General features: G+C 49.0%; 91 protein-coding genes, 2 tRNA genes and 1 pseudogene (1 of these 94 only partly in view). 56 read left to right on the top strand and 38 right to left on the bottom strand.

Going from position 1 to position 115,343, the window contains the following annotated elements:
* Positions 1–425 precede the first annotated feature (425 nt).
* Positions 426–899, bottom strand: a complete 474-nt coding sequence (locus ACMGDE_RS14480; RefSeq protein WP_436833532.1) for a DUF6702 family protein — start codon at positions 897–899, stop codon at positions 426–428.
* Between the two features lie 109 nt (positions 900–1,008).
* Here ACMGDE_RS14480 and ACMGDE_RS14485 point away from each other — a divergent pair, with 109 nt between their 5' ends.
* The 4 genes from ACMGDE_RS14485 to ACMGDE_RS14500 all read left to right on the top strand — a co-directional run bounded on the left by ACMGDE_RS14485 (position 1,009) and on the right by ACMGDE_RS14500 (position 5,918).
* Complete coding sequence (locus tag ACMGDE_RS14485; RefSeq protein ID WP_436833533.1) at positions 1,009–1,581, top strand: HupE/UreJ family protein; 573 nt, start codon at positions 1,009–1,011, stop codon at positions 1,579–1,581.
* Positions 1,582–1,643: 62 nt separating this feature from the next.
* Positions 1,644–2,003 carry a four helix bundle protein gene (locus ACMGDE_RS14490; protein ID WP_436833534.1) on the top strand — a complete coding sequence of 120 codons (360 nt, stop codon included), beginning with the start codon at positions 1,644–1,646 and terminating at the stop codon, positions 2,001–2,003.
* 58 nt (positions 2,004–2,061) lie between these two features.
* Positions 2,062–4,401, top strand: coding sequence for a M1 family metallopeptidase (locus tag ACMGDE_RS14495; RefSeq protein ID WP_436833535.1), 2,340 nt, complete (start codon positions 2,062–2,064; stop codon positions 4,399–4,401).
* A 437-nt stretch (positions 4,402–4,838) separates the two neighbouring features.
* The gene (locus tag ACMGDE_RS14500; RefSeq protein ID WP_436833536.1) at positions 4,839–5,918 is read left to right on the top strand and encodes an Ldh family oxidoreductase; all 1,080 of its coding nucleotides are present in this window, start codon (positions 4,839–4,841) and stop codon (positions 5,916–5,918) included.
* A gap of 78 nt (positions 5,919–5,996) precedes the next feature.
* On the opposite strand, the gene ACMGDE_RS14505 is transcribed toward ACMGDE_RS14500, so the two are convergent.
* Complete coding sequence (locus tag ACMGDE_RS14505; RefSeq protein ID WP_436833537.1) at positions 5,997–7,655, bottom strand: AsmA family protein; 1,659 nt, start codon at positions 7,653–7,655, stop codon at positions 5,997–5,999.
* 55 nt (positions 7,656–7,710) lie between these two features.
* Complete coding sequence (locus ACMGDE_RS14510; RefSeq protein ID WP_436833538.1) at positions 7,711–8,151, bottom strand: RrF2 family transcriptional regulator; 441 nt, start codon at positions 8,149–8,151, stop codon at positions 7,711–7,713.
* 339 nt (positions 8,152–8,490) lie between these two features.
* Here ACMGDE_RS14510 and ACMGDE_RS14515 point away from each other — a divergent pair, with 339 nt between their 5' ends.
* From ACMGDE_RS14515 to ACMGDE_RS14635, 25 genes are all read left to right on the top strand, one after another.
* Entirely contained in the window at positions 8,491–9,144 is a 654-nt protein-coding gene (locus ACMGDE_RS14515; RefSeq protein WP_436833539.1) for a DUF6266 family protein, read from the top strand.
* A gap of 2 nt (positions 9,145–9,146) precedes the next feature.
* On the top strand, positions 9,147–9,707 hold the full coding sequence (locus ACMGDE_RS14520; protein ID WP_436833540.1) for a DUF6266 family protein: 561 nt from the start codon (positions 9,147–9,149) through the stop codon (positions 9,705–9,707).
* Between the two features lie 59 nt (positions 9,708–9,766).
* The gene (locus ACMGDE_RS14525; RefSeq protein ID WP_436833541.1) at positions 9,767–10,270 is read left to right on the top strand and encodes an ArsR family transcriptional regulator; all 504 of its coding nucleotides are present in this window, start codon (positions 9,767–9,769) and stop codon (positions 10,268–10,270) included.
* Between the two features lie 19 nt (positions 10,271–10,289).
* Positions 10,290–11,603, top strand: a complete 1,314-nt coding sequence (locus ACMGDE_RS14530; protein ID WP_436833542.1) for a nucleotide sugar dehydrogenase — start codon at positions 10,290–10,292, stop codon at positions 11,601–11,603.
* 31 nt (positions 11,604–11,634) lie between these two features.
* Positions 11,635–12,189, top strand: coding sequence for a dTDP-4-dehydrorhamnose 3,5-epimerase (gene rfbC, locus ACMGDE_RS14535; protein ID WP_436833543.1), 555 nt, complete (start codon positions 11,635–11,637; stop codon positions 12,187–12,189).
* A complete protein-coding gene (gene rfbD, locus ACMGDE_RS14540; protein ID WP_436833544.1) occupies positions 12,186–13,055 on the top strand; it encodes a dTDP-4-dehydrorhamnose reductase in 870 nt (289 codons plus the stop codon). The genes rfbC and rfbD overlap by 4 nt, the downstream gene beginning before the upstream one ends.
* Before the next feature lie 10 nt (positions 13,056–13,065).
* The gene (rfbA, locus tag ACMGDE_RS14545; RefSeq protein WP_436833545.1) at positions 13,066–13,938 is read left to right on the top strand and encodes a glucose-1-phosphate thymidylyltransferase RfbA; all 873 of its coding nucleotides are present in this window, start codon (positions 13,066–13,068) and stop codon (positions 13,936–13,938) included.
* Between the two features lie 40 nt (positions 13,939–13,978).
* Positions 13,979–15,091, top strand: coding sequence for a GDP-mannose 4,6-dehydratase (gene gmd, locus ACMGDE_RS14550; protein ID WP_436833546.1), 1,113 nt, complete (start codon positions 13,979–13,981; stop codon positions 15,089–15,091).
* On the top strand, positions 15,091–16,182 hold the full coding sequence (locus tag ACMGDE_RS14555) for a GDP-L-fucose synthase family protein (RefSeq protein WP_436833547.1): 1,092 nt from the start codon (positions 15,091–15,093) through the stop codon (positions 16,180–16,182). Before gmd ends, ACMGDE_RS14555 begins: the two co-directional genes overlap by 1 nt.
* A gap of 99 nt (positions 16,183–16,281) precedes the next feature.
* Positions 16,282–17,754, top strand: a complete 1,473-nt coding sequence (locus ACMGDE_RS14560; protein ID WP_436833548.1) for a lipopolysaccharide biosynthesis protein — start codon at positions 16,282–16,284, stop codon at positions 17,752–17,754.
* A gap of 1 nt (position 17,755) precedes the next feature.
* Positions 17,756–18,820, top strand: coding sequence for an NAD-dependent epimerase/dehydratase family protein (locus ACMGDE_RS14565; protein ID WP_436833549.1), 1,065 nt, complete (start codon positions 17,756–17,758; stop codon positions 18,818–18,820).
* Positions 18,821–18,841: 21 nt separating this feature from the next.
* The gene (locus ACMGDE_RS14570) at positions 18,842–20,584 is read left to right on the top strand and encodes a thiamine pyrophosphate-binding protein (protein WP_436833550.1); all 1,743 of its coding nucleotides are present in this window, start codon (positions 18,842–18,844) and stop codon (positions 20,582–20,584) included.
* 121 nt (positions 20,585–20,705) lie between these two features.
* Complete coding sequence (locus tag ACMGDE_RS14575; RefSeq protein WP_436833551.1) at positions 20,706–21,737, top strand: acyltransferase; 1,032 nt, start codon at positions 20,706–20,708, stop codon at positions 21,735–21,737.
* A 14-nt stretch (positions 21,738–21,751) separates the two neighbouring features.
* On the top strand, positions 21,752–22,873 hold the full coding sequence (locus ACMGDE_RS14580; RefSeq protein WP_436833552.1) for a polysaccharide pyruvyl transferase family protein: 1,122 nt from the start codon (positions 21,752–21,754) through the stop codon (positions 22,871–22,873).
* A gap of 22 nt (positions 22,874–22,895) precedes the next feature.
* Positions 22,896–23,936, top strand: a complete 1,041-nt coding sequence (locus ACMGDE_RS14585; protein ID WP_436833553.1) for a glycosyltransferase family 4 protein — start codon at positions 22,896–22,898, stop codon at positions 23,934–23,936.
* Positions 23,937–24,035: 99 nt separating this feature from the next.
* A complete protein-coding gene (locus ACMGDE_RS14590) occupies positions 24,036–25,187 on the top strand; it encodes a glycosyltransferase family 4 protein (protein ID WP_436833554.1) in 1,152 nt (383 codons plus the stop codon).
* A complete protein-coding gene (locus tag ACMGDE_RS14595; protein WP_436833555.1) occupies positions 25,171–25,938 on the top strand; it encodes a glycosyltransferase family 2 protein in 768 nt (255 codons plus the stop codon). Before ACMGDE_RS14590 ends, ACMGDE_RS14595 begins: the two co-directional genes overlap by 17 nt.
* Before the next feature lie 76 nt (positions 25,939–26,014).
* Positions 26,015–27,022: an EpsG family protein gene (locus ACMGDE_RS14600; protein WP_436833556.1), complete on the top strand. Its 1,008-nt coding sequence runs from the start codon at positions 26,015–26,017 to the stop codon at positions 27,020–27,022.
* A gap of 7 nt (positions 27,023–27,029) precedes the next feature.
* Entirely contained in the window at positions 27,030–27,836 is an 807-nt protein-coding gene (locus ACMGDE_RS14605; RefSeq protein ID WP_436833557.1) for a glycosyltransferase family 2 protein, read from the top strand.
* A complete protein-coding gene (locus ACMGDE_RS14610) occupies positions 27,826–28,377 on the top strand; it encodes a DapH/DapD/GlmU-related protein (RefSeq protein WP_436833558.1) in 552 nt (183 codons plus the stop codon). Before ACMGDE_RS14605 ends, ACMGDE_RS14610 begins: the two co-directional genes overlap by 11 nt.
* 88 nt (positions 28,378–28,465) lie before the next feature.
* Positions 28,466–30,805, top strand: coding sequence for a glycoside hydrolase family 20 protein (locus tag ACMGDE_RS14615; RefSeq protein ID WP_436833559.1), 2,340 nt, complete (start codon positions 28,466–28,468; stop codon positions 30,803–30,805).
* 4 nt (positions 30,806–30,809) lie between these two features.
* Entirely contained in the window at positions 30,810–31,940 is a 1,131-nt protein-coding gene (locus ACMGDE_RS14620; RefSeq protein ID WP_436833560.1) for an NAD-dependent epimerase/dehydratase family protein, read from the top strand.
* Entirely contained in the window at positions 31,940–32,971 is a 1,032-nt protein-coding gene (locus ACMGDE_RS14625) for a WaaS/CpsH family glycosyltransferase (RefSeq protein ID WP_436833561.1), read from the top strand. Before ACMGDE_RS14620 ends, ACMGDE_RS14625 begins: the two co-directional genes overlap by 1 nt.
* A gap of 75 nt (positions 32,972–33,046) precedes the next feature.
* Entirely contained in the window at positions 33,047–34,735 is a 1,689-nt protein-coding gene (locus ACMGDE_RS14630; RefSeq protein ID WP_436833562.1) for a capsule assembly Wzi family protein, read from the top strand.
* Positions 34,736–34,751: 16 nt separating this feature from the next.
* Complete coding sequence (locus ACMGDE_RS14635; RefSeq protein WP_436833563.1) at positions 34,752–35,645, top strand: NAD-dependent epimerase/dehydratase family protein; 894 nt, start codon at positions 34,752–34,754, stop codon at positions 35,643–35,645.
* Here ACMGDE_RS14635 and ACMGDE_RS14640 read toward each other — a convergent pair.
* The 3 genes from ACMGDE_RS14640 to ACMGDE_RS14650 all read right to left on the bottom strand — a co-directional run bounded on the left by ACMGDE_RS14640 (position 35,631) and on the right by ACMGDE_RS14650 (position 40,631).
* Entirely contained in the window at positions 35,631–36,593 is a 963-nt protein-coding gene (locus ACMGDE_RS14640) for an MraY family glycosyltransferase (protein ID WP_436833564.1), read from the bottom strand. The two genes, ACMGDE_RS14635 and ACMGDE_RS14640, sit on opposite strands and share 15 nt — an antisense overlap.
* Before the next feature lie 23 nt (positions 36,594–36,616).
* Positions 36,617–37,834, bottom strand: coding sequence for an ATP-binding protein (locus ACMGDE_RS14645; RefSeq protein WP_436833565.1), 1,218 nt, complete (start codon positions 37,832–37,834; stop codon positions 36,617–36,619).
* A gap of 103 nt (positions 37,835–37,937) precedes the next feature.
* Positions 37,938–40,631 carry a carboxypeptidase regulatory-like domain-containing protein gene (locus ACMGDE_RS14650; RefSeq protein ID WP_436833566.1) on the bottom strand — a complete coding sequence of 898 codons (2,694 nt, stop codon included), beginning with the start codon at positions 40,629–40,631 and terminating at the stop codon, positions 37,938–37,940.
* A gap of 116 nt (positions 40,632–40,747) precedes the next feature.
* Between ACMGDE_RS14650 and ACMGDE_RS14655 the strand changes: the two genes are divergently transcribed.
* Both ACMGDE_RS14655 and ACMGDE_RS14660 read left to right on the top strand, forming a co-directional pair.
* Positions 40,748–41,776 (top strand): L,D-transpeptidase, encoded by a 1,029-nt coding sequence (locus tag ACMGDE_RS14655; RefSeq protein WP_436833567.1) that lies wholly within the window; start codon positions 40,748–40,750, stop codon positions 41,774–41,776.
* Positions 41,777–41,842: 66 nt separating this feature from the next.
* The gene (locus ACMGDE_RS14660; RefSeq protein WP_436833568.1) at positions 41,843–42,625 is read left to right on the top strand and encodes a murein L,D-transpeptidase catalytic domain family protein; all 783 of its coding nucleotides are present in this window, start codon (positions 41,843–41,845) and stop codon (positions 42,623–42,625) included.
* Between the two features lie 4 nt (positions 42,626–42,629).
* Here the strand turns inward: ACMGDE_RS14660 and ACMGDE_RS14665 are convergent, their stop codons facing one another.
* On the bottom strand, positions 42,630–44,756 hold the full coding sequence (locus ACMGDE_RS14665; RefSeq protein ID WP_436833569.1) for an outer membrane protein assembly factor BamB family protein: 2,127 nt from the start codon (positions 44,754–44,756) through the stop codon (positions 42,630–42,632).
* Positions 44,753–45,658, bottom strand: coding sequence for an alpha/beta hydrolase (locus tag ACMGDE_RS14670; RefSeq protein ID WP_436833570.1), 906 nt, complete (start codon positions 45,656–45,658; stop codon positions 44,753–44,755). The genes ACMGDE_RS14665 and ACMGDE_RS14670 overlap by 4 nt, the downstream gene beginning before the upstream one ends.
* 89 nt (positions 45,659–45,747) lie before the next feature.
* Here ACMGDE_RS14670 and ACMGDE_RS14675 point away from each other — a divergent pair, with 89 nt between their 5' ends.
* Positions 45,748–46,626: a hypothetical protein gene (locus ACMGDE_RS14675; protein WP_436833571.1), complete on the top strand. Its 879-nt coding sequence runs from the start codon at positions 45,748–45,750 to the stop codon at positions 46,624–46,626.
* Positions 46,627–46,643: 17 nt separating this feature from the next.
* Here ACMGDE_RS14675 and ACMGDE_RS14680 read toward each other — a convergent pair whose 3' ends face one another.
* From ACMGDE_RS14680 to ACMGDE_RS14690, 3 genes are all read right to left on the bottom strand, one after another.
* Positions 46,644–48,194, bottom strand: coding sequence for a glycoside hydrolase family protein (locus ACMGDE_RS14680; RefSeq protein WP_436833572.1), 1,551 nt, complete (start codon positions 48,192–48,194; stop codon positions 46,644–46,646).
* Positions 48,195–48,282: 88 nt separating this feature from the next.
* Positions 48,283–49,509, bottom strand: a complete 1,227-nt coding sequence (locus tag ACMGDE_RS14685) for a hypothetical protein (protein ID WP_436833573.1) — start codon at positions 49,507–49,509, stop codon at positions 48,283–48,285.
* Complete coding sequence (locus ACMGDE_RS14690; RefSeq protein ID WP_436833574.1) at positions 49,502–50,134, bottom strand: RNA polymerase sigma factor; 633 nt, start codon at positions 50,132–50,134, stop codon at positions 49,502–49,504. Before ACMGDE_RS14690 ends, ACMGDE_RS14685 begins: the two co-directional genes overlap by 8 nt.
* Before the next feature lie 150 nt (positions 50,135–50,284).
* Here ACMGDE_RS14690 and ACMGDE_RS14695 point away from each other — a divergent pair, with 150 nt between their 5' ends.
* Complete coding sequence (locus ACMGDE_RS14695) at positions 50,285–51,250, top strand: glycosyltransferase family 2 protein (RefSeq protein WP_436833575.1); 966 nt, start codon at positions 50,285–50,287, stop codon at positions 51,248–51,250.
* 57 nt (positions 51,251–51,307) lie between these two features.
* Here the strand turns inward: ACMGDE_RS14695 and ACMGDE_RS14700 are convergent, their stop codons facing one another.
* The 10 genes from ACMGDE_RS14700 to ACMGDE_RS14745 form a co-directional block, all read right to left on the bottom strand.
* Positions 51,308–51,583, bottom strand: coding sequence for an ORF6N domain-containing protein (locus ACMGDE_RS14700; RefSeq protein ID WP_436833576.1), 276 nt, complete (start codon positions 51,581–51,583; stop codon positions 51,308–51,310).
* Between the two features lie 185 nt (positions 51,584–51,768).
* Positions 51,769–52,209 carry a GNAT family N-acetyltransferase gene (locus ACMGDE_RS14705; protein ID WP_436833577.1) on the bottom strand — a complete coding sequence of 147 codons (441 nt, stop codon included), beginning with the start codon at positions 52,207–52,209 and terminating at the stop codon, positions 51,769–51,771.
* A gap of 17 nt (positions 52,210–52,226) precedes the next feature.
* Positions 52,227–53,249: an LLM class flavin-dependent oxidoreductase gene (locus ACMGDE_RS14710; protein WP_436833578.1), complete on the bottom strand. Its 1,023-nt coding sequence runs from the start codon at positions 53,247–53,249 to the stop codon at positions 52,227–52,229.
* Between the two features lie 190 nt (positions 53,250–53,439).
* A complete protein-coding gene (locus ACMGDE_RS14715) occupies positions 53,440–54,723 on the bottom strand; it encodes an MFS transporter (RefSeq protein ID WP_436833579.1) in 1,284 nt (427 codons plus the stop codon).
* 82 nt (positions 54,724–54,805) lie between these two features.
* Positions 54,806–55,771 carry a hypothetical protein gene (locus tag ACMGDE_RS14720; RefSeq protein ID WP_436833580.1) on the bottom strand — a complete coding sequence of 322 codons (966 nt, stop codon included), beginning with the start codon at positions 55,769–55,771 and terminating at the stop codon, positions 54,806–54,808.
* Between the two features lie 59 nt (positions 55,772–55,830).
* Positions 55,831–57,885, bottom strand: coding sequence for a tetratricopeptide repeat-containing sensor histidine kinase (locus ACMGDE_RS14725; RefSeq protein ID WP_436833581.1), 2,055 nt, complete (start codon positions 57,883–57,885; stop codon positions 55,831–55,833).
* A 101-nt stretch (positions 57,886–57,986) separates the two neighbouring features.
* Positions 57,987–59,441: a sulfatase family protein gene (locus ACMGDE_RS14730; protein WP_436833582.1), complete on the bottom strand. Its 1,455-nt coding sequence runs from the start codon at positions 59,439–59,441 to the stop codon at positions 57,987–57,989.
* Positions 59,442–59,485: 44 nt separating this feature from the next.
* Positions 59,486–60,886, bottom strand: coding sequence for a sulfatase family protein (locus tag ACMGDE_RS14735; protein ID WP_436833583.1), 1,401 nt, complete (start codon positions 60,884–60,886; stop codon positions 59,486–59,488).
* A gap of 146 nt (positions 60,887–61,032) precedes the next feature.
* The gene (gene ligD / locus ACMGDE_RS14740; RefSeq protein WP_436833584.1) at positions 61,033–63,648 is read right to left on the bottom strand and encodes a DNA ligase D; all 2,616 of its coding nucleotides are present in this window, start codon (positions 63,646–63,648) and stop codon (positions 61,033–61,035) included.
* A 96-nt stretch (positions 63,649–63,744) separates the two neighbouring features.
* A complete protein-coding gene (locus ACMGDE_RS14745) occupies positions 63,745–64,101 on the bottom strand; it encodes a bleomycin resistance protein (protein WP_436833585.1) in 357 nt (118 codons plus the stop codon).
* A gap of 428 nt (positions 64,102–64,529) precedes the next feature.
* Here ACMGDE_RS14745 and ACMGDE_RS14750 point away from each other — a divergent pair, with 428 nt between their 5' ends.
* From ACMGDE_RS14750 to ACMGDE_RS14770, 5 genes are all read left to right on the top strand, one after another.
* On the top strand, positions 64,530–67,730 hold the full coding sequence (locus ACMGDE_RS14750; RefSeq protein ID WP_436833586.1) for a SusC/RagA family TonB-linked outer membrane protein: 3,201 nt from the start codon (positions 64,530–64,532) through the stop codon (positions 67,728–67,730).
* A 26-nt stretch (positions 67,731–67,756) separates the two neighbouring features.
* Complete coding sequence (locus tag ACMGDE_RS14755) at positions 67,757–69,244, top strand: RagB/SusD family nutrient uptake outer membrane protein (RefSeq protein WP_436833587.1); 1,488 nt, start codon at positions 67,757–67,759, stop codon at positions 69,242–69,244.
* A 2-nt stretch (positions 69,245–69,246) separates the two neighbouring features.
* Positions 69,247–71,670, top strand: coding sequence for an alpha/beta hydrolase family protein (locus ACMGDE_RS14760; protein WP_436833588.1), 2,424 nt, complete (start codon positions 69,247–69,249; stop codon positions 71,668–71,670).
* 87 nt (positions 71,671–71,757) lie between these two features.
* The gene (glmS, locus tag ACMGDE_RS14765; RefSeq protein WP_436833589.1) at positions 71,758–73,599 is read left to right on the top strand and encodes a glutamine--fructose-6-phosphate transaminase (isomerizing); all 1,842 of its coding nucleotides are present in this window, start codon (positions 71,758–71,760) and stop codon (positions 73,597–73,599) included.
* Positions 73,600–73,609: 10 nt separating this feature from the next.
* On the top strand, positions 73,610–75,775 hold the full coding sequence (locus ACMGDE_RS14770) for a DUF4954 family protein (protein WP_436833590.1): 2,166 nt from the start codon (positions 73,610–73,612) through the stop codon (positions 75,773–75,775).
* On the opposite strand, the gene ACMGDE_RS14775 is transcribed toward ACMGDE_RS14770, so the two are convergent.
* On the bottom strand, positions 75,763–76,623 hold the full coding sequence (locus ACMGDE_RS14775; protein WP_436833591.1) for a sigma-70 family RNA polymerase sigma factor: 861 nt from the start codon (positions 76,621–76,623) through the stop codon (positions 75,763–75,765). The genes ACMGDE_RS14770 and ACMGDE_RS14775 overlap by 13 nt on opposite strands.
* 173 nt (positions 76,624–76,796) lie before the next feature.
* On the opposite strand from ACMGDE_RS14775, the gene ACMGDE_RS14780 reads away from it, so the two are divergent.
* The 10 genes from ACMGDE_RS14780 to ACMGDE_RS14825 all read left to right on the top strand — a co-directional run bounded on the left by ACMGDE_RS14780 (position 76,797) and on the right by ACMGDE_RS14825 (position 92,099).
* Positions 76,797–77,645, top strand: a complete 849-nt coding sequence (locus tag ACMGDE_RS14780; RefSeq protein WP_436833592.1) for a mechanosensitive ion channel family protein — start codon at positions 76,797–76,799, stop codon at positions 77,643–77,645.
* Between the two features lie 141 nt (positions 77,646–77,786).
* Entirely contained in the window at positions 77,787–78,980 is a 1,194-nt protein-coding gene (locus ACMGDE_RS14785; RefSeq protein ID WP_436833593.1) for a DEAD/DEAH box helicase, read from the top strand.
* Between the two features lie 144 nt (positions 78,981–79,124).
* Positions 79,125–79,697 (top strand): RNA polymerase sigma-70 factor, encoded by a 573-nt coding sequence (locus tag ACMGDE_RS14790; protein ID WP_436833594.1) that lies wholly within the window; start codon positions 79,125–79,127, stop codon positions 79,695–79,697.
* A 76-nt stretch (positions 79,698–79,773) separates the two neighbouring features.
* Complete coding sequence (locus ACMGDE_RS14795; RefSeq protein WP_436833595.1) at positions 79,774–80,976, top strand: FecR family protein; 1,203 nt, start codon at positions 79,774–79,776, stop codon at positions 80,974–80,976.
* 268 nt (positions 80,977–81,244) lie between these two features.
* Positions 81,245–84,667 (top strand): TonB-dependent receptor, encoded by a 3,423-nt coding sequence (locus tag ACMGDE_RS14800; protein ID WP_436833596.1) that lies wholly within the window; start codon positions 81,245–81,247, stop codon positions 84,665–84,667.
* 12 nt (positions 84,668–84,679) lie between these two features.
* Entirely contained in the window at positions 84,680–86,635 is a 1,956-nt protein-coding gene (locus ACMGDE_RS14805) for a RagB/SusD family nutrient uptake outer membrane protein (protein WP_436833597.1), read from the top strand.
* A 37-nt stretch (positions 86,636–86,672) separates the two neighbouring features.
* Positions 86,673–87,923: a DUF5000 domain-containing lipoprotein gene (locus tag ACMGDE_RS14810; protein ID WP_436833598.1), complete on the top strand. Its 1,251-nt coding sequence runs from the start codon at positions 86,673–86,675 to the stop codon at positions 87,921–87,923.
* 16 nt (positions 87,924–87,939) lie between these two features.
* Entirely contained in the window at positions 87,940–88,707 is a 768-nt protein-coding gene (locus ACMGDE_RS14815) for a DUF4998 domain-containing protein (protein WP_436833599.1), read from the top strand.
* 38 nt (positions 88,708–88,745) lie between these two features.
* Positions 88,746–90,485 carry an FG-GAP-like repeat-containing protein gene (locus ACMGDE_RS14820; RefSeq protein ID WP_436833600.1) on the top strand — a complete coding sequence of 580 codons (1,740 nt, stop codon included), beginning with the start codon at positions 88,746–88,748 and terminating at the stop codon, positions 90,483–90,485.
* Between the two features lie 24 nt (positions 90,486–90,509).
* On the top strand, positions 90,510–92,099 hold the full coding sequence (locus ACMGDE_RS14825) for a calcineurin-like phosphoesterase C-terminal domain-containing protein (protein WP_436833601.1): 1,590 nt from the start codon (positions 90,510–90,512) through the stop codon (positions 92,097–92,099).
* Positions 92,100–92,407: 308 nt separating this feature from the next.
* Here ACMGDE_RS14825 and ACMGDE_RS14830 read toward each other — a convergent pair whose 3' ends face one another.
* From ACMGDE_RS14830 to ACMGDE_RS14840, 3 genes are all read right to left on the bottom strand, one after another.
* Positions 92,408–93,652, bottom strand: coding sequence for a hypothetical protein (locus ACMGDE_RS14830; RefSeq protein ID WP_436833602.1), 1,245 nt, complete (start codon positions 93,650–93,652; stop codon positions 92,408–92,410).
* Positions 93,653–93,739: 87 nt separating this feature from the next.
* Positions 93,740–94,039, bottom strand: coding sequence for a winged helix-turn-helix domain-containing protein (locus tag ACMGDE_RS14835; protein ID WP_436833603.1), 300 nt, complete (start codon positions 94,037–94,039; stop codon positions 93,740–93,742).
* Positions 94,036–94,662 carry a hypothetical protein gene (locus tag ACMGDE_RS14840; RefSeq protein ID WP_436833604.1) on the bottom strand — a complete coding sequence of 209 codons (627 nt, stop codon included), beginning with the start codon at positions 94,660–94,662 and terminating at the stop codon, positions 94,036–94,038. Before ACMGDE_RS14840 ends, ACMGDE_RS14835 begins: the two co-directional genes overlap by 4 nt.
* Positions 94,663–94,743: 81 nt before the next feature.
* On the opposite strand from ACMGDE_RS14840, the gene ACMGDE_RS14845 reads away from it, so the two are divergent.
* The gene (locus tag ACMGDE_RS14845; RefSeq protein ID WP_436833605.1) at positions 94,744–95,514 is read left to right on the top strand and encodes an oxygenase MpaB family protein; all 771 of its coding nucleotides are present in this window, start codon (positions 94,744–94,746) and stop codon (positions 95,512–95,514) included.
* A gap of 12 nt (positions 95,515–95,526) precedes the next feature.
* On the opposite strand, the gene ACMGDE_RS14850 is transcribed toward ACMGDE_RS14845, so the two are convergent.
* From ACMGDE_RS14850 to ACMGDE_RS14870, 5 genes and pseudogenes are all read right to left on the bottom strand, one after another.
* The gene (locus ACMGDE_RS14850; protein WP_436833606.1) at positions 95,527–97,869 is read right to left on the bottom strand and encodes an ABC transporter permease; all 2,343 of its coding nucleotides are present in this window, start codon (positions 97,867–97,869) and stop codon (positions 95,527–95,529) included.
* A 129-nt stretch (positions 97,870–97,998) separates the two neighbouring features.
* A pseudogene (arr, locus tag ACMGDE_RS14855) lies at positions 97,999–98,376 on the bottom strand (NAD(+)--rifampin ADP-ribosyltransferase); the annotation flags it as partial.
* 405 nt (positions 98,377–98,781) lie between these two features.
* The gene (locus tag ACMGDE_RS14860) at positions 98,782–99,393 is read right to left on the bottom strand and encodes a dihydrofolate reductase family protein (protein WP_436833607.1); all 612 of its coding nucleotides are present in this window, start codon (positions 99,391–99,393) and stop codon (positions 98,782–98,784) included.
* Complete coding sequence (locus ACMGDE_RS14865) at positions 99,390–99,854, bottom strand: MarR family winged helix-turn-helix transcriptional regulator (RefSeq protein WP_436833608.1); 465 nt, start codon at positions 99,852–99,854, stop codon at positions 99,390–99,392. Before ACMGDE_RS14865 ends, ACMGDE_RS14860 begins: the two co-directional genes overlap by 4 nt.
* Before the next feature lie 190 nt (positions 99,855–100,044).
* A tRNA-Arg gene (locus tag ACMGDE_RS14870) sits at positions 100,045–100,116 on the bottom strand.
* A 154-nt stretch (positions 100,117–100,270) separates the two neighbouring features.
* On the opposite strand from ACMGDE_RS14870, the gene ACMGDE_RS14875 reads away from it, so the two are divergent.
* From ACMGDE_RS14875 to ACMGDE_RS14900, 6 genes are all read left to right on the top strand, one after another.
* Positions 100,271–100,915 carry a peroxiredoxin gene (locus tag ACMGDE_RS14875; RefSeq protein WP_436833609.1) on the top strand — a complete coding sequence of 215 codons (645 nt, stop codon included), beginning with the start codon at positions 100,271–100,273 and terminating at the stop codon, positions 100,913–100,915.
* Positions 100,916–100,926: 11 nt separating this feature from the next.
* The gene (locus ACMGDE_RS14880; RefSeq protein WP_436833610.1) at positions 100,927–101,241 is read left to right on the top strand and encodes a thioredoxin family protein; all 315 of its coding nucleotides are present in this window, start codon (positions 100,927–100,929) and stop codon (positions 101,239–101,241) included.
* Positions 101,222–101,482 carry a DUF6952 family protein gene (locus tag ACMGDE_RS14885; protein WP_436833611.1) on the top strand — a complete coding sequence of 87 codons (261 nt, stop codon included), beginning with the start codon at positions 101,222–101,224 and terminating at the stop codon, positions 101,480–101,482. Before ACMGDE_RS14880 ends, ACMGDE_RS14885 begins: the two co-directional genes overlap by 20 nt.
* Positions 101,483–101,823: 341 nt before the next feature.
* Complete coding sequence (locus ACMGDE_RS14890) at positions 101,824–104,259, top strand: PIG-L family deacetylase (protein WP_436833612.1); 2,436 nt, start codon at positions 101,824–101,826, stop codon at positions 104,257–104,259.
* Between the two features lie 16 nt (positions 104,260–104,275).
* The gene (locus tag ACMGDE_RS14895; RefSeq protein WP_436833613.1) at positions 104,276–104,476 is read left to right on the top strand and encodes a GlsB/YeaQ/YmgE family stress response membrane protein; all 201 of its coding nucleotides are present in this window, start codon (positions 104,276–104,278) and stop codon (positions 104,474–104,476) included.
* A 105-nt stretch (positions 104,477–104,581) separates the two neighbouring features.
* On the top strand, positions 104,582–106,273 hold the full coding sequence (locus ACMGDE_RS14900) for a sodium:solute symporter family protein (RefSeq protein ID WP_436833614.1): 1,692 nt from the start codon (positions 104,582–104,584) through the stop codon (positions 106,271–106,273).
* Here the strand turns inward: ACMGDE_RS14900 and ACMGDE_RS14905 are convergent.
* From ACMGDE_RS14905 to ACMGDE_RS14925, 5 genes are all read right to left on the bottom strand, one after another.
* Positions 106,256–107,023, bottom strand: a complete 768-nt coding sequence (locus ACMGDE_RS14905; protein WP_436833615.1) for an exodeoxyribonuclease III — start codon at positions 107,021–107,023, stop codon at positions 106,256–106,258. The genes ACMGDE_RS14900 and ACMGDE_RS14905 overlap by 18 nt on opposite strands.
* A 9-nt stretch (positions 107,024–107,032) precedes the next feature.
* Positions 107,033–107,782 carry a peptidylprolyl isomerase gene (locus tag ACMGDE_RS14910; RefSeq protein WP_436833616.1) on the bottom strand — a complete coding sequence of 250 codons (750 nt, stop codon included), beginning with the start codon at positions 107,780–107,782 and terminating at the stop codon, positions 107,033–107,035.
* Between the two features lie 43 nt (positions 107,783–107,825).
* Positions 107,826–108,185, bottom strand: coding sequence for a hypothetical protein (locus ACMGDE_RS14915; protein WP_436833617.1), 360 nt, complete (start codon positions 108,183–108,185; stop codon positions 107,826–107,828).
* Positions 108,186–108,578: 393 nt separating this feature from the next.
* The gene (locus ACMGDE_RS14920; protein WP_436833618.1) at positions 108,579–109,898 is read right to left on the bottom strand and encodes a sensor histidine kinase; all 1,320 of its coding nucleotides are present in this window, start codon (positions 109,896–109,898) and stop codon (positions 108,579–108,581) included.
* Positions 109,899–109,900: 2 nt separating this feature from the next.
* Positions 109,901–111,253 carry a sigma-54-dependent transcriptional regulator gene (locus ACMGDE_RS14925; RefSeq protein WP_436833619.1) on the bottom strand — a complete coding sequence of 451 codons (1,353 nt, stop codon included), beginning with the start codon at positions 111,251–111,253 and terminating at the stop codon, positions 109,901–109,903.
* 120 nt (positions 111,254–111,373) lie between these two features.
* Here ACMGDE_RS14925 and ACMGDE_RS14930 point away from each other — a divergent pair.
* Positions 111,374–111,448: transfer RNA gene (locus ACMGDE_RS14930), tRNA-Val, on the top strand.
* Between the two features lie 132 nt (positions 111,449–111,580).
* On the opposite strand, the gene ACMGDE_RS14935 is transcribed toward ACMGDE_RS14930, so the two are convergent.
* The 3 genes in view from ACMGDE_RS14935 to rsgA are tightly spaced (at most 55 nt apart) and all read right to left on the bottom strand, a layout consistent with a single transcriptional unit that may run on beyond the window.
* Entirely contained in the window at positions 111,581–113,572 is a 1,992-nt protein-coding gene (locus ACMGDE_RS14935) for a putative porin (protein WP_436833620.1), read from the bottom strand.
* Entirely contained in the window at positions 113,569–114,387 is an 819-nt protein-coding gene (locus tag ACMGDE_RS14940; protein ID WP_436833621.1) for a purine-nucleoside phosphorylase, read from the bottom strand. The genes ACMGDE_RS14935 and ACMGDE_RS14940 overlap by 4 nt, the downstream gene beginning before the upstream one ends.
* 55 nt (positions 114,388–114,442) lie before the next feature.
* Positions 114,443–115,343, bottom strand: partial view of a ribosome small subunit-dependent GTPase A gene (gene rsgA / locus ACMGDE_RS14945; RefSeq protein WP_436833622.1) — the 3' portion only. The gene runs 20 nt beyond the window's last position; 901 of the gene's 921 nt are visible here — the last part of the coding sequence; its start codon lies off the right edge, out of view; its stop codon occupies positions 114,443–114,445.

A 115,343-nucleotide genomic window follows, 5' to 3' on the forward strand; every position in this document is an offset into this window, starting at 1 on the left:
TCCGTTGACTGCTCCTCAACTGGATCCGGTTCGCTTCGCTGCCGTCTCCTAGGTTTCGTCTGCAGCCCCCGGACCAGGTGGGGTTTGGAAAGGGTTGATGGGCGTCCGTTGACTGCTCCTCAACTGGATCCGGTTCGCTTCGCTGCCGTCTCCTAGGTTTCGTCTGCAGCCCCCGGACCAGATGGGGTTTGAGAGAGTGACGGGTGGCCGTTGGCTGCTCCTCAACTGGATCCGGTTCGCTTCGCTACCGTCTCCTAGGTTTCGTTTGCAGCCCCCGGACCAGATGGGGTTTGGAGAGGGGTGACGGGTGTCCGTTGGCTGCTCCTCAACTGGATCCGGTTCGCTTCGCTGCCGTCTCCTAGGTTTCGTCTGCAGCCCCCGGACCACCCATCACCCATCACCCATCACCCATCACCGATCACCATTCACCATTCAAAAGTCGCCCGGTGCTCGGGGTTGTCCAGTTTGGTGCTTTTCCGCTTGCCGTAAGCCGTTACGTGCAGGATGTTGCTCTGCCCTGGAAACTGATCGTACAGGATGCGGGTGTCTATGGCCATGCGCTGTACCGAAGGCACTGCTTTCGCTTCGAGGTAACACCAGGCCACATCTTCCTCGATCTCGTACCCCAGGTAGTTCAAGGGGACTTGTTTCCCGTTTACGGCCAGTTTGAACTGCTTTTGGAGATATGCGGCTAGCAGGCTGTCGGTTGCCGCCCGATCCGGGGGGTTGATCAGGTCCACCTTGCTATCGCTTTCCGCTTTTAGCGCTGCTTCGAGGTCGTCATAGAAAATGCGGCAGCTCACCTCCACCGTTTGGGCCTGTTCATTGACGTCTACCGTCGTGATGCTGACATAGAACGGATGGAGAAGAAGCAAGAAAGCGTTAATGATGCTGATCATGAGATGCTAGTCCTAATATAAGCGGCCTTGCGCATTTTTTTTGTTACGGATTGCGGTTCGCAGCAATAAAACGTAATATTGCTGCGAAGTTAACAACAAAATAGTCAATATGCAGGATTTCGGTGTCTATTTCGAGTTAGGGTTACAGCATATTCTGGACCTCGCGGGATACGATCATATCCTCTTTGTGATGGCGCTTTGTTGTACCTATTTTATCCGCGACTGGCGAAAGGTGATCGTGTTGGTCACGGCATTCACCATCGGCCATTCCCTTACCCTAGCGTTGAGTGTGTTTAATGTTGTCCGGGTGGACACCGGACTGATCGAGTTTCTGATTCCCGTTACCATCGTCATCACGGCGTTCAGCAATGTGGTCAAAAAGCAGCAGCAGGCTAGCACCGATTGGCTTACCTATGGCTATGCATTGTTTTTCGGCCTCATCCACGGATTGGGGTTTTCCAACTACTTGCGCTCATTGCTGGGCAAAGCAAGCAGTATCACCGGTCCGTTGTTTGCTTTCAATGTCGGGCTGGAATTGGGCCAACTGGCTATTGTGTTCCTTGTTTTAATGATATCCTGGATCGTTACTAGCATCTTTTCCGTATCCCGCCGCGATTGGACGTTTTTCATCTCCGCCGCAATCTTCGGCATTGCGCTGGTCATGGCGTTGGAGCGTTTGTGAATGGTGATCGGTGATCTGTGTTGGGTGAATGGCCGTGATGTCTTGTAAATACTAAAGTAAACATGATATTATCATACAGAGACCTGGACGTTTGGAATAACGCAATGAATTTGGTTGAGCTCATTTACAAAAGCACAGGCTCTTTTCCGAGGGAAGAGGTTTATGGATTGACCTCTCAGATTAGAAGGTCTGCGGTGTCTATTCCGTCGAATATTGCCGAAGGCTTTATGCGAAAGAATACACGAGAATATCTTCAATTTCTGTATATTGCGCAGGGTTCTTTAGGGGAATTGGATACCCAGTTGGAAATTGTAAAACGACTGAATTATCTCGATGACTCAACAGCAGTTGATGAAGACATTGAAACCATTCGAAAACAGTTATATGGTTTAATTAATTCCCTGAAACAACGAATTAAGTAATAAACGAAGCTTTAATCACCGACCACCGGTCACTGACCACCGATCACATAACAAGAACATGAAAAAGCTAATCACCAAACTTATTCCCATCATCTGCGCCTTGGCCTTCATTTCATTCCAGGCCCAGTCCCAGAATAACCCCGCTTCCAATCACGGCAATAAATTCGAGCAGCTGGGCACCTTGTTGAGCGATCCCAATGTATATCGCACGGCTTCCGGTGCTCCGGGACACCAGTATTGGCAGCAAAAGGCCGACTATGTCATCGACGTGGAGGTCGACGATGAAAATCAGCGGGTCATCGGTTCCGAAACCATCACGTATACCAACAATTCGCCCGATGCGCTGAGCTACCTGTGGCTGCAACTGGATGAAAACGAGCACAAGGCCGATGCCGAAAGCAAGAAGTTCGACGAAAGCTCCCTTGGGGAGCAGGTGACCACCAGCCAGCTGCAACAGCTGATCGGTGGCGACAATGATTTCGGTGTACAGGTCCTGAAAGTAGCCGATGGCTCGGGCAAGACCCTTCCCTATACCATCAACTATACCATGATGCGGGTAGAGCTGCCCACGGCCCTCAAGCCCGGCGCCAAGTTTGTGCTTCAGGTCGACTGGCAATACAACATCAGCGACCGCATGGTCCAAAGTGGTCGGGGCGGTTATGAGCATTTTGCTGAAGATGATAACTATCTGTATACCATTACTCAATGGTATCCCCGCATGGCGGTCTATTCCGACTTCCAGGGCTGGCAGAACAAGCAATTCACCGGCCGGGGCGAGTTTGCCCTGGTATTCGGCGATTATAAGGTCAACATCACCGTACCGGCAGATCACATCGTCGGTGCTACCGGCGAATGCCGCAATTATAGCAGCGTGCTCACCTCGGCACAGCAGAAGCGGTGGCAGCAGGCGCAGCAGGCAGACGAGCCGGTAGAGATCGTGACGCTGGATGAGGCCAAACAGGCCATGCAAGACAAGGCCACCGCCAAGGAGACCTGGGTCTATGAAGCCACGAATGTGCGCGACTTTGCCTTTGTGACCTCTCGCCGCCTCGTGTGGGATGCCATGCGTGTCAAAGAAGGCGTAGAAGGCCATACACCCATGGCCATGTCGTACTATGGTCCCGAGGCGTACCCCCTCTATCGTCCGTATTCCACCAAGGTGGTCGCCCATACGCTCAAGGTCTACTCCAAGCATACCATCCCCTATCCCTATCCGGTGGCCATTTCAGTAGAAGCTGCCAACGGCATGGAATATCCCATGATCTGCTTCAACTACGGGCGGGCCGATAAAGACGGTACCTACTCCGAAGCCACCAAATACGGGATGATCGGCGTAATCATCCATGAGGTGGGCCACAATTTCTTCCCCATGATCGTCAACTCCGATGAGCGGCAGTGGACCTGGATGGACGAGGGGCTCAACACCTTCTGCCAGTTTCTCGCCGAGCAGGAGTGGGACAAGGACTTTCCTTCCCGACGCGGGCCTGCCCACAAGATTGTTGATTACATGAAGCTGCCCAAAGATCAATTGGAGCCCATCATGACCAATTCGGAGAACATCGTGCAGTTCGGTCCCAATGCCTACGCCAAGCCGGCCACCGCGCTCAACATCCTGCGGGAAACGGTGATGGGTCGGGAACTGTTTGACTATGCCTTCAAGGAATATGCCCGTCGATGGGCGTTTAAACACCCCACACCCGCTGATCTCTTCCGTACGCTGGAAGACGCCTCGGCGGTAGACCTCGATTGGTTTTGGCGGGGATGGTTTTTCGGCATCGACCCGGTAGACATCTCGCTGGATGATGTGCAGCATTTTCAGCCCACGGGTAGCCTGGAAGATGCCCAGGCCGAAGCCAAGGCGGCGTATGAAAAAGACCTCCAAACGCTAGGGCGCCAGCGCAACATCGAGGAGGGTGTCAATTTTGCCGTTGAGGCCGATACCTCCCTGCAAGATTTCTACAACAAATGGGACCGCTTTGCCATCGCTGATGAAGACAAACAGGCATTTGAGCAATACTATGAGTCGTTGACGCCGGAGGAAAAAGAACTGTACGAGGGCAAATATCACTTCTACCAGCTTACCTTCAGCAACAAGGGCGGTTTGGTGATGCCCATTATTCTGCAGTGGACCTTTGCCGACGGCACTACCGAAATGGAACGTATACCGGCCTATATCTGGCGCAAGAACGAAAGCGAGGTGACCAAGCTCTTTGCCAAAACGAAAGAGGTGACGTCGGTCGTCGTAGACCCGTTGCGGGAGACCGCCGATATCGATGAGGACAATAATGCTTGGCCACACCGGAATACGCCTACGCGGTTCGAGCTGTTTAAACAGGGTAATGGGCCTGCGCGCGGGGCATCATCCGGACCGAATCCGATGCAAAGGGCGAGGCAGTAATTGGGATGCAGGCATTTGATTTGAATCTGGAATCGGTTCGCGTTGCTCCCAATTCCTAGGCTTCAAATCAAACGCCTGCATTGGTGGTTTGGGGGTTGAATCTGGAATCGGTTCGCGTTGCTCCCAATTCCTAGGCTTCAAATCAAACGCCTGCATTGGTGGTTTTTGGGGTTGAATCTGGAATCGGTTGGCTTCGCTCCCAATTCCTAGACTTCAAATCAAACGCCTGCATCGGTGGTTTTGGGGGTGGATTGGAATGGGTTCGCTTCGCTCCCAATTCCTAGGCTTCATCAAATGCCTGCATCGGTGGTTTTGGGGGTCGGCGATTCAAGTAGTTGCAGACGAAACCTAGGAGACGGCAGCGCAGCGAACCGGATCCAGTTGAGGAGCAACTGCTTGAATCAAATGATTCCGGCGGCGTGATTAGTGTCAATAACATGATTATAACAGAACAGCAGTTAAGGGATTTTACGTATAGCGTCTTCAAATCCATCGGTTGCTCCGATGCGGATGCAGCATTGGCCACGGATGTACTGGTATCGGCTGACTTGCGCGGTATTGATTCGCATGGCGTCGCCCGCCTCAGCGGATATGTCCGGCTATGGGAAAACGGTCGGCTCAATCCCGCGCCTACCATCCGCATCGTCCATGAGACGCCCACGACGGCCACGGTAGATGGCGACGGCGGACTAGGATTGGTCGTTGCCCCGTATGCGATGGATATCGCCATCCAAAAAGCACAGCAATACGGCTCCGGTTGGGTGGCTATTCGTAATTCCAACCATTTCGGCATCGCCGCCTTTCACGCCCTCAAGGCGGTGGAGCAGGACATGATCGGCTACGCCATGACCAACGCCAGTCCGCTGGTGGCGCCCACCTTTTCGTCCGAGCGCTTGCTCGGTACCAACCCCATGTGCTATGCATTCCCGACTGGAAAATATCCGCCGGTCGTGGTCGATATGGCTACTTCGGCAGCAGCCAACGGCAAGCTGGAGATCGCCGAGCGCACCGGCAAACCCATCCCCGAAGGCTGGGTGCTTGATACCGCAGGGCAGGGGACGACCGATCCTACCGCTGTCAAACAAGGCGGTGCACTCCTCCCCCTGGGAAGCGACCGTGACCACGGCAGCCACAAAGGATTTTGCCTATCGGCCACCGTGGATATCCTTTCCGGCGTGCTATCCGGAGCCAACTACGGTCCCTGGGTACCCCCGTTTGTTGCTTATTTGCAACCCGTCGCCGACCAACCCGGGCAGGGCATCGGCCACTTTGTAGGCGCCATGCGGGTAGACGGATTCCGACCGGTCGATGACTTCAAGGCGAATATGGATCAGTGGATCAAGCGGTTCAAGGGCGCTAAGCCAATCGATGAAGAACAACGTGTCGTCATTCCCGGTGAGCCGGAAGATCAAGCCGCTCAGCAACGCCGGGAGCAGGGTATTCCACTGGTGCCAAAGGTTGTTGATGACCTGCAAGCGCTAGCAGAGAAGTTTGGGATTGATTCGTTGACCACCTAAAGCTTGCAAACTAACCGTTAAATCGGATTTTGACGATCCTCTACCAGGGTTCGAAGAATAAATACCAAGTGAACCGTATTACCCATCCCCATTCTCCATCCCAAGACACTGTTTCGTCCCTTCGCGGATACTCCGCCAGATCATTTTGAAAAACGAGAAGTCGCGCGGACGCGGGATATAAACGGTACCCGTATGGTATATCCCGTTAGCATCGGGATTGCTGTCGTTCACCAGAAACCGGTTGGCCAGAAAAGAAGCCAGCTTTTTCGTCGATCGTCTGCCGTTGTCCCCATCCGATAGCATGTTTAATGTCAAATCATGATAATCCAGCTGCAAGGTGCCGCTCGTGCGGCGATCATCCGCGGCCATATCAAAGCGCAGCGCATCGATCGCCGCACGCTCAATTTCAACGTTTAGATGAGGCGTGAGCATTCCGTTGAAATGCTGCCCCTCCATAGGGCCGAGCGTACCCTTATACGTATGCCCACCCAGGCTATCCAACAGGTCAAAGCGAAAGGCAACCGCGAGGTTGCCTGCGCCCATCACCTTCGATCTCACGTCAAGCAGCATAAAGCGGTTGCGGGCTAAAGCCAATGAGTCGTTGGTTACGTTGCGGATGATGCCATTGGTCGCTTCAAACATCACCGTACCCGCTTTACCCGTTTTATCACTTACCTCGGTGAAACGGATGTCGAGTCCACTGAATCCTACAGAATCGATCGCAAGCGGCTGTTTCCATTGGAGCAGGCGTTGATGCGGCGACTCGCCGATTTTGTTTTCCGGCGGATCCGGCTGCGTCTTATCCTTATAGATGGCGATAGCCCCTGTGTCGATGCGCAAGACCGCGGCCGCAATGGTGCCCGCTTTCACCCACTGCGCTATGTCAATGCCTGTCAGGCCGATACGCGCGATGGAAATATCGCTGATGTCTTTGGCCCGCTGCATCCGGCGGTAAAATTCCGTCTTGCTCACGGTGAGTGCATACCGGAGGTTGCGAAGGGCCAGCTCGCGTGTATCCGTATCCAAGCGCAGCGGACCGACATGCAGGTGGTACAAACTGTCTGCTCGGATCACATCTAACGAATCCGCCTCCAGCAGCATGGCCTTGGCAAACAAAAGGCGGGTTGTATCGCGCAGCGCAGCCGAATCGATCCGCACATGCCGGATTTCAGCGTTGACGTCCCTTACCTGCACATGCGTGGCGTCCGTATTGTCCGTCAACTCCAGTAGCCCTCCATTGAGCACGATGCGATTCACACGAGTGCCCTTCAACCTGTCGGAAAATCCTATCAAGGACATTCCGGTATCGGCCGCCGCATCGTCTTCAACGGGCTGCAGGCGGGTCAGCTTCACGCTCGGCGAATCAATGAGCAGCGTATTCATGCGCATTTCATTCGACAGCAATAGCCGGAGCATTCCCACGCCCCTGACCTGCAGCCGGCCTATCCGTATTTCATATAATGTTTTAGGTGCCGTTTGTTGCCCCTTTAGGCGGGTGAATGCAGCCGTGTCGGCAGTCAGTCGAAGGTTCGTGGCGGTTACGTTGCCAGCGAAGAGCGAGATCGTTAGGCGGTCATACGTGAGTCGGTAGCGCCCATCGGTTTCGTTGGCAACGAAATCCCTTAATTTGGCCGCTATTTTCGGTTTCCATTGATGATTAATGGACCAGTTGGTTACAAGGGCGATGATGATCAGGCCGGCAGAGACGCCGATAGTCCACTTCCAAAGAGGTTTCATTACGAGAGGCAACGCCCGGGAAGCTCAAATGTTTGAGCTTAATCACTAACCACCATCACAAATCCCCGATCGTCAGCCGCTTCTCCTTATTAATAATATCCGCTATGCTCGTATCGTTGAGGATCTGGAGCATCGCATCACGTACATCCACGAAGGTATCCCGGATACCACAAACCTCTTCCGATTTGCATTCATCACAGCCCCGGTAGAAGTTGAGGCTCACACAGGGCAGCAGCGCGATGGGGCCATCGATGAGCCGCATGACTTGCGACAGCCGGATATCTTCCGGAGCTTTGTTAAGGCTATAGCCACCGCCAGCACCCTTTTTGCTATACAAAATGCCCGCATTGCGCATTTCCAGTAGGATTTGTTCCAGGAATTTCTTGGGGATCCGTTCCGCCTCGGCGATGCGCAAGATCTGCATCGGCTCTTGGCCATAATTTCTGCCCAAAACAACCAGCGCTTTAATGGCGTATTTCGTCTTTTTGGATAACATCCCTGATTATTAGAGGTTTCACTTTGCTGCAAAGGTACGAATATTTGCAAAGATACCACTCCGCCCCAGACATTTTCAGGAACGATGGCCATGTTCCTCTCACAAAGAATTATTAATAAATAATATAGAGTCAATAAAAATGTTATATTTTATCGTCTTTTATTCGTCTATATATCGTCATTTAATCGTCTTTTGGACGATAACTAGATATTCAATTGACTATCATCAGTACCTATATTATAAAATTCAACTAATTTTTAGATCATTTATGTATCATTTTTTATTAGAAAAAAGTGTACATTTGGTTGGCGTCCGTTAGGACATCAATAATAACCGCTTATGGGAATCATCGAAGAAGGTATCAACGGTCCCTTCCGGGGAAAAGCCGGGAGTGTCATCGGCAGCAGTTGGCGAAAGATCAACTACATCAAGGGGCTGCCCCGCAAGAAGAAGCGTGAACCCACGCCGGAGCAGGCATTGCAGCGCCGGAAGTTTGCCTTGCTGAATGCGTTTCTACGAGACTATGCCCGCGTGCTCGAGATCGGGTTTGGGCAGTATACCAGCCGGGCCACGGGGGTCAATGCGGCGTTCCGGTTCAATTATGACCATGCCTTTCTTGGCGAGGGAGACGACCTGATGCTTGACACCCCGGCATTGAAGCTGAGCCACGGTTCACTCGCCGCAGCCGGGCTGGAGAGCGCCTGGCTGGAGGGCAATACCCTGCACGTCGCTTGGCATCCCAAGACCTATGGGATCAACGGCTCAGCGGATGATACCGCCTACATCCTCGTCCGCCACACGATCGGACGAGTTACCGGCAACAATAGCATAACCGGACTGCGCCATGAGGGCAGTGCCCAGCATCACTTCAAAGATTTACAGGAACGGGGATATTCCGAATTTCATGTCTGGCTGTTCTTTGCCGATCGAGAAGGAAAGCGCGTGTCCAAGACCGTTTATATTCCCCTCGAAAACTCAACCCCAAATACCTGACCATGGATTTCTTCTACGACAAAAACCGCCCCAAGGCAACCGAAAAAACTTACGGCAAGCTCGCCGTGCAGCAGCGCATGCGCCTTGCCATGGCATTCCTCAACCCATTGCGGTCCATTGTCGCCGAAGGATGGGCAAGCCAAGGGAAAGGCAACAAAAGCAAGGCATTCGGGCAAGCCCTGAAAAACCTGATGCACGATGCCCTGGAGGGGCAATATCCGGAACAGCGCATCATCCCCGAGCGGGTGCTCATCAGCATGGGCATCCTTCCGGGTGTGCAGGTAGAAGACGTGGTGATCGGGCAGCACGAACTGGAGATCCATTTTTCCAGCGAAACCAATCCCTTGGCCGGTGCGGGAGACGAGGTGGTGCTGGTGGTCTACAGCCCCGAAGAAGGGATCGCCGGCCGGAATACCGAAGCCTGCACCCGGAGCGACGGAACGCTCCGCGTGGAACTGCCCCCGCCCCTATGGGGCATTCCCTTCCATGCTTACCTCTTCGCGTGCAACGCCCGCAAAAGACAGTACAGCAAAAGCGTGTACATCGGGCAGTTGGGTGGGTAGCCATTTGGAATTTATCAAAAAACGAGTACCTTTGTTGCTCAATTAGTTTGGTCGATCCGATGCTTGATTCACTCATTACCTCCAAGACCCGTCTGCGCCTGTTGGTGAAATTCTTCATCAACACCGCCAACCGCGGACACATGCGGGGCCTAGCCGAGGAATTCAACGAATCTACCAATGCCATCCGCAAGGAACTCAATAACCTATCCGAAGCCGGATATTTAGATAAACAAGCCGAGCAAAATCGCGTTTCCTACCGGGCCAATGTGAAGCACCCCTTGTTTGGCTCCCTGCAAGACATCGTACATAAGTATCTGGGGTTGGATCGTATTGTCGAAACGGTGCTGCAACGGATGGGCGATGTGGAGCAAGTGGTGCTCACGGGCGACTATGCCGAGGGGCGCGACAGCGGTCTCATTGAAGTCACCATCGTCGGGCCAGCGCTCAATGCCGACTACCTCGAGCAGCTCGGCCCCAAGGTGGAGGGTGTCATCGGCCGAAAGGTGCAGTTTACGCTGAGGACAGAAAAAACGAAAAAAGGGTTAATATTGTACGAGCAGTGAAGCGACATCGCTAACCAATATGATCAATAACCATATACCGCATACCACTCAAGAAGCCCGCATCGTTATCGTCGGCCTCGGCTATGTCGGCCTGCCGTTGGCGGTGGCGTTTGCGGCTAAGTATGATGTATTGGGTTTTGATATAGACGAAAAGCGCATAGCCGAATTAAAAGCGGGGAAAGATCATACGCGCGAGGTGGATCTGTATGCATTCCATGCAGTGACCACCAACCACCAACCACTGGCCACCGGCCTCACCTTTTCATCCGATCCTGACGATCTTCGCCCCTGTAATACCTACATCGTCACCGTCCCCACGCCCATCGATCAGTTCAAGGCACCGGATTTAACCCCATTGATCAGCGCCTCCGAGATGCTGGGCAAGGTGCTTAAGGCAGGTGACGTCGTTATCTACGAATCTACGGTATATCCCGGTTGCACCGAAGAAGACTGCGTGCCCGTATTGGAGCGCGTATCCGGGCTGGTATTCAATAAAGACTTCTTCGTAGGCTATTCACCAGAGCGCATCAACCCCGGCGACAAGATCAATACACTCACTACCATCAAGAAAGTGACCAGCGGCTCCACACCCGAGGCTGCTGTTTGGGTCGATAATCTCTACCGTTCCATCATTGATGCCGGTACGCATCAAGCACCCAGCATCAAGGTCGCCGAAGCATCCAAAGCCATTGAAAACGCACAGCGCGATGTCAACATTTCCTTTGTAAATGAATTGGCATTGATTTTCGACCGCATGGGTATCGATACCTACGACGTGCTCGAAGCCGCAGGGACCAAATGGAATTTCCTGCCTTACAAACCCGGTCTGGTCGGCGGGCATTGCATCGGTGTAGACCCCTATTACCTCGCCCACCGGGCCGAGCGTTTGGGTTATACGCCCAACGTCATCCTTTCCGGTCGACGGGTCAATGAGCAGATGGGAGCCTTTGTCGCCAATAAAGTGGTGAAGCTGATGCTGCAAAAAGACATTCCCGTCAAAGGAGCCAAGGCATTGATCATGGGGATTACCTTTAAGGAAAACTGTCCCGACATCCGCAATACAGGGGCGGTGCATATCTATCACGAGCTGGTACAGTTTGGCCTCGCGGTAGACATCTATGATCCATGGGCCAATGCGGGGGAAGTTAGCAGGAATTATGGAGTGGAGGTGCTTGATAGGATAAACGATGAAGCCGTCTATGACGTCATCGTGGTGGCGGTGGCGCATCGGGATTTTTTAGAATTTGATTATCAGCGCGCCAAACGAACCAACGGGGTGATTTTTGATACCAAGGCGTGTTTGGATAGGGAGTTGGTGGATGGGAGGTTATGATTTGCAACGAAAACAATACAGCATATAACAAATGAAGGCCATAGAAACCCATTTGAAGGGTTGTTATGTTATTGAACCCGCGGTATTCAACGATAGCAGAGGTTATTTTTTTGAAAGTTTCAATGAAGCGAAGTTTCAGGAAACTATAGGTGTAAGTACACCCTTTGTGCAAGATAACCAATCCTTTTCTACCAGAGGCGTGTTGCGGGGCCTACATGCCCAAGCTGGGGAGCATGCTCAAGCCAAACTGGTGCGCGTACTGCAAGGCGAAGTATTAGATGTTGCAGTAGACGCCCGTCCGGATTCCGAAACATTCGGTCAGCATGTAGCTGTACAATTATCAGGTGGCAATAACCTTCAGTTATATATTCCCCGAGGTTTTTTGCATGGGTTTGTCGTCTTATCCGAAACAGCCTCTTTCTTCTATAAATGCGACAACTACTACAACAAAGCTTCCGAAGCCGGCATCCGCTATAATGATCCAGCATTGAAGATTGACTGGGTATTACCCTCGGATGAATTGATCGTTGCCGATAAAGATAGGGTACTCCCATTGTTTGATGAAATTTATAAACGTCAATCATGAAGATCTTAGTAACGGGTTTAAACGGACAGCTGGGGTCGGAGCTCAAGGAATTGAGCAGACTGTATGACGGCCTCGACTTTATCTTTGTTGGCAGAGACGAATTCGCACTGGACAATGTCGGCGGTATTTCCGAACGTCTCGACGCTGTAAATCCTGATTTTGTTGTCAATGCTGCTGCGTACACGGCAGTTGATCTGGCTGAAAAAGAGATCGATTTAGCCGATAAGGTCAATCACCTTGCCGTCAAACAAATGGCAGATTGGTGCCGAAGCAACGATGCAAGATTGATTCACATTTCGACCGACTACGTATTCGATGGAAACAGCGACCGTCCGTTGGTTGAAGAGGCCGAAAAAGCGCCCATCAACGTATACGGCCATACCAAGCACTTGGGAGAAGAGGCTATTAAGGCATCCGAAGCAGATGCTATCATTATCCGAACGGCATGGGTATATTCAACTTTTGGGAAGAATTTCGTGAAAACCATGCTACGGTTGATGAATGACCGAGACCAGATTTCAGTGGTAAACGACCAGATCGGCAGCCCCACATATGCTCATGATTCGGCAAAGGTAATATTGGACATTATCCAGTCTAACAAATGGATAAACGGCGTATACCATTATTCAAACGAAGGACGGGTTTCCTGGTATGATTTTGCTGTGGCCATTCGAGATATTCAAGGGCTGCAATGTAATATCAAAGGGATTCCGACGGAAGCTTACCCTACTCCGGCCAAGCGACCGAAGTATTCGCTATTAGATAAACGAAAGATAAAAGAGACATTTGGTGTCGATGTGTCTGACTGGAAGGCTAGTTTAACCACCTGTCTAACTAAACTATCACATAAACACATCATCGAATAAAGAACACAGTATGAAAGGAATAATCCTTGCAGGCGGCTCGGGCACACGATTACACCCGCTTACCTTAGCGGTAAGCAAACAGCTGATGCCTGTATACGATAAACCCATGATTTATTATCCGCTGTCTACATTGATGCTGGCTGGGATTAATGAAATATTGATTATTTCCACACCTCACGACCTTCCCCATTTTGAAAAGCTGCTAGGTGATGGGTCACAACTTGGCTGTAAGTTCAGTTACGCTGTACAGGCGGAACCAAACGGCCTCGCGCAAGCATTTGTCATCGGCGAGCAATTTATCGGAAAGGATAAGGTCGCACTCGTATTAGGCGATAATATCTTTTACGGCTCGGGAATGTCTGCGTTATTGCAAAATGCGACTCAAGTAGATGGGGGGTTGGTGTTTGCTTACCAAGTACACGATCCTGAACGCTATGGTGTGGTAGCATTTGATGGCGACAATAATGTCGTGTCTATTGAAGAAAAACCCGCCAAACCGAAGTCGAATTATGCAGTACCGGGGCTTTATTTTTATGATAACTCCGTACTGGAGATCGCCAAAAATATCCAACCTTCAGCCAGAGGCGAATACGAAATCACGGATATAAATAAAGAATATCTCCGTCAAAGGAAACTGAAGGTCAGTGTATTCAATCGTGGCACGGCATGGCTGGATACGGGTACCTTCGATTCGTTGATGCAGGCCGGCCAGTTTGTGCAGGTAATTGAGGAACGCCAAGGATTAAAGATTGGCGCTATAGAAGAGGTGGCGTATCGAATGAATTATATCAATGAAGGCCAATTGGAAACATTAGCCGAGCCGCTACGGAAAAGCGGTTATGGAGAATACTTATTACGTATTTGTAAGCCTATATATAAATGAGTACTTTTGTTGCTCATACCAGGCAGTGGATAAATACTAAATGAAAACAGCATTTATAACAGGCGTAACTGGCCAGGATGGAGCTTATCTGAGTGAGTTCCTATTGAAAAAAGGCTATACGGTGCACGGTCTTAAACGCCGTACATCTTTATTCAACACCGATCGTATTGATCACTTATATGAAGATCCCCATGTAGCGCATCCAAAGTTTATTCTACATTACGGCGACATGACGGATAGCACGAATCTCATCCGGCTTATACAAGAAATCCAGCCCGACGAAGTCTACAACCTCGCGGCCATGAGCCATGTTAAGGTTAGCTTCGATACACCCGAGTATACAGCCAATGCCGACGGCATCGGCACACTGCGTCTGCTTGAAGCTATTCGTTTTCTCGGTTTGGAAAAGAAGACCCGTATATACCAAGCTTCTACATCTGAGCTTTATGGACTGGTACAGGCGGTGCCGCAATCCGAGACTACCCCATTTTATCCACGTAGCCCATATGCCGTAGCGAAACTTTATGCTTATTGGATTACGGTGAATTATCGAGAGGCCTATAATATATTTGCTTGCAACGGCATTTTATTTAACCATGAGTCGCCGATACGAGGCGAGACATTCGTGACACGCAAGATCACCCGTGCCGCCGCACGTATTGCCATGGGCTTGCAAGATAAACTTTACCTTGGTAATCTCGATGCCCAACGTGACTGGGGGCATGCGAAGGATTATGTACGGATGATGTGGATGATCCTTCAGGCTAAAGAGGCTGAAGATTGGGTCATTGCTACTGGAAAGACGACACCCGTGCGCGATTTTGTTCGAATGGCTTTTGCGGAAGCCGGTATCGAACTCGAGTTTACTGGGGAGGGCGTGGAAGAGCGGGGCTATATCAAGTCATGCAACCATCCGGAATACCAATTGGAAATCGGTAAAGAAGTGCTAGTGGTAGATCCGAAATATTTCCGACCCACCGAGGTGGAGCTGCTTATTGGTGATCCATCTAAAGCGAAAACCAAATTGGGCTGGGTGCCTGAATATGATTTGCAGGACTTAGTAAAGGACATGATGGAAGGCGACATCAAGCTGATGAAAAAAGAACAATACCTTAAGGCGGGCGGCTACCAGACACTGAATTATTTTGAATAATGGATAAGGCCTCCAAAATATATGTTGCTGGGCACCGCGGTCTCGTGGGTAGCGCGATTCTGAAAAGCCTTCAAGAAAAAGGCTATTCCAATCTGGTGACCCGCTCCCACACCGAATTGGACTTGATAGATCCAGTTGCCGTGTCAAATTTCTTCGTCAATGAAAAACCTCAATACGTGTTTCTAGCGGCGGCAAAAGTAGGCGGTATTGTGGCGAATAGCACTTATAGGGCCGATTTCATCTATGAGAATCTGATGATTCAGAACAACGTGATTCACCAGAGTTACAAAAACGGTGTTAAGAAATTACTATTCCTCGGCAGTACCTGCATCTATCCCAAGGAAGCACCGCAGCCAATGCCGGAGGATTCGCTGCTGACCGGTCCGCTGGAATATACCAACGAGCCCTATGCTATTGCGAAGATTGCCGGCATTAAACTTTGCGAAAGCTATAATATCCAATACGGTACCAACTTCATATCGGTAATGCCTACCAATCTATATGGGCCCAACGATAATTTTGATTTGGAGAAATCGCATGTATTACCTGCATTGATCCGGAAGATACACCTGGGCAAAGCTCTTGAGAATAAGGATTGGACAGGCATCCGTCTGGATTTGGATAAACACCCTATAGAGGGAGTGTCCGGAAGCGGCACAGAGGAAGAGATACTGCGCGTTCTCACTAAATATGGTATCCGTTATGGCACCGACAATAGCGTGCAAATCGAAATCTGGGGTTCAGGCAACCCAATGCGGGAATTCCTATGGAGCGAAGATATGGCCGACGCCTGTGTATTTATCATGGAAAACAAGGATTTTAAGGATTTGGTGACCCCGCACAATCAGGAAGTCCGGAACACCCATATTAATATTGGTACAGGCGAAGATATCAGTATCAGGGAGCTGGCTTACCTGATCCGGCAGGTAGTAGTTTTTGAAGGAGAATTTTTCTTTAATACAGATAAACCGGACGGAACGTTAAAGAAACTGACCGACCCGGCGAAGCTGAATGGATTGGGTTGGAAGTATAAGATAAGCCTTGAACAGGGTTTAAGGGCAATTTATAGCTGGTACCTGCAACAACTATAAATGTATTATGGTGTTGCTGAATATAGAAGAAGGTAGTGTAAAAAAAAATTGTCAAGCAATAAAGCGATAGCGAAAAATACGGCCTACCTGTATGTCAGGATGTTGTTCACCATGATCGTTGGGCTATATACGTCCCGGCTGGTGTTGGAAATCCTTGGTGTAGAGGATTATGGAATATATAGCGTTGTGGGTGGAATCGTATCATTATTTTTGTTTCTTAGCAGCACGATGGCTTCAGTTACTCAGCGTTTTTTTTCTATATCGCTGGTTCAAAACGATTTAGAAAAACTAAAAAGGACTTTTTCGGTAAATTGGTTTATTTATGGAACAATTGCCGTCATCGCTTTTGTATTACTCGAAACTGTTGGCTTGTGGTTTGTGAATGAACATCTGAAAGCGCCAGCTGAGCGATTTGAATCCGTACGCTGGCTTTATCATTTTTCGGTATTAACCTTTATCGCAACTATTTTCACCACGCCTTTTATGGCTATTATTATTGCGCATGAGGATATGAAGATTTATGCGTATGTATCGATAGCAGACGTATTGCTTAAATTGGCCGTATTGTATTTACTGATGTATTTACCCTGGGATAAGCTGGAATTATATGGTATGTTGATTTTCGCGGTGTCTGTTATTAATACGGTTATTTATACCGTTATCTGCGTCCGTAAATACAGCGAGTGTCAGTTTCGGAAGTTTTATTGGGATAAAAGCATATTGTGTGAAACCCTATCATTTACTGGTTGGTCTTTGTTTGGCCAGGTTACGACAGTAATGCGCAACCAGGCAGTTACTATTCTTTTAAATCAGGTTTTTAATCCAGTTGTAGTGGCGGCAAGAGCCATAGCAATGAATGTTACTTCTCAGATTAACCTGTTTTCTAATAATTTCAACGTCGGGCTTTATCCGCCTATTATCAAAGCGTATGCCGCCCCGGACAGCAAGAGGATGTTTTCGCTGATATTTATGGGGTCGAAGATGACTTTTTTCATGATGTGGGTGTTCGCATTGCCATTGTTCCTTGAAATGGATGTGATATTACATGTTTGGTTGAAGAACCCGCCGCCGGAAGCTGTGCTGTTTACGCAATTGGCATTGGTGGAGGCGTTGATAACTTCTATAAGTTTACCGATCACCACTGCCGCCCGCGCACCAGGAAGAATGAAAACTTATGAATTGACACTTGGGTCTATTCAGATTGCCATTTTCTTTGTTTCCTGGTTAGTACTTGAATTGGAGACGGCGGCATATTCTGTTTTTATCGTTGCAGCGACCGCGAACTTAATTATGTTTGTTGTCCGGCTTATTTTTGTTAATACACTCATAGGCCTTCCGCTGAAATCATTTTTTGTGAAGGTGGCTTTCCCAATTTTTGCAATGGTGTTATTGTCCGCGATACCATCATTTGCCGTTCATTTATTTATGCCTAAGGGATTATTGTTTACAACCACATCGGTTGTATTGAGTGCAATGTTTGCGATCATAAGTATGTATTTTGTTGGCATAAATAAATTGGAGCGTGAAAAAGTGCGGGGTATAATTGTAAGTAAGATCAATAGATTGTTCTGATATGAAAGTTTTGGTTTTGGGCGGCACCGGTGCAATGGGTATTCATTTAGTTCATCTCTTTTCAGAGGAAGGTGTGGAGGCCGTTGTTACATCCCGTACAGACCGGAGGTCTGAAGGGAAAATACGCTACGTGAAGGGAAATGCCCATGATATCGTGTTTCTTCAAACGATTTTAGAAGAAAAATGGGATGTAATTGTTGATTTTATGGTCTATACAACACCAGGCTTTAAAGAACGGGTTAATATATTGTTAGATGCTACATCCCAGTACGTTTTTCTGAGCTCTGCCCGAGTGTATGCTGGCTCTGACCAACCTGTTACCGAATCGTCGCCCCGGCTACTCGATGTTTCCGATGATCAGGAGTTCCTGTCGACCGACGAGTATTCACTGACAAAAGCCAAACAGGAAGATATACTGAGAAATTCAGGGAGGGAAAACTGGACGATCATCCGCCCTTACATTACCTACAGTGAGAATAGGTTACAGCTTGGGGTCTTGGAAAAGGAGGAATGGTTGTACCGGGCATTGCATGGCCGGACTATTGTCTTTTCCTCGGATATTAACTCAAAAATGACAACGCTGACTTACGGGTTGGATGTGGCAAAAGGAATAATGGCGGTAACCGGTAAAAAGCAGGCGTTAGGAGAAACGTTTCATATAACAACGAAAAATTCAAATACCTGGGGTGATATATTGGCTATTTACTTAAAAGTATTAGAGAAACACTTGGGGTATCGACCTAAGGTATTGTTGCAAAACCTGGACGATTTTTTAACATGTAAACCCGCTAAGTACCAAATACAATATGACAGGTTGTTTAACAGGAAATTTGATAATCAGAGCATTGATCAATACGTTAACACAGGTACTTTTACTGAAACACAATTTGGATTAAAAGCTTGTCTGGGGGAATTTTTGAAAAGCATTGATTTTAAGGGTATAAACTGGAAAACTGAGGCGTTGAAAGATAGGGCAACTAAAGAATTTACCCCGTTAAATGAAATACCAGGAATCAAACAAAAAGCTTATTATTTAATTTATAGGTTTATTATAAAAAAAGCATAGTATATAAAAGTAAAGATTTTTATGGAAAAGTATTATACAGACGAGAGTAACGCACTGATCGTTGTTGCATTACTAAAGGAACATGGTATCCGTAAGGTGATCGCATCACCTGGCTCTACAAACGTTGCTATCGTTGCAAATGTTCAAAATGACCCCTATTTCGAGGTGTATTCGTCAGCAGATGAACGTTCTGCAGCTTACATAGCCTGCGGCTTAGCCGCGGAGTCGGGTGAACCTGTGGTCATTAGTTGTACAGGAGCAACTTCTTCGCGGAATTATTTGCCAGGTATGACCGAAGCTTACTACCGTAAGCTTCCAGTATTAGCTATAACCTCCTCGCAGATTTTTTCAAAGGTAGGGCATCACGTAGCCCAGGTTATTGATAGGAGCGTAGTTCCCAGAGATGCTGCAAAATTAAGTATAGCACTTCCTGTAGTAAAAGACGAAGATGATGCTTGGGAATGCGAGATCAAAGTGAATCGTGCCATTTTGGAACTAAAACGTCATGGAGGGGGACCAGTACACATTAATATTCCTACCACCTACGTTAGAACTTTTAACACAAGAGAACTGCCAAAGGTACGCGTAATTGACCGCATAACTGAAACGGGTAATTTCCCGCAACTACCTCAAGGAAAAATAGCGGTGTTCGTCGGATCACATTCCCATTGGACAAAGGAGCACACAGAGGTACTTGATAAATTTTGTGCATCAAATGATGCTGTTGTCTTTTGCGATCATACGAGCAATTATAAGGGTAAATACCGCTTATTATATTCACTCGCTGCCAGCCAGAAGATGGTTGATTCGGCCATAACCAATTCAGATGTACTCATCTATATCGGTGAAATTACTGGTGACTATTTTAGTATGCGGGTTGGAAAGAAACAGGTATGGCGGGTCAGTGAAGATGGTGAATTACGGGATACTTTTCGAAAGTTACGCTATGTTTTTGAAATGCCTGAGCAGACTTTCTTCAAACATTACACTAAGAGCGGTAACCAGACAGCTGATAGCTATTTAACGGCATGTAAAAATCTATTGAATACGCTTTATGGAAAAATACCTGAATTGCCGTTCTCAAATATTTGGTTTGCGTCTAAAATGGCCCATAGGATACCCGAAGGATCCAGAATCCATTTTGGCATTCTTAATAGTTTGCGTTCATGGAACTTTTTTGAACTCCCCGATTCCGTGCTGTCTGCATCGAATGTAGGTGGATTTGGTATCGATGGTAATGTGTCGTCCCTCATCGGAGCGTCGTTTGCCGATAGGAATAAACTATACTTTGGAGTGATCGGTGATTTAGCCTTTTTCTACGACATGAATGTCATAGGCAACAGGCATGTCGGTAATAATTTAAGGATCTTGGTGGTGAATAACGGAAAGGGAACGGAATTCAGATTAGGTGGCGTTCATCCAGTGTTTGAAAGAGACGAATATGCCGACGAGTATATTTCAGCGGCCGGGCATTATGGAAATAAATCTTCAGAACTTGTTAAGCATTATGCGCAGGATTTAGGATTTGAATATTTGAGTGCCGCCAATAAGCAAGAGTTTGAACAAGTTTATGAACGGTTTATCACGCCGGAAATTACGAAGCTTCCCATATTATTTGAGGTTTTCACAAACAGCTCAGAAGAGAACCAGGCACTGGAAAGCATGTTGAATATCGAAGAAAATTTGAAAGTAAAGGCAAAACAGGTAGCAAGAAAGATGTTGGGAAATAGCGCCGTTAATATCTTGAAAAAATTTGTAAAATGACAAACCGAACGGGAAAGAGAATATTTGCAGGTAATTAGTTCAAACATGTGTAAACTCTCTGATAATAATAGTAATGTAAATATTTCGTACCGTAGTTTTTGATAAGATAACTGAGTCAGAAATGAGAGAACGTGATTATAGTTTTGATGTGTTAAGAGGCATAGCCATTTTGGGTGTGGTTTTCATTCATGTTACTAATATAACCTACAAGGATAACTTGTCAGGGCTTAATTTTTATTTATGTGTGGCTTTAAAGCAAGCCGTTAATTTCTCAGTTCCCTTGTTTTTGTTTATCTCTGGATTCTTTATGGCTAAGAAGGAAGTCAAAGATTTTAATAGCTACAAGCGGTTTCTGTATAAGCAATTACCGAGAATTTTTATTCCATTTTTGGTTTGGAGTTCTTTTTATAGCGTTTTTAATTATTATCAAAATGGAGATATTCTTTCAGTATTTATAAATTTTATAACTTTTCAATCTACTGTTCCGTTTTATTTTATCTGCCTGATAATTCAGTATTATATTTTACTTCCACTTATTGTGTATCTTGGAAAAAGTCTGAAAGGGGTAATGCTTTCTCTTATAGTTAGTTTGTTTTGTTGTCAGGTTGTAGAAATACTGCATTATAAGTTCTCTATAAACTTGCCATTAATTGTATATGCAGGGAATTTTTTAATGTGGTTGGTATTTCCCGTATTAGGGATTTATTTCAATAAAAATACGAAAAGTGAATACACGAAAAGTGAAATTCTATTGTGGGTTACTGTTGTTCTATATTTGGTTCAGCTTTTGCATACGTTCTGGCTTGCTAATAGTTATGAGGAACCAAAATTGGCTGCTGCCGCAGGTAAAATTAGTTCCTTCCTGTACTCGATTTCGGCCATCTTATTTTTGTATTCTATAAAGGAAAAGTTAAATAGAGGAATTTTTATGGTTAAAATGGGGTTAGCTTCATTTGGTATTTTTTTTTCACACATGCTTGTTCTAATGAGTATAGGAGTTATATTAAATAAGATAATTAGTTTGGAGGTTCAGCAACATGTAATCATACAGGTCGTTGAAACGATTACAATTGCAATACTTTGTTATTTATTTGGGAAAGTTAGTGTAAAAATACTTGGAAAAGAAAATGCAGCAAAATATTTAGGTTTCTGATACTAAAAAAAGATATGAAAATAGGGATAATGACTTTCTGGGAATCCAAGAATAATTATGGTCAAATATTGCAGCTATTTGCGATGCAAAAGATTTTGAAGAAATTAGGGCACGACCCATTTTTGATTAAGTATTACAGGATTCCGGAGAAAAAGAAGATGCCATTAATCCAGAAATTGAGACCTGGTTATGTACTGCGGGTGATAAAGTACCGATTGAAACAATTGGTTAAGCAAGATCAGCAACTCAATTTTGACGACAAGAGGGAGTTTGATGCTTTTAAAAGACAATTTCTTGTTTTTGGAGAACAAGATTATTTATCACTATTAAGTTTATATAACCAACCACCTGTTGCAGATGCATATATAGCCGGGAGTGATCAGGTATGGAACAATTCATTTAGTGTCCCGGCAGAAGCATTTTTACTTGGTTTTGGCGGGTCGCATATTCGTAAGATCGCTTATGCGGCAAGTTTTGGACAACCGGTGTTGAATGAAGAAACAGCTATTATTTTCAGGAAATATATTCACAATTTCACTGCGATTGGCGTAAGGGAGGAAACGGGCGTGGATATCTGCCGTAGTCTGGGAACAGACCGTGCGCGTTGGGTTGTTGATCCTACACTTTTGTTCGATAAAGAAGACTGGGCGGGATTGCTGCATCTGGGCGAGGAAACGCCCAAAGATACTATATTTATTTACACGTTGGGCAATAGCGAAATCAAGGACAAGGACAAGTTTATTGATTATGCCAAAAACCTGACGGGTATTGGTGTTGTCCATGCTTCGGCAAATAACGATCCCTCGGGAACATACTGGCCAACGATTCCACAGTGGGTAAATAACATTCGAAAAGCGAAACTGGTGATTACAACCTCATTTCATGGAATGGTATTCTGTTTAATTAACAATACCAATTTTATAGTCCTGCCAAATACAGGACACGCGCAGGGTATGAACGAGCGCATTGTTAGCCTGCTTGATTTAGTAGGATTGAAAGATCATATGATGTCTTATTTTTCAAAACAGTCTTTCAATACAATCATGAATAAGGATATCTCTTGGGGTGCTGTAAATGATATCCTCGCCAAGAAAAGAGGCGACTCCCTGGCTTTTTTAGAGAAAAGTCTTATTTAGACGCTTTAACCGATAAATTGTGATGAAAATAGTGTTTGCTCCTGTAAACAGGGAAAATCCTTATCAACCCCAACTAATGAATTTGTTGTCTACACATGGCCATCAAGTCTGTGAGGGAAACAGGAGCCTGCGCCAATTTTTTAGATCAGCGGAGTTTACGGGGGCCGACATTATCCATTTCCATTGGTTCGAACCCTACATAATGGGTGGGAATAGGTTTAAAATGATTGTCAAAATTATAATTTTTCTTTTAAAACTGAAACAATTAAAGAAAACTAAAAAGTATTTTTGGACAGCACATAATTTCAAAAGCCACGAAAGTCGCTATCCTGAATTAGAAAAGATTTTTCTTAAGCGGTTTTTAAAACTTATAGATAAAATAAGTGTACACAACCTATTTACAAAGGATAAGTTAATAAAAGAATTTAGAGTGGGCGCCGAAAAAATACACGTGATACCACATGCCAATTATATCGGCGCTTATCCTGCTGCCAGTGAAGCAGGTGCGTTGGCTTTGAAAAACCAATTAGGCATTGACAACAACAAACTTACTTTTATGTTTTTGGGTCATATAAGGCCTTATAAAGGCGTGTTAGATATAATAAGAGCATTTAAAGAATTAAGGTTGGATAATGCACAATTACTGATTTGTGGGAGTATTAGAATAAGGGAGGAGCAGTGTATAATCGAACAGGAGATTTTAGACAAAAATAATATCACCTTAGTGCCGAACTATATTGAAGATGCGGACATGAGTAACTACCTAGATTTGGCAGATGTCATGGTATATCCATATAAAAATATTTTGACTTCCGGAGGCTTGCTTTTAGGTATGTCTTACAAGAAAGCCTGCATCGCATCGAACGTAGGGAGTATGCCAGAGTTTTTGGATGAGCAGTTTTTGTTCAGCGATTATGCGGATTTAAAGAATGTGATTAGGACAATCAGTTTTTATTCAAAAGAAGATTTAAAAAGGATAGGAGAAGCTAATTTTTCTGGGATTAAAGATGATACTTGGGCTAAGATGGCTGAATTAACATCTAATTTGTACAATAAAACGTGAAATACTGCGATGCATTAAGATCTTAAAATTCATTATGAAAAGGAATTTGGCAGCATGGTAAACGAATCATTACGTCAAACACATAACAAATACAGAAACGTGAATATCCTATTTGTAACAAGTTTTGGCACATTATATGGAGCAAACAAGTCTTTGCTTAGTCTTTTAGTTCACTTAAAGAAATCGGGACAAAATGTGTATTTGCTTTCGCAACAAAATGGCCCATTAATAGCCGCGACAAGACAGCATGGTATCACCTGCAAAGTAATTCCTTACCGGATTGAGGTTGATAAATTAAAGCAACATTTCCTCAAAGGTTTTCTTAAATACCTCATTAATAAATCGATATTATTTCTTAATGCAAGATATTTTAAAAGTCTGGATGTAGATTTGATCCACAGCAATTCGTCTACTATTTTCTTTGGAGCATATCTCGCTAATTATTTGGGAAAGCCTCATGTATGGCATATGCGAGAGTTCCTATACAATGATTACAAACTAGTTTATTCACTTGGAGAAAAGCATTTTATAAAGTGGGCAACAAAAGCGAATAAGATGATAGCGATAAGCCAATCGATTTATGATCAAAGGTGCCGTAATTATAAAAATGCTTTCGTTTTGTACAATGGAATTATTTCAGAGAAAGACACCATTAGTAAAGTTGATATCAAATCAAAGATTTTCAAATATAACTCGGATTTAATTTTCATTACGGTTGGCTTTTTAAGCGCTGAAAAAAATCAGCTTGAGGCAATTATAGCTTTTGAAGAATATCTCAAAAAAACCAGAGTAAGTAGCGACGAATTACATATCATTGGAGAGGGGGACTCGGCATATGAGTTCAAACTCAAAGAGTATGTAAGGCGAAACAATTTGAGTGATCGGATCAAGTTTTTTGGCTATATTGATGATATTAGTTCATCGTACCGAAATTCAGATATCTTGCTAATGTGTTCTAGAAATGAAGCTTTAGGAAGAGTAACGATAGAAGCAATGACCCATGGGTGTCTTGTCGTCGGACACAATAGTTATGGCACTGCTGAAATTATTAAAAACGAATATTCAGGTTTTTTATATTCGGACACAAATGAATTAGTACAGCAAATGATAATTTGTAAAAATGACGTGAATTTAAGGTATACTTTAATATTGCAGGCAGTAATTGAAGTAAAGCGGAATTTTACAATTGAGGCATATACAAAAAAAATCGAAGAGATTTATAAATCTGCTATAAATGGCACCGAAAGTTAGCATTATAACTGTTACTTTCAATTGTGAAAAAACAATCGCGGCCACAATTGAATCAATAGTAAATCAGACGTACGATAATATTGAGTACATCGTTGTTGATGGGAAAAGCACTGACAATACGTTGGCAGTAATTGACCAATACAAAGAGCACATCACTGTCATTGTAAGCGAAAAGGATATGGGAATTTATGACGCAATGAATAAGGGGGTCACGAAATCAACTGGTGATTTCGTTAATTTCATGAATGCTGGGGATATCTTTCGGGATGTTAATATAATAGAAACATTATTCAATACACAGCAAATACATAAACACACAGAAATTCTAATTGGAGACGCAGTCGCAAAATTTAACGGATTTACCAAAATATATAGAGCAAAAAGTCCTTCTCGTTGGAATCCGATGCCTTTCAATCATCAAGCAAGTTTCGTAACTAGAGATTTGTTATGCCGATATCCGTTTTCATTACAATATAAGTTCTGTGCAGACAGAGATTTTTTTATTCGCGCATTTCTAGGAGGGGCCAAATTTAAAGTTGTAAAAAAAGAAATAGCGGTAATAGATGCAATCGGATATAGTTCTACTCATGCTTATCAAAGTGCTCTTGAATCGCTGGATATCTTATTAAAGAACAACTCTATTGGTAAGGATGAATATTATTTTAGAAAGTTAATGCTATGTATGAAAGAATTTGTTAGATCGCTTATTCCGAAGCGATTCATGAATTCCATATATAAAATTACGAAATAATAAATTATTTATTTTGTCTATGTTTTGGTTCGATTTAGAGTTTGGATTAATATACGCGCTACTATTTCTAATAGCCTTGATTTCTTCAGTCGAACAGGACGTTAATAAAAAAGTGCTGCCTCCTCGAATTCAGTACATAATATCATGGTCTGTGTTGTTTTTATTCGGATTAGCTTTTGGGTTCAGAGATTATAAAGTCGGTACAGATACCAAAACTTATATAGGTATTTTCGAAGAGTACGCAACCTATGACTTTGGTGTCGAGTTGGTTTTCAAAGGACTGGTCGGTTTGACTCGCATATTCACCAATTCTAGAGGTTTCTTAATTGTGATGGCCTTTATCTATGTTTTACTGTTAGGCACCGTAATAAGACAGAAGACCTTTAATGAAAATCGATTATTATTATTATTAACATTTGTTACTCTTTTTTTTTTTAAGAATTTCGGCTTCAATGCAATGAGACAAGGAATCGCATCTATGCTAATTCTTCTCGCAATAAATTCGTGGGAAAAAGACAAAAAACTATATGCTTTCTTATTCTCAGTAATTGCTGTCGGAATCCATACTTCGTCATTACTTATAATATTATTATATCTGGCGGTTAAGAAAGTGCGATCCATAAAATCTCTTTTAGCTGTTTACATAATTGCCGCGTTAATTTCAATTACCGGAAACGGAATTCGGTCGCTGTCAAATTTAGTTCCCGAAGTTGCAATGAGTGATAGACGTGCCGCATATTTCGTTTTAGAGATGAGTTACGAGACGGGTTTCAGAATAGATTTCTTTGCTTTCAATACCCTGTTCTTAATTGTCGCGTTAGCCATAAAAAGGTATATGCTAAACGACAATTCGGAATATGCAATAGCTTATACTAGATGGCTTAAATACTTCGCACTTAGTAGCTCACTTTTCTTCCTTTCGTTTGATATGCCATTTTCCGACAGATGGGGGTTATTATCGTGGATAAGCATTCCTTATCTTTTAGAGCCTTTGGCTAGTAAAAAAAATAGTTATAAAATTTCCACTTTATATACATTAATTATGGGAGCGTTATTTATTGTGTTCGAAATTTTCCTAATTTAATGCGAGAATGATTTCAATAGTTATACCAGTTTACAATGCTGAATCAACAATCGTAAGCAGCTTAAATTCAATATTAAAGCAAACGTATAAAGAAAAGATTGAGATTATTCTGGTCAACGATGGTTCAATAGATAATAGCCTCAAAATTATTACGGAATATAAAAAATTACATTCCGACATCCCGATTGAGATTATAAATCAGATGAACAGCGGCGTGTCCAAGGCTAGGAACCAAGGCTTAAAACATGCGAGAGGAGAATATTTAGCATTGTTAGACTCAGATGACGAGTGGCGTGAATTAAAGCTGCAGAAGCAAATGGAAATATTTCAAAAAAATCACCATATTGACTTCCTCGGCACGTTGCGAAATGACGAACAAATAAGTTTCCCATATTCCATAAAAGATGGGCTCGTTAAAATTACATTAAGAAAATTATTAATGAGGGTTACAGCGCAAACGTCAACGGTGATTTTTAAGAGAGACATTCTCGGAGATGTTGGATTTTTTAATGAGAAGTTAAAGTATTCGGAGGATGCAAATTATTGGATGCATATCAGTAAAAAGAAGCAGATGTACTTAATTCCAGAAAGTCTGGTAGTGACTGGCGGTGGAAAACCAAGTTTTGGATTTTCTGGTTTATCCTCAAACTTGGTCGAAATGGAAAGGGGAGTCCAATTTAATATCGACGAGATGTACAAGTTATGTTATATAACTTGGCTCGAATATTGTTTTTTTAAATTATTTTCAAAAGCAAAATTTTTTTTGCGAAAAAAAAAAGCTAAACGTCAAAAAAAAAATACTTATGTTCTTTAAACTGATTTGGTTTCTTAGGGCTCTGCTGTATAGACCTTTTTTTGGCGAATTAAAATGGCCATCATATTTAGGCAAGCCGGTGTATATTAAGGGCGCAAAAAACATTTTTGTTGGTAAAAGAGTTAGAATCTATCCCCAGATACGTCTGGAGACACATTACAATGGAAGAATCAATATCAAAGATAACGTGGGGATTGCGCAAAACGTACATATCACATCCATGGGTGATTTAGAAATCGGTGAAGGTACGACTATACTCGCTAATGTTTTCATCACGAATATAATTCATTCCTATAAAGAGGTTGATATCCCTATTTTGAACCAACCGATGATATTGGCAGAAACGACAATTGGGAAAAATTGTTTTATAGGGATTGGTGCTAGTATTCAAGCGGGCACAAGATTAGGCAACCAATGTATAGTCGGCGCTAACTCAGTCGTAAAAGGAGAATTCCCAAACTATTGTGTGCTTGTTGGCGTGCCGGCAAAGATTATTAAGCAATATAACCCGACTACAAAAGTTTGGGAAACGGTAAAATAGAGGCAACTATAAAGTTTGCTTAATTGTATTGGATATTTCGGCTGTTCACGTGGGCCTTGACGAGCATTGCCGATTAAATTGGATTATCATGACGTATTTATTAAAATTTTTGAAACACTCGTGCACCGTATTATTTTTCTTGTGTTTTTTTCACTCGTGTAGCGCTCGTGATATAACACTCGTTGAGGAAGGAACGACCGATTATACAATTGTACTCCCAGAATTAAACACCCTCGTCGAGCAGAATGCGGCTGCCCAACTTCAAAAAACATTACTAGAAATTTCTGAGGTTCAATTTCCTATCGTTAGAGAAAATGTAATTAAGGATGTATCTTCTAGATCTTTCATTTTTATTGGCAATACTGAACGAACAAGAAACGAGAAGTTTAACGGCGAAGGGATGATGCAAACCGATGCCGTTAACGTGCGATTTGTTGGCCGAGATATCTTCCTTTTCGGCGGAGACGAACGAGGCACACTATATTCAACACTTGAGTTCCTTCAACGATATTTGAATTGTGAATGGTGGTCATCGACAGAATTCGATATTCCGAAAATGACTAAAGTTGTTATTAACCCAATTAATTTCTCATTTGTTCCGCCATTTAAAGTGCGAGGTCATCTGTCTTATCATTCAACTGTTAACCCTTTCTATTCTACGGTACTTCGAGAAAACGGCGATTTCCAAAAACTCGATGAGAATTGGGGGGGGCATCATGAAATTGTGGGTTGGGCTCATACCTTTAGTCAAATCTTACCACCAAGCACGTATTTTAAAAAGCATCCGGAATGGTATATAAATCCAAGTTCAGGATTGCCATTTCAAGGGGGGGACAAGATGCCAAATGCTAATGAGACACAATTATGCGTGACAAACAGCGACATGACTAAAGAATTTATTAAGAATGTTAAATCATGGATACGTAAAAATCCTAAAGCTGAAGTCATTTCGATATCTCAAAATGACATAAATATTTATTGCAAGACAAATGAATGTAATAAAATAATAGCTCAAGAAGGGGGTGTTTCCGGATTAATTCTAAGGTTTGTTAACGAAGTCGCGAATGCATTCAAAACAGAATACCCATCATTAAAATTTGAAACGCTAGCATACGATTATACAGAGAATCCGCCAAAAATAACTAAGCCCGCTGATAATGTTATCATTAGGATAGCTCCAATATTAACCAACAATGCGAAGCCCCTTTCAGATATTACAAATAAAACCTCTAAGATAAACATTGAAAATTGGTCGAAGATATCAAAACATAACTATTATTGGGGCTATAATGCAAATTTTTCATATCCATTATTGCCTCATCCGTCCTTAAGTCACTTGAAGGATGACCTATTGTTTCTTAAGAAATTGAATTTTGAAGGAGTATTTATACAAAGCATAGCATCTCCTTATTATCAAACAGAAGAATTTGGGTATTTCAACGAACTCCATACTTGGATAACGGGGCAATTAATGTGGAACCCTGAGCAAAATTATGAAGAGTTGATGACTAAATTCTTTACTCGTTACTATGGCCCAGCGGGAACATATCTTAAAATATATTTTGATTTAATTGAGCAAGGTTACCTCGATTCTAATGAGAAACTTAGCGTCTTTAATCGCAATATGAGCTTTATGTCTGAGACCATTGTGACGAAAGGTGAAGAACTGTATCAGAATGCTTTGAAATCTGTATCGGATAATCCCAAACTATTAACTAGAGTTAAAAAGGCGAAAGTCTCCTTTGATTTCGCTAAAATATTTTTGTATACAAAAGGGCCATCAATAAACAACTTAGAGTCCGCAGATGAACGTCAAACCACTTATAACAAATTAGTAGAACATTTTTTAAGCAATTTGAATGATCTTCAAGTTTCGAGTGAAGATGCGTCCAAATTTAGGAGATATGTCGATCGTCAAGCAGGCAAGTTAGATGACCTTAGACCCAGTATGGAATCCTTGAATGATCTATTGGATAAAGGATCGAAAGAATTTACCATTCAACAAAATGTGTTTACGTATTACAAATTGGGATCAAGAACAAAGAAAATAACAGATGATGATGCAAGTGATAACTTAGCTGCTTATATGGATGCCTCTAAATCCGATTGGGCAATACAATATAACGTGGGAAATTTAGAGAAGCCGAATGTGAGCTGGGAAATAACTTCACATATTAAAATTGACGGTGATGTGTCCAATATTAAAGGAAGCAAAATAATGTTTGGGGTCTACGATCCTAAAACGCAACAAAATATTTCTATTAGCGAAATGGAAATGGACAAAGTAAGTAATAAACATTATAATATGGTCACTTTACAAAATGTTCATCTAAAAAATGGGTACGTAATATTTTTCTCCGTTGTTAACCCTAATCCAAAAGTCAAAGGAATTAATATTGATAAAATTGATTTAAAACAAAACAAATAAATTTATGCGTATTTTAATTTCCGGAGGATCTGGTTTTATTGGGTCAAATCTCGCATTGAAGCTGGTTCAAAAAGGGTATAAGGTGACAGTGTTGGATAATTTGTCTCCCCAAATACATGGGCATAAGCCCGTACAAACATCTTTGTTATATCAACGCATTAAAGACAATGTGCACTTTGTGTATGGAAGCGTTGCGAATTTAGAAGATTGGGCCAAAGTTTTGTATAATCAAGATGCGATTATTCATCTCGCTGCGGAAACGGGAACAGGGCAGTCTATGTATGAAATCGATAAATACACAGATGTCAATATCGGTGGAACATCTAAAATGCTGGATTTGCTGGTAAATACGAGGCATGAGGTTAAGAAGGTAATCATAGCTTCTTCAAGGTCCATTTATGGCGAAGGGAAATATCTTAGCAAAGAACATGGCCCTGTATTTCCAATGAATCGTACTGCTGAACTTATGGATAAAGGGTTTTTCGAAGTAACCTACCCTAACTCGTCCGGCCTAACATTAGTCGGGACAGATGAAACCTCGAAAATACATCCATCTTCGGTATACGGAATAACGAAGCAAACCCAAGAACAATTGGTCATGACGGTGTGTCCCTCTGTTAGCATTGCAGCTGTGGCTCTTAGGTACCAAAATGTTTATGGCCCCGGTCAGTCATTGAAAAATCCTTATACCGGCATATTATCCATTTTTTCTACCCAGATTAAAAATGGCAATGGCATTAATATATTTGAGGACGGGAAAGAAAGTAGAGACTTTGTGTATATAGATGATGTGGTTAATGCGACAATCTTGGGATTGGAGAAAGAAGAGGCAAACAACCAAGTGTTCAATGTCGGAGTTGGCGAACCCATTGATGTATTAACTGTTGCAAATAAGTTGATTGAAAATTATAAAATTGATGTTCCAATAACCGTTACTGGAAAATATAGACTCGGTGACATAAGGCATAATTATGCTGATCTCACCAAAATAAGGCGTCTTCTCGGCTTTGAGCCAACTATATTATTTGACGAAGGAATTAAGCACTTTACGAATTGGGTAGATACGCAAGAAATACAAGAAGATTGGTATCAGAAGTCTATCGACGAGATGCAGGCTAGAGGTTTATTAAAATAATGGTTACTGATCAATTCAAGGGAAAGAATGTTCTTTTCTTTCTGGCGCGAACCTTTGGGTTGGAAGAACAGATTGGAAAAAAACTTGAGTCTTTGGGAGCGAGTGTGACGTTCTACGATGAACGGTTAAAGGATAGCACATTCACCAAAGGAATAATAAGACTACGGAAGGAATTATATCAAAAAAAGATAAATACCTATTACCGAAATATATTAAAGGAAGTTGACCATAAGGCGTATGACTTTCTTTTTGTAATCAGGGGGGAAGTTGTGCCTGAATTTTTTTTAAAGGCTTTTCGAAAAGCACAACCAAATTGCACATGCATTTTCTATAACTGGGACTCTTTTACTAATACAAGCCATAGCATTAAACTACTGAAGTACTATGATAGAGCGCTTACTTTTGATCCCGAAGATGCTAAGTGCTTTAATATTCACTTCAGACCGTTGTTTTTCTTTGATGGGTATAAAGAAATTAAGAAAGATACAGCGAAAGCAGATATAGACATCCTATTTTTAGGAACAGCCCACTCAGATCGTTATATTATCAGTAACCGCATTAAGGAATGGGCCATATCTAAAGGAATCCAAATGCTTTGTTATTATTATATGCACGGAAAACTGGTTTATTTTTTTAAGAAGTTTTTTGATAAGTCTTTTCGATATTTTGATTACAAGAAGCTAAGCTTCAAGCCGCTGAGCTTTAGCGAGATTATTTCATACTACAAACGATCCAAAGCCATTTTAGATATTAACCACCCTAAACAAAAAGGCTTGACCCTTCGGACATTTGAAGCTATCGGTGCACAACGAAAGTTGATTACGACAAATAGCCAAATTACTAAGTTTCCTTTTTATAATATGCGCAATTTTTTTGTAATCGATAGGGATGCGGCTTCAGTACCGGAGGATTTTATTCAGTCACCTTATTTGCCTTTAGATGACGATATATATGATAGGCTGTCGATAGAAGGTTGGTTGTATAATATTTTCTTCGATTTTGAAGATGAATTCTGGCAACAATGTTTATGAAGTGAATACTGGAATATTTTTTGCATATTAGTCAAAGCCGTGAAATTGCGGTAAATTATATACTGATAGAGTTACATGTATATGCGCTCAGTTTATCCGTTTTTCAGTTTATTTGTTTTACTTATATTAAGTGTTGTTGGGCAAGGGCAAACCTTGCCTTTAGGCATCCCGTCATTGGATGATTACTATCGCAGGCAACAATTATTGGGTAATATAGATTCCACTATCTCATTCAATATTCGGCCGCTTACAGCCGAGACCGTAGGACAACGTGAACACTTAAATTATCCGGAAAGTGATCATACAGATATCGTTTGGCAAAGCGATGTTTATGACGGCTACTTGCGGCTATTGCCCGTTGTCTTGGATGTACAACTAAATACTGCTTACCCCTATGGGTGGAATGACGGCCCAATGATTCCAGCCAAAGGAATACAGACTTATCTAAGCACTGGCTTTTTTGCCAAATACCGATGGCTGAGCGTCCAATTTAAGCCAGAATTCGTTACTGCACAAAATAAAGCATATAAAGGGTTTGGGGGGGATTCGGGGCCAAATATAGATTGGTACAGCTATTTAGGCAACTTGATCGACATGCCTGAGCTATTTGGAATTGGCAGCTTTACAAAAGCCTACCTTGGCCAAAGTAGTATCCGGCTGACACTAGATCCAGTTTCATTAGGTATTTCGACAGAGAACATATGGTGGGGCCCTGGGAGGAGGAATTCTATTTTAATGAGTAATACAGCGCCTGGCTTTCCGCACCTAACCTTGAATACGGCTAAGCCTATTCACACGTATATCGGATCCTTTGAGGGTCAAATAGTGCTTGGTCGATTAACCAAATCCGGATTTCCTCCGTCTTTGTTGGGCGATACCGCGAGGCATATGCAGTATATTGTGGATAAACCTGCTGGGAAACGCTATTTGTCAGGTATTACACTCAACTATCAACCTCGATGGGTACCAGGATTTTTTATCGGATTAAGTAGAGTGTACAACTCAAATCCCGATATGGAGGGATCGTTCATTCAAAAATACTTGCCCTTTCTCGAAGCGCTAACCGCTAAGCAGAAGATTGGCCCAGATTCGGCAGATGAGGGAATTCCAAGGGATCAAATGATATCATTTTTCTTTCGATATGTCATACCAAAGGCACAAATGGAATTTTATGGGGAATATGCTAAAAACGATCACAATTATGATGCACGAGATGCAGTGCTCCAATTGAACCATACCCGAGCCTATACATTAGGTCTTCGAAAAATTGTGTCTGTGGCTGGATTTTGGAGTGGCGACCTCCAAATTGCCGCTGAAATGACTCAAATGGCGGTTACCGACACTCGACGCATACGGGCTTCGGGATCTTGGTATGCCCACGTACCTGTACGTGATGGCTATACGAACCAAGGTCAACTGCTTGGCGCTGGTATTGGCCCTGGCGGCAATGTTCAGGAAGTCGACTTTAGTTGGATACGCGGGTTGAAACAGGTTGGCGTACAATTTGAGCGCCTTGTGCATAATGAAGATTTTGCCACATGGATACTCCAAGACTACCGCCGTAACTGGGTGGATGCGAGCATCGCTGCTTATGGCACATGGGATTACAAACGGTTCATTTTTAATGCGCACCTGCAATTTATCCACGCTTACAATTACCAATACGGTTTTCGGCCGGCAGAAGATCTGAATGACTATTGGGGTTTTGATCCCCAGGATAAGAATAATCTGCATCTACGGTTGGGCCTCATGTATCGGTTTTAACCCTAAACACGTTAATGTGAAAGTACTTCTTACAGGCGCTTCGGGTTTTGTAGGGCAAAATCTTATTCCCCACTTGGCAGGAAAGGGGATTGGCGTATCGCCACGTTCTTTGCGTGATAACTGGCAACAACAAATGCCTATTGGCTATACAGCTGTTATCCACCTCGCGGGCAAAGCCCATGACACGAAAAATACGAGCAACCCAAAGGAATATTTCCAGATCAACACCGAACTAACTCGACAACTCTTTGACCTGTTCCTCCAAAGCGATGCAAAAGATTTCATTTACTTCAGTAGCGTAAAGGCGGCGGCGGACACGGTTGAAGGTAGTCTGACGGAGGCTGCTATGCCTGATCCAAAGACACCTTATGGCCAGTCTAAATGGCAAGCCGAACAATACCTCAACAGCCAACCGTTACCATCGGGCAAGCGACTCTTCATCCTACGCCCTTGCATGATCCACGGTCCAGGAAATAAAGGCAACCTGAACTTGTTGTACAAGGTAGCGAAAACGGGTATCCCCTATCCCTTGGCCGCCTTTGAAAACCGACGATCTTTTTTATCTATTGGCAACCTCCAATTTGTCGTGAAGTGGTTGCTCTCCAACCCCGATATTCCAGGAAGCACCTATAATCTTGCAGATGACGGAGCGCTGTCGACGAATGAGTTGATACAACTGATCGGAAATGCGAGAGGCAAGAAGGCGCGATTGTGGAGATTGTCACCCAGCTTGATTAAGGGGATGGCTACTATCGGGGATAAACTGAAGCTACCGCTGAATACCGAACGCCTAAAGAAGCTTACGGAAAACTATGTGGTGGATAACACGAAAATCAAGGAAGCACTGAAAATCGACAAACTGCCGGTTTCCGCAAGGGAGGGCCTACTCAAGACCCTAAGAAGCTTCTAACACCCCCGCCAAAATATACCGCCGTATACCGACATAGGCCAAAGACAGCAAGATAACGATACATAGCGCAACTTTGCACTGTGTAGCGACTGGATACGTTGACGAAATCAAGGTAATCCATCCCACCCCCACCTGCACCGCTCCATAGCAGGCCGAGATCACCAACCGATTCCCTCTCGCCTCATTCGCCAGATACTGATACAGGTGCGTGCGGTGGGCCTTGAAGATATTCTCGCGCCGGAGCAGCCGATAGATAATGGTGAGCACGCTGTCTACACCGTATACCGCAAAGAACAAAATGTATATCGGGTTGCCGGTGGCAAGAATGAGGCTGAGCGTCGCAAAGATCAGCATAAAACTCATGCCTACGCTGCCGACATCGCCGGCAAAGCATTTGGCGCGTTTTCGGAAATTGAAGAACGCGAATACGCCATTGGCGATGGCGGTGCAATACAGCAAGCGCTCATCGATAAAGGCGATATCCCGATTGGCGAGCCAGAGCAAGAGCAGCACGGCAAAGCTGTACATGGCGGTAATGCCGTTGATGCCGTCCATGAAGTTGTAGGCGTTGATGAGGCCGATGATAAGCACCAGGGCGATCGGTAAGATGTACCATGGAAACTCAAAAAGCTGCACCTCGGCGAAAAGCAGCAACACAGAGATCAAATGGACGCTGATGCGCAGGCGATTGGAGAGGGTGAGCACGTCATCGAGAAAACTGATGATCATGATAAGCGTGAGCCCAGTGAAAAAATAGGGGTATGCCGCTCCGCTCCAAATGAACCAGGCCAGTGCGCCTACATAAAAGATGACGCCTCCTCCGCGGATGGTCAGCTGGGTGTGGCTGCTGCGCTCATTGGGCTTATCAATGATGTTATAGCGGTCAGCGATGCGGAAATAGAGCAACATGGCCGCGAATAGCAGGGCGGCGATCAGCGCATAGATCATGGGACAAAGATATAGGTTTTCAATTAATGAAGGCTTTGGTTGAAGTAACGATACGCGGGCACCATGTCGATGCGTTTGCCTTCCGCTTCGAATTGATCGGATTGGTCGGCCGTAACGATGACGCCCCTATCCACCTTGAAATAGTGAAGCGCTTGGATCAGTCCATCGTATTCGCGTGCGAAATTCGTGCTCTCCACGTGGTAGCACACCTGTATAGCGTGTTGGATTTGGCCCTTTTCAAAAACCACGAAGTCGCACTCACCTTTTTCCTTAAAATAATAGATTTCGGAATACCACCTACGTAGATGCAGGTATACCATATTTTCCAGCCTGCGCCCAAAATTGCGGGTCGATGATGTAGACGCCGCATCGACCAAACCGTTGTCTATGGCATATATCTTCTTGGGATTGCGTGCCTGTGCTTTGATGGAATAGTCAAATTGGGGTACAAACTCCATCAGGTAAGCATCTGCAAGATAATTGAAATATTCCAGGATAGTGGTGCTTGATTTGATGCCGAACAATCCGGCGAATTTATTCGCCGATGCCAGTGCGCCTACATTGGACAATAGGTATATGGTCAGTTGTTTCAGGGAAGCAACATCGCGTACTGCATGGCGCACCGCGATGTCCCGTACCAGGATATCGTCCAGTAAATTGCCGAGCACGAGCGAGTTGCCGCTGTGTAAGTACTCGGGCATGCCTCCGGCACCAAGATATGCCTGCAAGCTATCAGCTCCTGGCTGCAATTGCTTGAAATGCAAAAATTCCCGGTACGAGAACGGAAAAAGTTCCATCGAAAGATGCCTGCCGGTGAGGTGGGTGCCCAGCTCCTTGCTTAATAGAGATGCATTTGACCCCGTCACAAAAACGGTGTATCCTTCACGAAGGAGCTGATTTACGAAAACTTCCCAATGAGAAGCCAGTTGGATTTCGTCAAAAAATAATATGCGGATTGCCCGGCGGTCGATCTCCTGCTTCAGTCGCGTGAAATCGCCCGCTTCAAAGGCTATCAAACGGATGTCCTCAAAGTTTAAATAAAGCGCATCGGAATACTTGGCTTTCAGCAATTGGAGCAATAAGGTGCTTTTGCCACACCGCCTTATTCCGGTAATAATGGTAGCGAAATGTGGCTCAACGGGAATGTGATCCATGGCTTCACGGGGGGTAAGATCCCGTTTCTGATGGAAGGATAGCTGTTGCTCATCGATGATCACCTGTAGTTCTTCTTGCCTTAACATACTGAATATGATTCAATTTCATTGCAAATATAATAATCTCCCATTACAAATGGAAGATATTATCCAATAGTAACGGGAGATGTCTGAGATAACGAGCATCGATTTACTTCACCGGCGTTGCCAGAAATTTATACACCACGCCCAGCATAAAATATTGGCGCAGGGTGAGTTGTTCCTGGTAATAGTTCGTGTTGCCATAGCTGCCCATCCAGATGTTCTGATTTTGATTGAGGATGTCAAAAGCGGTAAACTTCAGTTCGCCTTTGCGCTGCAACACGGGGTAATACAGGGAGGCGTTGATGAGGTGGAGGTTGGTGCGGTCATTGTGCAGGTTCTGGGCTTGGTTCTTCAGGGTGTAGGCGGCTTCCAGGCGGAGGCGCCGGAGGTCATCCAACCGGAGCATGCCGCCGATGCTATGGCTTGCGTTGGTGACGTCGCGGAAGTTGGTGCTTTGTCGCTCGTTCCGAACCCTATTCATGTTGACGCTATAGGTGGGGATGAGGGTCACCTTGTTTTTGTAGGTGGCCGTGAGGGTGTTCGTCAAATTGCCATACAAGCCTCTGGCTTTGTTTTCCTCTCCATTTACCGTATTATAGGATACATCGGTGGAGCCGTATCCGGATATATTCAGGCTGATGTTCCATACCTTGTTCTGTACGAAGCGCTTCATGATGTAGGTATTAACATACAGGCGGTCGGTACCCGCCGTCTGATAGCGCTCATTGGTGGATTCGGTGCTGGCTACATTATAGGTGTTCTTCGAACCGATGGATATGTTGTAGGCGGTATAGCCCGCTGATGCATTGAAGTTTACATTGATTTTTTTGAACCACTTGAAATAGCGGAAATTGAGGTTTTGCTCCATCTGGTTATCGAAATAGGGGCTGGCGATCGTCAGTGAAGTGGGGTATAGATCGGAATTGACGGCGATAAGTTGATAGAAGGAAGGCAGCCTGACCTGTTTGTTGTAGGATAAGTTCAACCCTTCATAGGACAGCGAAGCATTGGGCAGCCAATAGCGGTGGTTGTCGTTTAGGTCGGCGGTTTTTCCGTAGTAGTGGTAGCGGCGGCTCAGGTCTAGCCATTCAATACCTACCGAGACTTTCAGTTTATCCTTGAAGAGGGACGCATTTGCGCGGGTGCCCAAGTAGGTGAAGCCGAATCGCCCTTGCTTGTTGTTCGCCACGTCATTGCGGCTGGTGTAGTCGTCGGTATTGATTTTATTGTCTATTTCTTCCAGGTTGCGGTTCAGCTCCCAATTGTAGCGGGCATACCAGTCCCAATTGATCTTTTTGCGGATGGGCACCTGTACATTCAGGGTATTGCCGATGCTGGTGGTGTTGCCATCCTCCAGGCGCAGTATGCCTTGATTGATGGTGCTGTCGTTGAATAGGTAGTAGCGATTGAAGGACTGGTTGGCGTTTTCATTTTCGGTGAGCCGGTTGTTGAGGTTGTGGCTGAGGGAGAAGAGGATCTTGGAGGCGGTCAGTTTTTTCTCTGCGTAGAAATTATACTGGTAGCTCCGGTTTTGCCGGGTCGAGTTGCTGTTGTTTTCGCCTTCGCGGACGTTGGTGGTCTCATCCCGTAGGGTGCTGGAGCTACCGTAATGGTCGTTTACATTCCGGCCAAGTTCTACGTTGGCCTCCAGGGAGACCCTTGCTGTCGTATCGGGTGCATACCGGGTAAAGGCCCGGACCTTGTGCCCATAGTTCCGGTACGTCGAATTATTGCGGTTATTCGCGATTTCGGTGATGGCATCATAAAAATTGGAATTGATGCCTTTATTGTCGACATAGTCATGCTGTTGCTCAAAGGTGTACATCAAATTGGTCTTCAGCTTCTTGCCGATGTCGTAATTGGCATTGATGCCTACGGAGATCTTGTTTTGTAGTCCGCCGTAACTCATCGAACTGAAAGAATTGTTCTCCGCTCGGTCCAAGCCTCCGTACTGACTCAGCTCACTGTAATCAAACCCCTGCCGGCTGATGTTATTGGCATAGCCGATGAAGCTGATCTGCAAGGTATCCCGGAAGGTGTTGACCAATGCGCCGGCCTCGTAGCGGTCGCGCGTGCCCCCGCTGCCGTAGAACTTGCCGAAATCGGCCTTGACAAATTCCTGTTTGGTCTTGAGGTTGATCACGATGGGTAATTCCGAATCATCCAGGATCTCGCGCTTGGACTCTCCCTTGTCTTTGATGACCTGTATCACATCGATCAACGAAGCATCCAGGTTGCGGGTGGCCATGGTGAGGTCCTGGGCAAAGAAATCCTTGTTGTTTACCCGGACTTTCGAGACTTGCTTGCCCTGGTAGTAGATAGTGCCGTCTACATTGACCTGCAGGCCGGGCAGGAGCTGTAGGAGTTCTTCTACGTTGGCGTTGGGCCGTGTCTTGAAGTAATCGGCTTTGTACTCGAGGGTATCCCCATTCAATCGGATGGGCGCCACCTGTGTGATGACCACTTCATCCAGGTTGATGCCACCCATCAAAATCGTGTCAAGGATCAGGGTTTCCTTCGCTTTTAGATTGATTTCCCGGCTGTAGGGCGAACTGTTGACGTGGGTGATGTGCAGGATCAGCGGTTTCTGGGCAGGTAGTTTCACGAGGTCAAACCGGCCTTTGTCATCCGAGAGCGAGTAGGTAATGACCATGGAGTCGCTGGCAGAGACGACAGCTACCGTCGCTTTTTCCAGGGGCTGTCTGCTGGCGTCAACGACAACGCCCTTGATTTGGCCGTTATTTTGTGCAAAGAGCAATTGGAAGAGGCACAGGCACATGGTCGTGAGCAGGAGGCGCATAATGGACGGTTTTGAATTGATGAGTCAGGAGTTTCATGCACCTAATATAGTATATTCCGTGAATATACGGGTCAAGTACCGCAAACGTTTCGTGAACTTTAATGTTTAGGTAACATATGAGATTATTATATCCCCTTGTTTTTCTCGTGGTGCCGGTTATCTTTTCGTGCAACGAAAGAAACGCCACACTGCAGGATGAGGCAGCAAAGCGAAAGGCAGACTCGCTGGAACAGGTCAGAAAGGCTGAAGAAGAAGAGCGCAATCGCCCGCGGACGGCAGCTGATATCAACCTGACCAAGGAGCTTGCTTTTGACAAATATACCTTGGAGGATGAATATCCCTACGAGGATACGGTCCGCGTATTCCAATGGGATAAGATCAAGGAAAAGCTGGCGCATATCGAAAATATTCAGCGGGGGAGCAAGCGCTATGCGGTGTTGCAAAACTATAAAAACAGAAACGGCGAAGCACCCCTGGTGCCCAATTTTGTGCGCAATGCCTACAAGCGGGTATCCGATACCGCAGGCACCGAGCGTAATCAAGCAGCGCCTTTGTATGAGGTAGGCAATAGCGATGCCCCCGTGATATACGGTCGGGATGGTTGGTTGGTCGAATTGCTGAGCAGCGATACCATCCCGATGGTCAAGATTGCGGGCATTTCGTTTGGGGGAACATGGGAAGTGCCGAAAAAGTACATCAAGACCCTGGGCGATTCGGTACGGTTTGATCATGTGGTGGCGGTAGATGTGACTAATCAGAATATCTGCACCATGGAGCGCACGGGGGAAGCATCCTGGCGTACACGTAGCATGAACCCGGCCACTTCGGGGGTGCATAAGCCCCCGTATTCCATGGAAACGCCGACGGGCATCTTCGTGCTTCAGGAGAAAAAGCCCAAGATGTTGTATTTGAAGGATGGTACCAAAACCATCAAAGGCTATGCCCCTCACGCCAACCGGTTTACCCGGGGGGCTTATATCCATGGGGTACCGACGAACAGTCCGAACGCGCCCATCATCGAACACAGCGCGACCCTGGGCACCACGCCCCGGTCGCACATGTGCGTCCGCAATGCCACCTCGCATGCAAAATTCATCTATGATTGGGCGGAAACCTTCGCCTCACTAGTCATCGTGATCGATTGACATTTTTTAACATTTTGATAATCATATTATTACTACCTTTGTAACCGAAGAAAACGAAAGGTGCGTATGAATAAATTGTTTCTGGTGATGATTGTTGCGGTTTTTGTAAGCCTTGCCTTTCATCCATTACAGGTCAAAGAAGCGGAAAACAAACGGGAAGAAATCAAGCAGGTAGACTCCATCAACCCATTACCGGAATCATCTGAAACCCAAGCGCTATACGATAGTTTACATCTTCAGTCCATTCTCAACTATGAGGCTTTTGAGCAGGCCATGATCGGCTATACGACCATCCCGGCCAAGAATAAGGACATTCTGACGGTGATCGACTTTACCTTGCCTTCTACCGAAAAGCGGATGTATGTGTTGGATATGGAAAACAAAAAATTGCTGTTTCATACGATCGTTTCCCACGGCCGGAACAGTGGGGAGAAATATGCCACTGAATTTTCCAATAAACACGGTTCGCTGCAAAGTTCACTGGGGTTTTATCTCACCGATGCGACGTATCAGGGAGGCAATGGTTATTCCCTTCGGCTGGAAGGCTTGGAGCGCGGCATCAATGACCAAGCGATGGCGAGGGCAGTGGTGATCCATGGGGCGGATTATTGCAGTGAAAACGTGATCCGTGCTACCGGACGGCTGGGAAGAAGCTATGGTTGCCCGGCTTTGCCCAGGGAATTGAATAAGCCGATCATCAATACGATCAAGAATGGGTCTTTGCTGTTTATCTACGCGGGCAACGAAGCCTATATGGCCAACAGCGAAATACTGAAAAACAGCGCCGTCAAGCCTGCTGAAACATTGTTGGCACAACAAGAAGAGGGGCTGTCAAACAACGCCCTTTAGCCCATTAATCTGGCAATGAATAGGCCACGTAAGCATCGCCCTTAGGGGTATCCAGCTTCGTTCCGCCGGCCGCAATGACAATGTATTGCTTTCCGTTTACCGCATAGGTGCTGGGCGTTGCAAAGCCTGCGGCTGGAAGTTTATCCGACCACAGTAATTTCCCCGTCGCTTTATCAAAGGCCCTGAACATCCCATCTTTCGTGGCGGCGATAAAGAGCAGTCCGCCGGCGGTCGCCACCGGTCCGCCGTAATTTTCCGTTCCCGTCGGGGGGTGACCTTCGGCGGTGAGTTCCTCAAATTCGCCCAAGGGGTGCTGCCACAGTTGGTCGCCGGTATTGAGGTCGATGGCGGTTAGCGTTCCCCAAGGCGGGGATATTGCCGGATAGCCCCGGTTATCCAAAAACTTATTGTACCCATTAAACCGATAGGGCGACTTCGCAGGCAGCGCCCCTGCCACGGTGGTCGCCTCCTGTGCTTCTTGTTTTTCGGTTTCAAGCAGAAAATCAATGACCGCTTGTTTATCCGATGCGGTTAAGTGGGCAAATCCGGGCATCATCCCTTTGCCATTCGTGATGATTTTTTGAAGTTCCGGGCGTTGGAGCTTTTTCTTCACCTCCACCAGAGCCGGGTACCCGCTGCCCGGATGACCTTTTAAATCGACGCCATGGCAGCTTGCACAATGGTTGTTATACAAGAGATTCCCAGCGGTAAGGTTCACTTGTTCCGCGCCCTCTTCATCCGGCGATAAGCTAAAGAGCCAAGCCATCTCATTGGCGTTGATATACATCACGCCCCGGTCATCTACGGCTGCGCCGCCCCACTCTGCTCCGCCATCCGCACCGGGAAACAAGATCGTTTGCTTTCCGACAGACAGGGGCTGGAACACGCCTTTATTCGCCGCATGATAGATGGCCATCAGTTCCGTTCGATTCTCGGCCAGCCTGCTGATATCCGTGTCGGCGAGCTGTTGCCTCGCGAAGGGCTTGGGCAAGGTGGGGATGGGCTGGGTAGGCCATGCGGCTTCACCCGGCACGTCCGATGCGGGGAAGGGCTTTTCTTCAATGGGGAATACGGGTTTGCCGGATACCCGATCGAACACGAACACATGGCCTGATTTGGTTACCTGGGCCACGGCATCGATTTTTCTACCCTGGCGGTTCAGCGTCACCAGATTGGGCGGCGCGGGCAAATCCCGGTCCCAAAGATCATGGTGGACAAATTGATAGTGCCATAGCAGCTTGCCCGTGCGCGCATCGAGGGCAATCAGGCAATTGGCGTATCGGTTTTCTCCATGCCGCCGGCCACCATAAAAATCGAAAGCCGGTGACCCGGTGGGCACATATACGATACCGCGACCGCGATCCACCGCCATACCGGGCCAACTGTTCGCCCCACCAGTGATCGCGTCTTGATCGATGCCCTCCGGCCAAGTCTCATGCCCCGGTTCACCCGCTTGCGGTATGGTATGAAATACCCAGGCTAATTTGCCGGTCTTGACATCAAAGGCCTGGATATGCCCCCGTGCCGCCCCGTCTCCTTCCCCCACGCGCAGGGGCATGATGATCAGGTTTTCATAAAGCGTACCCGGGGTCGTTGAGGCCAGATATTTATCCTTCGCCGCCGCTCCAAGTCCGGCCTTGAGGCTGACCTTGCCCCCCTCGCCAAACGTGTCGATGACGGTACCCGTGCGCGCATCCAATGCCGTTAACCACTCGCCGTATGCAAAGAGGATCCGCTTATCCTTGCCCGACTCCCAGTAGGTGACCCCCCGGTTTACATTCCCCGAGAATCCGGTGCTCGATGCATTGGTCCACAGCTCCGCTCCCGTAGCCGCGTCGAGCGCGAAGACCGCGTTTGACGCCGTGACACCGTACAGTACGTCATCAACCACGATCGGGTTGCACTGCACCTGTCCCGAATCGCCCGTATGGTACACCCAGGCCACCTGCAAGGCCGCCACGTTTGACGTATCGATCTGGCGGAGAGAAGAATAGTGGTTCCGATCCGGTCCGCCCAGGTATTCTTTCCATTGCGCATCGTTGACCGGCGTAGGCATACATCCGGTGAGCATCTGGCAGATGCAGGCGAGTGGGGCGAGGGCGCGAACAGCAAGCTTTCCTGACTTTATCATCGCAAATCTTGGGATTCCATCCAGTAGACGCATCGGCCAAACCATTCATCAAAGGCGGGAGCGGTGAGGAACCCATGTTCACCCGTTGCATAAATATGCAAGCCCGCGCGTACACCCTGTTTTCGGAGCGTATTATAAAACCATAAACTATTCTCCACCGGTACCACCTCATCCACACCCGAATGCACCAGAAATGCCGGAGGGGTTGATCCGTTGATCTGGGTTTCGTTAGAAAAATACCGGATCTTTTCTGCCGTCGGGTGTTCACCCAACAGGTTATGACGGGATCCCACATGTCCGATGGAATCCGTGAAACTGATCACCGGGTTGATCAATAGCATGAAATCCGGACGTAAACTGGTTTGTCCGGGATTGGCCACGAACGCATCATCAGCGTGCGTGCCTGCTGTCGCGGCCAAATGCCCCCCTGCCGAAAACCCCATGATGCCGATGCGATCGGGTTTTATGCCCCACTGATCGGCATGCTCCCGTACCAGCTTGATGGCCTGCTGCGCATCCTGCAACGGTCCGATGCTCTTGTCGCGCATCGTCTCATCACTGGGCAGCCGATAGCGCAACACGAATGCCGTCACCCCGAGCTTATTAAATTCCCTTGCCACGTCCGAACCCTCACGTTTGCTAAGCAGCGCATGGTAGCCGCCGCCGGGGCAAATGATGACAGCCGTACCGGTGGCGATTTCCTTAGGCGGGAAGAAGGCAGTGAGGCTCGGTACGGACACGTTGAGTGTCAGCGTATCCACCGCGGCGTTCGGCTGGTCCTCCTCACGGTTTTCCGCGTGCCTGGAATTGGGTATGGTATCCGGATAAAGCGGCAACCGCTGTTGGGCAAAGCCATTAACGGCGATAACCATCCATACAGAAACCAATAGGTAGTTAGTCATCTCTCAAAAGAACGAATATTTATTCAATTTCCTGAGTGTAATCATCTGTAGCGAAAATTGTCGTTATTTGCTGTCCGAATCAACCAACAATGAAAAGAATAATCGCCATTTGCTGCATTGCTTCAATGTGCACGACCGGGTGTCGTAAAAACGATGTCGACAGACCTGATGAGGCCAACTATCGCCTGATTAAAAGGCTGGAATACAACAATAGTGCCGCTAAGGAGCCCTACAGCATAACTGAATATGTATATGATTCGAATGGGGATGATTTCCCGCCCACGCCGCCTCAGCCCGACAACATCCAATCTTACAGCTATTTCAGATACGAAGATGGCCTGCCTCATTCCAACCACCTATTTTCCAATTATGGGGATGGACTAAGGTTATCACGTTACACTTTCTATTTTTATAATCAGCGTAAGACCTCTCGAATCGAAAATTATGGAGGCGACGGAACGTTGATGTTAGCAACGGATTATGAATACGAAGGCGATAACCTGATTGGCGCCGTTTCCACCGATACGGAGTTAGGGATTATTAATCAGAGTCGCTATAGCTACGACAACCAAAACAGACTTATCCGGCAAGAACACGGTTACCCAGGCCAACCACCGTTAGAATACATCACGTTCTCATATGACAGCCGAGGCAGGCAGACAGCGAGCGTTACCTACGATACTAATAATCAGCTTATCGTACGTGTGGAATACCAGTATATTGCACAACAGATGCAACCCGCCGAAGAGGTAACATACCAGCAAGGCCACGTAACCCGCTTAAAATGGGCCTACAATGCGTGGGGCAGTCCGATATCCTGCGTGCGCTCAACGGACTCCGGCGGGTCCGAATGTAACGTATTGCAGCGCAAATACGATGGAAATCGACTCTTGGAGGAAACGAACTATGCGTCCAATATGGATTGCGCTGAGTTTAGGTTTATGCGGTGCGAATATGAAAAACTTTGATGTACAGCGCCATTTCCTTATTCGTCATAACCATGGTATAGGTATAACGCACCATACGTCCAGTTCGGTCCTTCCAGTTCCGGATAATTAAACCGATCCATCATAAGGGCTACATAACGGAACGGATAACCGTCAGGCAACTCCACCACATTGGGCCAAACCCGGGCGCCTGACGTTTCATCCCAGGGGGGTAAATCCATCTTCAGCGTGCCGGCCTCCTGGAGGTCCGGATAAGAATAGATAAAGATTTTCCGCTCTTGACTTCCGGAAAAGCAATAGCGTTTTCCGCCGATGCGTTGGATGGACGTTCCGGTAGAATTGTGCGCTACCGGACCTGCTATGCGCCGGTAATCCTTGTTCCAGGTATCCGATTCCAACATGATCGCTTTATAGCCATCGTTGTTTTCACACGTCAGGATCCGCCACTTCTTTGCTGTAGCGTCATACAGGATATGCGGATCCTCAATATCACCCACGATGCCAAAAGGCGCGGCCTGCATGACGGAAAAGCCAAAGCGCGGATCTTTCGCACTCGCTACTGCCAGCAACTGTTTCTGCTCCTGCTTGTTGGCATATGCGCTGAAGCCGGTGGTGATACCCCGCCAAACGCTGTCCCTCCTGTCATAGAAGAGATGAGACGCTACCTCATTCCGGAGTATTCCGTCTTGCCGGTCAAACAAGATGACCCCTTCAAACCGAAGGTCAAATACGGTAGGGTCCATGCTGAAAACACCCTGCACCTGATGGGGTAATGCACGCCCCCTGATAGTCATGGTATACCAAAGCCGCCCTTGATCCAGCAATGGCATCCCGTCCTCATAGGTGATGGCCCTGATGTCGGCCAGGCCCATGCCGCTGCCCAGCGCGGATGAGACGTTATTGATCCGTACCGCCCCGCTTTTTATATGAACATGCAGGCTCGACTGGAAGGTGTGCAGGTATTGTTTCTTCCGCAGGTCAATATGCGTAAAATCAGCCTGTCCGATCGGCAGGGGCAGTCCATTGTGTTGCCTATATAGCGTCAGTCCGCTGCCCAGCATCTGGAGTATAAGCTTCCCTTGCAGGGTGGCTTCCGTTTCGGTATTGATGGCGATGGATTCGTTTATAATCACCTCATCGTCCCGCATTAATTTTTGATACACATCGGTGATATGCCCTTGTTGATACGCGACGGTGACGACATACCGTTCGGCTTTGGCGGCATCTGAAAACTCAAATCCGATCGCTCCTGTTCCCTCGCAGGATGCCAGATCGATGGTGTAAGTCGCAAATGGGTTGAAACCTCCGAACCAAATGGCCGTTTGCGTTTCGGTATCCGATCGGACAATCAGTTGGTGCTGGTGTACCTCCGTCTGGGCATGAGACTTCAAGTAATGGGTGATCGGGTACATGGCAGACATCCCGATGATTTCCTTAGGGTTCAATGCTGCCAGCGGAATCGTATGCGTATCGTCAAATATATACCGCCGCACCCCCTGCCTTACAAAGTTGATCTGATCGGGGACTGGCGGACGCTGCGCCTGGACCGACCCCCATAGGATCAAAACCAAGGGAAACAGAAAAGTCAATTTATTACGCGTTTTTGTAACCGGAATCATTCGTAAAGATACGATTTATAGCATCTCCCCAAACTTAGGGTGACAATTTGTGACCACCTTACCGCAAATAAATCCGGAACGACACCCCACCATGCAGCCAGCGGTACTGGTCATTGCGCAACCGGCCGATCGGTACACCGATGTACGGCGCGATAACGGCATTATACCGTCGCAGGAATGGCGGATGGACATAGCCGGATAATTGAATAAAACCCAGATAGGTATTGTTTTGATAAAGCGAGTCCGGCCGTTTCAATTCACTTCTTTCGCTGACCAAGCGCAGTGACGTGTCGCCCGATGCGACATCCCCCCTTATCCAATGGTAGGATTCAAGGATATCGGTCCGCCGATCGCGCACCACGGTGAACGGTGCGACGCCCAAAGATGCGGTGAAATGCTCGGAAATCGCGTAGTTCAGTGATACAGGCAGCATCACCATGCCTACGGTGTTCCTCATCCCAACGAGCTGGGTACTGACCGTATCGGTGATATCGGCAGCCCTATCCCTGCCCACCTTCATGGTTGTGTAGGTGAGCCCGATTTCCGTGGATATCCGGTCGGATAGCGGTATCCGCGCAGATACGCCACCGCCCAACGAAAAACCTTTGTTCGATAAGGCGGGGTTCAGGTTGAATCCCACCGATATGCCGCTTAAATCCCCACGGCTTCCGGCCGGTGGCCACAAGTTCGGCAAGGAGATATGCAGCGATTTGTTCGGCTTGCCATGCAGGGAGCTCCGGTGCAGCGACCATGCTTTGCTTAGCGGTACGGCTTGGATTTCGGTTTTTTTAGTGACGTGACTAATCCGAAGCGAATCGGGTGTTAAGGGGACTGCACGTGTTGTGGTGGGGATTACCGAATCCAGCGCCTCTCTTTCGCTGGCGGCCTCCGTTGGCAGCGCAGGGGATAGCCGCTTCACGGAGATGTCTTCGTCCTTTTGGTCGTCGTGTTCGACGTCAAGTGCGCTGGGTGCTGGTTCGATGACAGCCGTGTCTTTGGTCGTCGAATCCCGACTATCCGAGGAGGGCGGATGTTGCACGGGTATCGCTTGCTCGTTTTGCCCAACCCGCTCAAAAAAAGGAAGGAAGCGGACCGATGCATACACCATCAGGAACAGCGACGCCGCAATACCCGCCAGCTTGACAAAAAGGGGCACTGGCTTCCGCCGCTTGGCGTTGCGGTGCCGCTGGAAATGCTCCCATTCCCGGTGGTCATAGGGTTCCTCTATATCCCGGAGGAAATCCTTGATGCCCGCTATCAACTCCTTCCTTGGTTTCCTATCCATCATGCCGCCCTCCGAAATAGGTGGTGTACAATGCCCGCAATCCCTGCTTCGCCTTCGTCAGGTAAACACGGCTCGAACTGGTGGGGATATTCATCATCTTCCCGATCTCCTCATGCGAATAGCCTTCCAGCTCGTATAGGTTGAAAATAATCCGGTGTAGGTCCGGGAGCTTCTCGAGCAGCATCAGTACATCATTCAATTGCAAGCGATCATCCATCTCCACTGCGGGGTGGTTCTCCAGCCCATCAATGGATGATGTCTCGGGTACCGCGCGTTGCACCCTCAGCCGGTCAATCGCCGTATTCACCGTGATGCGCACCAACCATGCGCCGAATACCGCTGGTTTATCCGTGCCTTCCCCCCTAAATGTAGGGAGCTTACTGAACGCCTTGATAAAACTGTCATTCACGATTTCCCGTGCGGTTTCCCTGTCCAGCACATACCTTTTGGCCACTCCCATCAGTTTGCCCCAATACTGGCGGTAAAGCTTTTCTTCCATTGGAGGACTAGGCAGCGCCCTACCGTCGAAAATGTCGTTTAAAATGTCCGTTAAAGACCCGTCTTCCTTGCCGTCCACGTATAGCAGGTGTCGTATTCGTTTAAATTCAGTATGATGCGTATCCATCTATATAGACGAGTCTTTTCGCGATAACGCTAATAAAAATATTCCTTTTTTATCTTTTTTTTCATTTCGGGCTGAAATATCGGAAATCGCTTAGCGTATCCCCATGCGGCACCGTCTTTCTTTATGAGAAGAAACACCCAATAGCCGTCTATGCAGTTATCCATCGTTGTGCCCGTATTCAACCGGCCCGTAGAAGTCCGGGATTTGCTCCAAAGCCTTACCCAGCAGACAGATACTGATTTTGACGTGGTGATCGTTGAAGACGGCTCCACCGATACATGCCAATCCGTGGTGGAGGCCTACGCACCAACATTGCGCCTACGTTATACTTACAGGCCAAACGCAGGCCCCGGGCAGGCACGTAATACAGGGAGCGAACTGGCCAAAGGGGATTACCTCATTTTCGTCGATTCCGACTGCGTGTTGCCATCCCGGTATATCGCCACCATCAGGCAGTCCCTGGCACTTGACTATGCCGACGCTTTCGGCGGACCGGATCGGGCCAGGGAAGATTTTACACCGTTGCAGCATGCGATCAATTATTCCATGACCTCTTTTTTCACCACTGGCGGTATCCGTGGCGGCAGCGAAAAGCTTGATAAGTTTCACCCCAGGAGCTTCAACATGGGCTATTCGAAGGAGGTATACGCGCAAACGGGCGGGTTTTCTACCATGCGTTTCGGAGAAGATATCGATATGAGCATCCGGATTATCGATGCTGGCTTCCGGACACGGCTGATCAAAGAAGCCTACGTGTACCACCGGCGACGCACCAGTATGTGGCTCTTTTTCAAGCAAGTATTCAACTCGGGGATTGCCCGGATCAACCTTTACAAACGGCATCCCCATTCGTTGAAACTGGTTCATTTAGCTCCCGCTGTCTTTACGCTGGGCGTAAGCCTCATTTTACTGTTGTCCGTTTTCGTCGCCGTCGGCTTACTCATCCTACTAGTATGCTATGTGGCATTTATTTTTATGGATGCCGCTATGCGGAACAAAAGCATGCGGATAGGTTTGTTGGCGGTAGCCGCGAGCTTTGTGCAGCTTCTTGGCTATGGCACCGGATTTCTCTATGCGGCGTTTATGCGGCTTGCGTTAAAAAAGGGTGAGTTTTAATCTTATACCCAACCATTTCCCTGTCCGGCAACAGCGGTGGCCGCTTAATTTTATGATTCAGCTGATCGAGGTACTGGAATACGAGCTCAATATTTTTATCCTGATTACCCAACGCAGTTTAGTAAATATCCGCATGGTCTGAATGTTAACCGGGATGGCTCGATCACTGTTCAAAATGCCGGATAGCATAGCTATGCCCTGTTCCGAATGCATAAAGGGTTTCCTGGTGCCTCCCCAATTTGATGTTCCATTTTGGAATATCAAGTTTGTCAATTCATTCTCCGAAAGCTGGAACATGAAATCGCCTGGGAACCGCTTGATATTTCGCTTCACGGCTTTATTCAAGTTACCGGTGGTTACCCCATACAACTCCGCTAAATCCGACTACTTCCTCAGAAATAGCGATTTCAGTGCGTTCATTTGTCTTGGCCATAGGTGTCGGTGGTCCAGTCATGGTAAAGGTAGCAATCCGACTGGTTTATTCCAAAAATTTTAGTATTTTATGAGGGCGCAATACATCAATACACATTTTTATTGTGCAGTTCCATCCAGTTTGTTGGATCTGCAATCGCAGACCATCCAAATTGACGATATAATCCATGTGCATCACCCGTCAGTAAAATCCATCTTCTTAGTCCCTGCAAATTTGGGTGGCCCATGATGGTTTCCATCAGCCATTTCGACAGTCCCTTACCCCTGTACTCCGTGATGATATAGACATCGCCCAAATAAGCAATTGTTGAAAAATCGGAGATGATTCTTGCAAAACCAATTTGCATTCTACCATGGTATACACCGAAGCAGAGGGAATTTTGAATGGCAGTTTCCACGCGGTCTTTGGGAATGTTTAAGCACCAATAGGCCTCAGTTGCTAAAAATTCGTGAATGGAATCAATAGCTAACAGCGTTTTGTCGGTCGAAATGCAAAATTCGCCTTGGTAAATCGTTAATTCTTTCATCAGTATTTTAAAATGACTTAACGCCAGCCCAATCCGGGGGCAACATGCTCCAAAATAGCGGACAGCACGTGTACATTGTAATCAACGCCCAACGTATTGGGTATCGTCAAAAGGAGCGTATCCGCCTCTTGGATGGCTTCATCCTGAGCCAATTCGTTGATGAGCTGATCCGGCTCCGCAGCATAACTCCGCCCGAAAATTGCACGTTTGTCCTGTTCAATAAACCCGATTTTGTCTGCCCGACCCGCTTCCTGTCCAAAGTAATACTTGTCTTGATCGGTCACCAGTGCAAAAATAGATCGACTCACCGAAACCCTTGGTTCGCGCGGGTGTCCCGCTTTTTTCCACGCTTCTTTGTACAACCTGATTTGCTCCGCTTGCTGTATATGGAAGGGCTTGCCGCTTTCGTCGTATTTCAGGGTAGAGCTTTGCAGGTTCATTCCGTTTTCGGCCGCCCAAACTGCGGTAGCATTGGAAGCGGCCCCCCACCAGATACGTTCGCGCAATCCTTCGGAATGCGGTTCCAACCGTAGCAGGCCCGGCGGATTCGGAAACATCGGGTACGGGTTTGGCTGGGCAAATCCGGCACCTTTCAGCCGCTCCAGAAATTCCAATGCCTTACGGCGTCCCATGTCTGCATCGGTTTCCCCCTCAGCCGGCTCATAACCGAAATAGCGCCAACCATCGATGACCTGTTCCGGCGAACCCCTACTGATGCCCAATTGCAATCGGCCCCCCGAGATTAAATCAGCAGCTCCGGCATCTTCCACCATATACAGCGGATTTTCATAACGCATATCAATGACCCCGGTTCCGATCTCGATGTTGCTTGTTTTGGCACCGATTGCCGAAAGCAAGGGAAATGGCGATGCTAACTGAGCGGCAAAATGATGTACCCGGAAATATGCACCATCTAACCCGATTTCTTCGGCGGCAACAGCCAGATCAATGGACTGAAGCAACGTATCGCTTGCTGTACGGGTTTTATAGGCAGCATGATCGGACCAATGTCCAAACGATAAAAATCCTATTTTCTTCATAATTTCGCTTTTGGGGTTGTAAAATAGCGCTCACAAAGGTAACGACCCTGCAAGGAAGAACAAAAAAACCAAGTCGGTCGCAATAGATTCCATAACTCAGCGTTTATGACATAGGTTTAGGTTGATAGCCCCTAATCCCATTGGGGCGGATTCCCGTTATCTTACAAGGTAACGGGTTTCTTTTTAATTGCTAAGGTTTGATTTTATAGCCCGCAATGGCGTAATAGGCAATGAATGCAAATAAGGGGATCGGGACGAAAAAACCTGCTGACATGCCGTATATATCAGAAACATAACCCATTATTGGCGGGAATACCGCTCCGCCGCCAACGGACATCACCAAAAAGGAAGCGCCTTGCTTGGTGTTGGTCCCCAGGCTCCTGATGGCCAGTGCAAATATCGTTGGGAACATGATGGACATGAAAAAGAAAACGCCATAGAGCGCCACTAAAGAGCTCCATCCCAGTTTTAACGATACGATGGGCAATAAAGCGCATACCATCAGCGCATAGCAAGCCAACAGGCGGGTGGGCTTAAAATATCGCATGAGCGCACTACCCGAAAAGCGGCCTATCATAAATAGAAAAAAGCCAAAGGACAAAAAATAAGGGCCGTATTGCACATCAAACCTTGGATGCATATCATGATCCGTGACAAAATTGATCAGGTAGCTGAACACACCGGTTTGGGCCGCCACATAGCAAGCCTGTGAGGCAACACCCAGTTTAAAATGCTTGTTGCTCCATAACGGCTTCTTGGAAATATAGGCGGGGTGCGAGGGATCTGAAATTTCCATGTCGCCACCGGGGGTAGGAGCAGCAGCGCCGTGTGCGTGCAATAAATCCTCCTCATCAATTTTAGGCAGCGTTAACCGGGAGAAAACAAAGGCAATCGCGAGAACGGTCAATCCAATGATCGCAAAGGGGAGGATAATCGAGATCATTTTCTCTCCCTCGACATGGCTGCGGTTGCCATAAATAGATAACGCAATCAGCGGGCCCACTACCCATGCAAAGCCATTGAAAGACTGGGCGATATTGATTCGCCTTTCAGCGGATTCCGGAGGGCCCAACTTGGTCGTATAGGGGTTGGCCCCTGTTTCCAGTGTGGCCAAGCCTGCGCCGATCACCAGCAGGCAAAATAAAAAAAGAACAAACGATTGCAGCGGTGCGGTGCCCGCGGCGAGTAATGCGCCGGCGCCAAAAAGGCTCAATCCGAATATAATCCCCTTTTTATAGCCGTATTTTTTGGTATACAGACCGGCTGGTATGGCCATGAAAAAATAGGCCCCATAGAGGGAGACCTGTATAAAGCTTGACTGCCACTTTTTCAAATGCAACAATTCCTGGAAATTCTTGTCAAGCGTATCCAGTAAGCCGTGTGCGATTCCCCAGGTTAGAAACAGGGCACTGATGGCCATAAAAGGTGTGGCATAATTGACACCGTCCTTAATGAAAATTGATTTTTTGCTCATAAATATAGGCACCTCATTGGAAATGGAACCGGCCTAAAATAGAGAAATTCGGTGGATTACGAATAAAAAAATGTAGGGCTCATCATCTGTTGTCTCTGTAAAAATAAATCCGCCTGTAGGAAGTGGTTGGGTTCCTGATCGGGTCACCTCTTTTGAAAATACCCTTGACATCGTTAATAAGCAGTTCCGCTTCCTCGGCGGTACCGTCATGGATCATCGGCATCCTGTAGGCACGGGACAGCGGGTCCCGTATCGCTGATATGACTACCATGCCCGGAGGTATGGATGCCTTATTCATGGTGCAATAGGTGAGCTGTTTGCCAATATCGAAATGTGGCAGCTCGGTGATGTTTACCCATTCGTATTCATCCGGCCATCCTTGTCCGGTATGGATAAATTGGGAGATGATATTTAAAACGACTTCATTTCTCGAGGGCGCTCCGCTCCAAATCCCGAGAGACCATCGCGTTTCTTGTTGTTCAAATGCCTCAAATAACGCTTTTGCAATACCTGTATCCAACGAGATTAACGAACCGTCCCGCTCTACGATAAATCTGAATGTTGATAGATTCGCTAGGGTGTCATAGACCAACCCTGTTTCTATTTGATTTCTTAAAAAATCATGAAAACGCCGGGAAAAGGCTTTCAGGCCGTCTTGTGGACTCGGCATATGCGAAATGGCATGAAATATCCGATCTCCGTTGATCGGGTAAACATCTACAATCGCGCTATCGGTATATCGGTCAAAATAGACGGTGCCGGTGTAGCTGATGGTGTCGGCTGGTGTGTATAATGTGGCTATTTTCCGCAGAAGCGCTTCTACTGAGACGGATTCGACCAGTTGTCGAATTCTGCCGGTCAGCTTATAGTTATCGCCGACGGCATCGCGTTTTAGCTCAAATTCCACCGCTAAGTCGCGGATGGTTGTTCCGGTAAAATGGGATTCCAGCAAGCGCTTAAGTTCCAGCGAGGAATCAAGCGCAAGAGACTGCGCCGTTGTTTTACCTGCCAAGCAGCAGACCACCAGTAAGACAACCAAACGTTTCATAAGATCTCATTGAGGGGGAGGTTTTTAGTGCCCCGGGGTGATTATGATTAGCCAAAAATTTACTCGACCGGGATTTTTTGGAGCGTGTGCACCTGCTCCAATTCACCCTGCGGGACATCCATAATCAATATGGAAACTTCTACGCGCGCGCCCAGGATATTCCCATGGGCGTCCAACCGATTCTCGATGTGCCATTGGATATGGTCTGGATAGCTCATGTTAAACAGGTTGATCCGTTTATCGGTAATGCCATGTCCCATACTTTTGTGGCGCGTGACGCCTTCGTCGCGGTTGACCAGCCCGACGCCATTGTCTTCAATATTGATCAGGATGTGCGATGCTTCGCAGGTTGCGGTAATCAGCAGGGTTTTTTCCGCACGTGAGGAGGGGGTCAGTCCGTGGCAAATGGCGTTTTCTACAAACGGCTGCAGCAACAGCGCGGGGATGACATTGCGCTCATCCCATCGATCCATGTCGTTCTTGATGCGATAGGTGAAGCGATCATCAAAGCGGTCTTTCTCTAATTTGAGGTATTCGTCCAGAATGGTCAGTTCATCCGCCACGGTGTGTACCGGACGCTGGGAGATCTCCAATACCCGGCGGGTAAAACGGCTGAATTTGACCAGGTACTTGAGCGCCTTATCGTTTTCTTCGCGCTCCACCAAAAATTTGATGGAACCCAGGCAATTGAACATGAAGTGCGGATTGATCTGCATGCGGGTGGCAATGATCTCGGCCTCCATGAGGTTTTTTTCGTATAAGGCTTTCATGCGGGCCTCTTTCTGATGCTTGACCAACTCTTCGGATCTTCTCTTTATCCGGCTTAGGCGCGCATAGAACACGCCGATGCCAACCAACACGGCCAGGAAGGCGGACATGATGAAGATGATCATGTTGCGGCGTTGCAGCTTGGCTTCGGATAGTTGCTTGTCTTTGGTGAGCAGCTGGATCTGGGCCTCTTTGCTTTCGAAATCATACTGGTGCTTGATGGCCGAAATGGCGACTTCCTGCTCGTGGAGTGCCAAGCTATCTTTATATTGCTGTGCGATGCGGTAATACGCTAGGGCATGCTCGTCGTTCCCCTGTTCTTCGTAAAGGCGCGAGATCAACTCGGCGCTGCCTTGTATCATGAAATAGTTTTCTAAGCTGTTGCCCACTTCATAGGCTTGGGTATAGGCCGTCAATGCCGCATTGAACTGGCCGTTTCGCTGCAAGATGTTGCCGATGCTGCAAAGGATCCGTGCTTGCCCCAGTTGATTATCCAACTGTTCATAAATGCGCAACGACCGCTCGAAATAGGTTTTGGCAAGGGGGAGATTCTTGTTTTCGAGGAAGTAGCTGGTGCCGATGGCTTCAAATGTGATGGCCATGCCATTGCGGTCGCCCATTTCTTCATTCAGTTGCTGGAGTTTATACAGGTACTCCCGCGCCAGGTGATGGTCGCCGATATCGTCATAGTAGCTGCCGATGGACAGGTAATTCATGGCTTGTCCCAGTTTGTTGCCGGACGACATTGCGAGGTGCAATGCGCGGTTTAAATAGGCCAATGCTTCCTCTTGCCGGCCCGGGATGTTCATGATGGCGATGCCCAATCCATTGCAGGCGATTTCCTGGTTTTTCTGATCCTTTTCGCGCTCGGCGATGGCGAGTGCTTTGAGGTAGTATTCAACGGCGATATCGAAATTTCCGTTATGCCGGGCGGCCACACCGGTATTGTTTGCGAAGATCATTTTGCTGAGCGGAGGGATATCGGCGGCGGCTGTCAGATCATAGGCTTTCTTGTGCAGTGGAATGGCCTGTGCATAATATTGGTGGTATCGGTAGAGCAGCCCCAAATTATCCAGCGCCTTGGCATATAAGAAGGTGTCGCCAGCATTGACCGCGTTTTTAACCGCATCGTTCGCCAGCTGGATGCAGCGGTCAGCATGTTTTTCTTGCTGGTGGTATAGGCGCGAGACCTGTAGCTGTACTTCAATGTAAGCAGAATCGCGAAGCTTGCTTTTGAGCAGCGTTTCCAGACTGTCCAGCTTGTCGGCCATCGACTTGGCCGGTAGCAACATGGCCACGGCAACGGACGCATACCACGCGGCGATGCGGATAAAACCTGACTTCATAGCCCGAAGATTTATTCAACGAATATAGCGATTTATTTGCAGCAATAGGTCTGCGCGCATCGCGGAAAAATCAACGAATTGCCATGAATGTGAAGGGGTTACTACCAGTAGGGTACGGTTTCTGTTTCGTCCAATGCCGGATAGTTGTACTTTTTGACATACTCCAAGCCGCTCACCAACGCATCGCCATCTGCGGCGAGCCGCTCATGCAGCTGACGGTCAAACGCTTCCATCAACGCTTGATAGCGCGGATTGCCTACCAGGTTATGCTGCTGATAGGGATCTTGGACATTGTCAAAAAACAGCCATGGCCCGTTTAGATCGCGCACGTAGGTGAAGCGTGTGGAGCGCAGGCCGCGGAATTCTTTGCCGCCGATGGCGCGCGACCACTGGCCGTAAGGCTGTACGCAGGTGATCACTTTCATCGTATCCGGCGCCGGTTGTTCACCTCGGATATAGGGCGCATAGTCTAACCCATCGACGGTAGTGGGGGCATCGATGCCGCAGAGTCCGAGTAAGGTGGGCATGAGGTCTTCGATGCCGATGGGTGCGGCTTTGGTTTCGGGTGCTGCGCCGAACGCGCCGGGCAATTTGAAAATCATGGGTACGCGGATGGACTCGTCATACGGCTGCTGCTTTTTTTCGGCGCCTTGCGACCCCAACATATCGCCATGGTCAGACATGAAGAGCACCACGGTATTGCTATCGAGGCCGCTTTCGCTCAGAAAGGCCATCAATTGGCCCACCTGATCGTCCAAAGCGGTGCAATGGGCGTAGTAACCCGCCAACTCCTCACGGGCCTTGGCTTGCTTGGCTGGCGGAACATTGGGGCGGAGCTGGAGCGCATCGGGCTGATAGCGATCGCGGTAGGCTGCCGGCGCCGTTTGGTAGGGCTCGTGGGGCGGACCCCAGGAGAGGAACAGGAAAAAGGGTTGGTCGCTGGCTGCCCGGCCATGCAGGTAGCTTAGCGCATCGTCCGTTTGGGCGATGGCATCGTATCCCTCCCAGGTCAGCGTGTCGGGTGTATCGGCATAATAGCGCGAGCGATTGTAATTATGCGTGCATTCGAGCACTTTCCAATAGTCAAACCCTTGCCTGCGGTTGCCGGGTGGAATGAATGTGCTCCGCCCCTGCCCATCGATGTGCCACTTGCCAATGCAGGCGGTGGCGTAGCCGGCCTTACGGAAGACCTTTGCCAGGGACAGGGCATTGGTGTCGAGCTGTACGTCATTCATGAACACGCCGTTGCGCAGGGGCCGCTGTCCGGTGAGGAATGAGGCCCTGGCGGGGGTACAGACGGGGATACCGGACACGGCATTGATAAAATCGACGCCGCTCGTGGCCAATGCATCGAGGTGTGGTGTTTTTACATTGGGATCGCCGTGTTGGCCGATGGCCTGCGCGCGCCATTGATCGGCCATGATAACAATCACGTTGGGGCGCTCGAGTGTGTCGACCGGGGTCGGTTGGCTGGCCGCCGAACTGGCGAGCGGCCCGATGGTAATGACCATGTTCAATAGGTGCAAAACGATTGTTTTTTTTCTGATATGCATCATCGATGGGGTTTTATAGAATATCGTTTGTTTTTTGTTGCGGATACTCATTGCGCAGCCGTCTTCAGCGCTTGATAACGCTTTTGCATCTCCTTCAATCGCCTGGCGTATGCTCCGTCCGTGGCCAGGTTATTCAGCTCATGGGGATCGTGCTCCAGATCAAACAGCTCTTCATAGTCATGCTCGGTATACACCAAATACTTATACCGCCCACCCACGACGCCTTCGACCTGTGGGATGCCGGGGCTGCCCATGAAGGTATGCTCATAAAAGAAATCGGTACGGGTGGAGCCTCTCTGCAAGGCGGCCTGCTGCAGATCCGATCCCTGCATGGCAGCGGGCACAGCCACCTGTGCATAGCCGAGGATGGTGGGGGCGATATCGATGTTGAGGGCGATATCCTGCACCACTGAGGGGGCATCTGCCGGCTTGCGTGGATCGTATACGATGAGCGGCACGCGCACGGACTCTTCGTACCCAAACCATTTACCTTCCAATCCGTGGTTGCCCAGCATAAACCCATTGTCGCCCATGAAGATGATGACGGTGCGGTCGTCAATATGCAGTTCCTTCAACTTGGCGCGGAGATGGCCGACCACTTCGTCTACGCCGGTGACAAGCCGATAATAGTTCTTTACATTGGTTTGATATTGCTCGGGTGTGCCGAACAGGCCTTCCCACCGCTTGCGGGCAATGCTGGCCTCGTCATGGAAAAAGGGCGGTGTCCGCTGCCATGCGTCTTCGCCGCCATTGGCTTGGGGCGGAATGTCCACACCGCTGTATAAGGTGTCAAATCGTTGTTGGACCTGGTACACGGGCGGATCGCCATCCAGCTCATGCGGGGCCTTGAAGCTGACAGACAGGCAAAACGGTTGGTTGCTGTGACCGTATTCATCCAAAAAGCGGGCGATATCCCGGTCCACGCTGTCGGTATGGTGTACGTCCTTGCCGGAGCCGTCTTTGAGCCAATAGGGGGGCTGGCCCCGCTCCCAAACGGACCAAAAGTCAAAACGATCCCCGGGTGGATGGTTGCCGACCCCGTATTTGCCGATGAACCCAATGCGGTAACCGGCCTGCTGAAGGAGCAAAGGATAGGTATTCGCCAGCGCTTCCTCGGTGAAGTCGGTCTTGAAATCAGCGATCCCATGCCGTGCCATGTACTGGCCACTGAGCAGGCTTGCCCGGCTGACAGCGCAGATGGACGTAGTCACGTATGCATTGCGGAAAAGATAGCCTTCATGGGCCATGGTATCCAGGTGCGGTGTGTGGATAATCGGATTGCCCATGGCGCCCAACGCGTCCGCACGCTGGTCATCCGTGAGCAGGAAGATGATGTTGGGCCGGTCTTGCCGGGGCACTTCCTTGGTCGGTCGCTGGGCCAGGGCTATTGTGGCGGACAGGATGAGCAAGCAGGCGGCTGAGGCGGCCCCTATCTTAATAACCTTCATTTTGTTCGATTTTGTTCAACACGATCTGTTCTGCGGGAATGGGGCAAAGTAATAAATGGCTTATCCTCAATTAGCACGAAAATCGGCTATTTGTGTAGCATAACCATCCTGCGCTGTTGGGTACTGGCGTATGGTCTCGGTGTTGGTTAGCGCGACTGGGCTTTTTTGATGGTTTTATCGAGGTCGATCCCTTTTCCGAGTACGCCCTTGAACAGATTGCCGGTCTCTTTTACCCGGTCGTAGGCATTGTGGATGGTGAAATCGCGCATGCGCAGGCCGGGCTTCACCTCCTCCCATGCCAGCGGCATGGACACCGTGGCGCCGGGCTTCGGCCGCAGGGAATAGGGGCCCGCAATGGTCGCTCCCGGCCGGTTCTGCAAGAAATCGAGGTACATCTTGCCTCTCCGCTTGCTGACCGTCCGCTCCAGGGTGGTGAAATCGGGCAATCGCTCATGCACGATGGTGACGATGAGCCTGGCAAACAGCTGGGACTGCTCGTAGGCGTATTTCGCGCCGAGCGGGATGTATACGTGCATGCCGGTAGCGCCGGAGGTTTTGGGGTAGCTCGGTATACCGAGTGCGTCCAGCACGCTGCGCACTTCAAGCGCGGCATCAATCACCTGATCGAACGTGTTCTTATCAGGGTCGAGGTCGATGACACAATAATCGGGGTTGTCCGGGGATTGCACCCGGCTGAACCAAGGGTTCATCTCGATGCAGCCCAACGACGCCATCCACAACAGGGTGGCCTCGTCGTCGCCCACCAGGTATTCCTTATGTTCGCCTTCGCCGGTGACGTAGGGATAGGTTTTCGTCACCCATTCGGGTACCTTCCCCTTCACGTCTTTCTGGTAGAAGCTCGGTCCCTTGATGCCATTGGGAAAGCGGTTCAACGACATGGGCCGGTCTTTCAGATAGGGGAGTATATGGTCGGCCATCCGGTAATAATAATTAAACAGATCCCGTTTGGTAATGCCATCGTCCGGCCAGTAGACCTTGCTCAGGTGCGTAAATTTCAGATCATTACCGGCGATCTTGCGCACCTGCGTTTCGTCCTGTGGGTTCAGCAAGGTTCTCCGTTCGTTCTTGGCGGGTTTGGTGGCCGCTTTTAGGGTCTTGTTTTCGGCTTCTGCTACGGTCGCTTCCGTGTCGGAGGGTTTTTCCAATACGACCTCACGGGCAGCCTTATCCTCGCGCATGCCTTTAAAAGATGCCTGCCTGAACAGTCCTTCGCTGGTCACTTCGGCATAGTTTACCTCGCATACCAATTGCGGTTTGAGCCAGGTCGGTTTAGCGCCGAGGCGTTGCGGCCGGAACCGCGAGGGTTTATCGACGTCCGGCTCCAGGTCAAAGGGGCTTTTATCGGTGATCAGCGGTTTGAACCGCTTCATCATCTCCCGTTGCTGTTGGTCAGAAAAACCGGTGCCCACTTTTCCGGCGTAGCGGAGTTTTTTCCCTTCATACACACCCAGGATAAGCGCACTGAACACTTTGGATGTGCCTTCGTTGCGGGTAAACCCGGCGATGACCACTTCCTGCCTGCGCTGCACCTTGATCTTGAGCCACTCCTTGGACCGCACGTCAGACCGGTAGCTGCCATCGGTTTTCTTGGCGATGATCCCTTCCAATCCCACCTGCTCGGCGGCGTCAAAGAAGTCGATGCCCCGGGCCGCAAACACCTTGCTCTGGCGGATGCGGTCATCATCCGTTGGCAGTATATCCCGCAGGATGGTTTGGCGTGCTGCCAGGGGCAGCCCCATCAGGTTTTTCCCTTCGTACCACAGGATGTCAAACACATAATAAACCAAGTTGCCGTCGGCTTCGCTGCGCCAGTTCTGCAGCTTGCCGAAATCGGATAGCCCTTTATCATTCAGCACGACGATCTCGCCGTCAACCACCGCATTGACCCGCCATTTCTTGAGCAGCTCCACAATGGGGTAATACTTGTCAAACGGGATATTGTTGCGCGAGATCAGTTTGACGGCTGTTTTGCTCACCCCTGCGATGGCCCGATAGCCATCCCACTTGACCTCGTATACCCAATCGGGGTCGTCAAACGGCTCATCGACGAGTGTGGCCTTCATCGGTTTGATCTTGTCTGGCCTAGCCGATTTGGGTGCTTTCTTGAGCAAGGCCGCTACATCCAGGCTAGTCGCCTCCTGTCCGTTTTCCCAGACCTTGTTGCTGCTTTTTTCCGTTTCTTCGATGGTTTTGCCGGAGAGCACGGAGGTGTCTTTTTTGGTAATATCGGCTTTGCCGGCAAATTCGTCTTTATGTTTGATCAGCAGCCAGGCATTTTCGCCCATGCCATGCGTCTTCACCAACGCATACTCGCCCTGGAGCTTCTGGCCGTGCAGCCTGATTTTCAGCGACCCTTTTTTGAGTTGCTCCAGCAGGTGTTTCTCCTGCGCTTTTTTGCCCTTGATGGGTTCGGCGGGTTCGTATGCCCCCTCATCCCACACGATCACGGTACCGCCCCCATACTGCCCCTCGGGGATGATGCCCTCAAACAGGCGATAGTCCATCGGATGATCCTCTACCATCATGGCCAGCCGTTTGGTTTGCGGATTGGTTGAAGGGCCCTTGGGCACGGCCCAGCTTTTGAGTACCCCGCGCATCTCCAAGCGGAAGTCATAATGCAGGCGGGAAGCATCGTGCTTTTGTACCACAAAGGCGAGCTTGCCGGTATGCGGCGTTTTACCCGCTGTTGGTTCGCTCGTTTTTTTGAAGTCTCTTTTTTTACGGTATTGATCAAGAGCCATACCCGCTTGCTATATGATTTAAGCTATCAACAAGCGGCGCGTGCAAAAGGTTTCGGGGTAGGAATGATTGGCAATTTCGCCAAAGAACTACGTGGTTTACAACCCTTGCCCGAACGTGAGCAGATTATGATCCGGGTCGAGCAGCGAAAACTCCCGTTGTCCCCAGGGTTTGTTTTGCAGATGTCCCGCCAAGGGCATAGGGAGCTGCCTTTCCAACGCCCACTGGTATAACCCGTCAATCGCATCCGTGCGGATATACACCTGTCCGTAATTTTCCAAGGGGTCAAGGTCTTTAAACTCAAAAAAGTGAATCTGAATGTGATCAAGTTGAACCATCAAATACCCATCGTAGTCCGCATTTCCAAAGGGCTGAAACCCCAATTGGTTGATGTAAAAGTCCCGGGTGATGGCTTTATCACGCATGGGGAGTTTTGGAACAATGTCTGTAAGCATACCGTATATGTTTAAGTGCGCCTTCTGGCCTATCGTCTGCTCCTGTTAGCCGACGCTAAGATAAACATAAAAAGCGTCATGCAGGCAACGACGAAGGTTGAAAGGTGCAGCGATGGAAGAGAAAGGCGTAATGTGTCATCAGTGAACTCTATTTATATATAAATCGTTTAAAAAGTCCAATTTTTTGCTAAAACGTTTAATATATTGGTGTTTTTAGTGTAATATTTATAATATTTTTGTTATATTTTGATATTTTATCATTTAATTGTATACGTTTGAGCCGTAATCAATCAAATCTTAATATTTTAATAAGAATTTATAAAGGTTTTTACTCAATTTCTAATTATAATCGGCTTCAAATGTTCAATACAAGTTTAAATCGATGCGGATTTCGTATAAATTTGATGATATCGATCCCGATAATCGGGATGGCATCGCTCATGTTTATGCCCAGTCCGCTTTTTGCGAAGCACGGAACCCCGTTGCCCTACGGGATGGTCCAAGAAGAGTTGGTCATTAGGGGCAAAGTAGTCAGTGACCTGGGGGCGCCTATTGCGGGAGTGTCCGTACGCATCAAAGGAAAGACCATCAGTACGTCTACCGATGAGCAGGGCAATTTCTCCTTGAAAGTTCCCTCGAACAGCGTACTGGAATTTACGTATGTCGGGTATGAAAAGCAGGAACAGCTGATCCAAAACGACCAACCGCTGGAGGTGATGCTGCTCGCGGAAGACAAAACCCTGGATGAGGTGGTGGTGATCGGCTATGGTACCCAATCCCGAAAGGAAACAACGGGAAGTTTGACGTCGGTCAAGGGGGATGATGTTGCTCAATTGCCAGTGCAGAGTTTTGATGCCTCGCTTACCGGACGTTCGTCCGGCGTGCAGGTGAATACCAGCGCCGGTGTACTGAACCAGGCACCGGTGTTTAAAATCCGTGGAACGAATTCGCTATCGTTGAGTACGTATCCGCTGATCGTGATCGACGGTGTGCCCGCTTTTGATAATAATGACGACTCCGGACCGAGCTATGCGTCTAATAACCCGCTGTCGTCAATTAACCCTGCGGATATCGAAAGCATAGACATTGCCAAAGACGCCGCAGCAACCAGCATCTACGGTTCGCGGGCGGCCAATGGGGTGGTGTTTATCACCACGAAAAAGGGTAAGCGCGGAACCACCAAAATCAACTACGACGGATGGGTCGGTTTTACGTCGGCGATCCGGTTGCCAGACCTCTTGAATGCAGCGGAGTACATCGAGATCAAAAACGAGGCGCTGCGCAACGACGGGACCTATGATGAGGAATCCAATTATTATGGGTTCAGTTATGATGCCAACGGCAATGTCATCGATACCCGCTGGGCGGATTACGTGTATCAAACAGGTACTTCGCATAGCCATAATGTAAACGTATCGGGCGCCTCTGATAAAACCAGTTATTATGGTTCGGTGGGTTATTCGAATCAGGAAGGCATCTTCCAAAAGAATGGATTCGACCGCAAATCGGTGATGTTCAACGTGGATAACCAAACGACGGATTGGTTGAAGCTGGGCATGAAAATCAACTACGTGAATGAAAACAACCTGGCGGCGATGGCAACGGGTGTGGGCTCAAGCGGTGGTTTCCAGGGCTCCTCTTCGTCCGGTACGATGGCGCGCGTGGCGATCATCTCCTCGCCCATCGTGGGTCCGTATAACAATGACGGCACGTATAACTACACGTCTAACGGATATATCGGCCTGATGGATAATGACGGGCACCTGAACCAATCCCGTTTGGGATTCTATAATCCGGTGGTTTCCTTGGCAAACAATTATTCCAACAACCATTTGAACAATGTGCAGTCCAATGCGTACGTGCAAATCCAGCCGTTATCATGGTTGACCGCCAAATCGGTCTACGGGATCGATTATCGGTATATCAACTATGAAAACTATTCTTCACCCATATCGGGCGAGGCTATTGCGACAAACGGGTCGGCGAGCAGCGTGAATTCGAACAGGCAGCGGTGGGTATGGACGAATACCGTGACAGCCGATAAGAAATTTGGCGAGCACAGTGTTAACCTCCTGCTGGGGCAGGAGCAGCAACGCACCACGGGCAATCGGTTTGGTTTGCGCCGCACGGGACAGACCGACCCGTATTACACCAATATACAGGGAGGCTGGCAGAATGTGTTTGACTACAGCACCGACAATGCAGAGGTGAACAACTACTTATTCTCCTTGTTTTCGCGCCTGCAATACGATTATAAAAAGCGCTATTTTATCACCGCAAACTTGCGTCAGGATGAGTATTCGGCCTTGGGCTTGAATAATAAGAAAGGGGTGTTCTGGGGAGTATCTGCCGGGTGGGACATGGCCGCGGAGAATTTCTGGCAAACGGCGGGCTTAGGCACAGCGGTGAACACCTTTAAATTGCGCAGCAGCTACGGCAAGGTGGGCAATGTGGGGGGCTTGGGCGACTTTGGCGCGCTGAATACCTATAGTGCCGTGCTTTATGGCGGTCAGGCGGGTTTGGAGTATACCGTCACCGGCAACCCGGACCTGAAATGGGAAACCAGTAAGAAGTTTGATGTAGGGGTGGATTTCGGGTTGTTTGATAACTTGCTGACGGGATCGATCGGTTATTACAAAAACGCGATCGATGGTCTGATTTTCGCGGTGCCGCTGCCGCCTTCGGTGGGCATTCCGAACGGAACGAATAACAGTATCCTGCAAAATGTCGGCGAGATGGCAAACAACGGGTTTGAGTTTACCGTCAATAGCACGCCGGTGCAAAAAGCAAAATTTCGCTGGAACACGTCCTTGAACCTGACGACCAATAATAACGAGGTGGTATCGTTGGCCAATGGGGTGTCTTCGATCATCACCGGGTCGTTGGACGGGATGAACATCACCACTCCCGGCGAACCGGCAGGGATGCTGTACGCCATCCGTACAGGAGGGGTGGATCCGGCAACGGGCCGCCGTATCTTCATCGATGGCCAAGGCCGTAAGGTGCTTTACCAGCAAAGCGTAACCGGCAGCGATGGCGTAACTTATCAATGGGAATATGAAGACGGTTCGCGTGCGCCAGCGATTACGCCTGCTGCGGATGCCAGTCCGTATAAACCGACTGCGCCTAATGTATACGGGGGATGGACGAATACGTTCTCTTATGGGCAATTGGACTTATCGGTGCTGTTGACGTACCAATTGGGCGGGTACATGATGAACGGTACACAAGCAACCATGCGCGACCTGCGTTTCTGGAACAACTCGACGGATGTGCTGAGGAGGTGGCAGAATCCGGGGGAGATCACCGATATCCCGCGTGTAGTGAACAACGATAACGTATCCAATGGTAATACGCTGCCGTTGGACGCGAACATCAGCTCCACCGATTACCTGCGCCTGAAGAATGTCATGCTGTCTTATGTGTTGCCCAGTGCGCTGTCTACCCGGATGGGGTTGAGCAATATACGGGCTTACGTAAGTGGACAAAACCTGGCGATGTGGACGAAATATGCGGGTTTTGATCCGGATATCACCACAAACGGGAATAATGCTATTCAACAAGGCATCGACAAAAACCAGGCGCCGAATGCGCGTACGGTGACGGTTGGTTTATCAGTAGGGTTCTAATGTGTACTTCTTAATTTGCAATTGACATGAACAACAGGATAAAACTATTAATAGGGGTGACCGCAGTGTCCATCGGGTTGGGCAGCTGCCAGAAAGACGAATGGCTGAATCCGAACCCAACGACCTTGATTACCGACATGACGGCGTTCAGTACGCCGGAACGGGTGGCAAACCAGGTGAATGGGTTGTACGCGGGACTTAAAACTGGAAGTTTATTGGGGAGCTGGTACATGATCATCAGCGATGTGCGCACGGGCGAATTTCACTGTAGCAACATGAATGCGGCAACGGGATCCACCATGTACGCCATGTTAGCGCAGACCACCACGGGGGATGTGAGCAGCATATGGGAGGCGGCCTATCAGCTGATCAACAAGTGCAACGTGTTTTTGGACGGATTGGATAACGGCGGGGCGGAGGTGCTGGCGCCTGAAGTGGCAGACAACTATCGCGCAGAGGCGAGGGTGCTGCGGGCGATGAGTTATTATTACTTATTGCAGACCTACGCCCGCCCGTATTGGGATGGGAATGGCGGGATGCCGGGACTGCCGCTGCGGTTGACGGGCAATACGGCCCCCGGCAATTATGACCTGGCGAGAAGTTCGGTGGCGGAAACCTATCAGCAGGTGTTGGCGGATTTGGATTTTGCGGAGCAAAACCTGCCCGACCGCTATTCCAGTGCGTTTTTGAATACCACCAAAGCGCATAAGAATACGGCCATCGCGTTGAAAACCCGGGTGTATCTGAGCATGGGGGACTATACCAACGTGATTACAGAAGCAAATAAAATCGTATCCGCTTCGGCACCGTTTACGGCAGCATCGGGCGTGGCCAATGCGCTTGTGCCGGATATTACCCAAGTCTTCAATTCGCCATACACTACAGCGGAGTCCATCTTCTCTATGCCCTTTACGAGCAATGATGCGCCGGGCTCGGCCTTGTCCCGCTTCTATTTGCCGGGTACGGGTGATGGCGGAACAGCGACAAGTAACGGTGCGGGTGAATATTCGCTGAACAAGGTGGAAGGCGCGTATGCTTCGGCAGACTGGGCCGCTACGGATGACCGTAGAAAGTTGACCATCCAGGGACCGGCAACGGGAAAAGTGTGGCTGTCTAAATTTAGCGAGGCCTCGCCTTATACGGATTACGCACCGGTGATCCGCTACTCGGAGGTGCTGTTGAATCTGGCGGAGGCGTTGGCCAGGAGTACCAATAGCATTGATGCCCGCTCGTTGGCGCTGTTCAATGCCGTTTACGGCCGCTCCAATCAGGGCGCATCGTTTGAAGCAAGCGATTTTGCTTCTACAGCAGTTTACTTGGCGCGGATGGTGGAAGAACGGCGCATCGAATTTGTCGGTGAGGGGATCCGCAACGGTGATTTGATGCGCTTGGGACTGACCATTCTGGGTAAATCGCAGCATGCGGTCAACCCGGTACCGTCAGACGACCCCCAATACATCTTCCCTATTCCAAGCGACGAGTTGATTTTGAATAATTTAATGGAAAACAATTAAGCATGCAACATAATAAACAACTGATGCGCAGGATGGCAACGTCTTGCCTGTGGGTATCGCTGCTTTCCTTAGGGGGAGGCGTATCTGCTCAACAAAACCTGAAATACCAATTGCCGCCGCAAAGTATCGTGGATTTGGTGGATGCCCCACGGGCCGCGACCTACCTATTCAGTGACGATGGGCGCTGGCTGCTGATTTTGGAGCCGACGGGCTACCAGTCAATCGAGCAGGTGGCACAGCCGGTATTGGGCATTGCGGGTTTACGGATCAACCCGGTGGCCAACACGTGGGTGGCGGAGAATGCTGAAACCTACCAATCAGCAGTCGTCCGCGAGTTGAAAACGGGCGAAGAATTTACCCTGCAGGGGCTGCCTGAGGGGGTACAGATCGCCGATGCAAAATGGTCGCCCAAAAGCAATGGGTTTGCCTTTCTGAATAAAGGCCTCCACGATACAGAGTTGTGGGTGGCGGATGTTGACCAGCGTTCGGCAAAGAAAATAGTAAGTCAGGTGAACGACACCTATGGCGAATCGTTCCAGTGGGCGAAAGGTGGCGATGCACTGCTGGTGCATCAGGTGATGCAAGACCGTGGACCGGTCCCCCCGGCGCCGGTAGTGCCGGAAGGACCGGTGGTGCAGGAAAACTTCGGGGGCAAAGCGCCGGCACGCACGTATCAAAACCTGCTGGCCAACGCCTACGATGAGGCGTTGATGGAATATTACACCTCAGCCCAGCTGGTGGAGGTCGGCCTGGACGGTGCTACGAAGAATGTGGGCACGCCGGGGATATTCCAAAGCGTGTCGTACTCGCCAAACGGCAAATACCTGCTGGTAGAAAAGGTGGTCCGCCCGTATTCGTACGTGGTGCCGATCTCGGATTTTCCGAACGAGGTGAGCATCTGGTCGGCAGACGGCACGCCGGTGAAAAAACTATATACCACGCCGCTGGCGGATAACCTGCCGCCGAGTTTTGATGCCGTGATCGCGGGTCCGCGGAATTTTGCGTGGCAAAAAAATGCAGATGCGACGCTGATATGGGTGGAGGCGCCGGATAAAGGGAACCCCGACCAAGAATCGGCGTTCCGGGATGAGCTGTTTGCCCTGGGCGAACCATTCGATATGGGGGCGAAGAAAAAAATCTATGCGGCAAACTACCGAATCGGACGCGTATACTGGGGCGAGGATTTTGGGATTGTCAGTGAAAGCTGGCGTAAGGACAGAAGCACGAAAATGACCATGATCGACCCTGCGTCTGCGACGGTGGTAAAGGTCTTATCCACCCGCAAATCGGAAGATACCTATACCGATCCCGGTGATTTCATCATGGGTGAGAAGGGATTGTTATTGGCCGATAAGAAAGGAAGCGTATTTACCAAGGGTACCGGAGCTTCGCCTGAAGGCGATCGGCCGATCGTGTTGAAATGGAACCTGAACGAGGGAAAAGTGGATACCCTGTTTAAATCACAGCGCGGTTATTACGAAGAGCCTGTTTTCTTCAAAAACGGGGGCACGGTGTACTTCACACGTGAATCGTCTACCGAATCGCCTAACCTGTTCGCCGTAACGCTGGGGACTAAGAAAGAACGGCAGCTGACGGATTTTCCGGACCCTTATCCGAGCTTGAAATCTGTACAAAAGCAATTGCTGTCATACCCGCGCAAAGATAGCCTGATGCTCAGCGCGACCTTGTATTTGCCGGCGGACTTCAAAAAAGGCGATGCTCCCCTCCCGGTGCTGATCTGGGCGTACCCGCGCGAGTTTAAAACCAAGGCAGCTGCCGGACAGGTGAAGGGCTCTGCACACCGTTATCCGGTGTTGGCCTTCCGTTCGCCGGTGTATTGGGTGACACGCGGTTACGCGGTGTTGGATCAAGCGGATATGCCTATCGTTGGCGAAGGGGATACCGAACCGAACGATACCTTCATTGAGCAAATCAAGGATAACGCCGTTGCGTTGATCGATTATGTGGTGGATATGGGGGTGGCCGACAGGAACCGGATCGGCGTAGGTGGGCACTCCTATGGGGCATTCATGACGGCCAACCTGTTGGCTCATACCGATTTGTTTGCAGCCGGTATCGCCCGTAGCGGCGCGTATAACCGTACGCTGACGCCTTTCGGTTTTCAGGGCGAAGCCCGTACGTATTGGCAAGCAAAGGAGGTATATGACGCGATGTCGCCTTTTACCTATGCGCCGCAAATTAAACGCCCGTTATTGATGACTCATGGGATGGACGATGAGAACTCCGGTACCTTCCCCATTCAAAGCGAGCGATTGTACACAGCAGTTAAAGGCCATGGTGGTATCGTGCGCTTGGTATTGCTGCCCAAGGAATTTCACGGGTATAGAAGCCGCGAAGGGGTATTGCACACCTTCTGGGAACAAGACCAATGGCTGGAGAAATACGTGAAAAACAGGGAAAAATAAATTCGTTAAAAAAGGTTACGCAACCGATTGTTTAATGATAAAAATACTATTTTTGCCGTCACATAATAATAAACCAAACGCAAGTTTATGTGCGGAATCGTCGGCTACACGGGCCAAAGACAAGCCTATCCGATCTTGATCGATGGCTTAAAGAAGTTAGAATACCGCGGCTATGACAGTGCCGGCGTGGCATTGCATACCGGCAATCATATCGTGGTCTATAAAAAGCAAGGCAAGGTGTCGGCACTGGAGGAATTCGCCTCCGGGCAGCCCACCTTGGCTTCCACGGGTATCGGCCACACCCGGTGGGCTACCCATGGCGAACCCTCCGACCGCAACGCGCACCCGCATTATTCGGCATCGGGAACGGTCGCCATGATTCACAACGGCATCATTGAGAATTATGTGCAGCTCAAACACGAACTGCTTAGCAAGGGCTATACCTTCAGCAGCGATACCGATTCGGAGGTATTGCTCAACTTCATCGAAGACATCAAGCTCAACAATGCCTGCTCGCTCGAAGAGGCCGTGCGCATCGCGCTCAAGCGCGTCACGGGGGCGTATGTGATCCTTCTCATCGATCAGGACCATCCGGATACCATCATAGCGGCCCGGAAGGGCAGTCCGCTGGTGATCGGCGTAGGCAAAAATGAACATTTTCTCGGGTCCGACGCATCGCCTATGTTGGCCTATACCAAGGAGGTGGTCTACATCAACGATTATGAGCTCGCCATCGTCAGACCCGATGAACTCATCCTCAAAAACCTGGGCAATGAACGCATCACGCCGTTTGTGCAGAAACTCGACCTGGAGCTGGCCGCCATTGAGAAGGGCAGTTTCGAGCATTTTATGCTCAAGGAAATACACGAACAGCCGCAAACCATACAGGATTCGCTGCGGGGCAGGCTCCATGCGGAGCAGGGGATGATCACGCTGAGCGGGCTGGATCAGATCGCGGATCAGCTGCGCGAAGCCAATCGCATCGTCATCGTGGCCTGCGGCACGAGCTGGCATGCGGGACTTGTAGGAGAATACCTCATCGAGGAGCTCTGCCGCCTCAATGTGGAGGTGGAGTATGCCTCGGAATACCGCTACCGCAATCCCATCGTGTCGCCCAACGATGTGATCATCGCGATCTCCCAAAGCGGGGAAACGGCCGACACGCTGGTGGCGCTTGAAAATGCGAAAAATCAGGGCGCCACGATCTTTGGCATCGTCAACGTGGTGGGCTCCTCCATCGCCCGCATCTCGCATGCGGGGGCGTATACGCATGCCGGACCGGAAATCGGTGTGGCCAGCACCAAGGCGTTTACCGCGCAGTTGGCGGTGTTGCAGTTGATTGCATTGAAGCTGGCCGAAATACGGGGAACCATCTCCAAGGAGCTGTTCCATACGCTGCTTCGCGAGCTGGAGGAGGTACCTGCCAAAGTGGAGTGGATCCTGCAAAACCAAGTGGAAAACATCAAGGCGATCGCGCGCCGGTACGAGGATGCCCGCGATTTTCTGTACCTGGGCCGTGGTTATAACTTCCCCATCGCACTGGAAGGGGCGCTGAAGCTAAAGGAGATCTCGTATATCCACGCTGAGGGATATCCGGCGGCGGAAATGAAGCATGGCCCCATTGCCCTGGTGGATGAATACCTGCCAGTGGTGTTCGTGGCGACCAGAGATGCCTACCACGAGAAGATCGTGAGCAACATCCAGGAGGTGCATGCCCGTAAGGGCAAAGTGGTGGCGGTGGTATCGGAAGGAGACGATCGGGTGAATGACCTCGCCGATGCGGTGATGGTGGTGCCCCAAGCCCACGAGATCGTGGCGCCCCTGCTGTCGGTGATCCCGCTGCAGCTGCTGGCGTACTACATCGGCGTGGAGCGCGGGCTGGATGTAGATAAGCCACGCAACCTCGCCAAGTCGGTCACGGTAGAATAATGCGAAGCCCATGACCTTCTTACACAAAAAGCCACTGAATACCCTGGGGTATGATTTTATCCCCGGCGAGTACCTCCCCGAGGGGAATGACCAATATTACCTGCGCGACCGGCAACAACTGACGGCCTATCACTATCGGCAGCTCTCTGCCGCTGAAATCAATGGACTCGTGCGCAACGGCAATTACTCGCCTAACTGGGCGGATGTGTGGGTGACGGATCGTTTCCTGCCGGAACAGATCGAGCATTCGAAGTTTTACGGGCGGGTACGCATCGGGGATATGGAACCCACGTACCTGGAGTACCGCGACCTGAAGCTACCGACGGGCATTTATAACAGTGTGGTGGTGAGCTGCGACATCGGGGGCCTATCGGCTATTCACAATGTGCGCTATATGGCGCATTTCATCCTGGGCGATGAGGTGATGCTCTTCAATATCCATGAAATGGAGACGAGCAGCAACGCCAAATTTGGCAATGGGATCCTCAGGGAGGGCGACCCCGAAAGCAGCCTCATCGAGCTGGAGCTGTGCAATGAGAATGGCGGCCGCGCCGTATTGCCTTTCGATGGCATGCAGGCATCGGATGTATACCTATGGACACGCCGCCGGCACGACCGCCAATTGCAAGCGCGCTTCAAGGCCATCACCTTCGCCCGATTCGATACACTCCGCGGCTATTACAGTGTCATCAGCCACCGGACGGTGATCAAAAATTCGCACATCATCAAAGATGTAAAGATCGGTACCGATGCCTACATCAAGGGGGTAAACAAGCTTAAGAATGTGACCGTCAACTCCATCGCCGGCGCTTATACGCAGATCGGCGAGGGATGCGAGCTGGTCAATGGTGTGATCGGCCACGGCTGCCGCATCTTCTATGGGGTCAAGGCCGTGCGTTTTATCCTGTCGTCTTTTTCGCAGCTTAAATACGGCGCTCGCCTCATCAACTCCTTCTTGGGCGATAACAGCACCATCTCCTGCTGCGAGGTGCTCAACTCGCTCATCTTCCCTGCTCATGAGCAGCACCATAACAATTCGTTTCTTTGCGCAGCGCTGGTGATGGGCCAGAGCAACATGGCGGCGGGCGCAACCGTGGGCTCCAACCACAACTCCAGGGCCGCTGATGGTGAGATTATAGCCGGCCGGGGCTTCTGGCCAGGCCTCTGCGTGAGCCTCAAGCATAATTCGCGCTTCGCTTCGTATACGCTCATCGTGAAGGGCGACTTCATGCATGAGCTGGATATCCGGCTACCCTTCGCGATGGTGAGCCATGATGTGCCGAATAACCGCTTGGTGATCTTGCCAGCCTACTGGTTTTTGTACAACATGTATGCGCTGATGCGCAACAATACGAAGTTTATCAGCCGTGATAGGCGCTCGCTCAAGAATCAGTACTTCGAATATGATGTGCTGGCACCCGACACCATCAACGAGGCGTTCGTGGCACTGCGCGATATCGAGACAGCCGTGGGCAAAGCTGTCTATCCCGAAGCGGGCGATCCTGCGGGTTGGGCGATCCGCGGACGGGAAGCGCTCCTTGACGAGTCGGTGGACCTGCGCGGGCGGGAAATCCTGCTCGACGGCGCAGAAAATTCGAAACGCAAGGTGGTGCTCATCAAGGTCCGCGAGGGCTACCGGATGTACCGCCAGATGATTGAATATTATGCGGCTACCCAGCTCAAGGGGTATTTCGATACCCATACGTTTGCGCAGTTCGAGGCCGACTGCCTCATGAAGGATGTGCAACCCGAGCGGACTACTTTTGAGAATGTGGGCGGACAGCTCATGCGTAAGCACGACGTGGAAGCCCTGCTGGATGATATCCGTAACGGGAAGGTGAACGATTGGGACGCTATTCATCAGCGCTACCACCAGCTGAGCAGCGGCTACCCCACGCATAAATTCGAACATGCCCTAGCCGCCCTGCTGGAACTCAAGGGGCTGGATCAATCGCAGCTGACGGAAGCACTGATTCAGCAGCTCATCCAAGAAAGCGTACAGACGAAGCAGTGGATCTGCAAGGAAATTTACAAAACGCGCGCCAAGGACTACAGCAGCCCCTTTCGCCGGATGGTCTACGAAAATGAACAGGAAATGGAGGCTGTGATGGGTCGACTGGAAGACAATGCCTTCATCCGGCAGCAGCAGGAGGAATACGAACGTTATTCGAGATAGGAAAACAGGCTTCTTCCCCCAGGCAATTTTTGTAATTGCATCAAGGCCTTCATTTTAATTTGCCGGATCCGCTCGCGGGTGAGTCCCAAGTGCCGGCTGATCTCATCCAGGTTTTTCGATTCGGTATTCTGCAGACCGTAAAACATGGTCAATACCAAACGCTCCCGTGGGGAAAGTTTTTCTAACAGGGTCTGCACATGCGTCCGCAGGAAATCAGCTTTGATGTGGTGATCCGTGGGCGGATGCTCGTCGGAAAGCACGTCCAACAGGCTGACATCTTCTGCAAATACAGATGGCGCGTGCAGGGAAATCTGTTTTTCGGCATTGGTCAGTGCACGTTTTACCTTGTCGACCGAAACGCCTAACTCGGAAGCCAGCTCGTCAATACCGGGCTCCCGCTCGAGACGCTGCTCCAGCTTGGATTGCGATTGCTTTAGCTTGATCAGGTCTGAAACCTGGTTGCCGGGCAGACGGACGGTACGCGACTGCGTAGAAATAGCCGCCATGATGCTTTGGCGTATCCACCAAACAGCATACGAAATAAATTTGAACCCTTTGGTCTCGTCAAATCGCGTTGCTGCTTTTACAAGGCCCATGTTGCCTTCGTTGATCAGGTCTTCGAGTACCAAGCCTTGATGCTGGTATTGCTTGGCAACGGATACCACAAACCGGAGGTTGGCGTTGATGAGGCGGTTTAGCGCCGTGCCATCGCCACCCCGTATGCGGGCGGCAAGCGAGGCTTCTTCTTCGCCGCTGATCAATTTGTATTTGCTCACTTCATGGAGATAAACGTCCAACGATCGATTAGAACGACTCGTGATCGACTCCGAAATCTTTAACGGTCTCATAAGCTGGTTCGGATTACCCTTTTTTGGGTTGCTGGATATTAATCTGGGGCATGATGTAAAACTAATCAATTTAATTGGTAATCCGCGGGCCTTTTTCTCAGCCTGTTTTTTTGATTCTAGCGGGAATGTAGTAGTTTTGAAAACAATTGGTAACACCAACATACCAAATAACTATGCAAAACATCGAAACGAAAAACATTGAAGGGTATTGGGATCAATTTTTAGCGGCGGCTGTGGAATGGGCACCGCGGATTATTTCCGCAATCATTTCGGCCTTGTTGATTTATCTAGTCGGGTCCTGGTTGATCAAAGTGATTAAACGCATCGCGGCCAAGACCTTTGAGCGCCGGGGATGGGATATTTCACTACAGAAGTTTCTCAACAACCTGATCAGTTGGGTACTGAATATCCTTCTCTTTATCCTAGTGGTCACCCAACTGGGGGTGCAGACATCTGCCTTTGTCGCCATCATCGGCGCGGCGGGATTGGCCATCGGCCTTGCGCTACAGGGGTCGCTGGCCAACTTTGCCGGCGGGGTGCTGATCCTGGTGCTGAAGCCGTTCAAGGTGGGCGATTACATTGAGTCCAGCGCTGGGGAATCGGGGACGGTCATCGAGATCGATATCTTCAACACGAAGCTGGATACGCCCCAAAACCAGCGAGTGGTGGTGCCCAATGGGCAGCTGTCCAACAGCAGCATCACCAACTATACCCACCTTGGGACGCGCCGTACCTGGTTTGACGTGGGAATAGCGTACGCCGCAGACCTGAATAAAGCGAAGGAGGTGCTACTCGAGGTGGCGAAAAATAACGAGTTCGCGTTTGCCGATCCGGCCCCACAGATCGTGGTGACCACCTTTGGCGACAATGCGGTAAACCTCTCGGTGCGGGTGACGACCTCCAATGAAAACTTCTGGACCATGCAAGAGCAGCTGCTGGTAGACTGCAAAGCGGCGCTGGATAAGGCAGGTATCGAAATTCCCTTCCCCCAGCGGGATGTGTATGTGTATGCGAAAAGTTAGCAGATACCAAATAAATACCGTATCTTTGCGCCATCCTTTCAAAATTATCCATATTAGACTGGATATTGGTGTTGTTATGCATTCAACATTTTTAAATACACGAATTTGCAATTTTCAGAATTAAATCTTTCAGAGCCCATATTGAAGGTTTTGGAAGCCTCCGGATATCAAACCCCTACGCCCATCCAAGCGCAGGCCATTCCCATCATCTTACAGAAACGCGACGTAGTCGCATGTGCGCAAACCGGAACAGGGAAAACCGCGTCGTTTTCGCTGCCGCTGATCCAGTTTTTAATGGATCGTCCGCGGAATGAAAATAAAGGTCCACAGGCATTGATCCTGGCCCCCACACGGGAGCTGGCCATCCAGATTGCCGAAAACATCGGGACGTATTCGAGCCTGACCCGCATCAAACATGCGGTGGTATTCGGCGGGGTGTCGATCAACAACCAGATCAACGAGCTGCGCAAGCGCCCTGAGATCCTCATTGCCACACCCGGCCGGTTGCTGGATCTGCTCAATCAGCGGATTTTTTCCTTAAAGGATGTCAACTACCTGGTGCTGGATGAAGCAGACCGGATGCTGGACATGGGCTTTATCAAAGATATCAAGAAGATCATCGCCCTGCTGCCCGTACAACGGCAGACCCTATTGTTTTCGGCCACGATGCCTAAGAGCATCGCCGATTTTGCGCAGTCCATCCAACGGAATGCCGAAAGCATTGCGGTAACACCCGTTTCATCGACGGCCGAAAAGGTATCGCAGGCCATCTTCCCGGTAGCCAAGGCAGATAAGATCGAGCTGCTCGGTCACCTCATCAAGCAGGAGAAAGGCGGTAACATCTTGGTGTTTTCGCGGACCAAACACGGTGCCGACAAAATTGTGCGGAAACTCAAGCAAACCGGTGTATCGGCCGAAGCCATACATGGCAACAAAACCCAGCAGGCCCGGCAAAAGGCGCTGACCCAGTTCAAAGCCGGAAAGATCACGGTGCTGGTGGCGACGGATATCGCGGCGCGCGGTATCGATGTGGACAGCTTGCAACTGGTGATCAACTACGACCTGCCCAACGAGCCGGAAACCTACGTGCACCGCATCGGACGGACGGGCAGGGCGGGCGCAAGCGGACGGGCCTGGTCATTTTGTGATGTGGAGGAACAAGAATACCTCTGGCAGATCAATAAGCTGATCGGCAGGCAGATCCCCATCACGACGGACCATCCGTTTTTTGTAGCAGGCGCGATATCGCTTGAGCCAGCTGCAATACAAAAAAAGGCGCAGGCACCAGCAAAAAAGAAGCGGCGTAAACCTAAATCAAGGTTTGCCGCGGCTTAGTCGTCGTCACTGTTTTCAATATTCGTGCGCGGCTTCAACCTAGGAGCCGCGCACTCCTATTTCTTTAACCTATACTTAATAAATAGCTAACATATCACGGCTACCTTTGGCCCATGCTTGACGCATGAGCGACGGCAAACCGGTATGAGTAATAACGACAATGAGCCAACGATACGTGAACCCCAAGATCAAACCCTACCTCATAAGGTATTGTTTGAACGTTATTATACACGGCTGTGCGATTTTGCCAGACGCTTCCTCGGCGACGTAGATGCGGTGGAGGATGTGGTGCAGGATGTTTTTGTGGCTTACATCGAACGGAGTGCATCGACATCGAATCGGCCCGAATCCATCAGGAGCTACCTCTATCAATCTGTCAAAAATGCTTGCCTGAATCGGCTTCGGAGCAATAAGGTCGCTGAGCGGTATGAATCCAACCACGAGTCACCTGTTATCGAAGAGCGCCACGCCCTGACGGCGATGATCCATGCCGAGGTGATCGGCGAAATACACCAGGCGTTGCGGCAGCTGCCGGAAGGATGCCGCATGGTGATCCGGTTGGGCTTTTTCGAGGGGCTCAACAATCCGCAGATTGCCCATGAACTCAATATAAGCGTCAATACGGTAAAAAGCCAAAAGCAGCGTGCCGTATCGTTGTTGAGGGCTTACCTAAGCCCCCAGGCCCTATCCATTTTGCTGTCGATGCTCCTTTCTTAAAAAAATCGCTTTCGAGTTCCACCCACTTTCCATAGGAGCGTGTCTTAGGATAAAAGCTAGGAAAATTACGCCTTAGATGAACGAGCGCGAAGCATTTGATTTCTCCAATGTAATGTTGAGATACCTGAGGATGGAACTTACGCCTGAGGAAGAGCAGGCCTTTTTGCAGGCTGTCGCTTCTGACCCCGATAAACAAGACCTGCTGAACTATTATAAGCATACCTCGACGCTGGAAAAAGATCTCGGCTACGCAGATCGGTTGAATACCGAAGCCGCTTGGGACAAGGTTATGGCGCAAGTAACATGGCAGGCATCGCAGCAAGGGAATGTAAACCAACAACGGCATCCGATCTGGCGTTTCCGGGGCAAATGGCTGCAATACGCAGCCATCGTGGTGGCCGCTGTGGCGGCCACGATCTGGTGGTACGGCAACCATCGGGATAGCGGTATCATCGCGGATAGCCAGTATGGTTTTAAAAATGATGTGCTGCCGGGCGGTAATCAGGCCCTGCTGGTGCTATCAGATGGCAAGACCGTACCGTTGGACCAGTCAGTGCGGCTGATCAGGGAGGGGAAATATCCGGTGTCCGCATCAAGGGATGGAGAACTCAGCTACCATCAAGGGGTCGACGGTGACCCGAGCCGGGTCAATGAGGTGCGGGTACCGCAGGCCGGACAATATAAAGTAATCCTTTCTGACGGGACAACCGTTTGGGTAAATTCCCTGTCAACCTTGACGTTTCCTGTGCAATTCGGTGCCGGCGAGCGGCGTGTCACGTTGGAGGGCGAAGCGTTTTTTGATGTGACCAAAGATCCTGCCCGCCCCTTCTACGTCGAGGTGGGCGGCAAGACCATTCAGGTGCTAGGCACACGTTTCAATGTTTCGGCATATTCCGACGAAGTGATGACCACCTTGGTAGAAGGAGCCGTCAGAATTGCCGATACCCGCTCCGTCCGCATGCTCAAACCAGGGCAACAGGCCATTGCCAAGCCATCGGGCATCGATGTGCTCCCAGCCAACCTCGAAAAAGCCACAGCGTGGAAAGACGGTTACTTCGTATTTGAGGGGGATGACATCCAGACTATCATGGAGCAAGTGGCGCGTTGGTACGAGGTGCAGGTGCACTACACAGGAGAAATACCGCAAGATGTTTACAGTGGCAGTGTACCGCGCCATTCGACAGTGGGCGGGGTGCTGCAAATGCTGATGGATGTCAGTGACCTCCGGTTTGAGGTAGACGGCAGGGATATCACCGTAATAAACAAGCATGAAAAATAAATCGACTAACCTAAAACCAATGCGTATGGCATGACCACAATACAACGTTAACCCCGGATCGAGCCCAAAAAAACCGGAAGTGCACCACCACTCCCGGCCATATTTAAAGGGCTGAATAACAAAGAATCAGTGAAATTCAATGGTACAATAGTTAACCCTTATTTGTGACGAAAGTATGAAATATTTGATACAAGTCAAAAACTTGGAACAGGCAAGTTTTGGACTTGCCTCGACCAACAGAGTTGAATGGCCTTTAATCATAAGGATAATGAAACTGGTTGTGTTTTTAACCTTGGTACTAGCGCTGGGCGCCCATGCGACGAGCAAAGCCCAGTTGGTGACATTCAGTGTCGAAAAAGCCGACATCAAGGATGTGTTCAACGAACTGCAGAAGCAAACCAACTATCGTTTTTTGTATAATGAGCGCATCTTCGAGCAGATGGATCCGATATCCATGCGGGTGAAGAATGAAAGCCTGGACAAGGTACTGGACCAGCTGTTCGAAGGAAAAGGAATCGCCTACCGCAAACGCACGGGCATCATCACCGTCCGGTCGGTCGATCGGCCCCGTTACTACGATAGCCTCACCAAGCAAGACCTGACCATCATCGGTACGGTGACCGACTCGGTAGGCCCCATGACTGGGGTGTCTGTGGTGGTCAAAGGAAAGCCCTCCATCGGCACCACGACGGATTTGAATGGGAAATATGTCTTGCAAGTGCCTGAAGGGGAGGTGACGCTGGTATACAGCATGGTAGGATTTGAGACGGTAGAAATGCCTGCAACCGGAAAGAACGTGATTGATGTGCTGATGAAGGTAGATGAGAGTGGCTTGGAAGAAGTGGTCATCGTAGGATACGGTACACAAAAGAAAGAATCGGTCATTGGCTCTATCACCACCATCAAGCCCTCTGAACTAAAGGTGCCGTCGAGCAACCTGACCACGGCCCTGGCCGGGAAAATAGCTGGCGTCATTGCCTATCAGCGGAGTGGCGAGCCGGGGGCGGACGATGCCCAGTTTTTTATCCGGGGGGCTACGACCTTCGGCTACCGGCAGTCGCCTTTAATCTTGATTGATGGGATGGAATATACCACCACCGATCTGGCGAGGCTGCAACCGGATGACATCAAGGAGTTTTCCATCCTGAAAGATGCCACGGCTAGTGCGGTCTATGGCGCCAGGGGGGCCAATGGGGTGATCTTGGTGACCACTAAAGGCGGTATGGAAGGCAAGCCACGGATCAACTTCCGCGCGGAAAATTCCGTATCGGCGCCGACACGGCAGGTGGAGCTAGCCGATCCGATCACCTACATGCGGCTGAGCAATGAGGCCGTGTTGACGCGAGATCCGCTCGGCGAAATCATCTACCAACAAAGCCAGATTGATAATACCATTGCGGGGACCAACCCGGTAGCATTTCCGCAGGTGGACTGGCAGGAATCCCTGTTTAAGGACTACACGGTCAACCAGCGGTACAATCTCAACCTTAGTGGTGGCGGGCAAGCGGCAACCTACTACGTGGCGGGCACCTTCAATCGGGATAATGGTATCCTCAAGGTGGACGACCGGAATGACTTCAATTCTAATGTCAACCTCAATTCGTATAACCTGCGAGCAAATGTCAACATCAACGTATCGAAGTCTACGAAAGTGGGGGTGCGCCTCAACGGAAATTTTGACGACTACAGTGGCCCCCTTTCCGGTGGGACAGACGTTTTCAAAATGGTGATGCGAGCTCCTCAGACGCGCTTTTTGCCATACTACCCCGAGCTGCCGGGGGAATTGAGTCTGAACCACATCAAATTCGGCAATACCTTGGCCGGGAATGCGGTCAATCCATACGCCGAAATGGTAAAGGGCTATAAAAATTACAACCGCTCGCTGATGGTAGCCCAAGTGGAGCTCAGTCAGGACCTGCACTTCATCACCGATGGACTGACGTTCAACGGGATGATGAATACCAATCGGCGAGCCTATGCTGAAGTAGGCCGGCAGTATACGCCGTTCTTATACACGATGAACTACTACGATAAGCTGACCGATACATACCAGTTGTTGCCGCTCAACAATGGACCTGCCTCTTCGGGTGGCGGCACGGATTGGCTGGACTTTGTGCGCGGCGACGAAACAGTGAATGCTGTATTCCACCTCCAAACCGCCTTGAACTACAACCGTTCGTTTGCCGACAAGCACAATGTATCGGCCATGGGCATCTTCGTAATGCGATCAGAAACAGAAAGCAACGCGGCGACTCTGCAAGAGTCGTTACCCTATCGCAACCTCGGAGTATCCGGCCGGACGACCTACAACTACGATAGCCGATACTTCTTTGAATTTAACTTTGGTTACAATGGATCCGAACGGTTCTCTATCGAAAATCGGTATGGCTTTTTCCCGTCGGCGGGAATAGCCTGGGCCATCTCCAACGAACGCTTCTTCGAACCGCTGTCATCAGTGGTCAACAAGCTGCGGGTGCGGGGCAATATCGGGCTGGTGGGTAACGATGCCATCGGAAGAGCCGAAGACCGCTTTTTTTACCTCTCCGAAGTCAACATGAATCAGCTGGGCAATGGGTATCACTTCGGGACCACCGGAGGCTACGGTGGCGCGGGCTACAGCATCAACCGTTATGCCAATCCTAGCATCACCTGGGAGACTTCTCGTAATACCACGCTGGGACTGGAATTGGGGCTATGGGGTAAGCTGAACTTAATTGCCGAGTATTTTATGGATCATCGGTACAACATCCTGATGGACCGGGCTTCTATTCCCGGGACAATGGGATTACAGGCCGTGACCAAGGCCAATGTAGGTGAAGCAAGGTCTCGATCTACCGATATTCAATTAGATTACACCAGCAATTTCGGTCCGGATTTCTACCTTTCCTTCCGAGGGAACTTCACCTTTTCGCAAAATCGGTACGAGGCCTATGAGGAACCGGCGTATGCCGAACCCTGGTTGTACCGCAAGGGCCATTCCACCTCCCAGCGCTGGGGGTATGTTGCGGAGCGCCTCTTTGTAGATGACTATGAGGTGGCCAGTTCGCCCGTTCAGAATTTCGGCGATTTCATCACCCGTGGCGGCGACATCAAATATCGCGACATCAACGGCGACGGCGTGATCAATACCTTGGATCAAGTGCCTATCGGCTTCCCCACTATACCCGAAATCGTGTACGGATTCGGCTTCTCCACGCGGTACAAATCAGTTGATTTTTCGGCGTTTTTCCAAGGCTCGGCGCGCTCATCGTTCTGGATAGATGTTAATGCTACATCGCCATTCATTAACTACCGGTCTGATGAGGAAATTGCAAACGGCTTTTTGGCCGGGAAGCAGCTACAGAACCAATTGCTCAAGGTATATGCCGACAGCTATTGGTCGGAGGAAAACCGCGGCCTGTATGCGGTGTGGCCACGTCTATCGTCACTGTATAATGGCAATAGCAACCAGCGAAGCACATGGTTTATGCGGGATGGTGCATTTCTGCGGCTCAAAAGCGTCGAACTGGGATACACCTTTCCGAAGGTGCTTATCGAGCGCATCGGTGTGCAGAACCTGCGGCTCTACGGATCGGCGACCAATCTGTTTACGATCACTGGTTTCAAGTATTGGGATGTCGAAATGGCGGGAGATGGCTTGGGATACCCGATTCAACGCGTCATGAACATCGGTTTACAATTAGATTTTTAATTATTCGTTATCATGAAAGCTATTCGAATAAGTGCGGTCGTCTTACTGGCGACGTTGCTCAATGCCTGTCAGGATTACCTTGACATTATACCGGACAATGTTCCGACCATAGATTATGCTTTTCACTTGCGCTCATCAGCTGAGCGTTACCTCTTTACCTGTTACTCTTACCTGCCTGAAAATGGTCACGCCAGTACCAATCCCGGGTTCAATGCAGCGGATGAGGTCTGGTATATGTATCCGGTCAACTGGGTGGATGAAACGGTGCTGAATGTAGCCAAGGGCCTGCAAAATATTCAAAATCCCTTGGTCAATTACTGGAACGGCGGGAATCAGGGGAAACCCTATTTCCAGGCCATCCGCGATTGTAATACCTTTCTGGAAAACATCGACCAGGTGGTGGATCTGGAGGAATACGAAAAAGAACGATGGATCGCCGAAGTGAAATTTCTGAAAGCCTACTATCATTTCTTCCTCGTACGGATGTATGGCCCCATTCCATTGATCAAGGCGAACCTGCCGTTGGAGGCCTCATCTGACGATGTGAAGATTTACCGCGAGCCACTGGATGCTTGTTTTGATTACATCGTGCAACTGCTGGACGAAGCCATCGTTAATGAAAACCTGCCAGACAACATCACGGGACTCGAAAACACGGAACTCGGCCGGATTACCCGCAGCATCGCCCTGGCGGTGAAGGCTAAGGTGCTCGTGACCGCGGCCAGCCCCTTGTTTAACGGCGGAAACCCAGGATTCTTCAGCCTGAAAGACAACCAAGGGCGGGAACTTTTCAGCACGACGGCAGATCCCCAAAAATGGGTGAGGGCGGCCGAAGCGTGTCGGGAAGCGGTCGAATTTTGTGAAGCCCAAGGCTTCGGCTTGCATCAATTTGGTGGCAGCTTTTCGTATACCATCAATGACACCATCAAAACCCAGTTGGATATCCGGACCGCCTTCACCGAACGCGAAAACAATGAAGAGCTGATCTGGGCGTTTACCAATAGCCGCCTGACCGAAGTCCAGCGTTACTGCTCCCCTCCGATTATCGCGGGAGACCGAGGAGGGGATGGGGTGGCACCGAAGGGGTCCATTGCTCCCACGCTGAAAATGGTCAGGCAATACTATACCGACAAGGGGTTGCCTATTGCTTATGATAAGGATTGGGCGGGCACTTCCGATGAGGAATTGGTGACCGCCGCCGAAGATGACCGGTACTATGTGAAAAAGGGACAGGTGACGGTGAGGCTCCATTACGACCGGGAACCCCGGTTTTATGCTGCCGTGGGATTTGATCGCGGAATCTGGTTTGGCAATGCCACCAATAACTATGATGTGACCTTGGAAGATAATGGAAATAGCGGCCTATTATATATCCAAGGCAGGTCTGGCGAACTCGCCGCCCGGCAGGGTGTCGGTGGTTTTTCCATCACCAGCTACCAGCTCAAGAAACTGGTAGACATCCGAACCGTGCAGACACCCCAAATACCGGCCACCAATATCTATGCGTATAGTTGGCCGGAGTTCCGGATGGCTGATCTGTACCTGCTCTATGCAGAGGCGCTCAACGAAGTTGGAGGATACTCTGCAGACGTATCTCAATGGATTAATAAGGTGAGGCAACGTGCTGGGATACCGACGGTAGAGGAATCATGGGACAATTACTCCACCCAGCCAGGATATTATCAGGATAAGAATAACATGCGGGAGATCATCCGGCGAGAACGTACCATCGAACTGGCGTTCGAAGGGCATCGGTATTGGGATTTAAAGCGATGGATGACCGCACATGTGAATGGTAACCTGAATGCGCCGGTATATGGGTGGGATATTGACCAGAAAGATCCGCAGTCGTTTTACCGGCCCGTGCTACTGTTTAACCAGCGATTTGCGATGCGCGATTATTTTTCGCCCATCAAGCTGTCTGAGTTGCAAATCAACACCAATCTGGTGCAAAACCCGGGATGGTAATTTTTGAGGAGTAGAAATTAACAAAGGAAATAGGATTATGGAACGCATATATAACGTATTGGTACTTACGCTTGCAATAGGCCTGGGTGCCATGATGTCCTGCTCGGAAGAGAAATTCATGCCCGTGGAGCGCGGCGGCGGGACCCCTAGCCCGGTTCACGAGGTCCGCGTAGAAAACTTGGCAGGTGGAGCCAAAATATCTTATGCTCTGCCGGATGACGAAAATTTGCTTTATGTCAAAGCGGTGTATACGCTGAAAGGTCAGGAAGTTGAATCAAAGGCATCTTATTTGACGAACCACATCATCTTAGAGGGCTTCGGCGACGAAAACGAGCGGGAGATCGCCCTCTATGCGGTGAGCCGCTCCGAGAAGGAGTCCTCACCGGTGACTACGACGATCAAACCGCTGCCTGCCCCGGTATTCTCCGTGCTCCAGTCGCTGGACGTGCAAGAAACGTTTGGCGGTATCGTGGTCAACTTCGAGAACCCATCCGCGGCCAGCGGCAGTGTCAACAGCAACATCGTGGTCGGCACGCTCAGGTGGGATGCGGAATTGGAAGAATGGGTGCAAATCGACACCTATTATAGTGGCTTGACAAAGGACCAGTTTGCCGTAAGGGGACTGGAATCTGTTCCGATTAAGTTTGGGATTTTCATCAAAGACCGGTGGGATAACCATACTGACACGTTGGAGACCGAACTGACCCCCATTTATGAGGAGGAAATAGAAAAGGATCGCTGGCGGGATGTACGCGGCCTTTACCCGGTACCGCAGGTGGGTATATTACCCGTTTCTGGCAATCCAATGGTGGAGGGAGTCGACTATTCCGGTGCATATCCGATTATCAATTTATGGGATGGCAACGTAGGCAATTTCTTTCATACCAAGTCGGGATTTCAACTGCCGATATGGGTGCCCTTCGATTTGGGGGAGTCCATCAAGCCGAGCCGGTACAAGATATGGCAGCGGTCTGTGGCGGGGGGATATTTTTCACATGGCAACCCCCACGAATGGGAGATATGGGGAACGAATACACCGGAAGATCCCAACAGCTGGGTGATGATCGCGCATGAGGTTATGGTTAAGCCGTCGGGATTGCCTATCGGCCAGAATTCGGCTGATGATCGGGCGATCGCAGCAGCGGGCCAGGAGTACGATTTCAACTTAGATGCTCCCGCTGTGCGTTACTTGGCTTGGAAACAAGTTGACAATTGGGCATCCATTCAGGGGGAGGTCGGATTCCTGCACATCAATGAACTTTCGTTGTGGGGACAACGCGGTCAATAATCAACTTATCGAATATATGAACATGAATAAAATAAAGGCTTCATTGGTTTTTCCATTATCCATCGTGTTAGTACTACTGTTTGGTCAGGCATGCGAAAAAATGGAGGATACCTATGCCCAGTATCTTGAGGGAGGGGAAATCGTCTACCCCGGTAAGGCCGATTCATTGCAGGCGTTTCCAGGAAACCGACGGATTGCGCTACAGTGGCTCATCGTGTCGGATCCCAAGGTGGTGCGAGCTGTAGTATATTGGAACAACAAGATAGATTCGGTAGTCGTGCCCATCCAGAAGACCGCTGATGTGGACACCATTTTGGTAATCTTGCCCGACATGGAGGAGGGGCTGTATACGTTTGATGTTTATACCTATGACAACGTGGGACATCGGTCCCTTGGCTCCCAGGTTATTGGGGAAGTCTATGGCGGGACCTTCCAGCAGACACTGAGCAACCGTCTCGTCCGGTCGGTCGAGTGGGTGGACCTTCCTCAAGAGGGTGAAATTCCAGCATTCAAAGGTGCTCAGATTAATTGGTATGGCGTCAACATGCAGGCCATCTTCATGGATATCCGTTATACGCAGGAAGATGGCAGTGTTATCACGGTCCGGGAAGAACCTGTCAGGATCAGTGGGCGACCCCCGTTATTCAGGGAAATCACCCGCTTGCCGGACTGCAAGGAAAATTCAGCTATCACGTACCGAACAGCATTTATGCCGGATACGCTGGCCATTGATACCTTTTATACCGAATACAGTACATACACCCCCGTGTTAAAACAAAAATAACCATGATGAATCGATTGTTGATAGTATTAGTTGGCGTTATGAGTTTCCTTTTACTGGGTTTTGCATGGCCATGGTCTTCCGACGATGAAGACGCCTTTTCCATTGCCATATTGCCAGATACGCAATTCTACTCGGCTGAAGTAAATGAGGGGAAAAAGGAGATGTTTTTCGCCCAGACCGACTGGATTAAAAAGAATCGGGAAGCAGAAAACATCCAATACGTGATCCACTTGGGCGATATCGTCAACTACGGCGAAGCGGATTCGATGGCTTGGAAACATGCCGCGAAAGCCATGTATGCGCTGGAGGATCCGTTGCCCGGTATGCCGCACGGCATCCCCTATGGCATGACGGTTGGCAACCATGATCAATCACCGGGTCAACGGGCGCTTAGCGGCAAAACGACCTATTATAACCGGTATTTCGGCATCGACCATTTCTCGGATAAGCCTTGGTACGGTGGGCACTATCGGAATGATAATGATAACCATTATGACTTGTTTTCCGCAGGCAAGATGGACTTCGTGGTGGTGTACATCGAGTACGATATGCTGGACGAAGACCAGGAAAACATGAATGAGTGGGCGGCAGGGGTGTTGGAAAAACATGCCGATCGGAAGGCGATCGTGGTCACCCACGCGATTGTTGGCAATAACCGAACGAAAGGAACCAACGAGAAGGGATTCGCTGAATTTTCCAAACAAGGTGCCCGGTTGTATGACCGGTTGAAAAGATTACCAAATCTCTTTTTGATGCTTGGCGGCCATGTAGGCCAAAATGGCGAGGGATACCGGCAGGAATGTTATGCGGGTCATACCGTCAAAATGATGCTGTCTGATTATCAAGGACGGGAAAACGGGGGAAACGGACTGATGCGGTTGCTCACATTTTCCCCGAAAAATGACCGCATAGCCGTGCGCACCTTTTCGCCGCATACGGGCGAGGAAGAGACCGATGGTGACAGTCGGTTTACCCGGCCATGGTTTGTCAACACGAATGCCAGCAGGACCTTTGACTTTGATAACGATGGCCAATCGGAGATCATGACATTTAATGCCGGCGTGTGGAGGGGGCACGAAGGGAAGATTACCTTTGGGGAGGATGGTGACATCCCGGTGTCAGCTGATTATACGGGTGATGGACAGACAGATTTGGCCGTATATCGGCCGTCCACTAGCACGTTTTACATCCAAGGCAAGGATACCGTGCGCCTTGGCCAGACCGGCGATATTCCGGTGCCCGCTGATTACGATGGCGATGGCTACGCGGATATCGCAGTTTATAGGCCTTCTAATTCAACCTTTTACATACAAGGGTCGCCGGAGGTGAAGTTTGGCGCGATCAACGGCATCCCCGTACCGGGCGATTACGACGGTGACGGTAAGGCGGATATTGCAGTGTTCAATACATCCAGGAAGATGTGGCAGATCATGCAAATGGGCAATGAGGCTTTCAGCGAAGCCAACGAAATACCGGCGGAATCGGTGCTGCCTGTTCCTGCGGATTACGACGGGGATGGCAGAACCGACATGGTTGTGTATCGTCCGTCTACCGGTGAATGGATATTTCGTGGTAGGGAAAACAAGGTCATAAAATTCGGACAGCAGGGAGACATTCCTATTCCCGGAAATTATTTTCCTGGTGGAAAAGCGGTGCCGGCTGTGCTGAGACGCGGCAACGTGTTGCTTGCTGATGGCAAGCGGCTTGCCAATGCCACAATAACTGACGGTGAAGTGGTGAATGTACCCCCCGCCTTAAGGATGACGATATTAAAATAATCTTAAACAACATAGAGAATCACGATGATGCGAGTTTATTTTTTATGGATCGGTTTATCCATACTCTTTTGTGTTCCCTTGCGGGCACAGGACAAGGTGGTCGGTTACGTATTCCAAGATGGGAATGGAAACGGTATCCGCGAACGGAAAGAGCAAGGGGTGGAAGGTGTAGCCGTAAGCAACGGCCGGGAAGTGGTGCTGACCAACGAAAAGGGCAAGTATGAACTACCCATAGGGGACGATGACATTGTCTTCGTCGTCAAACCTTCGGGTTACCGCGTACCGCTCAATGCGTATAACCAACCACTATATTACTACATCCATAAGCCCAAGGGCTCACCAACGTTCTTGAAATTCAAGGGGGTGGATCCTACGGGGCCTCTACCCAAATCGGTAGACTTTGCCCTAATCCCCCAAGAGGAAAACAGCCAGTTCAAGATGCTGGTGCTGGGCGACCCTCAGGTACTGGACCAACAGGAGTTGGGCTTTTTTGAAAAAGGCATTGTTTCGGAAATCATAGGGGGTAATGGCGCCGTCATGGGCCTGACGTTGGGTGATATTGTCCAAAACGACCAAAGCATGTACCCGGATTATATCCGGCTGATGAGCAAGGTGGGTGTGCCCTGGTATAATGTCATCGGCAATCATGATCTTAACATGGATGCCCCCGTTGATTCCCTGCATGACGAAACGTTTGAGGCCAATTTTGGTCCGGCCTCGTACTCGTTTAATTATGGGGATGCGCATTTCGTCGTGCTCGATGACAACGTCTATCCGGATCCCCGGCGAAAAAAAGGCGGCTTATGGGCTGGTTATAGCGAAAAACAGCTAAGCTTTGTGAAGAACGACCTGAAATATGTGGATAAAGACCGCTTGATTGTGCTGGTAAATCATATTCAGATGAACATCATCAACGAAAATTCGTTTCGCGAGGCGGACCGCAGACGGCTGTTTGAACTGTTCCGCGGGTACTCAAACGTTTTGGCGCTTTCGGCGCATACGCACCAGCAGCAGCAATTTTTCCATGACCAGGCAGATGGCTGGCCCAATGAGACACCGCTCCACGAGTTCAATGTCGGAGCAACCTGCGGTAACTGGTATTCTGGCGCGATCAATAAGCACGGCGTAGCCGATGCCACCGCAAGTGACGGAACACCTCGGGGGTATGTTTATTTGAATGTGACAGGAAACCAATATACGACCGACTTCAAGGTGGCTGGAAAGCCGGCGGACCATCAGATTGGTCTTTTTCACCGAAAGGTATTAGGCACTATATGGTGGGAAGGCAGGGGGCGCATTTATGCCAACTTCTTCATGGGCCATAAAGGAAGCAAGGTTGAATACCGGATCGACGACGACGAATGGAAGCCCATGCGTTATACACTGGAGCCGGATCCCGCATATGTGGCTGAATTGTATCGCTGGGATACGGCGGAGGTCCTTTTTTCGGGAAGACGGCCCACGGAGCCAGCCGATTGCTCGCACCTGTGGTGGGCGCCGCTCACTAACAACCAAGGTGCGGGGACGTATCGCATCCAAGTGCGGGCGACAGACGACTACGGCCGCACCTTCATCCAGGAAAGCAGTTATCAGATCCAGGAACCGGTGGAGTGATGATAACCCCCCGAGGCTTCAATTCATGGTGAAGCCGGGAGTTTCGCGGCCTATTAGCTGGTGATAGCCGTTGCCGTGGCTTTTACGCGGGGGAATAGGCTTGGGACCGGCTTGGGTGCTTGCTCGACACTGGCTGTTGGTTTGCACGACCTTGAGCTGGGGTTCGTTGCGGATCATCCGCAACGAACCCCGGCCTAGTGTGGGTGGAGACTGGGTTAAGCACCAAAGCCAATTCCAGACGGGATGTTGTTGCAAGTGTCACCGGTCACCTGGACATTTAGACACCCCTTGGGCAGGATACAGTTTCCTTAATTAAACCCAAAGATTAACGGAAAGATAAACGTAACGATAAATGCCCACAGCGAATAAAAGGGCAGGTAGATGACAATGGTTTTTCCGACCCCGGCGATACCTGTCTTTTTTGAAAGTACCCTGAAAAGCTGTATGGTGACCAAGAGCAAATGAAGTAACATTAAGATGTTGCTGCCGAGCACCGCTGCCCTATTGGGTGTAATCCCCCATTCGGAAATCCGGAACCAGATGGCAGAAAGCGCGATGCCATTCACCACAATGGTGACAATCGATAGCAGAAGGAGAATCCATATTTCTGCGCGGCTTTTCGTGATCTTCGCTGTCTCGGCAATGGAGAAGAAAATGATTGCCATGACGCCGATCAAAAGGAGATTAAAAATCAGCAAAAACTCCCGGTCGTTATAGGGGTCTTTCCCTGAAAAAATGATGGCGATGAGATAAATGACCAGCATCACCAACACCAATGGACTGAATATTTTAGCAATCACCGGGGAGACCTTACCGACGAGCTGCGGATTTGTTTGGGTAAGGTAGGTGCCCACGATCGGCGCGGCGGCAAGCCCCACAATGCCGACATTCTGAGAATAAAACTCTTCGATATTCAAACCGATCAGTGAGAAAAGTCCAATGGTGATTGCGGTCAACATGCCGCCGGCGATCAGGATAAGGCCCGTCATGATCAGCAAGTCTCCGTTATATTTTAAAAAGCCAAGCCGCTTCTCCACGTTATTCCACGGTTCGCCGACAAAGGCAAAACCGAAGATAGACCACAGTAATAAGAGTAGGTGGATGCACGATAAAATTAAGGTATCGCTTTTTTCATCATTAGGCAGGAGATTAATAAAGAACAAGCCCAGCAGCGTTGCGCCGACAACAAACGCAATTTTGCCTGATGACAATTTATTCTTCCAGGCAAAGTAAGCCGTCAGCAGGGGGAAAATAATGAAACCGACGTTCCGGGGATAGAAAAAATCTTCATCTATCGACAGGATCGCCGGGAGTTTCGCGATAACACCTGCCAGAAGGGCGGCAATGACGACCAGCCATAATTCCCTGCTGGTGCCCCAGTTAATCTCATCGCTTTCGTAATGCAGCCGTTCGTGCCAGTAATCTGCAAGCGTATTGCCTTTGAGCGTCGGATACAGCGCGCTGAAGTCTCGCTTAAAAGTCACTTTGTTTGTGCGGTACAACTTTTCAAGTTCTTTGGGGTCGTTTAGATGAGTGCGAATTTCGTCTTTCATGATTTTATACGTTAAATGTTTAGTCAAGTGTTAGTGATTCTATTAAAAGAACTTTGCTTTTCAAAGCATATGGATAAAAAAATAATACTATTTCTGTGATTTAATTAATTGCTCTAGCGCCTTCAAGTGATCATCGAATGCTTTTTCGCCCGTTTTCGTGATGAAATATTTGGTGTTGGGTTTTCGGCCAACAAATGACTTTTTCACGCCGATAAATGCTTCTTTTTCCAATCCTTTCAGATGGCTCGCCAAGTTGCCATCGGTGAGATCGAGGTATTCTTTTAGCGCGTTGAAATCGAGCATTTCATTGACCGCCAGAGCCGACATGATGCCAAGCCTGATCCTGCTTTCGAATGCTTTATGTAGACCATCTATCGATATTTTCACCGCTCGTACTTATAATGGATATAAATGCCATAAATGATATGCAGTAAGCCAAAGCCTGCTGCCCAGAAGAACAGGCCGTAGCCCATGAAGTAGGTGCTGATCAGTCCGAGCCCGATCTGGATCAGTCCGAGCGCCCCTACCTCTCTATAGGTATATTTGCTGGCGTTGTACAGCGCCAAGCCATAAAAGATAAGTGTAAAAGGAGCAATTAAGCCGATCAAGCCTTTCGATATCAGTACCAGGATCAACAGTCCTCCCGCAACCAGCGGAATGGACATATTGATCAGCAACCTTCTGGAAGTAGCATTCCATATCTTTTCACCTCGTTTATGGGCCTTTTGATAAGAAAGGAAAACAGCCGTGCCGATCGCCAGTACCAAGATGACGAGGGCCAAGATGATGAGGTTCAGGAGCGGGATGACCGAATTTCCCGATCGAGTGGCGGCGTACGCTGTGTCATCAGGATTGAAATGGAAGAATTGATGGGCTAGATAGGCGCCCGTAAGGGCATAAATACCGGCCATGATGCCCGCCCAACCCGAGAGCGATAGAAACTTAGACATGCGCTCCATCATGGAACGTATCTCAGCGATGTCTCGGATATAGTCCTTTTCTTCTTTCATTATAAAAAGTACTTTTTTTTTCAAAGTTAAATAGAAATTGTAAATTTGCAAGCGTTGAGCGAAATTATTTTAAAAAAACGTATGGCACATTTTGTGAGCAAGGATTCAATCGTCCGCCGGATCTGGGGGAATGGCGATACCATCCTGTTGATTTTTGCAGGGGCAGCTGCGGAGTTTGCGCTGAATAAGGCCGTGGATTGGCTTTATTTCACGGGGCGTCTTCCTTCTGATCCGCTCAAGCGGTTGTTCTCCACCGTTTCCTATGCGCGCCAGATCGTGTTTGCCAGCGATGACGATGCCCTGCACGCCATTGATCAGATCGCTGCCATCCATAAAGGCGTGGAAGATCAACGCGGCCAACATATCCCCGATTGGGCGTACCGAGATGTGTTGTTTATGTTGATCGATTATTCCATACGATCCTATGAATTATTGGAAAAGAAATTGAGCACGACCGAAAAAGAGGAAGTATTTAACGTTTTTCACCGGATGGGATCGCGCATGCAGGTCAAGGACCTGCCGTCTGGATATCATGAATGGTTGCAGATGAGAGCATCGGGTCTGCACGAAAACCTGCTGAACGGTCCGTTCACCAAAGACCTTTACCGGCAGTACCGAAAGCACCTGGGGGGATTCAGGTTCCTGGTCCTAAAACAGGCGCAAACACTCTTGGTCCCTAAAAAGGTAAATGAACTGTTGCATCTCGGGAAAAGCCCATTTGCAGCAGGGATGCTGGGTTTGTATAAATTCAGCCGTTTCATCTGGTTGAAATCAGTCCTAAAAAAGGCCATACTGCCGTCGGAATATAAAAAGGAGATTATCGCCTTAGATACCTATTCGGGCCATGCATAAGCGCGTACACCATCACTCGTTCCTTATCGAATCCACAGGATTCCGGGTTGCCGCCCGTAGGGCGTGGTAGCCAATGGTCGCGAAGGCGATCGACAAGGCCGTACCCCCTGCAACTGCAAATATCCACAGCTTCAAGGTTATCCGGTATTCATAATTGTCCAGCCAATCATTCATTGCCCACCAAGCAAGTGGGAAGGCGACTAAGCATGACACCAAAACAAGCTTCATGAAATCGGCGCTTATTAAACGTATGATGCCGGCTACGGTTGCTCCCAATACCTTGCGGATGCTTAGCTCTTTTTTTCGCTGTTCGGCCATGTGTGTTGCGAGGCCAAATAACCCCAAGCTGGAAATGATGATGGCAAGTGACGCAAATATGCCGGATGCCCTTCCCACCGATACCTCGGCCGTGAACAGGTCATTGAATTGGGTATCCACAAACCGGTATTCAAATGGATAGTCAGGATTGTATTTCTTAGTGATCGTGCCTATTTTGGCCAATGCCTCCATTCGGCGGCCCGGCTTTACGCGGACGTAGAGCAGATTGTCGCGCCCGAACTGCTGGCAGAAGAAGATCACTGGAGATGGCCTGCCAAACACGTTACCATATACATAATCATCCACGACACCCACGACGGTCATATTGGAATATACCCCATCTTCGTTACCCCTGGGGGATGCGATGGTTTTGCCCAAAGGGCTCTCATTACCCATAAGCCGGGCAAGGGACCGCGTAATAAGGATATTGCCATGCTCGGCTGTCCGAAAGTCCCGCCCTTCGATGATTTTCATTCCCGATGTTGCGACAAATTCGGGACTGACATCCCGGAATGCGATAGAAACGAGGGCATCCTCGGGTTGGCCCTCCCACCGGAAACGATCATCGATGTTCCCTCCATTTAGGATGACATGGTCAGCGGTCGCTGCATGGTCGACGAGTCCGGTTTGCAACAGCTCCTCTTTTATCACTGGAAAAACAGCCGTGATGCTGCGCTGCATATTTACCTCGATCAGATCATCCTTATTGAATCCGAGGTTTCTTTGTCTGGCATGCTGGATCTGCAAGTGGATGACCAAGGTGCTGATGATGAATATGATCGAAACCGTGAACTGGAAAACGACCAGCACCTTTCTCAACAGGCTAGTGCGCATGTTCACTTTCAGCCCATTCAAAACCGCTGTGGGGTGGAAAGCAGACAGATGGAATGCGGGATAACTCCCGGCCATCAGTCCGCAAAGCAACGCAATAGCCACTAATGCTGTCAGATGAATAGGGCTTGTTATATGCAGCGTCAGGTGTGTTTGCATGAGCGCGTTAAACGCCGGCAAGGCAGTGGCCACGAAGATGACGGCTAAAATCATGGCGAAGAATGACAGTAGAAGTGCTTCTCCCAGGAATTGCATGATCAATCCCTTCCGGGCGGCACCTAGCGTTTTCCGGACCCCGACTTCCTTGGTCCGCCGTTGGCTGTTAGCCGTGGCGAGGTTCATGAAATTGATGCATGCGATGACGAGGATCGTCCAACCAAGCAGCACCATCCGGTTTACCTGCCTGATCTGTCCGCTGCCAGTGGGCTTGCCGTTTTCAAATTCTCGGTAAAGATGCCACCGGCTCATGGGGAATAAGAAAGCGCTACATTGCTGTGAAGCATCATGGCGATGTATAAAATCGGTTAACTGGCTGCCTATCGCCGCCGTGTCTGCATTGGTTTCCAATTCCACATACGTTAGCGGGCCGTAACTGTCCCAATCCAATGACTGGCTGTAGTAGGGATCATTTTCAAAAGGGATCAGCCAATCGAATTGCAGCGAAGAATTGTCAGGAGGGTCTTTTATTACCCCAGTGATCAGGTAATCCTGTTCATTGGATATCCGCACCGATTTTCCGATGATATTCCCATGTTGTCCAAAAAACAGTTTTGCGGTTTTTTCAGTGACGACAATCGAATGTAAATGCGAGAATGCATCCGCAGCATTGCCTTGCACGAAGGGTAGGGTAAACATATCGAATAGGCTAGCATCTGCGTATCGACCCGCTGCATATAGCGATTTATCGTCGAGGGTAAAGAGCAATCGTTGATTTCCATCGGATACGCGTGCGGTATTGGCAATTCCCGGGATTTCAGCGTTCAGCGCGGGCGCCATCACACGGGGCGTCGAACCGATGGTGAAGACATCCATTCCCTGATCAATATTGACGTGGACAGCGTATAGAACGTTTTTCTTGGTATGCACCTCATCGTACGTTATTTCATTTTCCACCCAAAGGAAGATCAATCCAGCACAAGCGATGCCGATTGACAGTCCGAAAATATTGAGAAAGCTATACACCTTATTTTTGCGAAGGTTACGCATCGTTGTTCTGAAGAAATTCTTAAACATAACTTGGTGGTGCAAGTGAATTGTTTTCCGGATTCGGTGAACGAATGCTTGTTACCAGACAAAGGACGCACGAGTATCCGTTGCCGTTGCAGGTTGTCTAAATTAATTAATAATCTCTCCGTTGTTATCGGCCAGTTTTTCACGCCATTTTTTGAGTTCATCAGGTGTTTGTCTCACCCAATCTGTTATTTCGCCGATGATTTTTAATGGTGTTTCTGAGCGATATGAGCGGGTGGGGTTGCCCGGAAATTTTTTGTCTGTAACATTCGGGTCATTTTCAAAACTCCCTGTCGGTTCAACGATATACACACGTTCACGTCCATCACCTTTTGCCAATGAAGCGGCAAGTCCTGCTCCATTAAGGAGGGCTGTGAAATAAATGTGATTCATTTTGAGATCTGATTTGTAATTAGAACGGCCCCCAGCTGTCAGCAAATCGCCAACCTGCAAATCTGCCTTCGTCCCATGATAAAAGGGGCCTTTGTCAGTAGGCTTATCCTTAAAAAAAGCGGCTAATTCATAATTCTTTCTTGCCTTGTCGGGTTCGTTTAACTCCTCATAGCAGCGGGCGATATTTGAATATAGAGAAGGGAAAGCACTCTTAACAGCGTCGTTATTTATTTTTAATGCGGACTGCAAAGCCGTTTCAAGCCAATTTAATTTGTCGGAAACATTTTTTTGATGTCGCGCCACAAAATGAGCAGCGAGAAATTTTTCAAAATCGTTTGTCGCTTCGTTCCAGGCCTGAAGAAATAGTCGGCTTGCTTCCTCGGCGTTGCCGTTTTCTTCTAAGCCCATACCCTGAATACAGCGTTTCACAATATTGTTATTTGGGTTGAATTCCATTTTCTAATGATTTGTTTGTTAAATTTTGTACTATCAATTTTATTTCAAAACCTTGTATCTAACGTGTGTCACCATGCTGGTTCCACTTATTTCAACTGGTTCGAGCTTGAGATTCGGCACTTCTTCAAAAAGTCGTGAACCAGCACCAATCGTGACTGGAGCGATATGCAACCACAATTCATCAATGAGGCCGGCCGCCAGGTACTGATTGACCGTGTTTGCTCCCCCCATAATCTTTACATTCCGATCTCCTGCCGCTTGCTTCGCCTGTCTCAATGCCGATTCAATGCCTTCTGTCACAAAATGAAATATCGTCCCGCCTCCCATTTCTATTGGCGCACGTTCGTTGTGGGAGAGCACAAAAACCGGAGCATGATATGGCGGATTGTCGCCCCACCATCCTTTCCATTCCGGTTGGTCCCTTCTGTCTTTCGGTCCAAACATATTACTGCCCATGATAAATGCGCCTGCATCAAGAATGGCATCTATTTCTTTCTTATGTCTATGCTTTTCCGGTTCGGAAAACATCCAACGATCCAGCAACTCCGAATCGAAATGATCTCCAAATGGTTTTTCAAAGCTTTGGTTATAACCGGCAGCATACCCATCAAGAGAAATTGTTAGCCCACTTGTTACGAGTGTTGTTTTCATATTGCTTTTTTATTTTTTAATGTGCTGTTCGTTTTAACGATTAATTGTATTGCTTTTTCAAAGTAAGATTCAATGATTTCAATTTCTGCAGTTGAATAGGAAGCGAACAGGTTTTCGGTTTCATCTTGAAATTTTTTATAATAGGGTTCAAGGTGTTGAATTATTTTATTTGAATCAGGTACGATGATAACTTTTCGTCTATCATTCGGATCTAACTGTCTCTTTACAAATTTCTTTTTTTCAAATCTGTCAATTAAACCGGTTACAGCACCTGTTGTTAGCCCGGTTAAGTCTGCAAGTTCTCCTGCAGTTAGACTGCCTTTTTGTACAAAAAATCCTAAATACTTATGGTCAGTCGCTGAAAATCCTGCTTTTCGTGCGATGAGTTCGTGCAATTGAATGGATTCATAGGCGTATTTTTGACTCAACTTTCTAACCGTAATGATGTTATCTCTGTTCATTTGACTTTTTAAATAAGAATCTTAGTGACAAAGATAATAAGGTTTAACGAATTGACCAAGTGTCTTTATTTTTTTGTCAAGTATGGAATTTTGATGGATTAGCGGTCGTTACAATGACCGCTAACGGTTCGGGTCACAGATTCTTATTGACATAAAAAAGGAGACAGCTGGTGAGTGGTGTCTCCTGAAGTAGCCTCGACGGGAATCGAACCCATATCTAAAGTTTAGGAAACTTCTATTCTATCCGTTGAACTACGAGGCCAGTGCAATATCGTCGCAAAAATACGATTTTATCTAATAATCCGAAATGCGATTTGACTCCGATCATAGACAAACTGTATGAGCCATTGACAAAAACAATGGCATCTGCACCATAATTACTGTACCTTTGCCGCTGTTAAAAAAGATAAACAAATATGAGTTTTACTGGAAAAAAATTCCCCAACATCACCGTTGACGCAATGGATTATCTCGGTGATAACCTCTTTATCAACGTTTTTGAAGAAGCTGCCAAAAAAGGAAAAAAAGTGCTGTTATTTTGGTATCCTAAGGACTTTACGTTTGTATGTCCTACGGAGCTTCATGCGTTTCAGGAAGCGTTGCCCGAGTTTGAAAAGCGTAATACCACGGTCATCGGCGCTTCATGCGATACCAATGAAGTACACTTTGCTTGGTTGAATACCGCGAAGGATAATGGCGGCATCGAGGGTGTAACGTATCCTATCCTCGCGGATACGAATCGCAACTTGGCCCGCGTACTGGGTATCTTAGAAGGCGAAGAAAAGGAAAATGAAGCATTTGGCTATATTTTCGAAGGTTCAAACGTGCCCTTCCGGGCGACTTACCTCATCGATGAGGACGGCAAGGTGTTCCACGAAAGTGTAAATGACATGCCTGTGGGCCGTAACGTGAAGGAATACCTTCGGCTGATCGATGCGTATGCGCACGTACAGAAGTTTGGTGAGGTGTGCCCGGCGAACTGGGAAGAGGGTAAGGACGCGATGCATGCGACCCGTGATGGCGTGGCGAGCTACTTGGCTGCTCAAGTGACATTAAGCTAAATCGGACACACATGTTACTGGAATTAGAAAACGATAACCTTGCCGATATCGTGAAGGATAACGATGTCGTGCTGGTGCAATATTCGGCCACTTGGTGTGGCAACTGCAAGATCATGAAACCGAAGTTCAAGAAGCTGGCTTCGGAAAACGGGCAGGTGTCCTTCGTCATTGCAGACGCGGAGCGTTTCCCGCAATCGCGGCAATTGGCCAACGTGTCTAACCTGCCAACCTTCGCGGCATTTAAAGGTGGCGAACTGGTGAATCAGGTGCAAACCAACAAATTTGATCCGTTAATCGCGTTGCTGAATGAGGTTACCCATAATTAAACACCTGGCTGAATTTATAGAGCAGAACGACCAGGATTACGTGCTCGAAGCAATTGAGACACTGGAGGCGCTTACCGAGGTGCCGTCATTGAAGGATGAGGAGCTGGATGTCATCGGGGAGTTGATCTCGAATATGTACGGAGCTATTGAAGTGGATAAGCTGGTGAAAGGGGGATTGGAACGGAAAGAGGCGCTCAATACCTTTATGAAACGGGTGTTGGGCTCGATTGATAAGGGATAAGCTGAAGAGTATCCGTTTTCCACAAAAAAGATGTTTAAAAGCGATCTTTTGTTGAAAACTTGTTATCAATGGCCGTGTGCATCTCCTTAATTATTCTCGTATCTTTACCGTTGTTAAAGGTTAACTTCTTATGAGCATTGGTGGCTTCGATGCGCCAAATCAGCGATTTAAGATTTAAATGATTTTTTAATTGTTAATTTGCAAGAGCCGTCCCAGTATCGTTGGGACGGCTCTTGTTTTTGAGGCATCCGAGACCAAGCTAAACGTAAAATTTATGTAGCAGCCGCACCATTCCCGGCGCGATCGTGGGGGATATGCGTTTAATGCATTATCTTTAAACCATGAATACGAAGTCTGTACCGCTATCGCTTTTTTTCTTCTTGTTGATTACCGTACAAGTCCTTGCTCAGCAACCGACCTATCACGCTGGGCAGATCAAGCAGGCCATCAAAAAATTGAATACCCTGGGCTCGGTGTTGTATTTTGCAGCGCACCCTGACGATGAAAATACGCGGCTGATCGCTTGGCTGGCCAAAGAGGGGCGCTATCGTACCGGTTACTTATCGCTGACACGCGGAGACGGTGGCCAAAACTTGATCGGCACCGAGCAGGCGGAAGAGCTTGGGCTGATCCGTACGAACGAACTGCTGGCCGCGCGACGGGTGGATGGTGGTGAACAGTTTTTCTCACGGGCTATCGACTTTGGTTTTTCGAAGACCTGGGATGAGACCTTTCGCTTTTGGGGGCGCGAAGATATCTTGGCGGATGCCGTTTGGGTGATCCGCAAATTCAGGCCCGATGTCATCATTACGCGTTTTCCGCCCGACGAGCGGGCCGGCCACGGACACCATCAGGCTTCGGCCTTGCTGGCGATCGAAGCATTCCAGGCGGCAGCGGATCCCCAGCGGTTTCCGGAGCAGCTTGCTGAGGTAGCTGTATGGCAGGCTAAACGGCTGCTGTGGAATACCTCCAGCTTTTTTCAGGGGTCGCCCGCTTCTTCAAACCAGTTTCTCATGAACATTGGCGACTATAATCCATTCATCGGTCAATCTTACGGGGAAATTGCTGCCGAGAGCCGCTCAAACCATAAGAGCCAAGGGTTCGGCGCGGCGCGCCAACGCGGCAATAGTGTGGAGCGCTTTGAAGTGCTCAAGGGCGATGCGCCACAAAAAACGTTGTTTGACGGGGTAGAGACCTCATGGAAAAGGGTAGGCGGCGGTGAGCGTATCCCGCAGCTCATCGCAGCGATCGAAGCGGGATTTGATATGGAGCATCCGGAACGATCCATAGACGGATTGATGGAGTTGCTGGATGCCGTAGCCACCGTGGGCGATGACTATTGGAAGGCACAGAAGACGACCGAAATCAAGGACCTGATATTGGCTTGCGGGGGAATATGGGTTGAAAGCTATGCACCTGCCGCGAAGTTTGCGGCGGGTGAGCAGATACCGATCACGACGGCATTCATCGTGCGTCGGCCCGGCGTGGAAGTAGCGGTGGGGAATACCGAGCTGACGTATAACGAACAGCATGAACAGTCATCTGTCTTTACGGCTGCGGCCATCACCCAACCCTATTGGCTCGGACAACCGCATAGCTTAGGCCGTTTTGCAGTGGCCGACCGGGAAGACGTCGGGCAACCGGGCAACGTTGACGCGCCCAAAACATCCGTATTGCTGCGCATCAATGGAAGGGAACTGGCCTACGAACGGCCCATCATGTATAAATACACCGACCCGGTACGGGGTGAGGTGTATGAGCCCCTGGCCATCGCCCCGCGGATAACGGCGAGCCTGGGCCAAAAGGCGCTGGTGTTCAACGGCGACGACCCGAAGACGCTGGAGGTGGTATTTACCGCGCATACGCAGGAAAAAGTGTCGGCCATCGCAGCGCTACAGCTGCCTTCGGGATGGAGGGCTGAGCCGCAGGAGCTGCCGCTAGATTTCTCCGCCAAGGCGGAGGAAACGGTCGCCCGGTTTACCATCTACCCCGGGAAGCAGGCCTCGCTCAGGGATTCGTTGGATGTGGTGCTGCGATATGGCGACTCCACGGAGGCAGCGAAGGCCATCCGGTCCATCGCATACGAGCATATCCCCCAGATGACGTGGTTTCCGCCGGCCACAGCCCGCTTGAGCAAGGTGGAGACGGGCGTGTCGGCTACGCGCATCGGCTACTTGCCGGGAGCGGGCGACCTGATACCGCAGGCATTGCGCGAGATCGGGCTGCGCGTAGACGTGCTAAGCGAGCAGGATGTGCTATCGGGCGACTTGGCACAATATGATGCCATCGTCGCCGGTGTACGGCTGTATAATGTCAATGACCGCATGCGCTATATGCAGCCGCGGCTGCTGGAATACGTCAAGGGCGGGGGTACCTTGCTGGTGCAGTACAACGTAAGCGGCCGCTTGGCCACCGATGAGGTAGGACCTTTCCCGCTGTCGCTGACCCGCAGCAGGGTGACCGATGAAACGGCTCCGGTAACGATGATCAAGCCGGATAGCCGGGTGCTGAATTATCCGAACAAGATTACCGCGGCCGACTTTGAAGGGTGGATACAGGAGCGGGGCTTATACTTTGTAGGCAATGCAGATGCCCAGTACGAGCGGCCGCTGCGGATGGGTGATCCGGGGGAAGCGCCCGATGATGGGTCACTGCTCGTAGCGCCTTATGGCAAAGGTAACTTTGTTTATACATCGCTCGCTTTTTTCCGGCAATTGCCCGCTGGGGTGCCCGGTGCATATAGATTATTTGTAAATTTGCTCGCAAAACCCAATTGATTAAACAGGTATTAACATGGAAAAACACGTCGAAGAGCCTTCAAACGAAAAAAGCACCAACAACTTTTTCTACTTGCTGGGCGCCGTATTTGGCGGCTTGACCGGTGGCTTTACCCAAGAGAGCTTCCTCGCCGCGATTATCGGTGCGGTAGTGGGACTGGCTTTTGCCGGCTTTTTTGTCGGCAACCTACTCAAAGGCCGTGAGCACGACCGATAAGGGATTACCTCCTTTTGTCCGCAACTGGAGGCGGTTTTATTGGATTGTCGTGCTTTGGTTGCTGGTACTGATCTTGCTGTTTTACTTATTCACCAACTATTTCGGATGAGTACGACGGACTGGGTGGTGCTGTTTTGCACCTTGCTGCTGATCGTTGCCTATGGTGTGTACCAAAGCAGGGGCATCCGCAATATCGACGGATATTTGCTGGGCAACAAGTCCTTGCCGTGGTACCACGTGGGACTGTCAGTGATGGCGACGCAGGCCAGTGCAATCACGTTTCTTTCGGCGCCGGGATTGGCCTATTCATCAGGTCTGAGCTTTGTACAATTTTATTTCGGCCTGCCACTGGCGATGATTGTGCTCAGCATCTCCTTCGTGCCGATGTTCCACCGGCTGCGCGTGTACACAGCCTATGAGTTTTTGGAGAAGCGCTTTGATGTGCGCACGCGTGCGTTTACGGCGTTGCTGTTTCTGATCCAACGGGGGATCTCTACGGGCATTACGATTTATGCGCCGGCAATCATTTTGTCGAGCATCCTACAGATCAATGTGACCTATACCACCCTCTTCATCGGGACGCTGGTGGTGCTGTATACCGTATATGGCGGCACTAAGGCGGTCTCGTATACGCAATTGCTGCAGATGACCATCATCTTCGGCGGACTGCTCGCTGCGGGGGTGCTGGTGGTCTACATGCTACCCGCGGATATCGGATTGATGAAGGCCCTGCACATCGCTGGCAAATCGGGTAAGGCCAACGCCATAGACCTTTCTTTCGACTGGGACAACCAATACACGCTATGGAGCGGGCTCATCGGTGGGTTTTTCCTGCAACTTTCGTATTTCGGTACCGACCAAAGTCAGGTGGGGCGCTATCTCACCGGCGCCTCCATACGCGACAGCCGCATCGGGTTGCTCATGAATGGCCTGTTGAAAGTACCCATGCAGTTTGCGATATTGCTCATCGGGATATTGGTGTTTGCGTTTTATCAATACAACAGCCCGCCTATTTTCTTTAATAAGTATGAGCTCAATAAAATCGAGAACAGTAACTACGCCGGGCAGGTGGATAAGCTGAAAACGCAGCATGCATCGATCTTCGAAGAAAAGCGGACACAGATACACCGCCTGACGGAGGCGCTTGACAGTGGAGACGAGACGGCGATAGCGGACGTACGTGCGCGCTTGCATAGCGCTGATATGCGCGCCAAGACGGTGCGGCAAGACCTGGTAACGCTGATGCAGGAAAACGATAAGCTGGCCGATACCAATGATAACAACTACATCTTCCTGTCTTTCGTGACCGAGCATTTTCCCAAGGGGCTGATCGGCCTGCTGGTGGCCATTGTCTTCATGGCATCCATGGGAGCTACCGCCAGTGCGATCAATTCGCTGGCATCTACGACGGTGATTGATATCTATAAGCGTTTTGTGAGCAAAGCGGGGACCGAACGCGGATACCTCTCGGCTTCGCGGGTTTTCACCCTGATGTGGGGGATATGCTGCGTCGTCATCGCCTTATATGCGAGTAAACTCGGCAACCTGCTGGAAGCGGTGAATATCCTGGGTTCGTTGTTTTACGGCACCATCTTGGGTATTTTCGTCGTCGCGTTTTATGTAAAGCGGGCAGGTGGAAAGGCCGTGCTGCGCGCGGCGATCCTGACGGAGGTCATGGTGGTAACGCTGTGGTTGCTTGACGTAATGGCCTTCCTCTGGCTTAATTTGGTGGGGTGTTTTGGGGTGGTGTTGTTTGCACTGCTGTTTCAGGGCAATCGCTCATATCGCCAGGTCTAACCCTACTGGGCAATGGTCCGAGTGGATCGCATCAGGCATGATCACGGTATTCAGGATATATGGCTCGAGGGGTTTGCTGACCATGTTATAATCGATGCGCCAACCCAGATTGCGCGCCCGGGCATTGGCCCTGAATGTCCACCACGTGTACTGATGTGGCTCGGGATGGAGGTGACGGAAGGAGTCGACAAATCCGGACGTGATGAAGTTTTCCATCCACTCGCGTTCGGCTGGCAGGAACCCTGAAGAGTTCGCGTTGCTGATCGGATTGTGGATATCAATCGCGCGGTGGCAAATGTTGTAGTCGCCGCAGACGACTAAGTTGGGGTGCTCTTCCCGCAATCGATCGGTGTAGCGCTGGAAGTCGTCTAGAAAACGGTATTTGAATGTCTGCCTGACGCCGCCGGTGGTGCCGGAAGGGAAGTAGGTACTCATGACCGACACATTTTCGAAATCCGCACGGATGATGCGCCCTTCCTGATCGTAGTCCTCATGCCCACAGCCATATTCAACATGCTTAGGGGTGATCTTGGTGAAGATGGCCGTGCCGCTATACCCTTTTTTCGCTGCCGGGTACCAGTAATGCTCGTATCCCAACTGTTCGATAAGCAGCAGATCGATTAACTGGTCAGGCGTAGCCTTGATTTCCTGCAAGCACAGGACATCGGGATCGGTGGCCTCAAGCCACGAAAGCCAGCCTTTGCGCATGGCCGCGCGGATACCGTTGACATTGTAGGTGACGATTTTCATGCTCACCTACTAATATTTCGGTTTGAATAAATCCATGAATTTCGTAAAAATCGTATTGCGCGGCTTCTCGCCTGCTTGTTCGCGCTCCAAGTTGATGGCCTCCCTCCGGGTGAGCATTACCATGTTCATGCGTTGGTCTTCTAAGGGCCGGTCATACCGATCGGTCTTGGTGGCAGCAATGCTGTCGATGACCTCCACTCCGGTAACGAGTTCCCCGAAAACGGTGTAGCTTTGGTCGAGGTGGGGAGTACCCCCGAGGGTCTTATACACTTCCCGCTGGGAAGGCGGGATCTTGCGCCCGCCAAGGCGGAGCTGCTCCAGGCTATCGAGCCCCCTATCTGTAAAGGTGCGCCCTTGGACGAGGTAGAATTGCGAGCCGCTGGAAGCCTTCTCGGGATTATCATCCCGCGCAGCAGCAATGACGCCCTTCTTATGGAAAAGGCTGTCCCTGAATTCGGCCGGGATGGTATAATCAGGTCCGCCTTCACCCAAGCGCTGTTTCTCTGCGGCGAACCGAGAGTTTGGGTCGCCCCCTTGAATCATAAAGTGTTGGATGACACGGTGGAACAGCAAATCCTGATAATAACCAGCACGGACCAGCTTGACGAAATTATCGCGATGCAACGGGGTCTCATCGTACAGCTTCAGCAGGCATTCGCCTTTAGTGGTGATGATCCGTACATACTTATGGGGTGGAGCCGCATGCAAAGACGCCGCAAGCACAATGAACGTAAGCAATACAAGGGTTTTCTTGATCATTTTCTGTTAGTTCGTTTTTTAAAGTTGTTATAGCGATTACTCCTCACTCACCCTCGGACACCAGTCCCGCATCTTCGAAATAGTCAATGATCAGCGATTTGAGGATCATCTCTTGCTCCAAAAGGGTGTAATTGGGGATGGCTTTGACTAAGTGCCAGTGCGGCCAACCATCTTGGTCGAGGCCCTCGAGTTCGTAAAAGCCCATGGCACTGAACAGTCGGCAGGTGGCAATATGCATTAATTCTTCTTTCTGCCGTTTGCTGAATTTCAGAGGGCCTTTGCCCAGCTCCTGTACCCCGATGAGGAATAGCATCACTTTGAGATCGGGCTTTTCCATTTCAAACCGCCTTGCCGTATCCGTTTGCAACGCAGCCCATTTTCTGTTAATCAATGACGCATTCACGCCACAAATATACAGGTTTTTTTGCGACACCTTTCACGCCGCATTTTGTGGAATAATTTACGCAGTTTGGGGCGATAAAATAGGTCGGAATATCGCAGCGCGAAATAGAATTGAACAAGCCACATCCCTGATGTCATTAAAAAGGGTTGATTTTCAGGTCATTGTTTCGGATTTTGAACTATTCGGCGAAAAAAACAGCGGATGACGGCAATTGGCACAATATTGCTGTGTACGTATATAACCGGAAAAGAAAATAAAGAGGTTGATATAAGGCAATACCTAAGGGTAAGCCGAAAGAGAACGGTAAATTACTTAGTATAGTATGAACTGTTTGTTTTAGTATCTGGAAAAGCGTCACTTCGGTGGCGCTTTTTTTATTCCCTTCCTCACCGATCAAAACTGCAAGATAAACACGCTGCCTTTATCTTCATCGCTCTGCACCAAAATATTGCCGCCGTGCAAAAGCATGATTTGCTTGCTCAATGTGAGCCCTACACCGCTCCCGGTTTTGCGGGTAGTAAAAAACGGAATAAAAATACTTTCGAGTAAATCCGCAGGAATCCCTTTACCATTGTCGGTCACCTTGATCTGCGGCTTGCCGTCGTTGGCAGAGGCCGAGAGGGAAATATAGGGCTCGGACACGTCTTTGACCGCCTCCATGGCATTGAGCAAGAGGTTGATGAGCACTTGTTCGATCAGGTTGATATCCAGCTCGAGCTGTAGCTGCGTATCTTTCAATATAATATCCAGTTCAATATTTTTCTGGACCAGGGACGGTTCCATGAGCTGGTAAAGGTTTTCAAAAAGATCGGCAGCCAAAACGGTACTGATGTTTGGCCGTTCGATCTTATTCAAAGAGCGGTAGGTGCCGGCGAATTTGAGCAGTCCCTCACTACGGCGCTTGATGGTTTCGGTGCCCAACCGGATATCTTCCAGTTCTTCGCTATTCGGGAGGTTGTCCAGGCGGTTTTTCAAGGTATCCGCAAGAGACGATATCGGCGCGATCGAATTCATGATTTCATGGGTGAGCACACTCAGCAGCTTTTGCCACGCCCGGGCTTCAGTCTCATCAATGGCTTCATTGACATTTTGATATACCACCAACTGATATTGCCCCTCAGGCGTTTGGAAGTTGCTTGCCGTGAGCAGCAGCTTAATATTCCCCTTGGCAGACTGTACGCTGAGGAGCTTCTGCTCGCCCGGAACCAATTGCAGCGTCTTTTGGTAAAGGTCATCGTTTTTCCGATGGAGCCCTTCAAATCGACGGATATAAGGGATGCCAAATAGATTTTTGAAGGCTTCATTTATCCAGACGATCTCACGGGTATTTGTATTGTAGGAGAGGATGGCGGTATCGACAATCTGCAAGATCTGATGCAGGTACTGGTATTGGGTTTCGCGCTCGCTGCTGATTTTTTTGAAGACACCGTTAATTTCGTTGAACGCACTGCGTAATGGAAGCAGCTCGGCATTGGCATGAATGAGCGGAAAGTGACGGGTGAAATCACGGTAGCGCGCAGCCTCGGCGAACTCCTCCAACTCGCGGTAAGTCCGAAACTGCGATCGGAAGTTGAGTGCCAACATCCAAATGCCAAATGGAGCCAAGACCAATGCGTATAAATATTGCTCCTTGAATAGCAGGTAGGCCAAGCCCGTCAGCGCCGCCAATAGCAATATTGCCCGGGCAACAATCAATCGCCTGAATCGCCGCATGCTTAGATATCGTATTTGCTCAGCCGTCGGTAAAGGGCCGTACGCGTGATGCCCAGCTCCTTGGCCGCCTTACTGATATTACCACCGTGTTTTTCAACGACATTAGCAATTGTGATGCGCTCAAGCTCAACCAAGTTGTGTTCTTCAGGAGCCTGCCGTTGGCCATTGCTATGCTGGGCTGTTTTCTCAATGGCCGAAAAGATCAGATCCTCGGCGCGGAGAACCTCCCCATCGGCCATGATTACCGCCCGCTCAATGCTGTACTGGAGTTCGCGGACATTGCCCGGATAATGATAGCCGAGTAATTTCTGCTCCGCCTTCTGATCAAAGTCGGCAATAGACTTCATGTATTTCTGAGCGTATCGTTGCAGGAAGTGTCGCGCCAAGCGCAGGATGTCTTCGCCGCGTTCGCGCAAGGGAGGAGCCTGCAAGTCGACCGTGTTGATGCGGTAGATGAGGTCTTTCCGGAAACGGCTTTCGTTGGCCAGATCGGCGAGCGGCACGTTGGTGGCACAGATCAATCGGATATCCACCGGAATAGGGTTATTGCTGCCCAGGGGGATGACCTGCCTGTTTTGGAGCACGCTGAGCAACTTGGCCTGTTGCTGAAGCGAAATGTTGCCGATTTCGTCGAGAAAGAGCGTGCCTCCGTTGGCCGCCTCAAACCGGCCCATCCGGTCTTCGCGCGCATCGGTAAATGCGCCTTTTTTATGCCCGAAAAGTTCACTTTCAAACAGGCTCTCGGTCAGCGCGCCCACGTCAACCTTGATAAATGGTTTGTCGGCTCTTTGGGATTGCTTGTGGATAGCGGTAGCGATAAGGTCTTTGCCCGTGCCGTTTTCGCCTAACACCAAGATATTGGCATCGGTGGGCGCTATCTTGCTGATTTTATACAGCAAGTTTTGCATAATCTCGGATGCGCCGATAAATTCCAGATCGGCCGCGATATTGATCTGAGTAGTTTTCTTTCGGTCTTTTTTGGATAGCAAGCCCGTGATGACGGAAATCAGTTGCTCATTTTGCCAAGGTTTGACCACAAAATCGGCTGCACCCTGTTTGAGCGACGTCACCGCCAAGTCGATGGCGCCATAGGCAGTAATCATCACGACTGGCAGGTCCGGTTTGAGCATTTTTATGCGATTGAGCCAATATAGGCCCTCATTGCCCGTGTTGATGGTGCTCTTGAAGTTCATGTCCAATAAAACGAGGTCGAGCGCTTCTTTGGCCAGGAGGGATGGGATCTGCTCGGGATTGTGTTCGGTAATGACCTTGCTGACATGCTGCTTGAGAAGCAAGCGTACGGCAGTCAGCACATCCGGATCATCGTCTACGACTAATATGCGCGAGTGCATCATGTTTAAGCGATATCGAAATTAAAACGTAAAACTACAATTATAAGCGGCGGCTCCCAAAAAAATGAAAAAATAATTTTGAATATCGGCGGACTGCTTCTATATTTGCAGACCCAAACGGAAGGGAGCTTAGCTCAGCTGGTTCAGAGCACCTGCCTTACAAGCAGGGGGTCACTGGTTCGAACCCAGTAGCTCCCACTTCCAAAGCCGCTTTTCGATAAGAGAAGCGGCTTTCTTATGTATTCTGGTACAGCTAACCCGTCTCGTCGTGTGGAGTTCTGCAAAACTTCATGTACATTTGGTCTGTCTACGGTTAATCACTGATGGTTTTTAATCATAAAACTTCCAAGCAATGCCTACGCGCAGGTTGGCATTGTTCATGGGATACCTGCGCACGGTATAATAACCTTCGGGCCATAAGTACTGGTTGACGAAATTGTAGCTCAGGAATAGGTTAGCGCGCTTGAGTGTTGCCGTGGTCCAGACATCCACGATGGGATATGTGGAAAATTCGATCGCCGCATTGTCATTGTAGAATTGGCCGATGTTAATGGCATAAGAAGGTGTGCGGAACGGCGTATTAAAGCGCACATCAAATCCGAGGTTGAAATCGACGATCTTATAGAGCAGTCCATTGTAATAAAAGCTATGCCAGGTGTACAATTCAGGGATGGCGAGGACCGCATTGTAATCCGACCGCTGGTACACGGCGTAATTGTCCAGGTGGAAGCGGCCCAGCCGGAAGTTTTGTCCGATGGATATTTTAAGCAGGTCGATGTTGTTGCCTAATTGGGCCGGCTCCACCGCTCGGAGCAGCCGCGGGTCTGCATCGGGGTTATCGACCTCCTTAAAGTACAGATGGTTTGCAATAAGAAAATATTCAGCCTTGCCCGAAAACCCGAGCGATGGATTTTCGTAAGCAAATGAAAAACTGGTGGTCTTCGTTTTGGCGAAATCATGCGTCCATTGGTGGTAGGTGTAGTTGGCCCGCTGAAATAACCATTCGGGTGATTTGTTTTGGGTATAGGCGCCCAGGACAATGCGTCCGATGGTATTGCTTAGCAGCACGTCTGCCTTGGCCTCGTAGCGGTAATCGCCGAAGTTGGCACCCTGCACGATTTGGTTGAGATCGCCGGTGATGGTCACGCGATCGCTGAAACGATAGCCAACACCTGCTTTGAGCATGCTGTTTTGCAAGAACGTTTGGTACCCCCTATCCCGGTACCAATGCATATCATGTTGATATCCGAGATCGAGTTTGACCTCATTTTTGATAAATGCCAACGATTTGCCCCGAAGATAAAAGCTATAACCAAAGTCGTTCGTGATCGTGTTGACCTGTGTTGTGTCTTGTGTCAACACACTTTCGCCAAAAGGGAACGCATTGTTGATATCGGGTTCGTTTTTATAGAACTGATAGTTGCGTGTGCGCAGTTGGATGCTGTGCGACATGCGATTAGTCGGCAGGAGCTGTTGTTCGGGTTGGCCGGGGTTGATGGTATCAAGCCGTCCCACAAACAGGCTTTGCCTGACAAAGAAACTGTTGTCACGCCAGGTATGGCGTGGTCGTTCATCGCGAGTGCCCCGCAGTCGGGTGGATTCGGAATCGCTGTTACCCCGCTGAGGATAACGGAAGAGCGTGTCGTTGAGCACCGATCCGTTTTCAGAGGAGATGAGCCGGTTGAACACCGCATTCGTCAAGAGGTTATACCGGTGATTGGGCGACTCATACCAAGCAAAAAGGACGGGCTTGATCTCGTTGTATTGCTGATTAAAATAGTAACCGTCCGCCCGGGCCGCATGAAACTCGGCTCCGATGTTGAGGTGGGGATTGATGTTTTGGGTGACCTTGGCCCGCAGGACCTGGTCGTCAAAAAAAAAGCCTACATTATACAGCTCTGAAAAATGCGCACGGGCGCGGTAATATTTAACCGAGTCCGGCTGATAGACGTAACGTTCCAGGCTATGGAATCCGGTTTGGAATCCGATGGTCTTATCGGGCACAAAAAGAAGGTCGCGCGTGGCGAGGCCATAACTGCCCAGGTGAATGCTCGGGTTTTTGGGCTGGTTTTGGGGATTATAATACTGAAAATTCTGGTGGAGTGTATCAATCTGGTAGGTGAAGGTGCCTTGCTTCATCATCGCTAACGTCGTATAGCGAATGTACCTTGCACTGAAAATGACGGAGTCTTCCTTGTTGTCTTCTGCAGCCCTCGCCGAGTCTAGGGCGCTGCTGAATTCTTCTTCCTCTTGGGCATGTAATACCGTCATGAAAGAAAGGAAACATACGGAGAGCAGCCAAATGCGCAGAAAAGCCTTCATTGCTGCAAAGCTACCAATTCTTTCAATATTACGGTCATCTTTGGCTCTACGGTGGAGGCCACCTCCACGATTTCGGCGAGGGAAACGGGTTGGAGGTTTTCATGGAATCCTTCATCGGTGACGACCGAAATGGCGAATACGGGTAATCCCATATGGTTGGCGGTAATCACTTCCGGTACGGTGCTCATCCCTACAATATCGCCCCCGATCAGTCGCATATAACGGTATTCGGCCCGGGTTTCTAAATTGGGCCCCGGCGTGGATACGTACACGGCGCGGTGCACCTTGATTTGATGTTGACGGGCGATTTCCAACCCTGCTCCGATCAACTCTGCATCGTACGGTTGGCTCATATCGGGGAAGCGCGGACCAAGTCTGCTGTCATTGGCACCCCGCAGGGGGTTATCTGGCAAGAGGTTGATATGGTCGTCGATGATAGCCAAATGCCCTTTCCGGATATCCGGATTGAGCGAGCCGGCGGCGTTCGAAACAAATAACTTTTGGACACCCAGTGCCTTCATCACACGCACGGGGAAGGTGATCTGCTGCATGCTGTATCCTTCATAATAATGAAGACGCCCTTGCATGGCCATGACCCTGCGGCCGTTGAGTATGCCAAAAATGAGCTTGCCGGTATGGAATTCTACCGTAGAAATCGGAAAGTTGGGGATGTTGGCATACATCAATTGGCGGGTTATCTCCACTTCATCAACCAATTTGCCCAGCCCGGTACCCAAGATGATACCAAACTCGGGCGCAAAATCGCCTATACGCTGTCGGATAAATTCGGTGGTCTCTTCGATCAAATGATACATGGCTGCCAAGACTTATAGGTCAAACTTAAGGTAAATTTTTGCAATGCGCAAACCGTCATGCCCGGGTGTCATTGCCATGGTAGATGCTCAGGTAGCTGTCGTACCGGCTCGGGGCGATATCACCCGATTCAAGCGCGGCCAATACGGCGCAGCCGGGCTCGTTGATGTGCCGGCAATCGTTGAAACGGCAGTCGTGCATCAATGCGCGCATCTCGGGAAAAAAATGGCTCAGCTCCTGCTGTTCGATATCGATGATGCCCAGTTCGCGAATACCCGGCGTGTCGATCAGCCAACCCCCAAAGGGCAACAGGATCATCTCGGCAAAGGTGGTGGTGTGCTTACCCTTATCTGACCAATCGGATATATTGGCCGTGCGCAATTGGGCATGTGGATGGATGGCGTTGATCAACGTGGATTTTCCAACACCTGAATGGCCCGAAATCAGGGTGGTTTTGTGCTGAAGTAGCTTTTTGACGGTGTCGACATTGGTGCCCCGGAGCGCGGAGACCTCAAAGCAGGGATAGCCGATGGTGGTATACATCGATTCGTATTCGCGCAGTATGTCCAGGCCCTCCTCACTGAATAAGTCGAGTTTGTTGAATAACAGTCCAGCCGGAACATCGTAGGCCTCGGCGGTGACCAAAAAACGATCAATAAAACCCAGCGATGTAAACGGCGAGGCCAAGGTAACGACCAAAAAGGCCTGATCTACATTGGCGGCAATAATCTGCGCTTGCTTCGATAGGTTGACCGACTTGCGGATAATGTAATTGCGCCGTTCATGGAGGCGGGTAATGATGGCCGTATACGGCGCCGCTTCTAGCTCGATATCTACCCAGTCCCCCACTGCGACGGGGTTGGTGGTCCTGATGTCTTGTGTCCTGAATTTGCCTTTGATGCGGCAATTATAGGTGTTGCCGTCATCGGCGAGTACCTCATACCAACTGCCTGTTGAC

This window comes from Parapedobacter brassicae (assembly GCF_051400755.1).
In the GTDB taxonomy this organism is placed as follows: domain Bacteria; phylum Bacteroidota; class Bacteroidia; order Sphingobacteriales; family Sphingobacteriaceae; genus Parapedobacter.

Bases quoted from the DNA above. Each gene is read 5' to 3' on its own strand.
- ACMGDE_RS14480 (WP_436833532.1), bottom strand. From the start codon at position 899: ATGATCAGCATCATTAACGCTTTCTTGCTTCTTCTCCATCCGTTCTAT.
- ACMGDE_RS14485 (WP_436833533.1), top strand. From the start codon at position 1,009: ATGCAGGATTTCGGTGTCTATTTCGAGTTAGGGTTACAGCATATTCTG.
- ACMGDE_RS14490 (WP_436833534.1), top strand. From the start codon at position 1,644: ATGATATTATCATACAGAGACCTGGACGTTTGGAATAACGCAATGAAT.
- ACMGDE_RS14495 (WP_436833535.1), top strand. From the start codon at position 2,062: ATGAAAAAGCTAATCACCAAACTTATTCCCATCATCTGCGCCTTGGCC.
- ACMGDE_RS14500 (WP_436833536.1), top strand. From the start codon at position 4,839: ATGATTATAACAGAACAGCAGTTAAGGGATTTTACGTATAGCGTCTTC.
- ACMGDE_RS14505 (WP_436833537.1), bottom strand. From the start codon at position 7,655: ATGAAACCTCTTTGGAAGTGGACTATCGGCGTCTCTGCCGGCCTGATC.
- ACMGDE_RS14510 (WP_436833538.1), bottom strand. From the start codon at position 8,151: ATGTTATCCAAAAAGACGAAATACGCCATTAAAGCGCTGGTTGTTTTG.
- ACMGDE_RS14515 (WP_436833539.1), top strand. From the start codon at position 8,491: ATGGGAATCATCGAAGAAGGTATCAACGGTCCCTTCCGGGGAAAAGCC.
- ACMGDE_RS14520 (WP_436833540.1), top strand. From the start codon at position 9,147: ATGGATTTCTTCTACGACAAAAACCGCCCCAAGGCAACCGAAAAAACT.
- ACMGDE_RS14525 (WP_436833541.1), top strand. From the start codon at position 9,767: ATGCTTGATTCACTCATTACCTCCAAGACCCGTCTGCGCCTGTTGGTG.
- ACMGDE_RS14530 (WP_436833542.1), top strand. From the start codon at position 10,290: ATGATCAATAACCATATACCGCATACCACTCAAGAAGCCCGCATCGTT.
- rfbC (WP_436833543.1), top strand. From the start codon at position 11,635: ATGAAGGCCATAGAAACCCATTTGAAGGGTTGTTATGTTATTGAACCC.
- rfbD (WP_436833544.1), top strand. From the start codon at position 12,186: ATGAAGATCTTAGTAACGGGTTTAAACGGACAGCTGGGGTCGGAGCTC.
- rfbA (WP_436833545.1), top strand. From the start codon at position 13,066: ATGAAAGGAATAATCCTTGCAGGCGGCTCGGGCACACGATTACACCCG.
- gmd (WP_436833546.1), top strand. From the start codon at position 13,979: ATGAAAACAGCATTTATAACAGGCGTAACTGGCCAGGATGGAGCTTAT.
- ACMGDE_RS14555 (WP_436833547.1), top strand. From the start codon at position 15,091: ATGGATAAGGCCTCCAAAATATATGTTGCTGGGCACCGCGGTCTCGTG.
- ACMGDE_RS14560 (WP_436833548.1), top strand. From the start codon at position 16,282: ATGTTGTTCACCATGATCGTTGGGCTATATACGTCCCGGCTGGTGTTG.
- ACMGDE_RS14565 (WP_436833549.1), top strand. From the start codon at position 17,756: ATGAAAGTTTTGGTTTTGGGCGGCACCGGTGCAATGGGTATTCATTTA.
- ACMGDE_RS14570 (WP_436833550.1), top strand. From the start codon at position 18,842: ATGGAAAAGTATTATACAGACGAGAGTAACGCACTGATCGTTGTTGCA.
- ACMGDE_RS14575 (WP_436833551.1), top strand. From the start codon at position 20,706: ATGAGAGAACGTGATTATAGTTTTGATGTGTTAAGAGGCATAGCCATT.
- ACMGDE_RS14580 (WP_436833552.1), top strand. From the start codon at position 21,752: ATGAAAATAGGGATAATGACTTTCTGGGAATCCAAGAATAATTATGGT.
- ACMGDE_RS14585 (WP_436833553.1), top strand. From the start codon at position 22,896: ATGAAAATAGTGTTTGCTCCTGTAAACAGGGAAAATCCTTATCAACCC.
- ACMGDE_RS14595 (WP_436833555.1), top strand. From the start codon at position 25,171: ATGGCACCGAAAGTTAGCATTATAACTGTTACTTTCAATTGTGAAAAA.
- ACMGDE_RS14605 (WP_436833557.1), top strand. From the start codon at position 27,030: ATGATTTCAATAGTTATACCAGTTTACAATGCTGAATCAACAATCGTA.
- ACMGDE_RS14610 (WP_436833558.1), top strand. From the start codon at position 27,826: ATGTTCTTTAAACTGATTTGGTTTCTTAGGGCTCTGCTGTATAGACCT.
- ACMGDE_RS14615 (WP_436833559.1), top strand. From the start codon at position 28,466: ATGACGTATTTATTAAAATTTTTGAAACACTCGTGCACCGTATTATTT.
- ACMGDE_RS14620 (WP_436833560.1), top strand. From the start codon at position 30,810: ATGCGTATTTTAATTTCCGGAGGATCTGGTTTTATTGGGTCAAATCTC.
- ACMGDE_RS14625 (WP_436833561.1), top strand. From the start codon at position 31,940: ATGGTTACTGATCAATTCAAGGGAAAGAATGTTCTTTTCTTTCTGGCG.
- ACMGDE_RS14630 (WP_436833562.1), top strand. From the start codon at position 33,047: ATGTATATGCGCTCAGTTTATCCGTTTTTCAGTTTATTTGTTTTACTT.
- ACMGDE_RS14640 (WP_436833564.1), bottom strand. From the start codon at position 36,593: ATGATCTATGCGCTGATCGCCGCCCTGCTATTCGCGGCCATGTTGCTC.
- ACMGDE_RS14645 (WP_436833565.1), bottom strand. From the start codon at position 37,834: ATGTTAAGGCAAGAAGAACTACAGGTGATCATCGATGAGCAACAGCTA.
- ACMGDE_RS14650 (WP_436833566.1), bottom strand. From the start codon at position 40,631: ATGCGCCTCCTGCTCACGACCATGTGCCTGTGCCTCTTCCAATTGCTC.
- ACMGDE_RS14655 (WP_436833567.1), top strand. From the start codon at position 40,748: ATGAGATTATTATATCCCCTTGTTTTTCTCGTGGTGCCGGTTATCTTT.
- ACMGDE_RS14660 (WP_436833568.1), top strand. From the start codon at position 41,843: ATGAATAAATTGTTTCTGGTGATGATTGTTGCGGTTTTTGTAAGCCTT.
- ACMGDE_RS14665 (WP_436833569.1), bottom strand. From the start codon at position 44,756: ATGATAAAGTCAGGAAAGCTTGCTGTTCGCGCCCTCGCCCCACTCGCC.
- ACMGDE_RS14670 (WP_436833570.1), bottom strand. From the start codon at position 45,658: ATGACTAACTACCTATTGGTTTCTGTATGGATGGTTATCGCCGTTAAT.
- ACMGDE_RS14675 (WP_436833571.1), top strand. From the start codon at position 45,748: ATGAAAAGAATAATCGCCATTTGCTGCATTGCTTCAATGTGCACGACC.
- ACMGDE_RS14685 (WP_436833573.1), bottom strand. From the start codon at position 49,509: ATGGATAGGAAACCAAGGAAGGAGTTGATAGCGGGCATCAAGGATTTC.
- ACMGDE_RS14690 (WP_436833574.1), bottom strand. From the start codon at position 50,134: ATGGATACGCATCATACTGAATTTAAACGAATACGACACCTGCTATAC.
- ACMGDE_RS14695 (WP_436833575.1), top strand. From the start codon at position 50,285: ATGCAGTTATCCATCGTTGTGCCCGTATTCAACCGGCCCGTAGAAGTC.
- ACMGDE_RS14705 (WP_436833577.1), bottom strand. From the start codon at position 52,209: ATGAAAGAATTAACGATTTACCAAGGCGAATTTTGCATTTCGACCGAC.
- ACMGDE_RS14710 (WP_436833578.1), bottom strand. From the start codon at position 53,249: ATGAAGAAAATAGGATTTTTATCGTTTGGACATTGGTCCGATCATGCT.
- ACMGDE_RS14715 (WP_436833579.1), bottom strand. From the start codon at position 54,723: ATGAGCAAAAAATCAATTTTCATTAAGGACGGTGTCAATTATGCCACA.
- ACMGDE_RS14720 (WP_436833580.1), bottom strand. From the start codon at position 55,771: ATGAAACGTTTGGTTGTCTTACTGGTGGTCTGCTGCTTGGCAGGTAAA.
- ACMGDE_RS14725 (WP_436833581.1), bottom strand. From the start codon at position 57,885: ATGAAGTCAGGTTTTATCCGCATCGCCGCGTGGTATGCGTCCGTTGCC.
- ACMGDE_RS14730 (WP_436833582.1), bottom strand. From the start codon at position 59,441: ATGATGCATATCAGAAAAAAAACAATCGTTTTGCACCTATTGAACATG.
- ACMGDE_RS14735 (WP_436833583.1), bottom strand. From the start codon at position 60,886: ATGAAGGTTATTAAGATAGGGGCCGCCTCAGCCGCCTGCTTGCTCATC.
- ligD (WP_436833584.1), bottom strand. From the start codon at position 63,648: ATGGCTCTTGATCAATACCGTAAAAAAAGAGACTTCAAAAAAACGAGC.
- ACMGDE_RS14745 (WP_436833585.1), bottom strand. From the start codon at position 64,101: ATGCTTACAGACATTGTTCCAAAACTCCCCATGCGTGATAAAGCCATC.
- ACMGDE_RS14750 (WP_436833586.1), top strand. From the start codon at position 64,530: ATGGCATCGCTCATGTTTATGCCCAGTCCGCTTTTTGCGAAGCACGGA.
- ACMGDE_RS14755 (WP_436833587.1), top strand. From the start codon at position 67,757: ATGAACAACAGGATAAAACTATTAATAGGGGTGACCGCAGTGTCCATC.
- ACMGDE_RS14760 (WP_436833588.1), top strand. From the start codon at position 69,247: ATGCAACATAATAAACAACTGATGCGCAGGATGGCAACGTCTTGCCTG.
- glmS (WP_436833589.1), top strand. From the start codon at position 71,758: ATGTGCGGAATCGTCGGCTACACGGGCCAAAGACAAGCCTATCCGATC.
- ACMGDE_RS14770 (WP_436833590.1), top strand. From the start codon at position 73,610: ATGACCTTCTTACACAAAAAGCCACTGAATACCCTGGGGTATGATTTT.
- ACMGDE_RS14775 (WP_436833591.1), bottom strand. From the start codon at position 76,623: ATGAGACCGTTAAAGATTTCGGAGTCGATCACGAGTCGTTCTAATCGA.
- ACMGDE_RS14780 (WP_436833592.1), top strand. From the start codon at position 76,797: ATGCAAAACATCGAAACGAAAAACATTGAAGGGTATTGGGATCAATTT.
- ACMGDE_RS14790 (WP_436833594.1), top strand. From the start codon at position 79,125: ATGAGTAATAACGACAATGAGCCAACGATACGTGAACCCCAAGATCAA.
- ACMGDE_RS14795 (WP_436833595.1), top strand. From the start codon at position 79,774: ATGAACGAGCGCGAAGCATTTGATTTCTCCAATGTAATGTTGAGATAC.
- ACMGDE_RS14800 (WP_436833596.1), top strand. From the start codon at position 81,245: ATGAAACTGGTTGTGTTTTTAACCTTGGTACTAGCGCTGGGCGCCCAT.
- ACMGDE_RS14805 (WP_436833597.1), top strand. From the start codon at position 84,680: ATGAAAGCTATTCGAATAAGTGCGGTCGTCTTACTGGCGACGTTGCTC.
- ACMGDE_RS14810 (WP_436833598.1), top strand. From the start codon at position 86,673: ATGGAACGCATATATAACGTATTGGTACTTACGCTTGCAATAGGCCTG.
- ACMGDE_RS14815 (WP_436833599.1), top strand. From the start codon at position 87,940: ATGAACATGAATAAAATAAAGGCTTCATTGGTTTTTCCATTATCCATC.
- ACMGDE_RS14820 (WP_436833600.1), top strand. From the start codon at position 88,746: ATGAGTTTCCTTTTACTGGGTTTTGCATGGCCATGGTCTTCCGACGAT.
- ACMGDE_RS14825 (WP_436833601.1), top strand. From the start codon at position 90,510: ATGATGCGAGTTTATTTTTTATGGATCGGTTTATCCATACTCTTTTGT.
- ACMGDE_RS14830 (WP_436833602.1), bottom strand. From the start codon at position 93,652: ATGAAAGACGAAATTCGCACTCATCTAAACGACCCCAAAGAACTTGAA.
- ACMGDE_RS14840 (WP_436833604.1), bottom strand. From the start codon at position 94,662: ATGAAAGAAGAAAAGGACTATATCCGAGACATCGCTGAGATACGTTCC.
- ACMGDE_RS14845 (WP_436833605.1), top strand. From the start codon at position 94,744: ATGGCACATTTTGTGAGCAAGGATTCAATCGTCCGCCGGATCTGGGGG.
- ACMGDE_RS14850 (WP_436833606.1), bottom strand. From the start codon at position 97,869: ATGCGTAACCTTCGCAAAAATAAGGTGTATAGCTTTCTCAATATTTTC.
- ACMGDE_RS14860 (WP_436833607.1), bottom strand. From the start codon at position 99,393: ATGAAAACAACACTCGTAACAAGTGGGCTAACAATTTCTCTTGATGGG.
- ACMGDE_RS14865 (WP_436833608.1), bottom strand. From the start codon at position 99,854: ATGAACAGAGATAACATCATTACGGTTAGAAAGTTGAGTCAAAAATAC.
- ACMGDE_RS14875 (WP_436833609.1), top strand. From the start codon at position 100,271: ATGAGTTTTACTGGAAAAAAATTCCCCAACATCACCGTTGACGCAATG.
- ACMGDE_RS14880 (WP_436833610.1), top strand. From the start codon at position 100,927: ATGTTACTGGAATTAGAAAACGATAACCTTGCCGATATCGTGAAGGAT.
- ACMGDE_RS14885 (WP_436833611.1), top strand. From the start codon at position 101,222: ATGAGGTTACCCATAATTAAACACCTGGCTGAATTTATAGAGCAGAAC.
- ACMGDE_RS14890 (WP_436833612.1), top strand. From the start codon at position 101,824: ATGAATACGAAGTCTGTACCGCTATCGCTTTTTTTCTTCTTGTTGATT.
- ACMGDE_RS14895 (WP_436833613.1), top strand. From the start codon at position 104,276: ATGGAAAAACACGTCGAAGAGCCTTCAAACGAAAAAAGCACCAACAAC.
- ACMGDE_RS14900 (WP_436833614.1), top strand. From the start codon at position 104,582: ATGAGTACGACGGACTGGGTGGTGCTGTTTTGCACCTTGCTGCTGATC.
- ACMGDE_RS14905 (WP_436833615.1), bottom strand. From the start codon at position 107,023: ATGAAAATCGTCACCTACAATGTCAACGGTATCCGCGCGGCCATGCGC.
- ACMGDE_RS14910 (WP_436833616.1), bottom strand. From the start codon at position 107,782: ATGATCAAGAAAACCCTTGTATTGCTTACGTTCATTGTGCTTGCGGCG.
- ACMGDE_RS14920 (WP_436833618.1), bottom strand. From the start codon at position 109,898: ATGCGGCGATTCAGGCGATTGATTGTTGCCCGGGCAATATTGCTATTG.
- ACMGDE_RS14925 (WP_436833619.1), bottom strand. From the start codon at position 111,253: ATGATGCACTCGCGCATATTAGTCGTAGACGATGATCCGGATGTGCTG.
- ACMGDE_RS14935 (WP_436833620.1), bottom strand. From the start codon at position 113,572: ATGAAGGCTTTTCTGCGCATTTGGCTGCTCTCCGTATGTTTCCTTTCT.
- ACMGDE_RS14940 (WP_436833621.1), bottom strand. From the start codon at position 114,387: ATGTATCATTTGATCGAAGAGACCACCGAATTTATCCGACAGCGTATA.